Genomic DNA, 115343 nt, shown 5'->3' on the forward strand with positions numbered 1-115343 from the left:
CGCCGCCCGGCGTTGCGCAGCCCGGGGCTGGCCGGATGGCGGGCGTATCCGCTGCGGATCGACGCCGAACTGCGCGGCGGCGTGGTCCGCCTGGGGCTGGGCGTGGAGTTGTTGTATTCCTCGACCTGTCCATGCTCGGCGGCGCTGGCGCGGCAACTGCTCAGCGAGGCCTTCGTGCAGCAGCACGCGGACCAGGTCTCGGTCCCGCGCGAGGCGGTCGCGGACTGGCTGCTCCAGCACGGCAGTCACGCCACCCCGCATAGCCAGCGCAGCGTGGCCTCGGTCCGGGTCGGCGTGTCGGCGCGCGCGGTGCGCTTCGACGCGGAGGGCGTGATCGCGCTGGCCGAGCAGGCCCTGGCCACGCCGGTGCAGGCGGCGGTGCGGCGTGCCGACGAACAGGCGTTCGCGCGCCGCAATGGCGAGAACCTGATGTACGTGGAGGACGCCGCGCGGCGCCTGCAACAGGCGCTGGGCGCGCGCTACGCCGACGTACAGGTGCAGGTACGGCATCTGGAGAGCCTGCATGCGCACGATGCGGTGGCAGAGACCGCGTCGGCGCCGGTGGCCGTCGCCGCCGGGGAGGCTGGCGACTGACGCCGCGCGGGCCAGGCGACGACCCACCCGGCCGGTGCGCTGACCTGCGTCGACCGGTCGCGTCGCGCGCCGGTCGCATCATTCCGCTGGCCGATGCCCGAATCGGCCCGTTCGCGGGCGACTCGGCGCTTGCGCCCCCCCGGTGAGGCGCGCAGACCCCTACCCCGGAACGCAAAAAACCCCGCCAAGGCGGGGTTTTTGCTGTGTCGCGCTGCAGGCGAGGCGAGGATGGCGCTCCCTAGGGGACTCGAACCCCTGTTTTAGCCTTGAGAGGGCCACGTCCTAACCACTAGACGAAGGGAGCGTTGGTCGCGTCGATTGCAGCGCGCTAGTATATGGGTCTCGCCGCCCTTCGGCAATCCCGCAACCCGATACGGAAGCGCCATCATCAATCCGCCAGTTCCATCGCCATTCACCCTGCGCGCGATCCCGCGCGATCAGCACCCCATCTCGCGCAAGGACATCAGCCCCAACGCCCTGCGCGTGCTGTACCGGCTGCGCGAGGCCGGCTTCGGCGCGTACCTGGTCGGCGGCGCGGTCCGCGACCTGCTGGTCCAGGTGCAGCCCAAGGATTTCGACGTCGCCACCGACGCCACCCCCGAGCAGGTCAAGCAGTTGTTCCGCAACTGCCGCCTGATCGGCCGCCGCTTCCGCCTGGCGCACGTGGTCTACGGTCGCGAGATCATCGAGGTCGCCACCTTCCGCGCCAACGTCGACGACGGCAGCGGCGACCGCGAGGTGGACAACGGCCGCCTGGTCCGCGACAACGTCTACGGCAGCATCGAGGACGATGCGGTCCGCCGCGACTTCACCTGCAACGCCCTGTACTACGCGATCGAGGACTTCTCGGTGCGCGACTACACCGGCGGCTTCGAGGACGTGCAGGCACGGCTGATGAAGCTGATCGGCGACCCCGAGCAGCGCTACCGCGAGGATCCGGTGCGCATGCTGCGCGCGGTGCGCCTGGCGGCCAAGCTCGGCTTCGAGATCGAGGCCGGCACCGCCGAGCCGATCCCGCGCCTGGCCGGGTTGCTGGCCGAGGCCGCGCCGGCGCGGCTGTTCGAGGAAGTGCTCAAGCTGTTCCTGTCCGGCCATGGTGTGGCCAGCTTCGAGGGGCTGGAGCGGCACGGCCTGCTCGCCGCGCTGTTCCCGGAAAGCGCGGCGGCGCTGCGCTCCAATCGCAGCGGCGCGCTGCGGCGGATGCTCATCGAGGGCCTGCGCAACACCGATGCCCGTGTCGCCAACGACGAGCCGGTGTCGCCGGCGTTCCTGTTCGCCCTGTTGCTGTGGCCGGCCTACTGCCGCGCGCTGATGACCCTGCAGAAGCAGGGCATGCAGATGGAGGAGGCGCAACGCCGCGCCGCCGACCGGGTGACCCTGCACCAGTTGAGCACCGTGGCGCTGCCGCGGCGCTTCTCGCTGCCGATGCAGGAGATCTGGCTGCTGCAGTCGCGCTTCACCTCGCGCCAGCGCAAGCGGGTGATGCGCACGCTGTCGCATCCGCGCTTCCGCGCCGCGTTCGATTTCCTGATCGTGCGCCAGTCGGCCTCGGACGAGCATGCGGCCGACATCGCCTACTGGCGCGAACTGCAGCAGCAGCCCGGCTACGCGCCGCCACCGCGCGGGTTCGATCCGGAGGTGGACTACGCCGGCGACGAGCTGGCGTTCGCGCCGCCGGCCGACAGCGAAGAGACCCCCAAGCGCCGCCGGCGCCGGCGCCGCCGCCCGGACGCCACCGCGCCCGTCGAGTGAGTGCCGTGGTGGCGACGCCGGTCCAGGCCTGCATCGGCCTGGGCGGCAACCTTGGCGATGCCGCGGCGACCCTGCGCACGGCCCTGGCCGCGCTCGACACCCTGCCGCAGACCCGCCTGCTGCGCGCCTCGCAGCTGTACCGCAGCCCGGCCTGGGGCCGCGAGGACCAGCCGGACTTCGTCAATGCCGCGGCGCTGGTGACCACCACGCTGCCGGCGCCGGCGCTGCTGCAGGCGCTGCTGGACCTGGAACACCGCCACGGCCGCCAGCGCCAGCCCGGCGAGCGCTGGGGGCCGCGCACCCTGGATCTGGACCTGTTGCTGTACGCCGAGGCGGTGATCGATCTGCCCGGGCTGCAGGTGCCGCATCCGTTCCTGCACCAGCGTGCGTTCGTGCTGCTGCCGCTGGCCGAGATCGCCGCGGACGCGGTCATTCCGGGGCATGGAACGGTGCGTGACGTACGCGACCGCATCGAAACCGGCGGGATCGCGCCAATCGGTAGATAATGCTCGGCTCATTACCGCAGCACATGAGCTTATGAGCAGTCACGCCGACAGCAAGCCCTGGACCGTTCCCGCCCTGGCCGAGGCCAAGCGCCGCCAGCAGAAGCTGGTGATGCTGACCGCCTACGACGCCGGCTTCGCGCGGACCTTCGACGCCAACGGCGTGGACCTGATCCTGATCGGCGATTCGCTGGGCATGGTGGTGCAGGGCCACGATTCGACCCTGCCGGTGACCGTGGACGACATCGCCTACCACACCGCCGCGGTGGCGCGGGTGCTGCAGCGCGCGCTGCTGGTGGCCGACCTGCCGTTCCAGTCCGATGCCACCCCCGAGCGCGCGCTGGACGCGTCGACCCGGCTGCTGCAGGCCGGTGCGGAGATGGTCAAGCTGGAGGGCGCCGGGCACAAGCTGGAGGTGATCCGCTTCCTCAGCGAACGCGACATCCCGGTGTGCTCGCACCTGGGCCTGACCCCGCAGTCGGTGCTGACCTTCGGCGGCTACAAGATCCAGGGCCGCGAAGAGGCCGCCGCGGCCAGGCTGCTCGCCGACGCCAAGGCGGTCACCGCGGCCGGCGCCGCGCTGCTGGTGCTGGAGTGCGTGCCGTCGCCGCTGGCCGCGCGGATCACCGCCGAGATCGACATCCCCACCATCGGCATCGGTGCCGGCCCCGGTTGCGACGGCCAGGTGCTGGTGATGCACGACTTCCTCGGCCTGGACAGCGGCCATCGCCGCCCGCGCTTCGTCAAGGATTTCCTGGCCGAAGGCGGCTCCATCGCCGGCGCCGCTCGCGCCTACGCCGACGCGGTGCGCGCCGGCACCTTCCCCGACGCCGAACACGCCTACGCCAAATGATCGAGACCATCACCGACCTGGCGCGACTGCGCGCCACCGTCTCCGGCTGGAAGCGGCAGGGCCTGCGCGTGGCCTTCGTGCCGACCATGGGCAACCTGCATGCCGGACATTTCTCGCTGGTGATGCTGGCGCGGCAGTACGCCGACCGCGTGGTCTCCAGCGTGTTCGTCAATCCGACCCAGTTCGGCCCGAACGAGGATTTCACCCGCTACCCGCGCACCCCGGAAGCCGACACCAGCGGCCTGGAAGGCGCCGGCTGCGACGTGCTGTGGCTGCCGACGGTGGAAAGCATGTATCCGCTGGGCGTGGAACTGGCGCTGCGCATGCACACCCCGGGCGTCAGCGAGGTGCTGGAAGGCGCCTGCCGGCCGGGCCATTTCGACGGCGTGTGCACCGTGGTCGCGCGCCTGTTCAACCAGGTGCAGCCGGACCTGGCCGCGTTCGGCAAAAAGGACTACCAGCAGCTGGCGGTGATCCGGCAGATGGTGGCCGACCTGGCGTTCCCGATCGAGATCCTGGGCGGCGGCATCGTGCGCGAGGCCGACGGCCTGGCGATGAGTTCGCGCAACCAGTACCTGTCGGCGGAGGAGCGGCCGCGTGCCGCGCACATCCATCGCACCCTGCTGGCGATGCGCGAGGCGCACCTGGCCGGGCGCCCGCGTGCGCAGGTGGAGGCGGCGGCGACCGCGCAGTTGCAGGACGCCGGCTTCGAGGTCGACTACAGCGTGCTGCGCACGCCCGACCTGAGCGAGCCGCAGGACGGCAACGGCCCGCGCGTGGCACTGATCGCCGCGCGCCTGGGCCGCACCCGGCTGATCGACAACCTGGAATTCTGAGCGCGGCAGGCCCCAGGGCAGTTGCCGTGTAGGAGCGGCTTCAGCCGCGACGGGCTTCCGCGGCAAGGCTGTCGCGGCTGAAGCCGCTCCTACGACGGACCGTGGCGCGCGTGGCACCGCTACCTCACGGCCCGGCTGCTAAACTGCGCGTCTTTCCTGACCGCAGTCCCGTGCCATGCAACTGAGCCTGTTGAAGACCAAGATCCACCGCGCCACCGTCACCCATTCCGAGCTGAACTACGAAGGCTCGATCGCCATCGACGGGCTGCTGCTGGACGCGACCGGCATCCGCGAGTTCGAGCAGGTGCACATCTGGGACGTCACCAACGGTGCGCGTTTCAGCACCTACGCGATCCGCGCCGACGAAGGCAGCGGCATCATCTCGCTCAACGGCGGCGCCGCGCGCCACGTGCAGGTCGGCGACCTGATCATCATCGCCGCCTTCGCCGGCATGAGCGAGGAGGAGGCCGCGCGCTTCCAGCCGACCCTGGTCTACGTGGACGGCAACAACAAGATCACCCACACCAACCACAGCATCCCAAAGCAGGCCGCATGACACAGTCCACCGGTTTCGACGCACTGCATTCCCACGCCCAGCGCTTGCGCGGGGCGCGCCTTCCCGACCTGCTGGCGGCCGAACCCGGCCGTGCCGAGACGTTGGCGCTGCAGGTCGGACCGCTGTACTTCAATTTCGCCCGGCAGAAGTACGACCGCGCCGCGCTCGACGCGCTGCTCGCGCTGGCCGCCGAACACGACCTGGCCGGCGCCTTCCAGCGTCTGTTCCGCGGCGAGACGGTCAACGTCACCGAAGGCCGCGCCGCATTGCACACCGCGCTGCGCGGCGACCTCACCGGCGCGCCGGTGGCCAGCCAGGCCCACGCCAGCGCGCGCGAGGTGCAGCAGCGCATGCGCGCGCTGATCGACGCACTGGCCCAGACCGAGGTCACCGACATCGTCAGCGTCGGCATTGGCGGCTCCGATCTGGGCCCGCGCCTGGTCGCCGATGCACTACGTCCGGTCACCGGCGCGCGCTTCCGCGTGCACTTCGTCTCCAACGTGGACGGCGCGGCGATGCAGCGCACCCTGGCCACGCTGGACCCGGCGCGCACCGCCGGCGTGCTGATCTCCAAGACCTTCGGCACCCAGGAAACCCTGCTCAACGGCCAGATCCTGCGCGACTGGCTGGGCGGCAGCGAGCGCCTGTACGCGGTCAGCGCCAATCCCGAACGCGCCGCCAAGGCCTTCGACATCGCCGCCGGCCGCGTGCTGCCGATGTGGGACTGGGTCGGTGGCCGCTATTCGCTGTGGTCGGCGGTGGGCTTCCCGATCGCGCTGGCGATCGGCGCCGACGCCTTCGAGCAATTGCTGGATGGCGCCGCGCAGTTCGACGACCACGCCCTGAACGCGCCGCTGGAACGCAACGTGGCCGTGCTGCACGGCCTGACCACGCTGTGGAACCGCAACCTGCTCGGCTACGCGACGCAGGCGGTGATGACCTACGACCAGCGCCTGGCGCTGCTGCCTGCCTACCTGCAGCAGTTGGTGATGGAAAGCCTGGGCAAGCGCGTGCGGCTGGACGGCAGCCCGGTCGAGGCCGATACCGTGCCGGTGTGGTGGGGCGGCGCCGGCACCGACGTGCAGCACAGCTTCTTCCAGGCGCTGCACCAGGGCACCAGCATCGTGCCGGCCGACTTCATCGGCTGCATCCGCAACGACGACCCGTACACGGTCAACCACCAGGCGCTGCTGGCCAACCTGCTGGCGCAGACCGAGGCGCTGGCGAACGGGCAGGGCAGCGACGACCCGGCCCGCGACTACCCGGGCGGCCGCCCGAGCACGCTGATCCTGCTCGACGCGCTGACCCCGCAGGCGCTGGGCGCGCTGATCGCGATGTACGAGCACAGCGTGTACGTGCAGTCGGTGGTCTGGGGCATCAACGCCTTCGACCAGTTCGGCGTCGAATTGGGCAAGCAACTGGCCAGCCAGTTGCTGCCGGCGCTGCAGGGCCAGTCCACCGAGGTCGCCGATCCGGTGACGCGCGCGGTGCTGGCGCGGTTGCAGGGCTGAATCACATGGCGCACGGCGATCCTTTCGCTGTGCTCCACGCTAGCGCGCGAGAACGCGCATGCCGTGAGTCCCGCGGGTTGCGCGTGACGTCGAGGTAGTTCCTCACGCGAGCGGTGGTCGCTGGTCTCGTGTCGCGATCGCGTGAGGGCCGTGAAGGGCGTCTGAACACGGTGCAGACGGGTTTCTTACGTCATCGCGCGTTAAGATCCGTGAACGCTTACATTCAGCTCGGGAAGACATGCAGAACGACACAGCGCAAGACGCCGAGCCGACCATCAAGCTCAGCACGCTGGCGTTTCCCGTGGTCGGCATCGGCGCCTCCGCAGGCGGTCTGGCCGCGGTGTCGACGCTGCTGTCGAACATGCCTGCCGACAACGGCATGGCGTTCGTCATCATCCTGCACCTGTCGCCCAAGCACGAGAGCAGCGCCGATCAACTGCTGCAGCGCTGCACGCGTATGCCAGTGGTCAAGGTGACCACGGCACAGAAGATCCAGCCCAACCACGTCTACGTCATCTCGCCGTCGCTCGATTTGCTGATGAACGACGGCAGCCTGACCGTGCAACAGGCCACGCGGCCGCGTGGGCGGCATACCGTGATCGATACCTTCTTTCGTACGTTGGCGCTCGCGCATCGGGATCGCGCGATCGGCATCGTGCTGTCGGGCACGGGAGGCGATGGCTCGCTGGGCGTGGCCGCACTGAAGGAGAACGGCGGGGTGACCCTGGCGCAGTCTCCGGATGACGCCGAATACGATGCGATGCCGCGCAATGCGATCGCCAGCGGCTTCGTGGACTTCGTGCTGCCTGCGGTGGAGATGCCGCAGACCCTGTTGCAGCTGTGGCACAACGCGCGGCAGATCGTGCTGCCGGCGGATGGCGAGATCGATGAGCCGATGATCTCCAAGAAGGTCCAGGCCAGCCGCAGCGACGAGGCCACGTTGCGCGAGATCCTGAACATTCTCGCCTCCCGCACCGGGCACGATTTCCACCATTACAAGCGCGCCACCGTGCTGCGTCGCATCGAGCGGCGGCTGCAGGTGAACATGCTCAAGGATATCGCCAGCTATCGCGACTTCCTGGCCGAGAACGAGGCGGAAACCGCGGCGCTGCTCAGCGACATGCTGATCAGCGTGACCAGCTTCTTCCGCGACCGCGAGGCATTCGAGGCGCTGGAGCGCGACATCCTGCCCGAGCTGATGGAGCGCGGGCAGGAGAACGGCGGCGTACGGGTGTGGACGCCCGGTTGCGCGACCGGCGAGGAATCCTATTCCATCGCCATGCTGCTGTGCGACGAGGGCGCACGCATGGAACCGGCGCTGCAGGTACAGGTGTTCGCCACCGACATCGACGAGCGCGCGCTGACCCGCGCGCGCGCCGGGCTGTATCCGGATTCGGTCGTGGCCGACCTCGCGCCCACCCGGCTGCGCGAGTATTTCACCAAGGAGCAGCACCAGTACCGGGTGAAAAAGCACGTGCGCGACAAGGTGCTGTTCGCTGCGCACAACGTGCTGCGCGATCCGCCGTTCTCGCGCGTGGACCTGATCGTGTGCCGAAACCTGCTGATCTATCTGGACCGCGACATCCAGATGCGGCTGTTGCAGATGTTCCATTTCGCGCTCAATCCGCGCGGCTATCTGTTCCTGGGCAGTTCCGAGTCGGCCGACGCGGCGTCGGGGCTGTTCGAGCCGGTGGACAAGAAGAACCGGATCTTCCGTGCGCGCACCCAGTCGCGCGGCGTGCACACGCCCAGCCTGCCGCTGCGCGCGGGGCCGCGGCAGGGACCGTTGCCGGCCTCCGACACGCGGACGCGCGGCTTCTCCTTCGCCGAGATCCATCAGCGCGTGCTGGAGCACTACGCGCCGCCGAGCGTGATCGTCGACCACGACTACACCATCGTGCACATGTCCAGCGAGGTCGGCCGCTTCATGAAGTTCGCCGGCGGCGAGCCCAGCTACAACCTGCTGGCGGTGATCGACCCGGCACTGCGCCTGGAACTGCGCAGCGCGCTGTTCCAGGCCGTGCACAGCAAGCGCAGCGTCGAGGCGCGGCAGGTGCGGCTGGAACGCAACGGCGTGCAGAGCTACCTGAACATGGTGGTTCGGCCGTTCCGCGACCCGGATGCGGACGCCAACTTCATGTTGGTGTTCTTCGACGAGGTCGACGACACCCTGAGCCCGAAGCAGGCCGACGTCGCAAGTCCGCCGGCCAAGGACGCGGTGGTGCTGCGCCTGGAGGAGGAACTGCAACTGACGCGCGATCGCTTGCAGACCACCATCGAGCAGTCGGAAACCTCGACCGAGGAACTGAAGGCGTCGAACGAAGAACTGCAGGCGATCAACGAGGAACTGCGCTCGGCCACCGAGGAACTGGAGACCAGCAAGGAAGAACTGCAGTCGCTCAACGAGGAATTGACCACGGTCAATTACGAGCTGAAGACCAAGGTCGACGAATCGGCGGAGATCAACGACGACCTGCGCAATTTCATCGCCTCCACCGAGATCGCGACGGTGTTCGTCGACGCGGAGTTGCGGATCAAGCGCTACACGCCGCACGCCGAGGCGATCTTCAGCATCATTCCCGCCGACATCGGCCGGCGCCTGCTGGACATCACCCATCGCCTGGACTATCCGCAATTGGCGGCGGATGTGCGCGGCGCGTTCACCTCGCTGCAGATGCACGAACGCGAAGTCCATGCCACCGATGGGCGCACCTACATCGCCCGGGTGCTGCCATATCGGACGCAGGAAAACCGGATCGATGGCGCGGTCCTGACCTTCATCGACCTGACCCGGCTGCGCCGTGCCGAACAGTTGGCGCGCGCCTCCGGCGTGTCGGCAGGCGAGCCGGCCCTGGTCACGTTGGACGCGGACGGCCTGGTGCGGCGCTGGAGCGCGGGTGCGACCCGGCTGCTTGGATACGCGGCCGGCGATGTCTTGGGCACGCCGTTTTCGCTGTTGTATGCGACCAGTCAGCCGGCTACCGCAATGCCGCTCATCGATACCGTAGAGCCGGCGACCGAACGACGTACCCTGCTGCACCGAGATGGACAGGAAGGGGAGTTCGTCGAAACCAGTATCCGGCTCGATACGACGGTACTCAAGCTGCTGTGGCCTACGCATGTGGAACGGGCGTCCACCGCAATGGCCGGCCGGTTGGCGACCAATGCCGAAGATGTGGCCGTCGCCGATCAGGAGTTGAAAGGCGATTTCCTGGCGGTCATGTCGCACGAACTGCGGCATCCGTTGAACCTGATCAGCGTGAATGTCGAGCTGCTGTCGCGCACGCCCGAGGTGCGCGCGTCGCGCAAGGGCAGCGGTATCGTCGATGTGGTCAAACGTGCCATCAAGGGACAGGCCAAGATCATCGACGACCTGCTCGACCTGTCGCGCATCCGTACCGGCAAGTTGCACCTGAATATCGTCGATCTGCCCTTGCTGGACCTGGCCCGCAACCTCGTGGATGTGGCCGCGGCCGACGTGTCGGCCTCCGAGCTGGACGTCAGCCTAGTGTGCGAGGACGAAGGCCCGGTGGTGCGCGGCGACCCACAGCGCGTCGAGCAGATCGTCTGGAACCTGCTGTCCAACGCGATCAAGTTCACGCCTCCCGGCGGGCGCGTGCGGGTGCACGTGTCCAGCTTCGGCGGTTACGCCCGGCTGTCGGTGGAAGACAGCGGGCACGGCATCAGTGCGGATTTTCTGCCGCGCGTCTTCGATATGTTCGGCCAGGCGGCGGCACGCGCGGCCAGCAAGCAGACCGGGCTGGGCATCGGCCTGGCGCTGGTGCGGCAATTGGTGGACCAGCATGGAGGACGCGTCGAGGCCTTGTCGCCCGGCGTCGGCAAGGGCAGTACCTTCGTGGTGTGGCTGCCGTTGGCGAAACCGAACGCGGTGCGGGCGTCGGAGGAGATCGGCGTCGACATCGCCCCTTGCGCCGGTCTGCGCGTGCTGGTGGTGGACGACAGCCGCGACACCGCCGAGTCCTTGGCCACCTTGCTGGAACTGGAAGGCGCCGAAGTGGGCGTGGCGACGTCCGGTGCGGCGGCGCTGGAGCTCGCGGCGGCAAACCACTTCGACATCGTGCTCTCGGACATCGGCATGCCCGACATGAATGGATTGGCCCTGATCGCCCGGCTGCGACGGTTACCGGCTTACGCGGAGGTGCCGGCGCTGGCCCTGTCCGGCTTCGGTGCACAGGCCGATGTCGCGCGGGCGCTGGCGGCGGGATTCAGCGCACACATCAACAAGCCTGTGGTGGTGGACGATCTGCTGATGGAGATCCGGCGGCTCACCGGACAGCGGCGACGCAGCCGCGGGTAGCCGCCGTACGGCACGGGCGCCCTGGGTGTGGCGGATGCAGGAGTGCCGGCGCGGTGGCACGTGCCGGTGTGAGGTGGTTCAGCGGGGCAGGGGCGGAGCGAGGACGAGGGACGACGATGAACGAGCAACAGTTGATGCACGACATCCGCAACCAGATCAATTCCATCTGCATGGCCGGACGCCTGGCCAAGCGCGCGGCGGAGCTGGGGCAGGAGGCGCTGATGCGCGATTGTCTGGAGAAGATCGACGTGGCCTGCGAGAAGTGCGTGCAATTGCTGGTCCCGCCGCCAGCGCGCCGCGAGTGACCGCGCCGGCGATCCACCACCCGCCGCCGCACCGCCGAGCGGCGGCGATGGCGCAGATGTGTGCGTCGCATTTGCGCAGTTTGCGGTCATCCGTTTGCTGTGTTGCAGCAATTGCGTGGTGCGCGACGCGCTGGCGTGGGGGCGCCCGAAGGAGCGACAGCGCGGTGTCGAAGGCGTTGCAGGTATTCCCTGCCTATAGCGCAATCCGATAAGCCCCTGCATTCATGGCATACGCCAACGGTCGGTTGACAGCGTTTGTCGGTTGCGAAAGCGTAGGCGCGCTTGCAGACACGGCGCGGCCATTGCGTGCCGCGCCACTGCACTCATCGGCCCTGGAGAGGATCTCGTGGAAACGCAACCCAACCGTCCGTCTGCGGTCCGTCAGCCTCTGATCCTGACCGCCATCGTCGGCTTCGCACTGCTGGCTGCCGTCGGCGCCGGCCAGTCGGCGCCACAGGCGGCGGTCCCCGCGCCGCCGCCGATCCATCCGGACCGGTGGCCGTCGCCGGCCTGGCCGCTGCAGGAGGATCCGGCGCTGGAGGCGCGCATCACCACGCTGATGGCGCAGATGTCGGTGGAGCAGAAGGTCGGGCAGACCGTGCAGGGCGACATCGGCAGCATGACCCCGGACGACGTGCGCCGCTATCACATTGGCTCGGTGCTGGCCGGCGGCAATTCCGATCCCGGCGGCAAGTACGACGCCAGCCCGGCGCAGTGGCTGGCGCTGGCCGATGCCTACTACGCGGCGTCGATGCAGAAAGACGGTGCCGGCCCGGCGATTCCGATCATCTTCGGCATCGATGCGGTGCACGGGCAGAGCAACATCGTCGGTGCCACACTGTTCCCGCACAACATCGGCCTGGGCGCCACCCGCGACCCGGCGCTGATGCGCAAGATCGGCGAGATTACCGCCGCCGAAACGCGCACCACCGGCATGGAGTGGACCTTCGCCCCGACCGTGGCGGTGCCGCAGGACGACCGCTGGGGCCGTACCTACGAGGGCTATTCCGAGTCGCCCGAGGTGGTGGCGAGCTATGCCGGCCAGATGGTCGAGGGCCTGCAGGGCGTGCCCGGTACGCCCGGTTTCCTGGATGGCTCGCATGTGATTTCCTCGGTCAAGCACTTCCTCGGCGATGGCGGTACCACCGACGGCAAGGACCAAGGCGATACCCGGATCAGCGAGCAGCAGCTGCGCGACATCCACGGCGCCGGCTACCCGCCGGCGATCGCCGCCGGCGCGCAAACGGTGATGGCCTCGTTCAACAGCGTCAACGGGGTCAAGATGCACGGCAACACGGTCATGCTGACCGACGTGCTGAAGGGGCAGATGCATTTCGGCGGCTTCGTGGTCGGCGACTGGAATGGCCACGCCCAGGTCCCCGGCTGCCGCAAGGACGACTGCCCGGCCGCGTTCAACGCCGGCGTGGACATGCTGATGGCCCCGGACAGTTGGAAGGGCGTCTACGAGAACGCGCTGAAGGCAGTGAAGTCGGGCGAGATCCCGATGGCGCGGCTGGACGATGCGGTCCGGCGCATCCTGCGGGTGAAGCTGCGCTTGGGCCTGTTCGAGGCCGGCAAGCCGTCGCAGCGCCCGCTCGGCGGGAAGTTCGAACTGCTCGGCGCCCCCGAGCACCGCGCGGTGGCGCGGCAGGCGGTGCGCGAATCGCTGGTGCTGCTGAAGAACCAGCAGCAATTGTTGCCGCTGAAGCCGCAGCTCAAGCTGCTGGTGGCCGGCGACGGCGCCAACGACATGGGCAAGCAGGCCGGCGGCTGGACCCTGAACTGGCAGGGCACCGGCACCAAGCGCGCCGATTACCCCAACGGCACCACCCTCTGGGAGGGCCTGCAGCAGCAGGTCAGCGCCGCCGGCGGCAGCGCTGAGCTGGCGGTGGACGGCAAGTTCACCACCAAGCCCGACGTGGCGGTGGTGGTGTTCGGCGAACATCCCTATGCCGAGTTCCAGGGCGACATCGCCACGCTGCTGTACAAGCCCGGCGACGACAGCGACCTGGAACTGATCAAGTCGCTCAAGGCGCAAGGCATCCCGGTGGTGGCGGTGTTCCTGAGCGGGCGGCCGCTGTGGGTGAACCGCGAGATCAATGCCGCCGACGCCTTCGTCGCGGCCTGGTTGCCGGGCTCGGAAGGCGCCGGCATCGCCGACGTGCTGCTGCGCAAGCCCGACGGCAGCGTGCAGTACGATTTCCACGGCAAGCTGAGCTTCTCCTGGCCGCGCACCGCGGTGCAGTTCGCCAACAACGTCGGGCAGAAGAACTACAACCCGCAGTTCGCCTTCGGCTACGGCCTCACCTACGAAGACAAGGGCGATCTGAGTCGCCTGTCCGAGGTGTCGGGCGTGTCCGGCGCGCAGGCGGTGGGCGGGGTGTACCTGGACCGCGGCAAGCCGGCGGCGGGCATCAACCTGATCCTGTTCGGCGCCACCCAGGCCAACCTGCCGGCGACAACCTTTCCGGCCGCGCTGGCCGACGGCTCGCTGAAGGTCACCGCGATCGACCACAAGGCGCAGGAGGATGCGCGTCGCTTCGTCTGGTCCGGCAGCGGCAAGTCGGGGCTGGCGCTGGTGTTGCCCAAGCCGCTGGACGTCTCGCGCGAGAGCAATGGCGACGTGCAATTGATCCTGACTCTGAAAGTGGACGCGGCCCCGGGCGCCGCCACGCGCATCGGCGTGGCCTGCGGCCACGACTGCGGTGCGCGCCTGGACCTGGGCAAGGCGCTGGCCGCGCTGCCCAAGGGCGAGTGGCGCACCCTCGGCGTGCCGCTGAAGTGCTTCGCGGTGGCCGGCGCCGACGTGACCCGGCTTGAGCGCCTGCCGGTGATCGAGAGCGACGGCGCGCTGGACCTGGCGCTGTCGCGGATCGCGCTGGGCAGCAGCAACGACGCGCAGAGCGTGGTCGGCTGCCCGCTGCATTGAGCGGTGGCAAACGTTTTTCTTGAACGAGCGGCGCCGCCCACGCGGGCGGCGTCATGGACAACGGTGCGACAGGGCTACGGCCCGTAGGAGAAGGCAGTGGGGTTGGCGACGTTGGATGTGGCGATTGTGGTGGTCTACCTGGCGGGCATTTTCCTGCTCGCGCAATGGGTGTCGCGGGAGAAGGCCGGGCACAGCAAGAGCGCCGAGGACTACTTCCTGGCCAGCAAGACCCTGCCGTGGTGGGCGATCGGCGCCTCGCTGATCGCGGCGAACATCTCCGCCGAACAGATCATCGGCATGGCCGGCTCCGGCTACGCGATCGGCCTGGCGATCGCCTCCTACGAATGGATGGCGGCGCTGACGTTGCTGATCGTCGGCAAGTTCTTCCTGCCGATCTTCCTGCGCAACGGCATCTACACCATGCCGCAGTTCCTGGAGCAGCGCTACGGCAAGTGGATCCGCACGCTGATGGCGGTGTTCTGGCTGCTGCTGTACGTGTTCGTCAACCTGACCTCGATCCTGTGGCTGGGCTCGATCGCGGTGAGCCAGGTCACCGGCATGGACCAGACCCTGGCGCTGGCGCTGATCGGCGTGTTCGCGCTGGTCTACCAGCTCTACGGCGGGCTGAAGGCGGTGGCGTTGACCGACATCGTGCAGGTCACCTTGCTGGTGCTGGGCGGCCTGCTGGTCGCCGGCCTGACCCTGTCGCGGATCGGCGACGGCGCCGGCGTGCTCGCCGGCTTCCGCCATCTGTGGAACGCGCACCCCGAGCACTTCCACATGATCCTGTCCAAGGACAACCCGTTCTACAAGGATCTGCCGGGCCTGAGCGTGCTGATCGGCGGCCTGTGGGTGATGAACATCAGCTACTGGGGCTTCAACCAGTACATCATCCAGCGCGCGCTGGCGGCCAAGAACATCGGCGAGGCGCAGAAGGGCATGGTGTTCGCCGCGTTCCTGAAGCTGTTGATGCCGGTGGTGGTGGTGGTGCCGGGCATCGCCGCGGTGGTGCTGGCGCCGGACCTGGCCAAGCCCGACCAGGCCTATCCGACCATGATGCAGCTGCTGCCCAGCGGCATCCTCGGCCTGGTGTTCGCCGCCCTGGTGGCGGCGATCGTGGCCTCGCTGGCGTCCAAGATCAATTCGGTGGCGACCATCTTCACGCTGGACTTCTACGCCAAGTTCCGCCCGCAGGCCGACCAGCCGCAGCTGGTGCGGGTCGGCCGCGTGGCCGCGGTGGCCTCGGTGCTGATCGGCATCCTCACCGCGCGGCCGCTGTTGGGCAATTTCGACCAGGGCTTCCAGTTCATCCAGGAATTCACCGGCTTCTTCACCCCGGGCGTGGTGGTGATCTTCATGCTCGGCCTGTTCTGGAAGCGCGCCAACGAAGCCGGCGCGCTGACCGCGGCGATCGGCTCGGTGCTGCTGTCGTTCGCGCTGAAGAAGCTGTGGCCGGAACTGCCGTTCATGGACCGCATCGGCCTGGTGTTCGTGCTGTCGCTGGCGGCGGCGGTGCTGGTGTCGCTGCTGACCCCGCAGGCGCCGGCGCGCGACCTGATCCGCACCGACGACGTGCGCTACGGCACCACGCTGGGCTTCAAGCTCGGCGCGGCCGCGGTGATCGCGATCCTGGTGGCGCTGTACGCGGTGTTCTGGTGAGCCGCGGCTGGGCCGTGGCGCGGCACGCTCAGGCGTCGCCGCCCTGCCACGGCTCGGCCAGCCAGGCGTCGAGCGCGTCGGCCGGCATCGGCCGCGCGATCCAGTAGCCCTGGCCTTCGTCGCAGCCCCAGTCGCGCAGCATCGCGTACACGGTCTCGCTCTCGATGCCCTCGGCCACCACCTGCTGGCCGAAATCGTGGCCGAGATGGATCATCGACGGCACCAGCATGCCGTCGCTGCGGCTGCCGGGCAGGGCGCGGATGAACGACTGGTCGATCTTCAGCGCGCTGGCCGGGATGCTCTTCAGATAGCCGAGGTTGCTGTAGCCGGTACCGAAGTCGTCGATGGCGATCTTCACCCCGAGCGCGCTGATCTGCTGCAGCTGTTCGGCCACCCGCTGCGGATCGCGGATCATCGCGCTCTCGGTGAATTCGATCTCCAGCGCGCCGGGCGCCAGCGCATGCTGCTGCAGCAGCGCCTGCAGCCGGGCGATGAAGTCGGCCTGTTCCAGATCCACCGCCGACACGTTCAGCGCTACGCTGAAGGTATAGCCGCGCTGTTGCCACAGCGCCGCCTGGGCGATGCCGGCGCGCAGCACCCAGGCGGTGATCCGGCTCATCAGCGCGGTCTTTTCCGCCAAGGGGATGAAGTCGTTCGGCGCCACCGTGCCCAGCAACGGATGCTGCCAGCGCAGCAGCGCTTCCACGCCCACGCATTCGCCGCTGCGCAGGCTCACCCGCGGCTGGTAATGCAGGCTCAGCTGGTTCCGTGCCTCCAGCGCCTCCGGCAAGGCGGCGAGGATCCGGAAGGCATTGCGCTGGTTGGCGTCGTGGTTGCGCTCGTACAGGCTCCAGCGCTGCCCGCGCTGGCGCGCCATGTCCACCGCGGTGGTCAGCGAGCGCACCGTATGGTTGGCGCTCAGCGCCCCGTCCAGGCGCACCGCGCCCAGCGAGGGACTGGCCGCGTGCGGAATGCCCTGGTGGTCGATCGCCGTGGCGAAGGCGCTGCAGACGTGCTCGCACCAGTCCTCCAGATGCGCCGTGTCGCTGCCTTCCATGATGAACACGAAGGTGGTGGTGTCGATGCGGTACAGCGGCAGGCTGCCCAGCGCCTTGCGCAGGCGATCGCGCGTGGCAAGCAGGTAGCCCTCGGCATACTCCCAGCCCAGCGCCTTGACCATGTCGCGGAAATAGTCGATGCCGCACACGTCGATCGCCACCGCGGTGTCGTGCTGATCCGCGCTCTGCAGCGACAGCCACATGGTCAGGTCGTCGTTGAAGCGGCTGCGGTTGGGCAGGCCGGTCAGCGCATCGACGAAGCCGCTGTTGCGCAGCGTGTCGATGCGCACCATCAACAGGTCGCGCAGGTCCTGCAGGGTGCGGCGCGCGACCTCGTCGAACTCGTGGCGCGGCTCGGTATCGATCACGCACAGCGTGCCGAGGCTGGCGCCGTCGGCCATCAGCAGCGGGGCTCCGGCATAGAAGCGGATGAACGGCGGGCCGGTGACCAGCGGATTGTCGCGGAAGCGCGGATCCTGGCGCGCGTCGGCCACCACCATCAGTTCCGGGCTGTGGATCGCATGTGCGCAGAACGCCTGGCTGCGCGGCGTCTGCGCAACCTCCAGGCCGACCCGGGACTTGAACCACTGGCGCTGTTCGTCGATCAGCGAGACCAGCGCGATCGGCACCCGCAGGTAGCGGGACGCCAGCTGCGTGACCAGGTCGAACACCTGGTCGGCGGGCGTGTCCAGCAGGCACAGCTGGCGCAGGGCGCTGAGCCGTTGCGGCTCGTCCAGCAAGGCGGGTGGTGGAGATTTCAACATGCCGGGTTAGCGGCCCGGCGCCAGGGGACTTGAGCGCCAGACCCAGGCGCGGTTCACGCCGCCGCCGCGCAGCTCAGCGTGGCGGATCGCGCTGCGGGCTGGGCCGCTTGGCCAGCTTGCGCTGCAACGAACGGCGGTGCATGCCGAGCAGGCGCGCGGCCGCGGAGACGTTGCCGCCGGTCTCGTGCATGGCCTGCTGGATGTGCTCCCACTGCAGGCGGCTGAGCGGGGTCATCGCGTCCGGCACGTCGCTGCCGTCCTCGTCCTCCTCTTCCTCGGCCTCCAGGCCGATCGCGCGCAGGATCATCGGTACGGTGGCCGGCTTGGGCAGGTAGTCGTCGGCGCCGAGCTTGATCGCCTCCACCGCGGTGGCGATGCTGGCGTAGCCGGTGACCAGCAGGATGCGCATGTCGGCGCGGATCGCGCGCAGCGGCTGGATCAGTGCCAGGCCGGATTCGTCGCCGAGCTTGAGGTCGATCAGCGCGTAGTCCGGTGGTGCCTCGGCGGCCAGCGCCAGCGCGGCGGCGGCGCTGTCGGCGGTGCGCGTCTCCAGGCCGCGGCGGGCGAGGGTGCGCTGCAGGGTGCGCAGGTACAGCGGATCGTCGTCGACCAGCAGGCCCAGCGGGGTATCGGTGTTCATGCGGAGGTCTCCAGGGCGAGCAGCGGCAGGCGGAAGCCGACCCGGGCGCCATGGTCCGGCGCCGGCTCGGTCCACAGCTCGCCGCCCAGGCGTTCGATGGTCGCATGCGACAGCGCCAGGCCCACGCCCATGCTTTCGGGCTTGCCGCTGCGGAACAGGGTGGCCGGCAGGCCGACCTGGTTGGCGTCGAAGCCGCCGCCGTAATCGCGGACCTCGCCGACCAGTTCGCTGCCGGTGACGCGCACGCTCAGGTCCACCTGCGGATGGCCCGCGCGTTCGCCGGCGTCGGCGGCGTTGTTCAGCAGCACCTGCAGCAGATGGCCGATGGCGCTTTCCATGCGCAGCTGCAGCGGCGCGTCGTCGTTGCGGCGCAGGCGCACGGTGGGCCGCACCAACTGCCATTGGTGCAGCACCTGCGCCAGCGACACGGTCTGCCCGCCGGCGCGCTGCGCCGGGGCGGCCAGCGCCAGTACCCGTTCGCGGCACTGCACCAGGAGTTCGCGCAGGGTGTCCAGGTCCTCGCGCAGTTCCGGCTGGGTGCTCTGTTCGGCGATGTCGTCGGTGAGCAGGGTCATCGTCGCCAGCGGCGTGTTCAGTTCGTGGGCCACCGAGGCGGCATGGGTGGCCAGGGCGACGATGCCCTCGTTGCGGGTGAAGCGCTCGCGCAGCAACGCCAGCTCGCGCTCGCGTTCGCGCATGGCCATCGCCAGGCGGGTGGAGAACACCAACACCACCACGGTGGACAGCAGGAAGTTGGCGGCCATGCCCCAGCGCTGCAGGTCCAGCGCCTGGTAGGGGCCGTGCGGCAGCGGCAGGCCGAACAGCGCGCTGACCGCATAGCCGGCCACGCAGGCCAGCGCCACCGCCAGCGCCCAGCGCAGCGGCAGGGCCAGCACCGCCAGCGCGATCAGCACCAGGAACAGCGAGCCGAAGGCGTTGCCGATGCCGCCGCTCCAGCCGACCATCCAGGTCAGCACCGTCACGTCGACCAGGATGTGGCCGAAGGCGGTGGCCGGCGCGGCCGAGTCGGCATGGCGCAGGCGCAGCTGCGCGTACAGGTTGAACAGCGCCAGCACCGCCACGCCGGCCCATAGCGGCGCCTGCGGCAGCGGCAACTGCAGCGGCCAGGTCGCCACCAGGATCGTCGCGGCCTGGCCGGCGGTGGCCAGCCAGCGCAGGCTGCACAGGGTGCGCAGGAAGGAGGCGTCGGTGGAATCCATGCTGCGCATCGTATGCGCTGGGCCGGGGGCCTGCCTGCGACAAACCGTCGCAGCGGTGCCGCCTCGCTGAATCGCCGGTGCCGGTGCATGCGGCAGGACGCGCCGCGCAGGCTAAAATGGGCAAATGTACGACGCCGTCAGCCGCCCCACGCCTCCCGCCGACGCCGCGCCCTGGGCGCGCCGTCTCACCCAGCCGGTCCGCATCGGCGGCGTCACCATGGGCGGCGGCAAGCCGGTGGTGGTGCAGTCGATGACCAACACCGACACCGCCGACGTCGCCTCCTCGGTCAAGCAGGTGGCCGAACTGTGGCGCGCAGGCTCGGAACTGGTGCGCCTGACCGTCAACAATCCCGAGTCGGCGGCGGCGATCCCGCGCATCGTCGACAAGCTGCGGATGATGGGCATCGAGGTGCCGCTGATCGGCGACTTCCACTACAACGGCCATCATCTGCTGGCCGCCGAGCCGGCCTGTGCCGAGGCGCTGGCCAAGTACCGGATCAATCCCGGCAACGTCGGCTTCGGCAAGAAGAAGGACACCCAGTTCGCGCAGCTGATCGAGTTCGCGCTGAAGTACGACAAGCCGGTGCGCATCGGCGCCAACTGGGGTTCGCTGGACCAGGCGCTGGCCGCGCAACTGATGGACGAGAACTCGCGGCGCGAGGTGCCGTGGGATGCCGGCCGGGTGTTGCGCGAAGCGCTGATCCGTTCGGCGCTGGACTCGGCCGAGCGTGCGGTGGAACTGGGCCTGGGCCGCGACCGCATCGTGCTCAGTTGCAAGGTCAGCGGCGTGCAGGAGCTGATCGCGGTATACCGCGACCTGGCGCAGCGCTCGGACTTCGCCCTGCACCTGGGCCTGACCGAGGCCGGCATCGGCAGCAAGGGCATCGTCGCCTCCAGCGCGGCACTGGCCGTACTGCTGCAAGAGGGCATCGGCGACACCATCCGCATCTCGCTGACCCCCGAGCCGGGGCAGTCGCGCACGCAGGAGGTGATCGTCGCCCAGGAACTGCTGCAGACCACCGGCCAGCGCGCCTTCACCCCCCTGGTCACCGCCTGCCCGGGCTGCGGCCGCACTACCTCCGAGTTCTTCCAGGAGCTGGCGAAGGTGGTGCAGAACCACGTCCGCGCCAAGATGCCGGAGTGGAAGGTGACCCATCCCGGCGCCGAGAGCATGACCCTGGCGGTGATGGGTTGCGTGGTCAACGGGCCGGGCGAGTCGCGCCACGCCAACATCGGCATCTCGCTGCCGGGCACCGGCGAGGCGCCGGCCGCGCCGGTGTTCATCGACGGCGAGAAGAAGGTGACCCTGCGCGGCGAGAACATCGCCCACGAGTTCGTCGCACTGATCGACGACTACGTCGAACGTACCTATGTCCGCCGCACCGGGTGAGTCCGCCGCCGAGGCGGCCGGCCTGCGCCGCTGGCTGCGGCTGAACGCGTGGCGCGTGGTGCTGCTGTTCGCCGGGGTGTTGCTGCCGCTGGGCGTGTTCGTGATGCTGGCCGAGGACGTGCACGCACTCGAAGACCTGTATTTCGACGAGCCGCTGCTGTGGAGCATGCGTGGGCTGACCAGCCCCGGCTGGGACCGCTTCTTCACCGTGGTCACCGAGGCCGGCTACCAGTACGGGGTGATTCCGCTGGACACGCTGATCGTGCTGGTGCTGCTGGGCCTGCGTCGTTGGCGCGAGGCGCTGTTCGCCGCACTGTCCTTCATCGGCTCGGCGCTGCTGAACATGGGTGCCAAGCAGTTCTTCCAGCGCGACCGGCCCAGTCTGTGGGAGTCGATCGCGCCCGAGCACCACACCTTCAGTTTTCCCAGCGGCCACGCGATGGGCTCGATGACCCTGGCGGCGGTGCTGATCGCGCTGAGCTGGCGCACCCGCTGGCGCTGGCCGGTGCTGTGGTTGGCCGGCAGCTTCACCCTACTGGTCGGCGTGTCGCGGGTGTACCTGGGGGTGCATTACCCCTCCGACATCCTCGGCGGCTGGAGCGCGGCGCTGGTGTGGGTGGTGGGGCTGTACCTGCTGCTGTTCCGCGGCGAGCGCCGGCCGCGCTGGCGGGGGCGGCGCGCACTGGCCGCCACCGACGCGCGCTGACGCCAACGCGGGGGCGTCGCCGCGCGTTACCAGCTCGAACTCGCGCCGCCGCCGCCGGAGCTGCCGCCGCCGGAGGACGAGTCGCTGCTGGAGGACGAAGAGGAGGAGGACGAGGACGAGGACGATCCTGCGGACTCGGCTGCGGCGCGTTCCTTGGCGGCCTGGGCGGCGTGGTAGCTGGCGGTGTAGGCGAACACCCCGGGGGCGGTCTCGGCGATATGGCCCTTGCGGATCAGCGCATTGCGCTTTCGCGCCTGCGCCTGCATGAAGCGGCTGTAGCGCTGCGGCGAGCGGTAGCGCTGCGCGGCGATGGCCAGGGTCAGCACCAGGACCAGCAGTTCCAGCGCCAGGAAGATCACCGTCATCGTCATCGACCTGGCCGACAGCAGTATCACGAAGATGCCGGGGTTGGCGCTCAGGAACAGGCGGATGAACCACGCCCAGAAGCCGCCACGTGCGCTGTTCTGGACCAGTTCCTCGGGCTTGGCCGACAGGCGCGGGTGCCGCCGCAGCAGGCGCCTGCGCAGATAGCCGGTCCAGGCCTGGCGCAGCGGCAGCAGCAGCCACACCAGCACCAGCAGGCCGGCCCAGGCGATGGCGCCGCGCCGCCAGTGCATGCCGTCGTCGGCCGGTTGCGCCAGTTCGGCGATGGCGTCGGGATCCTGTGCAGCGGCGCGGCTCATGAAGTCGAATGCCGCCACGATGGCGTCGGCGGTGTCGCCCTGGCGCAGGCGCGGGGCCAGGTAGTCGTCCAGCGCGTGGCGGGCGACCACGTCGGGCAACACGCCTTCCAGGCCGTAGCCGACTTCGAAGCGCGAACGCCGGTCCTGCATCGCCAGCACCAGCAGCAGGCCGTTGTCGCTGCCCTGCCGGCCGAGCCGCCAGGTGCGGAAAGCGCGCTCGGCCAGGCGTTCGATCGGTTCGTCCTGCAGCGAAGGCACGAGGTAGACCGCGCCCCAGATGTGCTGGCGTTCGCGCAGGCGCTGCAGCGCCGCGTTGATCCGCTGGGTGTCGTCCGCGCTGAGCGTGCCGGCGGGATCGACCACGTTGGGCGTGTAGGGCGGAATGGCGACGGCGCCGATGCCGCGTACCGGCCACAGCAGCAGGGCCAGGACCAGCAGGGCGCCGAGCCGAACCGGCGTTCGCACGCGCGAGGCGCCGGCCTGGCGGCGGCAGGTGATGGCCGCGGATCGCTGGGCGTTCCTGTGCATCGCTAGGCCAGGCTATACAAGGCAGCGGCGCGCGCATGCAGCGCGGTCGTGTCGAACAGCGGCACCGCCGCGTCGGCCGGGCCGACCAGCAATCCGATCTCGGTGCAGCCCAGGATCACCGCCTCCGCGCCCTGCGCCTGCAGCCCGGCGATCACTTCGCGGTAGCGCAGCCGCGACGGCGCCTGCACCAGGCCCTGGCACAGCTCTTCGTAGATGATGCGGTGGACGTCCTCGCGTGTCGGCGCATCCGGGATCAGCACGTCGAAGCCGCGCCGTTGCAGCCGTTCGCGGTAGAACGCTTGTTCCATGGTGAAGCGCGTGCCGAGCAGGCCGACGCGGACGATGCCGGCGGCCTGCAGCGCATCGGCGGTGGCATCGGCGATGTGCAGCAGCGGCAACGGGACCGCGGCGGCGATCGCGTCGGCGACGCAGTGCATGGTGTTGGTGCACAACACCAGGAAATCGGCACCGCCGGCCTGCAATGCGCGCGCCGAGGCCGCCAATACGGCGCCGGCCGCATCCCAGTCGCCGGTGCGCTGATAGTGCGCAATCTCGTGGAAGTCCACGCTGTGCAGCAGAAGCTTGGCCGAATGCAGTCCGCCCAGTCGTGCGCGCACCGTCTCGTTGATGTGCCGGTAGTAGGGCAGGGTGGATTCCCAGCTCATGCCGCCGATCATGCCGATGGTCTTCATCCTGCGCCGCGTGCCGTGGTTGCGTGTGCGCGAGGATGGTAGCGGCATCGGCCACGCGCAGCGACCGCGCGTTGCGCCTGCGCCGGCGATGGTCGGCAAGCCATGGCGTGTCGCGGCATCGTGCGCGGCACTCAGGCGTCCAGCGTTGGTGGCGTGCCGGCACCGGCGCGCGCCGCACGCCGCGCCAGCACCGCCTCGCGGTGGGCGATGTAGGCGTTGGCGCCGAGGATCACCAGCGCGCCCAGCACGGTGCCGCCATCCGGGGTTTCGTCGAACAGCCACCAGCCGAACAGCGCCACCAGCGGCAGCTGGGTGAAGCTGATCGGGGTCAGCGCGGAGACCTCGCCGAGGCGCAGCGCATGCGTCCACAGCAACTGGCCGAGGGTGCCGAACAGGCCGGTGGCCAGCAGCCACAGCCAGTCGATGCCGTGCGGCCAGCGCCACACGAACAACGCCGGCAGCAGCGACATCGGCACCCAGAATGCGTAGGTGTAGAACACCACCGTGTTGGCGGCGTCCACCCGTGCCAGTTGCTTGATCTGGATCGCGACCAGCGCGCTCATCACCGCCGCCAGCACCGCCACCAACGTTCCGGGGCTGAACGCGGCGGCGCCGGGGCGCACGATCAGCAGCACCCCGGCGAAGCCGCACAGCACCGCCAGCCAGCGCCGTAGGCGCACCGTCTCGCCCAGCCACAGCGCAGCGGCCAGGGTCGCGAACAGCGGGGTGGAGTAGGACAGGGCGATCGCCTGCGACAGCGGCAGGTGGCCGATCGCCCAGAACCCGGCCAGCATCGACACCAGGCCGATCGCGGTGCGCAGCAGGTAGCGCGGCAGTTGCGCGGTGCGCGGCCACGGCCGGCCCGGACGCAGCAGCATCGGCAGCAGGAACAGCAGGCCGAACAGGTTGCGGAAGAACGCGATCTGCAGGGTGGACAGGTGTGCCGACGCCAGCCGGATCGCCACCACCATCAGCCCGAAGGCCATCGTACTCGCCAGCATCAGCAGCGCCGCGCGCAGCGACGTGGGCGCGGCTACCACTGCGCGCCGACGATGCGCGGCTCCGGCTCCAGGATCACGCCGAAGCGCTCGCCCACCGAGGCGGTGATGCGTCGCGCCAGGTCCAGCAGCTCGGCACCGCTGGCCTGGCCGTGGTTGACCAGCACCAGCGCATGCGCGGCGGACACGCCGGCGTCGCCGTCGCGGTAGCCCTTCCAGCCGCAGGCCTCGATCAGCCACGCCGCCGACAGCTTGCGCTGGCTGTCGTCGTCGCCGGGATACACCGGCAACGCCGGATGTTCGTGCTGCAGCGCCAGCGCCTGTTCCAGCGGCAGCAGCGGATTCTTGAAGAAGCTGCCGGCGTTGCCGAGCACGTCCGGGTCGGGCAGCTTGCGTCGGCGGATGTTGATCACCGCTTGGGCCACGTCGGGCGCGCCGGGCGTGGCGATGCCCATGGCCTGCAGTTCCTCGCCGATGCCGGCGTAGTCCAGGCGCAGCGCGTGCAGCCGCGGCAGGTTGAACTCCACCGCGGCGATCAGGTAACGGTCGGGCTGGCGCTTGAACAGGCTGTCGCGGTAGCCGAACTCGCAGGCGGCCGCGTCCAGCCGCACGAAGCGCGCGTCGGCGCGGTCGTAGGCCTCGACCACGTGCACGAACTCGCCCATCTGCGCGCCGTAGGCGCCGATGTTCTGGATCGGCGCGGCGCCGACCGTGCCCGGGATCAGCGCCAGGTTCTCCAGGCCGGACAGGCCCTGCGCCAGCGACCACATCACCAGGTCGTGCCAGCCCACGCCGGCGCCGGCGCGGACGATGGCGTAGTCGGCGCGGTGCTCCAGGGTGTCGATGCTGCGGTTGGCGAAGCACAGCACCACGCCGGGCGCATCGCCGGCGAACAGCAGGTTGCTGCCGCTGCCCAGCGGCAGCAGCGCGGCGCCGGCCAGCTCCGGCGCCAGCAGCGCCTCGGGCAGCGCCTCGGGCGCGAAGATCTGCAGCAGCCACGGCGCCTGCGCGGCGACGTGGAAGGTGTTGAGCGCCTGCAGCGGCGCCTGCGCAGTGAGCGACCAGGCCGTGGTGCTCATGAAACGACCACGTCCCCGCGGCTGGGCGCTTCGCGGCGCCGGCGCATCGCCTCGACGCACTCGCCGATCAGCTCCGGCCCGCGGAACACCAGCCCGCTGTAGCACTGCACCAGCGCCGCGCCGGCGGCCATCTTTGCCACCGCGTCGGCGCCGGAGAGGATGCCGCCGACGCCGATCAGCGGGATGCTCTCGGGCAGGCGCGCGCGCAGGCGGCGCAGCACCAGGGTGGACTGGCCCAGCAGCGGCGCGCCGGACAGGCCGCCGCTCTCGGCGCCCAGCGGCTCGTGCTCCAGGCCGGGGCGGGCGACGGTGGTGTTGGTGGCGATCACCCCGTCCACCTGCAGGTCCGACAGCACCCGCGCCGCCGCGTCGATGTCGCTGTCGCTCAGGTCCGGCGCCACCTTGACCAGCATCGGCACGCGCTTGCCGTGGCGCGCGGCCAGCGCTTCCTGCGCCTCGCGCAGGCGCGCGATCAGCTGCCGCAGCGCCTGCTCCTCCTGCAGCTCGCGCAGGCCGGCGGTGTTGGGCGAGGAGATGTTGACCACGACGTAGTCGGCCAGCGCGTAGACCTTTTCCAGGCAGTGCAGGTAGTCGGACGCGGCGTCCTCGTTCGGGGTGTCCTTGTTCTTGCCGATGTTGATGCCGAGCAGGCCGCGCCGGCGCCGCGCGCGCTCGACGTTGCGCACCAGCGCATCCACGCCCAGGTTGTTGAAGCCCATGCGGTTGATGACCGCCTGCTGCCGCGGCAGCCGGAACATGCGCGGCTGCGGATTGCCGGCCTGCGCGCGCGGGGTGACGGTGCCGATCTCGACGAAGCCGAAGCCCAGCGCCAGCAGCGCATCGATGTGCTCGCCGTTCTTGTCCAGGCCCGCGGCCAGGCCGACCGGGTTGGGGAAGTCCAGGCCGAAGGCGCGCGTGGGCATCGGCGCGATCGTGCGCGCCAGCAGTGGATTGGTGCCGGTGCGGTAGGCCAGCTCGATGGCGCGCAGGCCCAGGGCGTGCGCGCGCTCGGCGTCGAAGGCGAACAGGAACGGTCGGGCGAGGGAATACATGGCGTGGCTCAGTTCAGCGTCCCGGCGAAGGCGCGGGTGCGGTAATGGAACGCGACGACACCATCGCGCTGGTGCCGGTCGAACAGCACACGCAACGCTTCCAGCATCGGCGCGTGGCGCGGGTGGCCGGGCAGCGGCGCGTAGGAGGACGACAGCAGGCGTCCGCGCAGCGCCTCGAAGTCCATGCGCTGTTCGTTGGGGAACTGCGCGGTGCCGCGCAGGCCGGCGCCGAACCAGCGCTGCATGGTGGCATCGTCGTGGTAACGCTCGGCCACCGCGCTGTAGTCGGTGCCGTACTCCAGCAGCAACTGCTCGTAGCCTTCCAGGAACGGTGTGGCGTCGAGCAGGCGCGAGTTCCAGTACACCAGCGCAAGACCGCCGGGACGCAGCACCCGTGCCCATTCGCGGCGCACCGCCTCCAGGTCGAACCAGTGGAACGCCTGCGCGGCGCTGATCACATCGACGCTGGCGTCGGCCAGGGTGGTGGCCTCGGCGCTGCCGTCGATGGCGCGGAAGCCCGGCAGGTCCTGCAGCAGCGCCACCGCGGCCTCGCGCATCGCTGCGTTCGGCTCCACCGCCAGGGTCGGGTGCCCGGCCTGCAGGAACAGGCGCGTGGAGATGCCGGTGCCGGCGCCGATGTCGGCGACCAGCGCGTCGCGCGCCACGCCCAGCTCGCCGTGCACCCAGTCCAGCAGCGCCGGCGGATAGCTGGGGCGGTAGCGCACGTAATCGGCGACGCGGTCGCTGAAGCGCTCGCGCGGCGCGGCGGCGTCCCGGCTCACGACTGCGTGCTGGCGAACCAGGCCAGCCCGCCGAAGAACACCACGAAGGCCAGCACCGCCAGGACCGCCAGCACCACCGCAGTCCAGCCCAGGATCAGCCCGCCCACCGCCAGGCCATCGCCCTGGAAGCGCTGTGGCTGGCGACGGATCTCGGCCCGGGCCAGGTGCCCGGTGATGATCGCGCCGAGGCTGCCCAGCACCGGCATCAGGGTCCAGCCGAGAATGCCGGCGACCAGGCTGACCACCGCCAGGGAATTGGTTTCGCGCACCTGACTCATCGCTGTCGCTCCTTGCAAAAGGAAAGGGGGCGGCGGCCGCAGGGTGCGGCCGCCGCACTCACCGCGTCACAGATCGAACTTGATGCCCTGCGCCAGCGGCAGCGAGTCGGAGTAGTTGATCGTGTTGGTCTGCCGGCGCATGTACACCTTCCACGCGTCCGAGCCGGACTCGCGGCCGCCGCCGGTGTCCTTCTCGCCGCCGAAGGCGCCGCCGATCTCGGCGCCGGAGGTGCCGATGTTGACGTTGGCGATGCCGCAGTCGCTGCCGGCCGCGGACAGGAACTTCTCCGCCGCCTTCAGGTTCTGGGTGAAGATCGACGAGGACAGACCCTGCGGCACGCCGTTCTGCATGTCGATGGCCTCGTCCAGGGTGCTGTACTTCATCACGTACAGGATCGGCGCGAAGGTCTCGTGCTGGACGACCTCATCGCTGTTCTTCAGCCCGGTGACGATGGCTGGCAGCACGAAGTTGCCCGGACGGTCCAACGCGGTGCCGCCGGTCTCGACGGTGCCGCCGGCGGCCTTGGCCTTGGCGATCGAGTCCAGGAACTGCTCGACCGCGCCGCGGCTGTTCAGCGGGCCCATCAGGTTGGCCGGGTCGGTCGGGTCGCCGATCTTGCCTTCGACCTGCTTGTAGGCCTTGACCAGCGTGGCCAGCACGGTGTCGTAGATCGATTCGTGCACGATCAGCCGGCGCGTGGTGGTGCAGCGCTGGCCGGCGGTGCCGACCGCGCCGAACACGATGCCGGGCACCGCCAGTTTCAGGTCGGCGCTCTCGTCGAGGATGATGGCGTTGTTGCCGCCCAGTTCCAGCAGGCAGCGGCCCAGGCGGCGCGCGCACTTCTCGGCGACGTTGCGGCCGACCTGGGTGGAGCCGGTGAAGCTGATCAGCGGGATGCGGGTGTCCTCGACCAGGCGCTCGGACAGGGCCACGCCGGCGTCGTTGATCAGGAAGAAGATGTCCGGGAAGCCGGCGTCGCGCAGCGCGTCATTGCAGATCTTCATCGACGCGATCGCGGTCAGGGGGGTCTTGTTGGACGGCTTCCAGATGCAGATGTCGCCACAGATCGCCGCCAGGAACGCGTTCCAGCTCCACACCGCGACCGGGAAGTTGAACGCGCTGATGATGCCGACCAGGCCCAGCGGCTGGTACTGCTCGTACATGCGGTGGCCGGGGCGTTCCGAATGCAGGGTGTAGCCGTACAGCATGCGGCTCTGGCCGACCGCGAAATCGGCGATGTCGATCATCTCCTGCACTTCGCCGTCGCCTTCCGGCTTGCTCTTGCCCATTTCCAGCGCGACCAGCGAGCCCAGCGCGTCCTTGTGCTTGCGCAGCGCTTCGCCGCACAGCCGCACCGCTTCGCCGCGGCGCGGCGCCGGGGTGGTGCGCCAGACCTTGAACGCGGCCTGGGCGCGGGCGATCACCGTCTCGTAGTCCTGCTCGGTGGTGGCCTGCACCTCGGCGATGACGGCGTTGCTGGACGGGTTCAGCGGCTGCAGCACGCCGGCACCGGTGGCGCTGGACCACTCGCCATTGCCGAGATAGGTGCCAGAGTTGGTGGCGGCAAGGCCGAGCGCCTTGAGCAGGTCAGCGGACATGGAATCTCCTGGGTTCGTTGCGACAGGGAAGGCGACCGCAGGCGGGGGACGCGGGGCGCGCAGCCGACAATTTTAGCAGACCGGATGCAGCCGGCCGCCGTCGCCGGGCGGCGGCGGCCGGCCAGCGCAAAAAACGCGTGGGATGTCGTCTTGCGGCGGCTGTCCGGCCTGCATCGGCGAGCGAGAAGAAGGCCGCGGGCCGCATGACGGCCGCGGCCGCCGGCATGAACGAAATGGTGACCCCGGCGCGATTCGAACGCACGACCTGTCCCTTAGGAGGGGACCGCTCTATCCAGCTGAGCTACGGGGCCATTGGCTTGCCGGGGGATTCTACGACGCTGAATCGCGCGTTGTCGCCCTGGCTTGCAATAACGTCCTCTACACCTTGTGCCGACGCGGCCTGAGCATCGCCCTGCGTAGGCTGCGGACGTCGGCCACTGCGCTTGGCGGCGATCGCGCTGCGATCCGCGTCGTTGCAGAGACGACACATGACGAGACGCAGACGCATCCGCCTCGTCCGCTAAAAGCGTCCCGACCGCAGTTCCTACGGCGGGACGATCGCCGCCGCGCATCGGCGGTCCTGGTCGCCTCGGGCTGACGTGACCGCCGGCTTGCCGGCATGCCCGCAGCGATTCCCACCCCAATGCGAAGCAGGAGTCACAGATGAAAACAGCGATGAAGATGGTCCTAGTCGGTTCGATGCTGGCTGCCTTGGCCGCGTGCAAGCGCGATGGCGACCAACCGGCCACCGATCCGAATGCGGCCAACCCGCCGGCAGCGGCCGACGGTAGCCCCGCGGGCGGCAGCACCGCCCCTGCCGGTAGCACGGCCCCGGCGGGCAGCACCAGCGGCGACGCCAGCGGCACGGCGACCGGTACCACCGGGACCGATGCCGGCCAGGGCACCATGCAGGGACAGGACGGTACGTCGCCGACCACGCCGCAGGACCCGGCCAACCCGGATCCGCAGCAGCCGCCGCAGACGCCGCCGGCGGATCAGAAACAGCAGTAAGGCGTGCGCAAGCGCGCGGCGCCACGGGCGTCGCGCGCTTGGTCGCTGCGGTGCGTTCGGTCCGGGTCCTAGCAGCTTTTCCGCGCGCGTGCCTGCTGCGCAACCAGCACGAGGTCGGGTTTTCCGATTTTTCGCGATAGTCACTTTTGTAACCTTCTAGTGCGACCAGCGGGTCGATGCTGCGCTTGCACACGCGGCGCTTGACAGCGCCCCGGCGCATGATGTCCTCTTGCGTCCATGCCTCTGGTCCACGCCCTCATCGCCACCTCGCTTCCGCGTTCGCTTCGACGCGCGGCCACGGTCGCTGCGGGCATTACCACCGGTATTACCACCCTCACCATTCGCCCGGTGCGGCCCGTCGTCTTCGCCTGATTGTCGAACACCACGGCCCCGCACCCGGATCAGGATGCGGGGGACTCCCTCGGCCTGATGCGAGCGGGGCCTCCACTCCGAGGTCTCCCATGTCGCCCCCCGCTGTCGCCGCTTCGCTTGAATCCGCTGTAGATCCCGCGCTCGCCGCTGCCACTGTCGTGCACAAGTTCGGCGGCACCTCGGTGGCCGATGCCGAACGCTATCGCCATGTGGCGCAACTGCTGCTGGCGCGCCCGGAACATCTTCAGGTCACCGTCGTCTCGGCGATGAAGGGCGTCACCGATGCCTTGATCGGCCTGGCCGAGCTGGCCGCGCGCGGCCACGGCGACTGGCGCGAGCGCTGGCACGAGACCCGCGCCCGCCATCGCGCCGCGGCGGTGGCCTTGCTCGGCGAACACGCCGGCGCCACCGTGGAATGGCTGGACGCGCGCTTCGAACACCTGGCCGAGATCCTCGCCGCACTCGCGGTGATCGGCGAGTTGCCGCGCGAAGTGCTGGACCGCGTACAGGGGCTGGGCGAGGTGTATTCGGCGCAACTGCTCGGCGACCACCTGCGTGCGCTGGGCGAGGAGTGCGCGGTGCTGGACGCGCGCGAGGTGCTGGTGGTCGATCGCGGCGAACTGGGCGTGGACGTGGATTGGGAGGCCAGCGCGCAGCGCTTGGCGCAATGGCGCGCGGAGCACCCGCAGCAGCGCATCGTGGTCACCGGCTTCGTCGCCCGCGACCGCGCCGGCCGCATCACCACGCTCGGCCGCAACGGCAGCGACTACTCCGGCGCGATTTTCGCCGCGCTGTTCGACGCCGCCGAACTGCACATCTGGACCGACGTCGACGGCGTGCTCTCGGCCGACCCGCGGGTGGTGCCCGAGGCGGTGCAACTGGAGACGCTCAGCTACGACGAAGCCTGCGAACTGGCGTACTTCGGCGCCAAGGTGGTGCACCCGCAGACCATGTCGCCGGCGATCGAGCGCGGCCTGCCGATCATCATCCGCAACACCTTCCAGCCCGAGCATCCGGGCACCCGCATCACCGCCAGCAGCGCCACCAGCGGGCCGATCAAGGGGTTGACCCTGAGCCCGGACCTGGCCGTGCTCAACCTCGAAGGCACCGGCCTGATCGGCGTGCCCGGCACCGCCGAGCGCGTGTTCGCCGCGCTGCGCAATGCGCGGGTGTCGGTGGTGATGATCTCGCAGGGTTCGTCCGAACATTCCATCTGCTGCGTGGTGCGGCAGAACGAGGCCGAGCGCGCCCGCGACGCGGTGCTCTCGGCCTTCGCCCACGAACTGGTAGTGGGCCAGGTGCAGCGCGTGCAGCTGACCACCGGCATCAGCGTGCTGGCCGCGGTCGGCGACGGCATGGCCGGGCAGCCCGGCGTGGCCGCGCGCCTGTTCGAGTCGCTGGGCCGCGCGCAGGTCAACATCCTGGCGATCGCGCAGGGCTCGTCCGAGCGCAATATCTCGGTGGCCATCGACAGCGCGCATGCGACCAAGGCGCTGCGCGCCGCACATGCCGGCTTCTGGCTGTCGCCGCAGACCTTCTCGGTCGGCGTGATCGGGCCGGGCAACGTCGGTGCGGCGCTGCTGGACCAGTTGCGCGCGGCGCAGCCGCAGCTGCTGGCCAAGGCCAACCTCGACCTGCGCCTGCGCGCGGTCGCCTCGCGCAGCACGATGCGGCTGGAGCCGCGCGCCTTCGCCGGCGACTGGCGGCAGGCGTTGGCCGCTGGTCAGCAGCCGACCGACCTGGACGCGTTCACCGCCCACCTGCTGTCGGCGCATCTGCCGCATGCGGTGATCATCGACTGCAGCGGCAGTGCCGACGTCGCCGACCGCTACGCCGGCTGGCTGGCAGCCGGCATCCACGTGGTGACCCCGAACAAGCAGGCCGGCGCCGGGCCGCTGCCGCGTTTCCACGCCATCCGCGCCGCGGCCGCCGCCAGCGGCGCGCGCTTCCGCTACGAAGCCACGGTCGGCGCCGGCCTGCCAGTGATCACCACCTTGCGCGACTTGGTCGATACCGGCGACGCCGTCACCGCGATCGAAGGCATCTTCTCCGGCACCCTGGCCTGGCTGTTCAACAAGTACGACGGCAGCGTGCCGTTCGCGCAGTTGGTGGCCGAGGCGCGCGGCATGGGCTACACCGAACCGGACCCGCGCGACGACCTGTCCGGCACCGACGTGGCGCGCAAGCTGGTGATCCTGGCGCGCGAGGCCGGGCACGAACTGAGCCTGGAGGACGTGGCGGTGGAAAGCCTGGTGCCGGAAGCGCTGCGCCAGGCCAGCGTGGACGATTTCATGGCGCGTCTGCACGAAGTCGATGCCGCCTTCGCGCAACGCCTGCAGGCGGCCAAGGCGCGCGGCTGCGTGCTGCGCTACGTGGCGCGGCTGGCGCCGGGGCATGCGCCCAGCGTCGGCCTGGTGGAGCTGCCGGCCGACCATGCCTTCGCCAACCTGCGCCTCACCGACAACGTGGTGCAGTTCACCACCCGCCGCTACTGCGCCAATCCGCTGGTGGTGCAGGGCCCGGGTGCTGGCCCGGAAGTGACCGCCGCCGGCGTGTTCGCCGACCTGCTGCGGGTGGCGGCGGGCGAGGGCGCGCGCCTGTGAGCCGGATGCAGACGCTGCCGACAAGCGCCATGGGTACGGCCGCGCTGCCGGCGCAGGCGCGCGCGTTCGCGCCGGCCTCGGTGGCCAACGTGGCGGTGGGTTTTGATTTGCTCGGCTACGCGGTGGAAGGCGTCGGCGATACGGTGACGGTGCGCCGCATCGACGCGCCCGAGGTGCGTATCGCTGCGATCCGCGGCACCACCGTGGCCTTGCCGCTGGAGGCCGCACGCAACACCGCCGGCGCCGCCCTGATGTCGCTGCGCGAGGCCTTGGCGCTGCCGTTCGGCTTCGAACTGGAGATCGACAAGGGCATTCCGCTCAGCTCTGGCATGGGCGGCTCGGCCGCGTCGTGCGTGGCCGCGCTGGTCGCGGCCAACGCCTTGCTCGAGGCGCCGCTGTCGCGCGACGCACTGTATCGCTACGCGCTGGACGGCGAGGCGGTGGCCAGCGGCAGCCGCCACGGCGACAACCTCGGGCCGATGCTGCTGGGCGGGCTGGTGCTGTCGACCCTGGAGCGGATGGTGCCTGTACCGGTGCCGAGCGGCTGGCACAGTCTGCTGGTGCATCCGGACGCGACGTTGGAGACGCGCCGCGCACGCGCGGCGCTGGCCGGCGAGTATCGGCTTGGCGAGTTCGTGGCGCAGAGCACGAACCTGGCGTTGGTGCTGGCGGGTTGTCATACCGGCGATGAGGCGCTGGTACGCGCCGGCTTGCGCGACGTGCTGATCGAGCCACGGCGCGCGCCGCTGATCGTGGGTTTCGACGCGGCCAAGGCGGCGGCGCTGGCCGCGGGGGCGATGGGCGCGGGCATTTCCGGCGCCGGCCCGAGCGTATTCGCCTGGTTCGCCAGCCGCGCCGAGGCCGAGGCCGCGGCCCCGGCGGTCCAGGCGGCCTTCGCCGCCGCCGGCTTCGGCAGCCAGCACTGGGTGTCGCCGCTGCAGTGTCCGGGCGCGACGTTGCTGTAGTGGAGTGTTGGCGCGGCGCGTCGACGCCTTTGTTGCTGCCTTTACTGCCACTGCCACTGCCGCTGCCGCTGCCGCTGTTGTTGCTGTTGCTGTTGCTGATTTCGAATTTGCTTTTGCTTTTGCTTTTGCTGTCGCAGTAGCTGTTGTCGTTGCTGTTGCTCTGGTTGTTGCTCTTGCTCTTGCTCTTGTTGTTGCTGTTGCCGTACCGGGTTCCCTTCCGAAGCGGCGGCCATCGCGGGGAAACACCCGAAGGGCGGCGTACATGGATGTACGCCGTTCGCGGCAGGGGCAGGATGCCCCTTCCGCGGATCCCCGTGATGGACGCGGACCCGGAGCGCGCAGCGCGGAGGGCGCGAGGCAGGGCGCGCTTTCTTTTGGTTACCTTTTCTTTGCGCCAGCAAAGAAAAGTAACTCGCCCGTAAGGGCGAAAGCCGTTGCTGTTGTTGTTGCTTAAGACCATGTAGGAGCGGCTTCAGCCGCGACAGGTGCTCGCCCATCGGCTAGGTCGCGGCTGAAGCCGCTCCTACAAGTTCCGCTCGTCCGATAGGGAAAAGCAATCAGCAGCAACAGCTTTCGCCTGGCGGCGAGTCACTTTTCTTTGCTTGTGCAAAGAAAAGTAACCAAAAGAAAGCACACCCCGCAGCGCGCCCTCCGCGCTACGCGCTCCGGGTCCGCAGCCACGACGGGCATTTTTCGACGGCACATCCATGTGCCGGCGAAAAACGACGCGCATCCTGCGCGTCGCCCTTCGGGTATTCGCCCGCCGCGGCTGCCGCGCCGAGGGGACCCCGGGTAAAGCAAAAGAGCAAGAGCCAAGGCCAACAGCAACAGCAACAGCAACAGCATGCAGTGCGATCGAATTCCCCACGTTGATGGAACCACCATGAACTTCATCTCCACCCGTAACGCCGCACCCCCCGTCTCGCTCAGCCAAGCCATCGCCGCCGGCCTCGCCCCCGATGGTGGCCTGTACGTGCCCGAACGCCTGCCCGCCGCCCGCGACCTGCGTGCCGGCGCCAGCCTCGCCGAGACCGCCGCGGAGCTGCTGGCGCCGTTCTTCGCCGGCGATGCCCTGGCCGCAGAATTGCCCGCGATCTGCGCCGAAGCCTTCGACTTCGCCGCACCGCTGCAGCCGCTGGCCACGCCCGGCGACCATGCGCTGGAGCTGTTCCACGGCCCGACCGCGGCGTTCAAGGACTTCGGCGCGCGCTTCCTGGCCGCCTGCCTGGCGCGGCTGCGGCGCGATGCGGCGACCCCGCTGACCATCCTGGTCGCCACCTCCGGCGATACCGGCGCCGCGGTCGCGGCGGCGTTCCATCGCCAGCCCGGATTGCGCGTGGTGGTGCTGTATCCGGACGGGCGCGTGTCGCCGCGCCAGGCGCATCAGCTGGGCTGCTTCGGCGACAACATCCATGCGCTGCGCGTGGCTGGCTCCTTCGACGACTGCCAGGCGCTGGTCAAGCAGGCGCTGAACGACGCCGACCTGCAGGCGCAGGCACCGTTGAGTTCGGCCAACAGCATCAGCCTGGGGCGCCTGCTGCCGCAGATGAGCTACTACGCGCACGCAGCGCTGCAGCACCATGCCGCGCATGCGCAGCCGCTGAACCTGGTGGTGCCCACCGGCAACCTGGGCAATGCGCTGGCCGCGATCCTGGCGCGTGCGCTGGGCGTGCCGCTGGGCCGGATCGTGCTGGCGACCAATGCCAACCGCGTGCTGCCGGACTTCTTCGCCGGCGCGGACTACGCGCCGCAGCCCAGCGTGGCGACCCTGGCCAATGCGATGGACGTCGGCGCGCCGAGCAACGTCGAGCGCCTGCGCTGGCTGTACCAGGGCGACGACGCCACCTTGCGCACCCAGTTCCAGGCGTACTCGGTGGACGATGCGCAGATCCGCCAGACCATCGGCGAGCGTTTCCGCCGCTACGGCGAGGTGCATTGCCCGCATACCGCCACCGCGCTGCACGTGCTGCAGCAACTGCGCGCCGAGGGCGCCGAGGCCGATGCCGGCGACTGGGCGGTGGCGGCGACCGCGCATCCGGCCAAGTTCGAAGGGGTGGTGGAGCCGCTGATCGGGCAGCCGGTGCCGGTGCCGCCGGCCCTGGCGGCGCTGCTGCAGCGGCCGGCGCAGGCCGAGCCGATCGCGCCGCACTACGCGGCCCTGCGCGCGCGCCTGCTCGCTGGTTGAGTGGGGCGCGGGCGGCGGCTGCGCACCTGCCGGCTCAATCGGTGGGCTGCAGCCGCTGCCAGGCGGCCAGGACGATGCCGCGCACCTGCAGCCAGTCCAGGCGCGAGCGCGGATGGTCGCGCAGGAACACGTCGCGCAGTTGCGCGACCACGTCCTCCACGCGCTGGCCGTGGTACTTGAGGTAGGCGTCGTAGGCCAGCTTGAGCGCCGGCTCGTAGTCGTGGAACGTGTAACCGGGCTGATGGAAGGGGCTGTGTGCGAAATGCGCCTTCCAGAACTCCAGTTCGCGCTCGCGGTCCAGCATCACGCAGGCGCGCGAGGCGTGTTGCATCTCGATGGCGACGGCCATAGTGGCCCTCCGAGTGGTCCCCCCACCGGCACCGCGGCGGCGCCGCAGGTGTTTTGCGCACGCAGTCTATGCCGCTCGGGCGCCGCCGCCGCGAAGGCCGGCTGAAGCGTTCAGAGGTGGCGCGGCAGCAGTGCTGCACGTGGCAGCAGACAGGCGATCGGTTGGTCGCCAGCGGGCACTGCACGGTTGTCCACACGCGATGTGGAGCGTTGCTCTGGAATCCTGTGGATAAGTGGCCGTGCGCCGCGTGGCGTCAGTGCCTGGGGTGGCGTGGCGAAAAAATCGCCACGTCGGCCCGCTCAGTCTTCGTCCGACGCCAGCCGATGCAGCGCGGCGAAGTCGCGGATCTCCACCACATGCAGTTGCGGCAGGGCGATCAGGCCCTGCTGGCGCAGCTTGGTGAAGGTGCGGCTGACCGTTTCCATGGTCAGGCCGAGATGGTCGGCGATGTCGCCGCGGCCCATCGGCAACACCACCTTGTTGCCGGCGTCGCCCTGGCGCGCGGCGCGGGCCGCCAGCTTGAGCAGGAAGTCGGCCAGTTTCTCGGCCGGCTGCAGCCGCGCCAGCGACAGCGCTGCGTCCTGTGCCGCGTCCAGTTCCAGGCAGGCGCGCTGCAGCAGCTTGCGCTCCAGGTGTGGGAACTGGGTGCGCAACTGTTGCATCTGCGCCACCGACACCCGGCACACCCGGCTGTCGGCGATGGCTTCGATGTCGTGGCGGTGCCTGGCCGATTCGCTCAGGCCGACGTAGTCGCCGGGCAGCACGAAGCCGGCCACCTGGCGACGGCCGTCGGCGAGGGTGCGGACCAGGCGCAGCGCGCCGGCGGTGACGGTATAGACCGCCTGCCGCGCCTCGCCGGTACGCGCCAGGGTAGCGCCGGCGGAGTAGGTCAGCGAAGTGGTGACCCGCTCCAGCGCCTGCACCTCGTCGCAGGCCAGCGCCGAGCAGATCGCCAAGTGACGGACCGCGCAATGCAGGCATTCGTTGCCGTGCGGCGCGCGCGGGGCGGCCGGTTCGGCGTAGGGCAGGGCGAATCCGGAAGGAGGCCTGTTCATGGGCGTGGCAGCGGCTTCGGCACCGGCGAATGATACGCCGATGCGGCCGGGCGTGGCCGGTGCGGCTAGAATTGGCGTCCCGCTCGCCCCCGAATCGCAGGAGTTCCGCACGTGATCAAGCCCCGTACGCCGCCCGGCATCATGGAATTGCTGCCGCGCGAGCAGATCGCGTTCCAGCGCATGCTGGACGTCATCCGCCGCAACTACGAGCGGTTCGGGTTCCTGCCGGTGGAAACGCCGGTGTTCGAGTTGTCCGACGTGCTGCTGACCAAGTCCGGCGGCGAGACCGAGCGCCAGGTGTACTTCGTGCAATCCACCGGCGCGCTGGCCAATGCCGCCGCCGAGGGCGGCGAGGGCGGGCTGCCGGAGCTGGCGTTGCGCTTCGACCTGACCGTGCCGCTGGCCCGCTACGTGGCCGAGCACGAGCACGAGCTGAGCTTCCCGTTCCGGCGCTACCAGATGCAGCGCGTGTACCGCGGCGAGCGCGCCCAGCGCGGCCGCTTCCGCGAGTTCTACCAGTGCGACATCGACGTGATCGGCAAGGATGCGCTGAGCATCCGCTACGACGCCGAGGTGCTGGCGGTGATCCACGCGGTGTTCGCCGAACTGGGCATCGGCGATTTCGCCGTGCAGTTGAACAACCGCAAGCTGATGCGCGGCTTCTTCGAGAGCCTGGGCGTGGCCGAGGGCGAGCGCCAGCTCGCGGTGCTGCGCGAGGTCGACAAGCTGGACAAGCGCGGCGCCGACTACGTGCGCGAGACGCTGGCCGGCGAAGGCTTCGGCATCCCGGCCGAGCAGGTGCAGCGCATCCTCGACTTCGTCGCGGTGCGCTCCAGCGGCCACGACGATGCGCTGGCACGGCTGCAGGCGCTGGAAGCCGATGCGGCAGCCAGTGCGATCCTGCGCGAGGGCGTGGCCGAGCTGCGCGAGGTGCTGGCCCTGGTCAAGGCGCTGGGCGTGCCGGAGACCGCGTACTGCCTCAACTTCTCCATCGCCCGCGGCCTGGACTACTACACCGGCACCGTCTACGAGACCCTGCTGACCGACTACCCGCAGATCGGCTCGATCTGCTCGGGTGGCCGCTACGAAGACCTGGCCAGCCACTACAGCAAGTCCAAGCTGCCCGGCGTGGGCATCTCCATCGGCCTGACCCGGCTGTTCTGGCAGTTGCGCGAGGCCGGGCTGATCGACGGCATCGCCTCCAGCAGCGTGCAGGCGATGGTGGCGCTGATGGACGAGGCCAAGCTGGACGACGCGCTGGACATCGCGCGGCGCCTGCGTGCCGGCGGCATCAACACCGAAGTGCAGATGGAGCCGAAGAAGATCGGCAAGCAGTTCCAGTACGCGGCCCGCGCCGGCATCCGCTTCGTGGTGCTGGCCGGCGACGACGAGCTGGCGCGCGGCGTGGTCGCGGTCAAGGACCTGCTGCGCGAACAGCAGTTCGAGGTTGCCCGCGACGAACTGGCCAGCACCCTGCAGGTGGAATTGGAGCAGGCCAAGGTGATGGCCTGAGCCGGTCGCGGCGGCCGGCGTGCAGGTGATGTCGTAGGAGCGGCTTCAGCCGCGACGCATCACCGGGAACGCCTGCCGCGGCTGACGCCGCTGCTACAGCAGGCCCGCATCTTGCAGCATCGCCTTCAGTGCCCTGCGCTGCGCACCAGCGTCCGCCGGCCAGCCCTGCAATTGCGCGACGACCTTGCCGTCGCGCACCACGAAGAACGTCGGCATGCGCCATTCGCGCGGCAGCAGCGGCCATTCATTCACGTCGTAGAGCAGGTGCAACGGCGTTTCCGGCTGCGCGCGGTTCCAGGCGCGCAGCGCGTCCATGTCCTCGTTGCCGGGCGGCAGCGCCAGCCACAGCGCATGGCGGAGGAATACCGGCCCCAGCTCGGGATCTGTAGCGATCGCGCGTGCGGCGTCGGCCGCGAAATGGCAGCCGGCGGTGACCAGGAGTCGGGTCGGCTGCAGATCGATCCGCTGCCGGCGCAGGGTGTGGCCATCGGCGTCCAGCGACCACAGTGTCGGCCCCTGCGCCGCCGCGCCCAGGCGGTCGTCGAAGCGCAGCCACTGCGGCCAGTCGGCGCTGCCGCCATCGGCCAGCACACGTCGCGCGTCCTCCGCGCGATGCGCCAGCAGCAGCGCGTTGCCGGCGGCATCCAACTGCTCGGCACTGGCCTGGCCGCGGCTGCGCAACTGCGCCAGTACCTGCAGTTGCGCGTCCAGTCCCGCCGAGGTGGGGCGCAGCGCATAGGTGGCGACCACCGCCCGATACAGCAACTCCAGTGCGTCGTCGTCCAACTGCGCGGCGGCATCGCGTTCGAAAGTCTCCGGCAGCGCGCTGCGCAACGCAGGCCACGGATCGCGCCCGCTACGGCCCAGGCCGTCCAGATTCTGGTTGTAGCGGTTGTAGCGACGCTCCAGCTCGCCGATCGGAGCGGCGGGATCGTGGGCGCGCGGCTGCGTCGCCCAGTGCGGCAAGCTCTCGGCGTAGCGCTCCATCCCGAACAGGGCCAGCAGTGCGCGGCCCTGTGTGCGGGTCAGTTGCGGCAGGTCCTGCGTATCGAATCCGCCCAGGCCGTTGCGGCCGAACACCAGGCCGTCGAGAAAGCGCTCGCGGGCGCCGGGCGTGAGGGCGTCCAGCGGCGTGGGCTGGCCGGCGCGGGCGCGCAGGTAGGTCGCGAGCTGGGCCCTGGAGCGGATCGGTAGTTGTTCCGCGGCGACCGCGGTGCCGCCGCTTGTCGCCATCTCGGCCGGGGGTGTCGGAGGCGGCGGTTGCGCCAGTGCGTGCGTCGCCAGGCACAGGGCGAGGCTGGCAAAACATGCATGGCGCATGTGGCGTTCCAGGGGCGGCGGTTGCGCCGATGCTAGCGGTCGCCGGGCTGTCCTTCCACAGCCGCCATCTTCCGCAATGCGCGTGGGAATGATCGCACCTGCTGGGGGCGCCCAGGCATCCGGCAGCAATGCCGAACGGCTGAACGGCAGGGTGGTGCGACCCACTGGTCCTTGACCTTGTAATAGTGTGCTATTACATTAACGCAATGAAACAACGTCCTGCCCCTGCAGAAGACCGTGCCAGCGATGCCTCGTTCAAGGCGTTGGCGCGCACCCTGGCCCAGCTCGGCAAGCCGCAGGACGTGGCGGCGTTCCTGCAGGACCTGTGCACGCCGGCCGAGCTGGAGGCGATGGCCGACCGCTGGCGGGTGGTGCCGCTGCTGCTCAAGGGTGTGCCGTATCGCGAGATCCACGACCTGACCCAGGTCAGCGTCACCACCATCGGCCGTGTCGCACGGACCCTGGAATACGGCGCCGGCGGCTATGCCGCGGCGCTGCGCCGGCAGACGGCGCGCCCCTCCGATTCCCACTGAGATGTCCTGATGAGTGCTTCCCTGGCAGCACCGGCCCGCGACCGGCTGCGTATCGCGATCCAGAAGAGTGGCCGCCTGGCCGAGCCGGCCCGTGCGGTGCTGGCCGCCTGCGGGCTGAGCTGGCGCGAGAGCCGCGACAAGCTGTTCTGCTATGGCGAATCGTTGCCGGTGGACCTGTTGCTGGTCCGCGACGACGACATTCCCGGCCTGATCGCCGATGGCGTGTGCGACTTCGGCATCGTCGGCCGCAACGAACTCGAAGAGCAGGCCGGCGAGCGCCGTCGCAATGGCCTGCCCGAGGCCTATCGCGCCCTGCGCGGGCTGAACTTCGGGCAGTGCCGGCTGATGCTGGCGGTACCCGAGAACTGGGAATGGAGTGGGCCGCAGCAACTGCAGGGATTGCGCATCGCCACCAGCTATCCCGCGGTGCTGGCCGACTGGCTGGACGCGCGTGGCATCGCCGCGCAGGTGGTGGAACTGTCCGGTTCGGTGGAGATCGCGCCGCGCCTGGGTACCGCCGACCTGATCTGCGATCTGGTCTCCAGCGGCGCCACCCTGGCCGCCAACCAGCTCAAGCCGGTGGAGACGCTGCTGGAGAGCGAGGCGGTGCTGGCCGGGCCGGTGCGCGAACCGGCCGACGCCCGCGCCGGCCTGGCGGCGATGCTGCTGCGTCGGCTCGACGGCGTGCTCAAGCTGCGCGACAGCAAGCTGTTGATGTTCCGCGCCGCGCGCGAGCGCGTCGCCGACCTGGCGCGGCTGCTGCCCGATGCCGAACCCCTGGTGCAACTGCCCGGCGACGCCGATGGCCCTCTGCAGTTGCAGACCATGTGCCATGGCGCGATCACCTGGCAGCGCATGGAGGAACTGGAGCGCGCGGGCGCGCAGGGATTGATGGTGTTGACGGTGGAGCGGTCGCTGGCATGAATCGATTGGAGTGGAGCGCGCTCGACGCGCAGGAGCGGACCCAGGCGCTGACCCGGCCGGTGCAGCGCGTCGCCGAGCAGACCCGCAACGCGGTGGCGCAGGTGCTGGACGCAGTGCGTAGCCGCGGCGACGTCGCCCTGCGCGAACTCACCGCACGCTTCGACGGCGTGGTCCTGGACACTTTCGAAGTGAGCGCCGCCGAGTTCACCGCCGCCGAGGCGGCGGTGCCGGCGCCGTTGCGCGCGGCGATGGCCGAGGCGGCGGCGCGGATCGATACCTTCCACCGCGCCGGCATGGCGCAGCCGTACGCGGTCGAGACCGCGCCGGGCGTGGTCTGCGAGCGCGTGGTGCGGCCGATCGGCCGGGTCGGCCTGTACGTGCCGGCCGGCAGCGCACCGCTGCCGTCGACCGCATTGATGCTGTGCGTGCCGGCGGCGCTGGCCGGTTGCCGCGAAGTGGTGCTGTGCACGCCGCCGCGCGCCGACGGCTCGGCCGATCCGGCGGTGCTGGTCGCGGCGACCCTATGTGGCGTCGACCGGGTATTCAAGCTCGGCGGCGCCCAGGCGATCGCGGCGATGGGCTTCGGCACCGAGACTGTGCCGTCCTGCGACAAGCTGTTCGGCCCCGGCAACAGCTATGTCACCGAGGCCAAGCAGCAGGTCGCGCAGGCCGGCGCGGCGGCGATCGACATGCCGGCCGGTCCGTCCGAGGTGCTGGTGATCGCCGACGCCGGCGCCAACGCGGCCTTCGTTGCCGCCGACCTGTTGTCGCAGGCCGAGCATGGCCCGGATTCGCAGGTGCTGCTGCTGTCCGACAGCGCCGCGCTGATCGAGGCGGTGGAGAGCGAACTGGAGCGGCAGCTGGCGACGCTGCCGCGCGCGGCGATCGCCCGGCAGGCGCTGGCCGCGTCGCGGCTGATCCGCGTGGACTCGCTGGAAGACGCGTTCGTCATCAGCAACCGCTATGCGCCGGAACACTTGATCCTGGCGCTGCGCGCGCCGCGCGATTGGCTGGACCGGGTCGAGGCCGCCGGCTCGGTGTTCCTCGGCGACTACACCCCCGAGGCGTTGGGCGACTACTGCAGCGGCACCAACCACGTGCTGCCGACCAGCGGCGCCGCGCGTGCCTACAGCGGCGTGAGCGTGGCCAGCTTCCAGAATTTCGTCAGCGTGCAGAGCGCCAGCGCCGACGGCATCGCCACGATCGGCGGTTGCGCAGTGCTGATGGCACGTGCCGAGGGTCTGGACGCGCACGCCAATGCGGTGGCGCTACGCATGGAGAAGGCGGCATGAGCGCGACCGCCGACGTGCGCGCCGTGTTGGCGCTGGTCCGCCCGGACCTGCGCGACTTCGCCGGCTACTCGTCCGCGCGCAGCAGCGCGCTGCAGGGCGAGGTCTGGCTCAACGCCAACGAATCGGCCTGGGCCAATGTCGCCGATGGCGACGCCGGCAATCGCCGCTATCCCGATCCGCAGCCGCCGGCGCTGCGCGCCGCACTGGCGCAGCTGTACGCCTGCACTCCGGAACAGCTGCTGCTCGGCCGCGGCAGCGACGAGGCGATCGACCTGTTGCTGCGCGCCCTGTGCGAGCCGGGCCGCGACGCCATCGTCATCACCCCGCCGGTGTTCGGCATGTACGCGGTCTGCGCGCGGCTGCAGAACGCACGCGTGGTCGAGGTGCCATTGCGCGATACGGCCGAGGGCCTGCTCACCGACGTGGACGCGGTGGTGGAGGCTGCGCTGAGCCAGATGGCCAAGCTGGTGTTCCTGTGTTCGCCGGGCAATCCCGGCGGCGCGGCGATCGCGCTGGCCGACATCGATCGCGCCGCCGAGCGCCTGCAGGGCCGTGCGGTGCTGGTGGTGGACGAAGCCTATGGCGAGTTCTCCGACGATGCATCGGCCACGACCTTGCTGGCGCGCCACGCCAACCTGGCGGTGCTGCGCACCCTGTCCAAGGCACACGCGCTGGCGGCGGCGCGGATCGGCTGCGTGATCGCCGATCCGGCGCTGATCGCGGTGCTGCGGCGCTGCCAGGCGCCGTATCCGATTCCGGCGCCGTGCACACTGCTGGCGCTGGCCGCGCTGCAGCCCGAGCCGCTGCGGCAGACCGCGGCGCGGGTGCAGGAGGTGCGGGAAGAGCGTACGCGCATGCAGGCGGCGCTGGCGGCAATGCCGGGTGTGCGCCAGGTGTATCCGTCGCAGGGCAATTTCCTGCTGCTGCGCTTCGACGACGCCGAGGGCGCGTTCCAGGCGCTGCTGGCGGCCGGAGTGGTGGTACGCGATCAGCGCGCCGCGCCGGGCCTGGGCGACGCGCTGCGCATCACCCTGGGCACGCCGGCGCAGAACCAGCGCGTGCTCGGTGCGCTGCAGGCGTGGAGGGCGGCGGCATGACCCCGATCCTGTTCGTGGACCGCGACGGCACCCTGATCGAGGAGCCGGCCGACTTCCAGATCGACGCCTACGAGAAGCTGCGCCTCGTGCAGGGCGTGATCCCGGCGATGCTCAAGCTGCGCGATGCCGGCTACCAGTTCGTCATCGTCACCAACCAGGACGGCCTGGGCAGCGAGGCCTACCCGCAGGCCGCCTTCGACGGCCCCAATGACCTGATGCTGCAGATCTTCGCCAGCCAGGGCATCGTGTTCCGCGAGGTGCTGGTCGACCGCAGCTGGCCGGCCGACAATGCGCCCACGCGCAAGCCCGGCATCGGCCTGATGCTGCCCTATCTGCAGGACCGCAGCATCGACTGGGCGCGCTCGGCCATGGTCGGCGACCGCATTACCGACATCCAGTTCGCCGAGAACCTGCGCATCCGCGGTTTCCAGTTGCGCACTGAGCAGTTCGGCGGCGAGTGGGACTGGGCCGGCATCGCCCACGAACTGGCCGATGCGCCGCGGCGCGCGCGGGTGCAGCGCGATACCAAGGAAACCCGCATCGCGGTGGAACTCGACCTGGACCTGGCGCGCGACCCGCACTGCGCCACCGGCCTGCCGTTCTTCGACCACATGCTCGAACAGATCGGCAAGCACGGCGGTTTCGCCCTGGACGTGCGCGCCGAGGGCGACCTGCACATCGACGAACACCACACCATCGAGGACACCGGCCTGGCCCTGGGCCAGGCGCTGCGCCAGGCGCTGGGCGACAAGCGCGGCATCGGCCGCTACGGCTTCACCCTGCCGATGGACGAGACCCTGGCCAGCGCCGCGCTGGATTTCAGCGGGCGTCCGTATTTCGTGTTCGAAGGCGAGTTCAAGCGCGAGCGGGTCGGCGACATGCCCACCGAACTGGTGCCGCACTTCTTCCGCTCGCTGTGCGACGCGGCCGGGTTGAACCTGCACCTGAGCGTGCGCGGCGACAACGACCACCACAAGGTCGAGGCCTGCTTCAAGGCGCTGGCGCGTGCCCTGCGCCAGGCGTTGCGCCGCGAGGGCGCGGCGTTGCCGTCGACCAAGGGCGTGCTGTGATGCGCGCGGCTGCTGCAAGGAGCCTGCGATGACCGATGTCGCGCTGATCGATGCCGGCGGCGCCAACTTGGGCTCGGTGCGCTACGCGCTCGAACGTCTCGGCGTGGAAGCCCGCCTGGTACGCGACGCGGCGGACCTGCAGGGTGCGGACCGGGTGATCCTGCCCGGCGTCGGCGCCGCGCCGCATGCGATGGCACGGCTGCGCGAGCAAGGCCTGATCGAGCCACTACGTGCGTTGCAAGTGCCGCTGATCGGCATCTGCCTGGGCATGCAATTGCTGTTCGAACGCTCGGAGGAGGGCGATGTCGACTGCCTGGGCCTGTTGACCGGCGTGGTCCGGCGGATGCCGCCGGCGCTGGGCATCCGCGTGCCGCACATGGGCTGGAACCGACTGCTGCCGCTGCAGCCCTCGCCGCTGCTGGCGGGCGTGCCGGACGGCGCAAGCGCCTATTTCGTGCACGGCTATGCTGCGCCGGTCACTGCCGACACCGTCGCCGCCTGCGACCATGGCGGCCTGTTCACCGCGGTGGTGCAGCATGGCCGCCGCTGCGGCGCGCAATTCCATCCCGAGCGCTCGGCCGACACCGGCGCGCGCATCCTGCGCAACTTTCTCGAGACCGATTTCCCATGAGCTTCGTCGTCTATCCCGCGCTGGACATCCGCGACGGCCGCGTGGTGCGGCTGGCGCAGGGCGACTACGCCCGCGAGACCCACTACGGCGACGATCCGCTGCGCCGTGCGCAGGCCTTCGCCGAGGCCGGCGCGCAGTGGATGCACCTGGTCGACCTGGACGCGGCCCGTGCCGGCGGCTACACCCTGGCGCCGCTGCTGCAGCGGATCCGCAGCGAGACCGGGCTGCAGGTGCAGACCGGTGGTGGCGTGCGCTCGCGCGCCGACGTGCAGCACCTGCTGGATGCCGGCGCCAGCCGCGTGGTGATCGGCTCGCTGGCGGTACGCGACCGCGACTCGGTGCTGGAATGGCTGGGCGAGTTCGGGCCCGACCGCATCACCGTCGCGCTGGACAGCCGCCAGGACGCGCACGGCGTGTGGCGCTTGCCGGTGCACGGCTGGACCGAGACTTCGTCGCTGAGCCTGGATGCGCTGGCCGGCGAGTACGCCGCGGCCGGGCTGATCCATCTGCTATGCACCGACATCGCCCGCGACGGCATGCTGTCCGGGCCGAACTTGGCGCTGTACGCACACCTGCGGCAGCTGGCGCCGACGCTGGCGGTGCAGGCCTCCGGCGGCATCCGCGACGCCGCCGACGTGCGCGGCGCGCGCGAGGCCGGCTGCGCCGGCGCGGTCCTCGGCAAGGCGCTGCTGGAAGGGCGGCTGCGCCTGGACGAGGCGCTGGCATGCTGAGCCGGCGCATCATCCCGTGCCTGGACGTGCGCGAGGGGCGCGTGGTCAAGGGCGTCAAGTTCCGCGACCACGTGGACATGGGCGACATCGCCGAGCTGGCGCTGCGCTACCGCGACCAGGGCGCCGACGAACTGGTGTTCTACGACATCGGCGCCAGCCCGGAAGGGCGCTCGGTGGACTACGCCTGGGTCGAGAAGGTGGCGCGGCTGCTGGACATCCCGTTCTGCGTGGCCGGCGGCATCCGCGACGTTGCCACGGCGCGCGCGGTGCTGCACGCCGGCGCCGACAAGATCTCGATCAATTCGCCGGCGCTGGAGCGGCCGGCGCTGATCGCCGAGCTGGCCGAGGCCTTCGGCGTGCAGTGCGTGGTGGTCGGCATCGATTCGATCCGCGAGGACGACGGCCAGTGGCGCGTGCGCCGCTTCACCGGCGACCCCGGCAAGACCCAGGCGCTGCGCGTGCGCACCCTGGACTGGGTGGTGGAGGCGCAGCGCCTGGGCGCCGGCGAGATCGTGCTCAACTGCATGGACAGCGACGGCGTGCGCCGCGGCTACGACATCGCCCAACTGCATCAGGTACGCGCCCTGTGCAAGGTGCCGCTGGTGGCCTCCGGCGGCGCCGGCGAAATGCAGCACTTCGCCGACGTGTTCGAGCGCGCCGACGTCGACGGCGCACTGGCCGCCAGCGTGTTCCACAGCGGCGCGATCGCCATTCCCGAACTCAAGCGCTTCCTGCGCCAACAACAGATCGAGGTGCGCGATGGCGCATGAACACTCCGACGACGCAAACGTCGCCGACGCGGCGCTGGATTGGGGCAAGGGCGACGGCCTGCTGCCGGTGGTGGTGCAGGACGCCTCGACCCTGCGCGTGTTGATGCTGGGCTACATGAACCAGGAGGCGCTGGCGGCCACGCGCCGCAGCGGCCAGGTCACCTTTTACAGCCGCAGCAAGCAGCGGCTGTGGACCAAGGGCGAAAGCTCCGGCCATGTCCTGGACGTGGTGGCGATCGACACCGATTGCGATCGCGATACCTTACTGGTGCTGGCGCATCCGCGCGGGCCGACCTGCCACCTCGGCCGCGACAGCTGTTTCCCGCAGGCGCCGGGCCAGTTCCTGGGCACGCTCGACCGCCTGGTCGCGCAGCGCGAACGCGAGCGGCCGGCCGGCAGCTACACCACGCAGCTGTTCGAAAAAGGCACGCGGCGCATCGCGCAGAAGGTGGGCGAGGAGGGCGTGGAGACCGCGCTGGCCGGCGTCGCCCAGGACGACGACGAACTGCTGGGCGAGTCCGCCGATCTGCTCTACCACCTGACCGTGCTGCTGCGCGCGCGCGGCCTGGGCCTGGCCGACGCGGTGGCGGTGCTGGAAACGCGGCACCGCTGAGCTTGTCTGGCGCGGTCATCGCCGCGTCCGCATAGCTGGCTACAATCGAGGACCCTCGGCTTCTCCGGATGTTCCGCATGTTGCGCACCGTCGTCCTCGCCTGCCTGTTGGCTGCCGCCGCTCCTGCCGTGGCGCAGACCGCGACGATCAGCGGCAGCGTCTACCAGGAACGCGACAACGCCCCGGGCCGCGGCCCGGGCGATGCCGGCATCGCCGGCGTGCAGGTCTCCGATGGCGTGCACATCGTCCGCACCGATGCGCAGGGTCGCTACCACCTGCAGGTGGAACCCGGACGCACGGTGTTCGTGATCAAGCCCGACGGCTACAGCTTCGCCAGCGCCGGCAACGGCCTGCCGGACTACTGGCGGCACTACGCACCGGCCGGCTCGCCCAAGCTCAAGTATCCGGGCATCGCGCCCACCAGCGGCGCCACCGACCACTGGGATTTCGCGCTGCGCGCGCAGCCCAAGGCCGACAGCACCGAGGTGCTGGTGTTCGCCGATACCCAGACCGCATCGATGACCGACGTCGGCTACTACGCCCGCGACATCGTCGGGCCGCTGCGCGGCAAGACCCATGCGCGCATCGGCACCACCCTGGGCGACGTGGTCAGCGACGACCTGTCGCTGTATCCGGCGCTGAATGCGGAAACCGCCAAGCTCGGCGTGCCGTGGTTCCACGTGCCCGGCAACCACGACCTCAATTTCGATGCGACCGACGACGTCGATTCGCTGTCGAGCTGGCGCGCGGTCTACGGCCCCGACACCTATGCGGTGGAAGAGGGCGGGGCCAGCTTCGTGTTCCTGGACGACGTGGTCTACCAGCCGACGCAGCAGCCCAAGTACATCGGCGGCCTGCGCGCGGACCAGTTCGCGTTCCTGCAGGCCTACCTGGCCGGCGTGCCCAAGGATCGCCTGGTGGTGCTGGGCCTGCACATCCCGCTGTTCGACGCGGCGCCAGGCAAGGAGACCTTCCGGCATGCCGACCGGGCGCGGCTGTTCGCGCTGCTGCAAGCCTTCCCGCACGTGCTGGTGCTCAGCGGCCACAGCCACACCCAGCGTCACTACTACCACGGCGCCGACGAGGGTTGGCACGGCGCGCAGCCGCTGCACGAATACAACGTCGGCGCGGCCTGCGGCGCGTTCTGGTCCGGGGTCAAGGATGCACAGGGCATTCCCGCCGCGACCATGGCCGACGGCACCCCGAACGGCTATGCGTTGCTGACCGTGCGCCGCGACGGCGGCTACGCGCTGGCCTACCACGCCGCGCGAGCCGCCGACGACACGCAGATCGGCCTGCATGCGCCGAAGGTGTTGCGCCGTGGCGCCTATCCGGCCTGGGGCGTGTACGCGAACGTGTACATGGGCGAGGACGACAGTCGCGTCGAGTACCGCGTGGACGACGGCGCCTGGAAGCCGATGCAGCGGGTCGAACAGCCCGACCCGGCGCTGCTCGCCGAGAACGCGCGCGACGATGCCGCCGACGCGCTGCGCGGCTACGACCGCTCGCCGGAAGCGTCTCCCTCGCAGCACCTGTGGCGTGGTGCCTTGCCGACCGACCTGAACGTGGGCGCGCACCGCATCGAGGTCCGCGCGTTCGACCGCTGGCGTGGCGAGCAGCGCGCCAGCGGCAGCTACCGCTTGCAGGACGCCTCTCCCTGATCGCGGCACTGGCGTCGCGTCCTGGCGACACCAGCCCGATCGCGATCCAGGTTCTTTCGACCGCTATCTGTGCGGTGCCCGGCATCCGCGTGCGCTGGGCACCGCGCACTGCGCGCAGAAGTCGAAGTAGAACCGGTCGTGTCGTCGGCGATGAAGCCGGTGAGCCGATAGGCGATGGCATTGGCGAACGCCAGTCCGGCGCACCGTGCCAAGAGCCGTGCCGACTCTCATTTGCACGTTACGCGAAGGACGTTTTTTGTATTGATCGAGTAGCTGCACTGCTCCACACGTTTCGTCAGCGTTACATCATGCGTTTGTTTGTCCGCGTACTTGCAGCGTAGGGTGACGAACCGGCCCTCATCGTAGATGTGGCCGAGAACCCAGTGGCCGTATCGTTCCTTTGCCACGTCAGGTTCGAGCGTTGCGAGGTCCTGTGGTTCTCCATCGAATGCATCGATGTAGCGAAGTGGCTGATTCTGTCGCATGGGGCAGACTGAAGGCGCGGCGCGCACACTGCTGCAGCCCAATAGGCAAAGGAGAAGCGCGGCAATTTGCTTGCTCAATGACATAGAAGTCGTTTCCATTGTTTGAGTTGCCATGGGCGCCCCATCGCAGAATGCTTCGGCCGACAGCGTTGGAGCGTGTTATGAACTCGGGAGTAGAGAAGCAGCGTGGGCGTTCGTCGTCACGGGCCAGGCGCCGGAACCGATCGATCCAACCGAAACTGCGCTCCAAGACCCGGCGACGCGACAGCAGCGCAACGCCCTTCTTGGCCTCCGCCAGCTTTAGCACATGCAGTTCGCTGCCTTCCTCCTGCGCCGCTTCGGCCGGGCTTTCGCCCGTGTAGTCTTGATCGACCAAAGCCGGTTTCATCGTCTCGCCCACGACATGTTGAACGTCCTGCGTCAGCGATCGCACCTGCGCGCGCTCCTGCTGCCAACAAGTGGCCACCGCCATAGCGACCTTGCAGCTTTTCTTGCAGTTGCACACATCGTAGCCGGCGCTGATCCGCTTTCGCAGGTGGACTGCAGCGTTCGGCCATCCAGGATCACGGCGCAGGGCTGTCCTTGCTTGCCTTGCGCCACCCGCAGGATCGAACGCAAGTCGCTGACCATGGCCTCAAAAGCGGTCAGCCTGCAACCGCCGCTGGGTTTGCTCGTAGACCATCTCCCACGGCGGAAACTCATCGGCATCAAGCGCCAGGGCGCTCCAGCGCGTGCCCTCCAGTGGAATGCGTTGAACCTCAAGCGCACGCTGCCGTGCCTGCGGATGCGTCATTACCAGGTAGGGCGCGGCGAAAGCCCATTCTTCGTCGGAGACGTCGGTTGCGGAGGCGTGTGGCGGCTTCATCCGCCTACGATAGCCGCGTGAACTCCAAGTTCTTGACACGCTCCAGGCCCGGCGATTGCCCCGAACACCCACCTCAATCGACCTGCTGAGACGGCTGTGAACCATCGCTGCGGCACGTCCGGCGGCTGCCGGTCCGGAGTCAGCATGAAATAAAAAAACCTCCATGAAGGAGGCCGACGAAACGAGAGGATCCTGGCTGGCGAGCGAAGGCTGGCGGGCGGATCGGTGCGCAGCTGGCTGGCGAAAGGCTGGCGGGCTTGCTGCGGGCGCAGTGTAGCGGCCGTATGCGATCGACGATCGAACGCGAATCACTCTCATCTATCGGTTCGCTACGGACGCCTGCTCTAGGCCTCTGTCAGGCACACCGATCGTCGGGGCCGCCGCGGATGGGGCCGCAAGGGCGCTGCTCGACCGAACAGGGTGGCTCACTGCGTGGGAGCGGCGGTCGGTGGCGCTAGCGCCTGTCTTGCGGGCGTCTGGGGAGCAGTGGCTTGCGTGGCCCCGGGCGCAAGGTCCGGTTCGTCATCGGTCGCAGTCGCTGCGTCGTCCGCCTCGGGCTCCGGATACGGATAGGGCGGTGCGGCGGCGTTCGGCAACTGCGCGCGCCAGCGCTGCAGCCACTGCCCGATGCGCGCACCCACGTAGAGCTGCGGATACGATGGCGCCTCGCCTTCGGCCTGCTCGCGTGCGCTGATCTCGGCACTGGCCATGCGATAGCTGTCGACCAGATCGGTGGTGTGCGCCAGCGCATCGATCAGCCAGGCGCGGCCGAAATAGGTGGCGCTGGCGGTGTTGCCGCAGCCGAACGAGGGCCGGTCGCGGCGCGCGGCGGCGATGACCAGGGTGTCGGCGGTCTTCAGCGCCGGCACGAAGCCCCCGGAGTAGCAGGCCGAGATCACGATGATGCGGTTGCGGATGCCGGCGTCGTCGAGCAGGCGGCGCAGTTCCTGCGGGGTGATGGTGTCGTACTCGGCATCCTCGCCGGGACCGAACTGCAGATACAGCTCGTGTTGGTCGGTGCCGTGGCTGGTCAGGAACAGCAGCAACGCGTCCTCGCGCTTGTCCATCAGCTTGCCGACGCGGTCCAGCGTATCGGCCAGGTTGTCGTAGGAGGCCTGCGGTGCGTAGGCATGTGCGCCGAGATTGTCGCCGTGATTGATCAAGGTGGCGATGCGGCCTGCGGCGCCGAAGCGCTGCGTGAACATCTGCCGCAGGTACAGCACTTCGTTGCGGAACACGTCCTCGCTGGCGTCGCCGGCGAAGCCGACCACGTACAGGTCGGGGATGCCGGGGCGCTGTGGCTGCAGCGACCCCAGCGCCTGGCGCAGTTGCGCCTGGTCGACCGGATCCTGCGCCGCCTCGTCCTGCGCGGTGTCGGCCGTGCCGGCCGGCATGGCGCCGGCATCGGGATGGCAGGCGGGCAGCGCCAGCGCCAGCAGGGCGGCCAGCAGCAGCCGGCCGCGCACCACGGCGAGCGGGCGCTGCAATGCCGCCAAAGCGGCCATCAAGACAGCGACAGGCCTGCGCATGCGCGGGCTCAGAAGCCCAGGTCGGCGAAGCTCTCCGCGCGGCGGTGGCCGTTGCAGGCCTCGCCCTGGCGCGGTTGCGGGTAATCGTCGCGGCGATCGATCAGCACCGTGTCCAGCCCGGCGGCGCGGGCCGCATCCAGTTCGGCGACCACGTCGGACAGGAACACGATCTGCGCCGGCGCCACGCCGATCGCCTCGGCGATGCGCGCATAGCTGGGCTGCTCGCGCTTGCCGCCGATCTCGGTATCGAACCAGCCGGAGAACAGCTCGCGCAGGTCGCCGGCATCGCTGTGGCCGAAGAACAGCTTCTGCGCGGGCACCGAGCCGGACGAGTACACGTACAGCGCGCGGCCGTCGGCATGCCAGCGGCGCAAGGCCGGCGCGGCATCGGGATAGATGTGCGCGGTGAAGTCGGCATCGCGGTAGCCGGCGTCCCAGATCATGCCCTGCAGCGCCTTCAGCGCGGTGTGCTTGCGGTCCTGGTCGATCCAGCCCTGCAGGGTCTCCACGATCACCGCATCGGTGCAGATGCCGCCGCATTCGGTGGCGACCGCGTCCAGCCACTGCCGCACCTGCGGTTGCTGGCCATGCTCGCGCACGAAGCCGGGCAAGGCGCGGCGCGCGTAGGGAAACAGCACGTCCTTGACGAAGGAGATGCTGCTGGTGGTGCCTTCGATGTCGGTGAGAACGACGCGTGGATCGGTCATCGCTCAGTGCGCCTCGCCGCGCAGCTTCGCCTCGTAGCGCGGGAAGCGCTGGGCGATGTCGGTGCCGGTGAAGTGGCCGACCCAGCCATCCGGCTCGGTGAAGAAGCGGATCGCGACGAAGCGCGGCTCCGGCCCCATGTCGAACCAGTGGTGGGTGCCGTCCGGCACCGCGATCAGATCGTTCTGCACGCACTCGATCTCGTAGACCTTACCATCCACGTGCAGGGTGAACAGGCCGGAGCCGGCGACGAAGAAGCGCACCTCGTCTTCCTTGTGGAAGTGCTCGTCGAGGAACTTCTTGCGCATCTCCTCGCGCTGCGGGTTGTCCGGGGTGATGCTGACCACGTCCACGGTCTTGAAGCCGTTGGCGGCCACCAGGCGGTCGATGTCGGCCTTGTAGGCAGCCATCACCGCCTCTGGCGTGGCGCCGGCCTCGATCGGCTGGTTGGCCTGCCAGCGCTCGAAGGTGACGCCGATCTTGCGCAATTCGGCGGCGATCGCGTCGCCCTCGCGGCTGTCGAACAGCGGCGTGTCGGGAGTGGTGTCGGCGAAGATGCGGAGTCGGCTCATGGCGGCGGGCGAAAGCGGCAGTGGGGACGAAAAGGGTAGCAGGTGCGCGGCCGGCGGCCGTTGCGGCGCTGGAACGCTGTCGCGCCGCGGCGGATCAGCCGGCGGCGCGCAGTTTGCGCAGCTCCAGCTCGCAGTGCAGCAGGAATTCGAAGGCTTCGAGGTGGCGGCGCGCCTCGGCCATGTCACGGCCCCAGGCGTACAGGCCGTGGCCGTCGATCAGGTAGCCCCACAGCGGCGTGCGGTCGAGCAGGGCGTCGACCTGCGCCGCCAGCACGGTCATGTCCTGGGTGTTGGCGAACACCGGCAGGTCCACCGCGGTCTCGTGGGTCTGGTTGCCGTGCAGCGCCTTCAGCAGTTCGTAGCCTTCCAGGCGGATGTGGCCCTGCGGCGCATACAGCCGCGAGGCAATGGTCTGCACCGGCGAATGCGTGTGCAGAATGCAGCCGACCTCCGGGAAGCGCCGGTACAGCTGGGTGTGCAGCAGGGTCTCGGCGGACGGGCGCAGCGGCCGGCCGACGGCCTGGCCGTCGAAGTCCACCACCATGATGTCGTCCTCCACCAGCCGGCCCTTGTCGCGGCCGGAGACGGTGATCGCGGCATGGCGATCGTCCAGCCGGTGCGAGAAGTTGCTGCTGGTGGCAGGCGTCCAGCCGGCCTGCGAGAGCTCGCGGATGTTGTCGATCAGCAGGTGCGCCAGCGTGCGCAGGCGCTCGGAATCGTAGGGCAGTGCGTTCATGCGCGTAGTGTAGGGCTTGAGCGCTGGATTGGGATGACAGGCGATGGTGCACCCAGTAGCACCTGCTCGCGCCGTACCCTCATCCCAACCCCTCTCCCGGAGGGAGAGGGGCTCTATGGCTCAGCCTTGGCCGGTGCGGCGCAGGCGGCTGTGGCGGTAGCCGTAGCCGAAGTAGATCGCCAGGCCGATCACCGTCCAGCCGGCCATCAGCATCCAGTTGTGCGCGGTCATCGCCGACAGCAGCGCCAGGCAGCTGAGCACGCCGGCGATGCAGATCGGCCAGGCGAACGGGATGCGGAACGGGCGCGGCAGGTCCGGCTGGGTACGGCGCAGGATCAGCACGCCGGCGCAGACCGCGGCGAAGGCGATCAGCGTGCCCATCGAGGTCAGTTCGCCCAGCACGTCCAGCGGGAACAGCGCCGCCAGCAGCGCGATGCCGATGCCGGTGATCACGGTGTTGACGTGCGGGGTGCGGTAGGTCGGGTGGATCTTGGTGAACACCGGCGGCAGCAGGCCGTCGCGGGCGATGATCATGAAGATGCGCGGCTGGCCGATGATCATCACCAGCACCACCGAGGACAGGCCGATCAGCGCGCCGATCTCCACCACCACGCGCAGCCAGGCCAGCTGCGGATGCGCCGCCACCGCGGTCACCACCGGCTCGTCGGTGCCCAGCTGCGTATATGGCAGCAGCCCGGTCATCACCGCTGCCATGGCGATGTACAGCACCGTGCAGATCACCAGCGACAGGATCATGCCGATCGGCAGGTCGCGCTGCGGCCGATGCGATTCCTGCGCCGCCACCGACACCGCCTCGAAGCCGATGTAGGCGAAGAACACCATCGCCGCACCGCGCAGCACGCCGTCCAGGCCGTACTTGCCCGGGCCTTCATTGGCGGGGATGAACGGGTGCCAGTTGGCCGGGTCCACGTATTTCCAGCCGGCGGCGATGACCAGCACGATCAGGCCGCTCTTCAGCACCACCATCGCCATGTTCATCGCCGAGGACTTGCGGATGCCGACGTAGCACAGCCAGGTCAGCAGCAGCACGATGCCGGCGGCGGGCAGGTTGGCGATCGCGCCGGTCGGCTGCAGCTTGCCGTCCAACGGCGCGTTGACCAGGGCCGCGGGCAGATGGATGTCGAAGTGGTCGAGCAGGCTGAGGAAATAGCCGGTCCAGCTGACCGCCACCGCCGAGGCCGACACCCCGTACTCCAGCACCAGCATCCAGCCGATGAACCAGGCCGCCAGCTCGCCGAAGGTGGCGTAGGTGTAGGTGTAGGCGCTGCCGGAGACCGGCACCATCGCCGCGAACTCGGCGTAGGCCAGCGCGCAGAACGCACAGCACACCGCGGCCAGCACGAACGAGAGCATGATCGCCGGTCCGGCGTGGTTGGCCGCGGCCTGCCCGGTGATGACGAAGATGCCGCCGCCGATCACCGCGCCGATGCCCAGCGCGGTCAGGCCCCAGGGGCCGAGCGCGCGTTGCAGGCCCAGCCCGCCGGCGTCCTCGTGGCTGGCATGGGGGTGTTTGGTGGCCAAGAGTTGTTTGAGCATGGAGCGGTTCCAGCCGGACGCGGCGTGCGAGGAAGAGGGGACGAACGCGAAGACCGGCGCGGACGCCGGTCTTCGGGGGAGCGGATCAGGCCTTGGCGGCCAGGCGGCTGTTGCGGATGCCGTAGAAGAAGTAGATGCACAGGCCGATCAGGGTCCAGCCGACGAACACCTTCCAGTGCTCCTGGAATGCCTGGAAGAACAGGCCGACGCAGAACAGCGCGCCCAGCGGGCACACCGCCCAGAACAGCGGCACCCGGAACGGACGCGGCAGATCGGGACGGGTGAAGCGCAGCACCATCACGCCGACGCAGACCGTGGCGAAGGCCAGCAGGGTGCCCATCGAGACCAGTTCGCCGAGCACGTCCAGCGGGATCAGCCCGGCCAGCAGCGCGGCCAGCACGCCGACCACCACGGTGCCGACGTACGGGGTGTGGAAGCGGCGATGGACCTTGCCGAACAGCTTCGGCAGCAGGCCATCGCGCGCCATCGTGTAGAAGATGCGCGGCTGCGCCATCAGCATCACCAGCACCACCGAGGACAGGCCGGCGATGGCGCCGATCTCGACGAAGGTCTTCAGCCAGGCCAGCTGCGGATAATGCTCCAGCGCGGTGGCCACCGGCTTGGCGGTACCCAGTTGGGTGTAGGGCAGCAGGCCGGTCAGCACCGCGCAGACGATGATGTAGATGACGGTGCAGATGGCCAGCGACACCAGGATGCCGATCGGCATGTTCTTCTGTGGGTCCTTGGTCTCGCCGGCGGAAGTGGAGACCGCATCGAAGCCGATGTAGGAGAAGAACACGATGGAGGCCGCACGGAAGATGCCGCTCCAGCCGAACTCACCCGGGCCGGTGTTTTCCGGGATGAACGGATGCCAGTTGTCCGGGTTGATGTAGAAGACGCCGACGCCGACGAACAGGCAGATCACCAGCACCTTGATCGCCACCACGATGGCGTTGACGAAGGCCGACTGGGTGACGCCGACGTAGCACAGCGTGCTGACCGCGGCCACGATCAGCACCGCCGGCAGGTTGACGATGTTGCCCGAGGCCACGAACGCGTGGCCGGTCCAGGTCAGCGGTGCGCTGGCCAGTTCCGCGGGGAAGGGCAGGCCGAGGGTGCCGGTGACGAAGCTGATCAGGTAGGCCGACCAGCCGACCGCGACGCTGGAGCCGGCGAACAAGTATTCCAGCACCAGGCACCAGCCGATGAACCAGGCCACGCCTTCGCCGAGCGTGGCATAGGAATACGAGTAGGCGCTGCCGGAGACCGGCAGCATCGCCGCGAACTCGGCGTAGCACAGGCCGGCGAAGGCGCAGGCCAGGCCGGCGAACACGAACGACAGCATCACCGCCGGGCCGGCGTGATTGGCCGCGGCCTGGCCGGTGAGCACGAAGATGCCGGCGCCGATCACCGCGCCGATGCCGAGCAGGATCAGGTGCCGGGCGGTGAGGGTGCGTTTGAGGGTGGCTTCGCCCTCCAGACTGCCTTCGAACGGTTCGCCGGCATCGACGTGACCGGCGGGTTCGATCGGCTTGACCCTCAACAGAGACTTGAGCATTCGGTGCATCCCCAGGTGGCGGTACGGGGCAAGCGGCCCCGGCAATGGCGAAGCGCCGGGCCCGCAGCGGGCGACGCAAGCGTCGTACCATGCCAAAGCCGGCCGGCCGCCACAAGCCGCGCTGCACCGTGGACGGCGATAATGGCCGCCCCCGAACGCGAGAACGCCGATGCCGGAGCCGTCCCTACGCCAGCAGTTGCAGGCCCACGCCCGGCAGTGCCCGGACCAGGCCGAGGTCGCCGCGCAGTTCCTGGCCTTGCTCGACGACACCGCCGATCCGTTCGTGCGCGACCGCCTGGATGGCCATTTCACCGGCTCGGCCTGGCTGGTCAGCGCCGACGGCACGCGCACCCTGCTGACCCACCACCGCAAGCTGCAGCGCTGGCTGCAACTGGGCGGGCACGCCGATGGCGACCGCGATCTGGCGCGGGTGGCGCTGAAGGAAGCGGAGGAGGAGTCGGGACTGCCTGGCCTGGCGCTGGAGGATGGCGCGATCTTCGACCTGGATCGCCACTGGATTCCCGCCCGCGGCGAGGTGCCGGGGCACTGGCACTACGACGCGCGCTACGTGGTCCGCGCCGGCGCCGACGAGGCTTTCGCGGTCAGCGAAGAATCGCTGGCCCTGGCCTGGCGCCCAATCACCGAACTGCTGGACGAAGAGGACCTGGATCCGTCGCTGCGGCGCATGGCGCGCAAGTGGCTGCAACGCAGTGCATCAGCCCCTCTCCCCTTGGGAGAGGGGTTGGGGTGAGCGTCGGGGCGCGCAGCGCATGCGGTGTTTTTGCTGCACGAGGCTGCGCCCGGACCCTCATCCGCCCCTTCGGGGCCCCTTCTCCCGACGGGAAAAGGGGGACGCCAAAGCCCCTCTCCCCTCGGGAGAGGGGTTGGGGTGAGGGTACGGGCGCGCAGCGCACCCGCGAATCCCCAATCCCAAATCCCCATTCCCCGCTAGTAAAGAATGCGCGTCCGCAACGTCCCCGCCACCTGCGCCAGTTCGTCCTTCAGCACCGCGGCCAGCTCCTCGCTGGCGGCGACGTCGATCACCACGTAGCCGACCTTGGGGTCGGTGCGCAGGAACTGACCGTCGATGTTGACGTTGTGGCGCGAGAACAGCTCGTTGATCTGCGACAGCACGCCCGGCACGTTGCGATGGATGTGCAGCAGGCGCAGGCTCTCGGCGTGCTCGGGCAGGGTGACCTCGGGGAAGTTCACCGCCGACAGGGTGCTGCCGTTGTCGCTGTAGCGCACCAGCTTGGCCGCCACTTCCACACCGATGTTGTCCTGCGCCTCCAGCGTGCTGCCGCCGACGTGCGGGGTCAGGATCACGTTGTCGTGCGCGGCCAGCGGCGATTCGAACAGGTCGCCGTTGCCCTTGGGTTCGATCGGGAACACGTCCACCGCGGCGCCGCCGATGTGGCCGCTGCGCAGCGCCGCGTCCAGCGCATCAATGTCGATCACGGTGCCGCGCGAGGCGTTGATCAGATGCGCACCCGGCTTCATCTGCGCCAGTTGCGCCGCCCCGATCATGTTGCGGGTGGCCGCGGTTTCCGGCACGTGCAGGGTGACCACGTCGGCGCGCGCCAGCAGGTCGTCCAGGTCGGTGGCGGTGCGCGCGTTGCCCAGCGACAGCTTGGTCTCGATGTCGTGGAAGATCACCTGCATGCCCAGCGACTCGGCCAGCACGCCGACCTGGGTGCCGATGTGGCCGTAGCCGACGATGCCCAGCACCTTGCCACGGGTCTCGTGGCTGCCGGTGGCCGACTTCGACCAGCCGCCGCGGTGGCATTCGGCATTCTTCTGCGGAATGCCGCGCAACAGCAGGATGGCCTCGGCGATCACCAGTTCGGCGACGCTGCGGGTGTTGGAGTAGGGCGCATTGAACACGGGGATGCCGGCCAGTTCGGCGGCGTCCAGGTCGACCTGGTTGGTGCCGATGCAGAAGCAGCCGACTGCGATCAGGCGCTTGGCCTGGGCCAGCACCTCGGCGCTGAGCTGGGTGCGCGAGCGGATGCCGACGATGTGCGCCTCGGCGATGCGCTGCTTGAGTTCGTCTTCCGGCAGCGACTTGGCGTGCAGCTCGATCTGCGAGTAACCGGCCGCGCGGAACACGTCGACGGCGGTCTGGCTGATGCCTTCAAGCAGCAGCACGCGGATATCCTGCTTCGGAAACGAGGTCTTCTTGGGCGACATTGCAGTGAGGGAGCGATGGCCAACGGGCCGGTCACTATGCCAGATGGCTGGGTGCTTTGGTGCGCCGCAATAGGATGTCGGCGGTACCGCGACTACATTGCGGATATATGGTTTCGGATGCATCGAATGTATCGGGACCCGGGACCCGGGACCCGGAAAATCAAAAGCGTTCTAAGGTGCTGTCAAAGAACAGTTCAGGCTTACGCTTTTCCCGGGTCCCGGGTCCCGGGTCCCGGGGTTCACCAACTGGACGCCATCGCACAACGCTGGCACGCTTGAACGCTTATCTACGCTCCGACCTCTCCGCCCATGACCGATCCGCGCCTGGATGCCCTGGCCCTTGCCGTTCCCGGCCTGCGCCTGAAGACCGATCCCGCCGACCTGGAGCACTACGGTCGCGACTGGACCCGGCGTTGGACCCCGGCGCCGCTGGCCATCGCGTTGCCGGCGACGGTGGAAGAGGTGCAGGCGGTGCTGCGCTGGGCCAATGACCACGCGGTGGCGGTGGTGCCCTCCGGCGGCCGCACCGGCCTGTCCGGCGGCGCGGTGGCTGCACACGGCGAGCTGGTGCTGAGCCTGGAGCGGATGAACAAGGCGCTGGCCTTCGACCCGGTCGACCGCACTCTGACCGTGCAGGCCGGCATGCCGCTGGAAGCGGTGCACAACGCCGCGCGCGAGTATGGCCTGCTGTACCCGGTGGACTTCGCCGCGCGCGGGTCGTGCTCGATCGGCGGCAACATCGCCACCAATGCCGGCGGCATCCGCGTGATCCGCTACGGCAACACCCGCGAGTGGATCGCCGGGTTGAAGGTGGTCACCGGCAGCGGCGAACTGCTCGAGCTCAACCGCGGGTTGATCAAGAATTCCAGCGGCTACGATTTCCGCCAGTTGCTGATCGGTTCCGAAGGCACGCTGGGCATCGTGGTCGAGGCCACCCTGCGGCTCACCGACCCGCCGCCGCCGAGCAATGTGATGCTGCTGGCGCTGCCCTCGTTCGAGGTGCTGATGCAGGTGTTCGCGGCGTTCCGCAGCCGGCTGCAACTGGAGGCGTTCGAGTTCTTCACCGACCGCGCACTGCAGCACGTGCTGGCGCATGGCGCGCAGGCGCCGTTCGACACGGTGTATCCGTATTACGTGGTCACCGAATACGCCAGCGGCAACGAGGCGCAGGAGGCCGCGGCGCTGGCGGCGTTCGAGGCGTGCATGGAGCAGGGCTGGGTATTGGACGGGGTGATCAGCCAGAGCGAGGCGCAGGCCGCGCAACTGTGGCGCCTGCGCGAAGGCATCACCGAGGCGGTGGCGCGCTACACCCCGTACAAGAATGACGTGTCGGTGCGGATCTCGGCGATGCCGGCGTTCCTGGCGCGCACCCAGGCGCTGCTCGGCGAGGCCTACCCGCAGTTCGAGGTGGTGTGGTTCGGCCACATCGGCGACGGCAACCTGCACATCAACGTGCTCAAGCCCGACGCCACTGCGCCGGCCGACTTCATCGCCGCCTGCGAGCAGGTCACCAAGCTGCTGGCGCAGGTGCTGGCCGAGCACGGCGGCAGCATCTCCGCCGAGCACGGCATCGGCCTGGTCAAGAAGCCGTACCTGGAGAGCACGCGCAGCGCCGAGGAGATCGCGCTGATGCGCGCGGTCAAGCGCGTATTCGATCCGTCCGGTCTGCTCAATCCGGGCAAGCTGTTCGATCCCTGAGCATGACCGCACGACTGCCGTGCGTGCCGTTCAGGCGCTGCGCGCGGCGGACCGCTAGGCTATGCCGCGCGGCGCTGGCCGTCCCTTTTTCACGATCCCGTTTGGAACGATTGCAATGACCCGAGTGACCGCGCGCTGCGCTCTGCTGTTCGCCCTGACCCTGCCTGCGTTCGCGCAGGCGTCCAGCTTCGCTGGCAGCTCCGCCGGCTCGGCCTCGGCCGGCTCGGCCGGCAGCTCGGCGTCCTCGGACAGCAGTTCCAACAACGACAAGGTGGTGCTGCAGGCGCGCGACGACGCGGCCGGTTTCGTCGCCAGCGCCGGCCGCATCCGCGGCGTGCAACTGGAGGCGGCGCTGCGCGTGTTGCGCGAGCGCAATCCGCAGGCGCAGCAGGCCAGCGACCTGGAACTGGCGCAGGCGATCCTGGCGCTGTGACCGCGCGCCGGCCGCGGCGCCTGGGCGCGCGGTGGCTAACGTTCTTGGCGCTGGCCGCTGCGATGCACGCAGCGGCCGCGCCACTCTCTGTCGATGACACCGGTCTGACCCCGGGCGAGCGCACGGCCAGCCAGGCCGTGCTGGCCGCGGCGCAGGCGCGGCTGCCGCCGGCCTGGACCGCGGCACTGCCCGCAGGGCTGCCGCTGCAATGGCGCGACGATTTGCCGGCACAGGTGCACGGGCGCGCGCAGGCCAAGCGCCTGCTGTTGAACAAGCGCCTGCTGCGCGACTGGATGGCGACGACAGCGGTCGATACCGACCCGGTCGCCGACCCGGCGCGGCGGCCGGCACTGGCCGCCTTGCTGCACGAACTGGCGCATTTCTACGACCGCTCCGCGGCCGGGCATCTGTCGTCCGATCCGCGGCTGCTGGATCTTGCCGGCTGGCAGGTGAGCCCGATGCGCCTGGGCCTGCGCCGCGGCGAGAACCGGTTCACCGAGCGCAGCCCGGATCGCTACGAACTGCAGTCGCCTGCCGAGTTCGTGGCGGTGAATCTCGAGCACCTCCTGCTCGATCCGGACTACGCCTGCCGCCGTCCGGCGCTGGCCCGCTACTTCGCCGCGCGCCTGGCATGGACGCCGCCAGCGAGCGCATGTGCGCCTGGCCAGGTGTTCGTGCAGGACCCGCTGGCCGATGCGGACGCATTGCTGCAGATTGATCCGGCACGGGTCTACGCGGTGGATTACCTGCTGGCCGAGGGCAATGCGCAGCCGATGAGCCACTGGGGCCACAGCATGTTGCGCCTGGTGATTTGCGCGCCGGGACGGCCGCTGGGGCCGGCATGCCGGCTGGACCTCGCCGAGCACCGGGTGCTGTCGTTCCGCGCCTTCGTCGACGACGTGCAGATCTCCAACCTGCGCGGACTCACCGGCTCCTACCCGTCGCGGCTATTCGTGCTGCCGCTGCGCCAGGTGGTGGACGACTACACCCAGGTGCAACTGCGCGGCCTGCAGTCGCTGCCGCTGCGGCTGTCGCGCGAGGAGATCGCCGCGCTGCTGGAGCGCGCCGCGCAACTGCACTGGAGCTACGACGGCCGCTACTACTTTCTCAGCAACAACTGCGCGGTGGAGACCTACGCCTTGCTGCATGACGGCGTGCCGCGGCTGGCGGCCGCGCACCTGTCCGGGATCAGCCCGACCGGCCTGCGCCGGCGCCTGGTCCGCGCCGGCATCGCCGATGCGTCGGTGTTCGACGCCGCCGACACGGCGGTGCGCGATGGCTATTACTTCCCGGCGGCGAGCGCGCACTTCGCGGAGATGTTCGCGGTGGCGCGGCGTTCGTTGGCGCTGCCGGCGCGCGCTGCCGACACGTGGCTGGACCTGCCGGCGGCGCAGCGCGCGCCGTGGCTGCAGCGCGGTGATCTGCGCGCCAGTGCTGCCTTGCTGGTGCTGGAGAACGCCGCCCGGCGCCGCGCCGAACAGCGCGGCCGCGATGCGTTGAAGCGGCGCTATCTGGGCAAGCCGTTGCCGTCCGCCGGCGCCGGCGCCGGTGCAGGCGAGGGCGATGCGCGCGACGACACCCGTGACGCCGCCAGCGCGGTGCGTGCCGTCTTGGCCGAGCAAGGCCTGCTCAGTCAGCCGGCGAGCCTGCTGCAGGGGCAGCCGGGCTATGGCCTGCCGCAGACGCAGGAACGCGCCTGGCTGCAGGTGCAGGGACAGGCACGGATCGCGGCGCTGCACGACGACGGCGCCGCGCTGCAGACGCGCCTGCGCGGGTTGCTGCCGGCGCCGCTGCAGGCGGAACTGGCGCAGATCGATGCCAACCTGGCGACGCTGGGCGCACGCCTGCGCACGCTCAATCGCGAAGACGGTGGGCTGCAGTTGCGCTCGCCTTCGGTGTTGCAGGAGGGGAGTGGGAAGCCGTAGTGCGGCCTGCCGGGCTGGTAAGCGAGGCGGGCGAAGTGAGGAATTGCGCGCGTGGTTGACGATGCTGCGGTCGCGGCTGAAGCCGCTCCTACGACAGCCGCTCCTACGACGCGGCCTGCGTCGATTTTGCCGCATCGGCTGGTTGCAGGCATGGCCTTGTCGCAATGAAAGGGGACCGATAGGTCCAGTCGTCGGGACTGAAGTCCCTCCCACAAAAAAGCGGTGTCTCTTCAGCGCCTGGTAGGAGCGGCTTCAGCCGCGACGAGCGAAGCGGGGAAACTGACCGATGTCGATGGCCGTCAGGGCTGAGGTCCTACCGCGAGGGCATGACCTCGCCGACCCGCGAGCCGCCATCACGGCGCTTCGAGATCGACATCCTTGCCGTAACGGCGCAGCCAGGCGTCGCGTGGCGGGTCCTGGCGGTACTGCGCGCGCAGCTTCGCCCAGGTCTGCTCGTTGCCGTCGCAGTACCTGGCCATCGCCTTTTCCAGTTCGCGCCCCCGCGCCGCGTCGTAGGCGTCTTCGCCGGCGAAGTGATTGCAGGTGTCCTGGCGTGCGACGAAGGCGCGGATCGGCTCGGGCATCGAGCAGAAGCCGTCATGGTGCTCGGGATCGACCGCGTCCGGAATCGTGCACACGGGCTTGGCCGCGGCCGCCGCGGCCGGCGTCACCGGCGCCGCGAGCGCCAGCGCCGGCAGGGCCAGCAACAGGCCGAGGCACGCGCGCCGTGGCGCGTACGCGGCGCGGGAGGCGTGGTTGGCACGGCGCCCGCGCATGGGGTCAGTCGGCGCGGCCGGCGAATTCGCCGGTGGTGGTGTTGACCAGCACGCGCTCGCCGTTGCCGATGTACTCCGGCACCATGATCTCGATCCCGGTGTTGAGCTTGGCCGGCTTGGGGCGCTTGGTGGCGGTGCCGCCCTTGAGCTCCGGCGGGGTCTCGATCACTTCCAGGGTCACGCTCTGCGGCAACTGGATCGCCACCGGCTGGTCGTCGATGACCTGCACGTAGATGCCGCTGAGGCCGTCGGTGATGTAGCCGGCAGCGTCGCCGATCACGTCAGCATCGAGGGTGTAAGGGGTGTAGTCCTCGTCGTCGAGGAACACGAAGGCCTCGCCGTCCTTGTACGAGAAGGAGGACTGGCGGCGCATCAGCTCGACCTCGCGCAGGTCGTCGTCGCCGTCGAAGCTGGCATCGAGCTTGTTGCCGCCCGGCACGCTGTACATCACGAAGCGGAAGCGCACGTTGCCGCCACGGCCCTGCGGCGAGCTGCGCTCGATGTCGCGGATCTGGTACACGCCGTTGTTGTACTCGACGACGTTGCCTTTCTTGATTTCGTTGGCTTTCATGGATGTGGGGCCGGGATTGGGGATTGGAGATTAGGGATTGGAAAGCGCCGGGCAGGGACGCGGGATGGGGAGCGTTTGCGAATCCCCAATGCCGAATCCCCAATCCCGGCTACTTCGGCGCCAACCGCACCGCGCCGTCCAGGCGGATGGTTTCGCCGTTGAGGTAGCGGTTGCGCAACAGGAACATCACCGTGTCGGCGAATTCGTCCGGGCGGCCGAGACGCGAAGGATACGGGATCGAGGCGGCCAGCGACTGCTGCACGGCCTCGGGCATGCCGTCGACCATCGGGGTCCAGAAGATGCCCGGAGCGATGGTGTTGACGCGGATGCCGAAGCGCGCCAGTTCGCGCGCCATCGGCAGGGTCATCGCCACCACGCCGCCCTTGGACGCGGCATAGGCGGCCTGGCCGATCTGGCCTTCGTAGGCGGCGACGCTGGCGGTGTTGACGATGGCGCCGCGCTCGCCGTCCTCGCCCGGGGCGTTGTGCTGCATCAGGTCGGCGGCGGCCTTGGCGACGTTGAAGCTGCCGACCAGGTTGACCATCACCGTGCCCTGGAAGGTGGCCAGCGGCATCGGCGCCTCCTTGCCGAGCACGCGGCCGGCGCCGAGGATGCCGGCGCAGTTGATCGCCGCATTGAGGCCGCCGAGGAAGCCTTGCGCTGCGCCGAGCTGCGCAGCCACCTGGGCCTCGTCGCTGACGTCGGTGCGCAGGTAGCAGGCACGGTCCGCGCCCAGCGCGGCGACCGCGGCCGCGCCCTTGTCGTCGTTCAGATCGAACAGCGCGACCTTGCCGCCTTCGGCGACGATGCGTTGCGCCACCGCCAGGCCGAGGCCGGACACGCCGCCGGTGACCACCGCTTTGAGATCGGCAAGCTGCATGGATGTTCCCTCCCAGGAAAACGTCCAGTTTAGAGGGTGTCGCCCCGTCACGGCGAGATCGGCGACGGGCCGCGGCCCGCAGGTCCGCCGCCGGGTAAGGAGCTGCTGCGGCTCAGGCCTCGGCAGCCAGCGCCTGGCCGACCTTGCTGCCGGTGGGTCGGCCGAGTTTCTGTGCCAGCCAGCGGCCGGTCGCGGCCAGCGCCGGCAGGTCGATGCCGGTGTCCACGCCATTGCCGTGCAGCAGATAGACCACGTCCTCGCTGGCCACGTTGCCGCTGGCGCCCTTGGCGTAGGGGCAGCCACCGGCGCCGGACACCGCGGCATCGACCACGCGCACGCCTTCTTCCAGGCAGGCGGCGATATTGGCCAGGGCCTGGCCGTAGGTGTCGTGGAAATGCACCGCCAGCGCCGCCATCGGCACCGCGGCAGCGACCGCGCGCAGCATCGCCCGCGCCTTGCCCGGCGTGCCCACGCCGATGGTGTCGCCCAGCGAGATCTCGTAGCAACCCATCGCGTGCAGACGCTGCGCCACCCGTACCACGTCGGCCAGTGGGACGTCGCCCTGGTAGGGGCAGCCGAGCACGGTGGAGACGTAGCCGCGCACCTTGACCCCGTCCGCCGCCGCGCGCTCCAGCACCGGCGCGAAGCGCGCCAGCGATTCGTCGATGCCGGCATTGGTATTGGTGCGGTTGAAGGCCTCCGAGGCGGCGGTGAACACCGCCACCTCGCGCACGCCGACCGCGGCCGCGCGTTCGTAGCCCTGCAGGTTCGGCACCAGTACCGGATAGTCCACGCCCGGCACCTGTGCGATGCCGGCGTAGACCTCGGCCGCGTCGGCCAGCTGCGGGACCCATTTCGGGCTGACGAAGCTGGTCGCCTCGATGCTGCGCAGGCCGGTGCGCCCGAGCCGCGCGATCAGCTCGATCTTGTCTTCCGTGGCGACCCACGCCTTCTCGTTCTGCAGGCCGTCGCGCGGGCCGACTTCGACGATGCGCACGCTGTCGCTCATCGCGAGCGCTCCTGCAGCGGCAGGGGATGCGCGCAGCGCGGTGTCGACCGTGCACTGAACACGAGGCGGGAAGCAACGATGGTCATGGGATTCCTGATGAGCAGAGGCGGTGAAGCAGCGGTAGGCACGGTCGGCGCCATGTGCGCCGGCGCAACGTGGCAGCGCGGGATCAGGCCGACGCCGGGCGGTGGCAGACCGCTTCGATGTTGTGGCCGTCCGGATCCAGCAGGAACGCGCCGTAGTAGTCGGGGTGGTAGTGCGGCCGCAGGCCCGGCGTGCCGTGGTCGCGGCCGCCGGCGGCCAGGCCGGCGCGATGGAACGCGTCCACTTGTTCGCGGCTGGAAGCGACGAAGGCCACGTGCACGCCGTTGTCGCCGGCGTCGCGGCCGCCGTCGGCGATCCAGAAGCTCGGCTTGCCGTCGCAGCCGAAACCGACGTGGCGCTGGCCGCCGCTTTCCTCGGCGCTCACCTGCATCACCACGTCCAGGTCCAGCGCGGCCAGGGCGGCACGGTAGAAGGCCAGGCTGCGGTCGAGGTCGCTGCAGCGCAGGCCGAGATGGTCGATCGGGTTCATGGGCTGGCCCTCCAGGCCGGTTCGCGTTTCTCCAGGAACGCATTCAGTCCTTCCTGGCCTTCGGCCGAGACCCGCAACTGCGCGATCAGGGCGGCGTTGGCCTGGTCCAGCGCATCACGCTCGCCACCGGCGGCGGCCCGCCGCACCAGGGCCTTGGCGCCCGCGGCGGCCAGCGGCCCGGCCTGGCCGAGCAGGGCGACCTGGCGTTGCACCGCCGCGTCCAGCGCCTCCGGCGCCACCGCCTGGTGGACCAGACCGATCTGCGCCGCGGTGGCGGCATCGAAGGTTTCCGCGCTGGCGAACCAGCGCCGCGCCTGGCGCGCGCCGATCGCCGCGATGACGTAAGGCGAAATCACTGCCGGCAGCAGGCCCAGCCGGCTTTCGCTGAGCGCAAAGCGCGCATCGGTGGCGGCCACGGCGATGTCGCAGCAGGCGACCAGGCCCACCGCGCCGCCGAACGCGGCACCCTGCACCCGTGCCACCGTGGGCTTGGGCAACTCGTCGAGCAGGCGCATCAGCCGCGCCAGGGCCAGCGCGTCGTCCAGGTTCTCCTGTTCGCCGGCGCCGGCCATCGAGCGCATCCACTGCAGGTCGGCGCCGGCCGAGAACGCCGCGCCGGCGCCGGTCAGGACCAGCACCTGCACTTGTCGGTCGGCGCCGATCTGCAGCAGGGCGTCGCTGAGCTGGGCGATCAGCGTGGCGTCGAAGGCGTTGCGGACCTCGGGCCGGTTCAACTGCAGGGTCAGGACCTTGCCGGATCGTTGCAACAACAGGGCATCGCTCATCGAACACGCTCGTACAAAGGGAAAACGGCAGCCATACGGCGATCATAGCCGGCCGTGCCGGCGCCGCCATGACGCGCCGCGGCGATGCTACAATTGATAACCATTCTTATCGACGGAACGTGCTGTGACGTTGTCCGACATGCCGTTGCGCAGCAGCGCCCTCGTGGAATCCGTGCACGACCGCCAGCCCAACGACGCCATCGCCCGGCGTCTGCGCGAGCTGGGCTTCGTCGCCGGCGAACAGGTGCAGGTGCTGGCCAGCGGGCCGATCGGCGGCGAGCCGCTGCTGGTGCAGGTGGGCTATACCCGATTCGCGCTAAGGCGCAGCGAGGCGGCGCGGGTGCAGGTGGGCGCGCTGGACGAGGTGCGCTCGTGAGCGCGGTGGCCGCGCCGCTGCGCCTGGCCCTGGTCGGCAATCCGAACTGCGGCAAGACCGCGCTGTTCAACCAGTTGACCGGCAGCAAGCAGAAGGTCGCCAACTACGCCGGCGTCACCGTCGAGCGCAAGGAGGGCCGCTTCCGCGCGCCGTCCGGGCGCGAGTTCGCGGTGCTGGATCTGCCCGGGGCCTACAGCCTGCAGCCGGCCAGCCTGGACGAGGCGATCACGCGCGACCTGTGCCGCGGCTTCTACCCGGGCGAGCCGGCACCGGACGTGCTGGTCTGCGTGGTCGACGCCACCAACCTGCGTCTGCACCTGCGCTTCGCGCTGGAACTGCGCGAGCTGGGCAAGCCGATGCTGGTGGCCTTGAACATGGTCGACGCGGCGCAGCGCCGTGGCATCCAGATCGACCGCCAGGCGCTGGAGCAGGCGCTGGGCGTGCCGGTGATCGAGACCGTGGCGGTGCGCCGCAACGGGGCGCGCGCCCTGGTCGAGCGGCTGGACACGCTGGCGCCGGCACTGCCGCCGGCGGTGGCGCCGAGCGAGGGGCAGGGCGACTACCACCAGCAGGTGCGCGCGATCCTGGCCGCGGCGGTGTCGATGCCGACCCGCACCTCGCGGATCGACGACGCGCTGGACCGCTGGCTGCTGCACCCGGTCGCCGGGCTGCTGACCCTGGCCGTGGTGATGTTCCTGATCTTCCAGGCGGTCTACGCCTGGGCCGCGCCGTTGATGGACCTGATCGAAGGCGGCACCAAGGCGCTGGGTGCCTGGATCGGCGGAACCCTGCCGGAGGGGCCGCTGAACAGCCTGCTGGTGGATGGCATCATCGCCGGCCTCGGCGGGGTGGTGGTGTTCCTGCCGCAGATCCTGATCCTGTTCGCCTTCATCCTGGCGCTGGAGGAATCCGGCTATCTGCCGCGCGCGGCGTTCCTGCTCGACCGCATGATGGCCGCGGCCGGCCTGTCCGGGCGGTCGTTCATCCCGCTGCTGTCCAGCTTCGCCTGCGCCGTGCCCGGGATCATGTCCACCCGCAGCATCCAGGACCCGCGCGACCGCCTGGCCACCATCCTGGTGGCGCCGCTGATGACCTGTTCGGCGCGCCTGCCGGTGTACGCGCTGCTGATCGGCGCGTTCATTCCGCAGCGGCAGGTGTGGGGCGTGTTCAACCAGCAGGGGCTGGTGCTGTTCGGCCTGTACTTCGCCGCCATCGCCAGTGCGCTGGCGGTGTCGTGGACGATGAAGAAGTGGCGCCGCGACAAGGGCGAGCATCCGCTGTTGCTGGAGCTGCCGTCCTACCGCGTGCCGCACCTGCGCGATCTGGCGCTGGGCCTGTGGGAGCGTGCGGCGATCTTCCTCAAGCGCGTCGGCGGCATCATCCTGGCGCTGACCATCCTGCTGTGGTTCCTGCTGTCGTTCCCGGCGCCGCCGGCCGACGCCACCTTGCCGGCGATCGACTACAGCTTCGCCGGCCGCATCGGCCACGCCATGACCACGGTGTTTTCGCCGCTGGGCTTCAACTGGCAGATCTGCATCGCGCTGATTCCCGGCCTGGCCGCGCGCGAGGTGGCGGTGTCGTCGCTGGCGACGGTCTACGCGCTGTCGGCGGCCGACGACGATGCCGCCGCGCAGGCGCTGTCGCCGCTGATCCACGACGGCTGGTCGCTGGCCACCGCGCTGTCGTTGCTGGTCTGGTACATCTACGCGCCGATGTGCATTTCCACCCTGGCCACGATCAAGCGCGAGACCAATTCCTGGAAGCAGATGAGCTTCGCCGCGTTCTACCTGTTCGCGCTGGCGTATCTGGCCTCGCTGGTCACCTACCAGGTCGCGGTGGCGCTGGGAGCCGGCTGAGATGAGCACCTCGCTGCTGCTGCAGTACCTGGTGATTGCGCTGGCGGTGCTGGTCAGCGCCTGGGTGGTGCTGAAGAAGCAGTTCCCCGGCACCGCGCGCAAGCTGCGCGGCGCCATCGCCGTGCGCCTGCTCAAACCAAACCGTGCGGCGTGGCTGCAGGCCCTCGGTCGCAGCATCGCGCCAGCGCCCATCGCGGGCGCTGGCGCTTGCGGCGGTTGCGACAGCTGTGGCCCGACGCCGCCGCGGCGGCACTGAGTCGCCTTACCCGTTGCCGGCCGGCGCATCGCTTGTGCGCCGCACATGCGCGCCGCGATGGCGGCGACTATCCTATGTCGATGACCAGCCCATTCCAGTTCTCCCGCCGTGCGCAGGCGCTGACCAGTTCGGCGATCCGCGAAATCCTCAAGGTCACCGAACGTCCGGAAGTGATCTCCTTCGCCGGTGGCCTGCCGTCGCCGGATACCTTCCCGGTCGAGCGTATGCGCGAGGCTTGCGCCAAGGTGCTGCGCGATGCGCCGCAGGCGGCGCTGCAGTACGGCCCGACCGAAGGCTATCTGCTGCTGCGCGAATGGGTGGCGGCGCGGCTGAGCCGCGACGGCGCCCACATCCGGCCAAGCCAGGTGCTGATCACCACCGGGTCGCAGCAGGGCCTGGACCTGCTCGGCAAGGTGTTCATCGACGAAGGCAGCAAGGTGCTGGTGGAAACGCCCAGCTACCTCGGCGCGCTGCAGGCGTTCTCGCTGTTCCAGCCGGCATTCGCGGCGATGCAGTCGGACGACGATGGCGTGGTGGTGGACGCGCTGGACGATGCGCAGCTGTCCGGCGCACGTTTCATGTACGTGCTGCCGAACTTCCAGAATCCGACCGGGCGGCGCCTGCCGCTGCATCGGCGCCAGGCGCTGGTGGCGCGTGCGGCCGAGGCCGGGGTGCCGATCGTCGAGGACGATCCCTACGGCGAGCTGTGCTACAGCGGCGACACGCTGCCGAGCCTGCTGTCGATGAATCCGGACGGCGCCATCTACATGGGCTCGTTCTCCAAGGTGTTCGCCCCGGGCCTGCGCCTGGGCTACCTGGTGGCGCCGGAAGCGGTGCACGCCAAGCTGGTGCAGGCCAAGCAGGCGGCGGACCTGCACACGCCATCGTTCAGCCAGCGCATCGTGTACGAGGCGGTGCAGGACGGCTTCCTGGATGCGCACATCCCCGGCATCCGCGCGCTGTACGCCAGCCGCTGCGAGCAGATGCTCGCGGCCCTGGCCAAGTACTTCCCCGCGCAGGTGCGCTGGAACCGCCCGGCCGGCGGCATGTTCATCTGGGTCGAACTGCCGGAGGGCATGGACGGTAGCGCGCTGCTGAGCAAGGCGATCGAGCGCAACGTCGCCTTCGTGCCGGGCGCGCCGTTCTTCGCGGTCGCACCGCAGCGCAATACCCTGCGGCTGTCGTTCGTGACCGTGCCGGCCGAGCGCATCGAGACCGGCGTGCGCATCCTCGGCGCGTTGTTGCAGGACGAGGTCGCCGCGCACCGGCGCGCGACGGCCTGAGTCCGGCGTCGCCTCCGTCGATGACGTCGTCCGATTCCACCGTTGCGGCGTGGACCATCGATGCGGTCCTGGTCGGCCGCGCGCAGGCGTTCACCCGCCCAGGCAGCCTTAGCGCGATCGACAAGCGGCCGCAGGCCGGGCACTTGCGCATCGGCCTGGAGGGGCTGGAGCTGGACGAGCAGGGCGACCGCCGCGTGCATGGCGGGCCCGACAAGGCCCTGCACCACTACCCGCGCGACCATTACCCGGCCTGGCGCGAGGAACTGGGCGCGCATGCCTTGCTGGACGCGCCGGGCGCGTTCGGCGAGAACCTCAGCAGTTGCGGCGTGACCGAAGCCGACCTGTGCCTGGGTGATCGTCTGCGCCTGGGCACGGCCGTGGTCGAGGTGTCGCAGTCGCGGCAGCCGTGCTGGAAGCTGTCCGACCGGTTCGGCGTGGCCGCGTTGGCGCGGCGCGTGCAGGACAGCGGCCGCACCGGCTGGTACTACCGCGTGCTGCAACCCGGCGAGGTCGCCGCTGGCGACCGTCTGACCCTGCTGGAGCGCCCGCATCCGCAGTGGTCGTTGGCACGTCTGATCGACCTGCTTTACCGGCGCGAGATCGACACGGCGCAACTGCAGGACGTACTGGCGCTGCCGCTGGTACCGAACTGGCGCATCTTGTTCGAGCGGCGTCTGGCGCAGCGCGCGGTGGAGGATTGGGACAAGCGCCTGTTGGGGCAGGCGGCGGCCGAGTAGGGCAGTTATCGATTCGGCGAGCGTGCTTCCCTCTTTGCGGGAGCGGTGGCGTCGACAGGTGCATGCCCGATTGGGTGGGGGCAACGCGTCGGGGCTGAAGCCCCTCCCACAATGCCTGGCCAGCAATGTCGCTGATCGTCTGTAGGAGCGGCTTCAGCCGCGACGAACGAGGCCGCGTTGCATCCGAAGCAGGGCACCGTCCGCACCGAGCATGCTGCGTGCAAGAGCATGCAGGTGCATCGTCGCGCAACGGCGGCAGGGCGCCGCGCGAGATCGGGCGATACGGCGTCGGGGCTGAAGCCCCTCCCACAGGGGTGCCCGATCGGCTGCAATGTCTCCTGGCGCCAAGTGCCAAGTGCTAGGTTCCAGGTGCTGAGCGCCTCGCCCGCCATCTTTTCGGTCACTTCCAGGGTCGCCACGCCCTTGTGGGAGCGGCTTCAGCCGCGACGAGTGAAGCATCGCCACGTCCGAGGCTGAGCGCTGGCTGCCCTTCGGGCGCACGCGCCCTCTGTCGCACCCGCACGCAAACCGCTAGCCTTGTGCCGATGACGACTTCTCCGCTGCGTGTGTTGATCCATGGTGCGTCGGGCCGGATGGGCCAGGCGTTGTTGCGGCTGGCCGCGCAGGACCCGGCGCTGCAGGTGGTGGCCGCGGTGGTGCGGCGCGCGCCGGCACAGCGGGTGATCGACGGGGTGCCGTACTTCGCCGCGGCCGAACTTGGCGGGGTGCCGGCCTTCGACGTGGCGATCGATTTCAGCCTGCCGCAGGGCTTCGACCCGGTGCTGGCCCTGTGCACCGCGCGCGGTGCGGCGCTGGTGTCGGGCACCACCGGGCTGGAGGAGGCGCAACGGCAGGCGCTGACTGCGGCCGCCGAGCGCATCCCCTTCATCTGGGCATCGAACTTCAGCCTGGGCGTGGCGGTGCTGCACGATCTGGTCGAGCGCGCCGCCGCGGCGCTGCCGGGCTGGGATTGCGACATCGTCGAATCCCACCATGTGCACAAGCAGGACGCACCCTCCGGCACCGCGCTGACCCTCGGCGACGCGGCAGTGCAGGGTGGCGCCACCCCGCGCTACGCCAGCCTGCGCGCCGGCGACATCGTCGGCGAACATCTGGTGCAGTTCGCCGGACTGGGCGAGCGGGTCGAACTGGTGCACCGCGCCAGCAACCGCGACATCTTCGCCCGCGGCGCGCTGCATGCCGCCACGCGCCTGCCGGGACGTGCGCCCGGGGCCTACCGGCTGCGCGACCTGCTCGGCTGAACATGGTTTTCACATAAACGGCTGGCGCGGACCGCCCCGCGCCGGTACAATTCTCGCTCGCCTGTTACCCATCGCCACGGACCCGGAGAAGCGCCGAGTTCGCGGTTTCTTGCAGCCTGCAAGTTGGTGGGGCAGGGTTCCTCTCTCCCCAAGGCGAACCCCGTGACTCAACCCGCAATCCTTGTCCTTGAAGACGGCACCGTGTTCGAGGGCGAATCCGTAGGCGCTGCCGGCCTGTCCGTCGGCGAAGTGGTGTTCAACACCGCCATGACCGGCTACCAGGAGATCCTCACTGATCCCTCCTACGCGCGCCAACTGGTCACGCTGACGTATCCGCATATCGGCAACACCGGCTGCACCGACCAGGACGACGAGGCCGCCCAGGTCTGGTCGGCCGGACTGATCGTGCGCGACGTGCCGCGCCGCCCCAGCAACTGGCGCAACCAAGTGGCGCTGCCGGACTGGCTGCTCCAGCGCGGCGTGGTCGCCATCGCCGGCATCGACACCCGCAAGCTGACCCGCATCCTGCGCGAGAAGGGCTCGCAGAACGGCGCGCTGATGGCCGGCGAGGTCGACGTGGACACCGCACTGGAAGCAGCGCGCAAGTTTCCGGGACTGAAGGGCATGGACCTGGCCAAGGTGGTCTCCACCGACACCGCCTATCCCTGGCGCGACGGCCAGCTCGACCTGGACAGCAACGCGTTCGTGACGGCCGAGCCCAGGTTCAAGGTCGTCGCCTATGACTACGGGGTCAAGCACAACATCCTGCGCATGCTCGCCGAGCGCGGCTGCGAGGTGACCGTGGTGCCAGCGCAGACGCCGGTCGCCGAGGTGTTGGCGATGAACCCGCATGGCGTGTTCCTGTCCAACGGCCCTGGCGACCCGGCGCCGTGCGACTACGCGATCGCTGCGATCAAGGAACTGCTGGCGCGCAAGATCCCGACCTTCGGCATCTGCCTGGGCCACCAGCTGCTGGCGCTGGCCGCCGGCGCGCAGACCCTGAAAATGGGCCATGGCCACCACGGCGCCAACCATCCGGTGCAGGACCTGGACAGCGGCCGGGTGATGATCACTTCGCAGAACCACGGCTTCGCGGTGGACGAGGCGACCTTGCCGGCCAACGTGCGCGTCACCCATCGCTCGCTGTTCGACGGCAGCAACCAGGGCATTGCCCTCACCGACGCGCCGGCCTTCAGCTTCCAGGGCCATCCGGAAGCCTCGCCGGGCCCGCGCGACGTGGCGCCGCTGTTCGATCGCTTCACCGCGCTGATGGCGGCCGCCGCCTGATGGCCGCAGCGCCGGCCATGCCGTCGCCGACCCGCCGCTGGCGGTGGCCGGCCACGGCGTTGCTGGTGCTGGCCGCGTATCCGGCCTTCGTGCTGGGCGCGGTGTATCCGCAGTGGCTCAGCGCCGGCTTGCCGGGCGGACGCGACGGCCCGGCCGATGCGTACCGCCACAGCCTGGCCAGCGCCGTGGTCGCCTACACCCTGTCGCCGCGCTGCGTGGACTGGGTCACGGCGGTCATGGAGCGCGATGGCCGCGGCACCGCGAGCCGGGCGATGGACGCCCACAACAACCGGATCGGCGCGCGCATCGGCGCCACCGCCAGCAGTTGGGCCGCGATGCAGCGCGAGGTTCGCGCCGCGGTCGACCATGGCGCGATCGATGCGCGTTCGTCCGATCAGATCACCTGGCGCGCCCCCGCGGCGTGGCAGGACCGCCTCTACTGAGAATCCCCCCATGCCCAAGCGCACCGACCTCCACACCATCCTCATCATCGGCGCCGGCCCGATCGTCATCGGCCAGGCCTGCGAGTTCGACTACTCCGGCGCGCAGGCGTGCAAGGCGCTGCGCGACGAGGGCTACCGCGTGGTGCTGGTCAACAGCAACCCGGCCACGATCATGACCGACCCGAACATGGCCGACGCCGTGTACATCGAGCCGATCAACTGGCAGACGGTCGAGAAGATCATCGCCAAGGAAAAGCCCGATGCACTGCTGCCGACGATGGGCGGGCAGACCGCGCTGAACTGCGCGCTGGACCTGGCCGACCACGGCGTGCTCGAGAAGTACGGCGTCGAGCTGATCGGCGCCAAGCGCGAGGCCATCCGCATGGCCGAGGACCGCGAGCTGTTCCGCGTGGCGATGGGCGAGATCGGCCTGGAGTGCCCGAAGGCGGCAGTGGCGCACACCCTGGAAGAGGCGCTGGAGATCCAGGCCACTGTCGGCTACCCGACCATCATCCGCCCCAGCTTCACCCTCGGCGGCAGCGGTGGCGGCATCGCCTACAACCGCGAGGAACTGATCGAGATCGTCGGCCGCGGCCTGGAGCTGTCGCCGACCAGCGAAGTGCTGGTCGAGGAGTCGGTGCTGGGCTGGAAGGAGTTCGAGATGGAAGTGGTCCGCGATACCGCGGACAACTGCATCATCGTCTGCTCGATCGAGAACCTGGACCCGATGGGCGTGCACACCGGCGACTCGATCACCGTGGCGCCGGCGCAGACCCTGACCGACAAGGAATACCAGCGCCTGCGCGATGCGTCGATCGCGGTGCTGCGCAAGATCGGCGTGGACACCGGCGGCTCCAACGTGCAGTTCGGCATCAACGCGCAGACCGGGCGCGTGGTGGTGATCGAGATGAACCCGCGCGTGTCGCGCTCCTCGGCGCTGGCCTCCAAGGCCACCGGCTTCCCGATCGCCAAGGTCGCGGCCAAGCTCGCGGTGGGCTACACCCTGGACGAACTGAAGAACGAGATCACCGGCGGGCTGACCCCGGCCTCGTTCGAGCCGTCGATCGACTACGTGGTCACCAAGATTCCGCGCTTCGCCTTCGAGAAGTTCCCGCAGGCCGACGCGCGCCTGACCACGCAGATGAAGTCGGTGGGCGAGGTGATGGCGATGGGTCGCACCTTCTCCGAATCGCTGCAGAAGGCGCTGCGTGGCCTGGAGACCGGCAAGATCGGGCTGGATCCGACCGGCCTGGACCTGAGCAGCGAAGACGACCTGGCCACGCTGAAGCGTGAGTTGAAGGCGCCCGGTCCGGAGCGCTTGTTCTACGTCGCCGACGCCTTCCGCGCCGGCATGAGCGTGGAGCAGGTACATGGGCTGTCGTTCATCGATCCCTGGTTCCTCGACCAGATGGAGGATTTGATCGCGCAGGAAGCGCAGCTGGCCGCCGACGGCCTCGGCGCGCTGGACGCCAAGCGCCTGCGCACGCTCAAGCGCGCCGGTTTCTCCGATGCGCGCCTGGCCGAGCTGTGCGGCACCAACGAGGCCGCGGTGCGCGCGTTGCGCCGCGCGCACAAGGTGCGCCCGGTGTACAAGCGGGTGGACTCGTGCGCGGCGGAGTTCGCCACCAGCACCGCCTACCTGTACTCGACCTACGAGGACGAGTGCGAGGCCGCGCCGAGCGACCGCGACAAGATCATGATCCTCGGCGGCGGTCCCAACCGCATCGGCCAGGGCATCGAGTTCGACTACTGCTGCGTGCACGCGGCGCTGGCGCTGCGCGAGGACGGCTACGAGACCATCATGGTCAACTGCAATCCGGAGACCGTGTCCACCGACTACGACACCTCCGATCGCCTCTACTTCGAACCGCTCACCTTGGAAGACGTGCTGGAGATCGTCGAGCTGGAGCAGCCCAAGGGCGTGATCGTGCAGTACGGCGGGCAGACCCCGCTGAAGCTGGCGCGCGCGCTGGAAGCCAACGGCGTGCCGGTGATCGGCACCTCGCCGGACTCGATCGACCTGGCCGAAGACCGCGAGCGCTTCCAGCAGTTGGTCGACAAGCTCGGCCTGAAGCAGCCGCCGAACCGCATCGCCCGCAACGCCGAGGAAGCGTTGGTGCTGGCGCGCGAGATTGGCTACCCGCTGGTGGTTCGCCCGAGCTACGTGCTCGGCGGCCGCGCCATGGAAATCGTCTACGGCGAATCCGACCTGGCGCGCTACGTGCGCGACGCGGTCAAGGTCTCCAACGATTCGCCGGTGCTGCTGGACCGCTTCCTCGACAACGCGGTGGAAGTGGACGTGGACATCATCGCCGACCAGGATGGCCAGGTGCTGATCGGCGGCGTCATGGAGCACATCGAGGAAGCCGGCGTGCATTCGGGCGATTCGTCCTGCTCGCTGCCGCCGTACTCGCTGTCGCCGGCCACCCAGACCGAGCTGCGCCGCCAGGTGGTCGAACTGGCCAAGGCGCTGAACGTGGTCGGGCTGATGAACACCCAGTTCGCGGTGCAGGTCAACGATGCCGGCGACGACATCGTCTACCTGCTGGAAGTGAACCCGCGTGCCTCGCGCACCGTGCCGTTCGTGTCCAAGGCGATCGGCGTGCCGCTGGCCAAGATCGCCGCGCGCTGCATGGCCGGCAAGACCCTGGCCGAGCAGGGCGCGCTGAAGGAGATCGTGCCCGACTACTACTCGGTGAAGGAGGCGATCTTCCCGTTCGCCAAGTTCCAGGGCGTCGATCCGATCCTCGGCCCGGAGATGCGTTCCACCGGTGAAGTGATGGGCGTGGGCCGCAGCTTCGGCGCGGCGTTCGCGCGCGCGCAGGAAGCAGGCGGCATCAAGGCGCCGCCGCTGGGCAAGGCCTTCGTGTCGGTGCGCGATCCGGACAAGCAGCGCGTGCTGCCGGTGGCGCAGGCGCTGGTCGAGCGCGGCTACACCCTGGTCGCCACCCGCGGCACCTGCGCGTGGCTGCAGCAGCACGGTCTGCAGTGCGAGCAGGTGAACAAGGTCGCCGAGGGCCGTCCGCACATCGTCGATCTGATCAAGAACGGCGAAATCGTGTATATCGTCAACACCACCGAGGGCCGGGCGGCGATCTCCGACTCGTTCTCGATCCGTCGCGAAGCCCTGCAGCATCGCGTCACCTATTCGACCACGGTCGCCGGCGCGCGTGCGCTGGTGCATTCACTGGAATTCCGCGGCACCGGTCCGGTCTGGGCGCTGCAGGAACTGCACAAGGAGCTGGAAGCGTGAGAGCCCCGATCACCATGCAAGGCGCGCAGCGGTTGCGCGAGGAACTGGATCACCTGAAGTCGGTCAAGCGTCCCGAGGTCATTACCGCGATCGCCGAGGCGCGCGCGCACGGCGACCTCAAGGAAAACGCCGAGTACCACGCCGCGCGCGAGCAGCAGGGTTTCATCGAAGGCCGCATCAAGCAGTTGGAGAGCGAGCTGTCGCACGCCGAGGTCATCGACGTCAGCAAGCTGGCGGTCGGCAGCAAGGTAGTGTTCGGCGCCACCGTGACCCTGGCCGACGTCGAGACCGACGAAGAGAAGCGCTACCAGTTGGTCGGCGACCTGGAAGCGGACATCAAGCTGGGCCTGATCGCGATCTCCTCGCCGCTGGCGCGTGCGCTGATCGGCAAGATGGAAGGCGACAGCGTCAGCATCGATGCCCCGGCCGGACGCCGCGAGTACGAGATCGTCAGCGTCGCCTACGTCGGCTGATCCGATGGCGGTCGCCACCTTGCTGCTGCCGGAGCGGGTGCGCCTGGCTGGCGCCGTGCTGGCCGGTGAGGTGGCGCGTGCGTTCGGCCGCGCCGACCGCACGCAGGCCACGCCGGGCGGCGAGGCACAGTTGCGCCGCCATTTCGTGCTGACGGAACCATCGCTGCCGGCTGCGGCACTGACCCGCCAGCTTGACGCCGGCGATGCCGGCGACGGCCTGTGGCTGCGCGCCGATCCCGCCTATGTGGTGCCGGACATGCAGGGCGCGCGGCTGATGGCGCATGGCGACATGCTGCCGCTCGACGCGGTGGACCTGGACGCGCTGTTGCCGGCGGTGCAGGGCGTGTTCGCCGAGAGCGGGCTGATCCTGGACGCGCCCGATCCCACCCGCTGGTATCTGCGCCTGCCGGCCGACAGCGTGCTGCCGGTATTCGCGGCGCCGGCGCAGGTGCTCGGGGCGGACCTGTTCGATCATCTGCCGCAGGGCGAGGACGCGCGCCGCTGGCGTGCGCTGCTGACCGAGGCGCAGATCGTGCTGCATCAGCATCCGTGGAACCGCGAGCGCGTCGCCCGCGGCCAGCCGGCGATCAATTCGCTGTGGTTCTGGGGTGGCGGCCGCCTGCCGGCCACGGTCGGCACCGCGCATGCGCAGGTGCGCAGCCGCGATCCGCTGTTGCGCGCGCTGGCGCAGGCCGCCGGCGTCGCCGATGCGCAGGCGCCGCGGGTCGATGCGCTGGTCGACCTGCGTCAGCTGCGCGCGCCCGAACAGTTCGTCGGCGAGGTGGTGCAGCCGCTGCTGCAGGCGCTGCGCGATGGCGAGTTGCAGCAACTGCAGCTGGATTTCGAGGACGGTACCTGTTTCCGCATCGCCCCCGCGCAACGCTGGCGCCTGTGGCGGCGGCCGCTGTCGCGCCTGGACGCATGAGTTCGCTCGCGCGCATCGTGCGGCGGCCCGCGACGGCCGCGGCAGGCCCGTGGCACGAGGCCACGTTGCCGCTGCTGCGACGCATCTACGCCGCGCGTGGCGCGCACGACAGTGGCCTGGCGCAGCCCAAGCTGGCGCAACTGCTGCCGCCGGACGCGCTGAGCGGCATCGACGCGGCGGTGGCCTTGCTCGCCGAGGCTATCGCCGCGGGCAAGCGCATCCTGGTGGTCGGCGATTTCGATTGCGACGGCGCCACCGCCTGCGCGGTGGCAGTGCGCGGGCTGCGCCTGCTCGGCGCCGCGCAGGTGCTGCACGCGGTGCCCAACCGCATGGTCCACGGCTACGGGCTGTCGCCGGCGCTGGTGGCGGAACTGGCGCCGTTGCAGCCGGATTTGTTGGTCACGGTGGATCACGGCATCGCCTGCCACGCCGGTGTCGCCGCGGCCAAGGCGTTGGGCTGGCAGGTGCTGGTCACCGACCATCACCTGCCGGGGCCGGCCTTGCCGCCGGCCGATGCCATCGTCGATCCGAATCTCGCCGGCGACGCGTTCCCGAGCAAGATGCTGGCCGGCGTCGGGGTGATCTTCTACGTGCTGCTGGCACTGCGCCGGCACCTGCGCGTGTGCGGTGCGTTCGCGGCGGCGCCGCCGGACCTCGGCGTGCTGCTGGACCTGGTCGCGGTCGGCACCGTCGCCGACCTGGTGCCGCTGGACCCGAACAACCGTGCGCTGGTTTCGGCCGGTTTGCGCCGGTTGCAGCGTGGCGAGGGCTGTCTCGGCCTGCGCGCCTTGATCGAAGCCAGCGGCCGCGACCCGGCGCGGCTCAGCGCCAGCGACATCGGTTTCGCCCTGGCCCCTCGGCTGAACGCCGCTGGCCGGCTCGAGGACATGGCCCTGGGTATCGAACTGCTGTTGTGCGAGGACCCGCAGCAGGCGCGTGCGATCGCCGCGACGCTGGAGGAGATCAACGCCGAACGCCGCGCCGTGCAGCAGCAGATGACCGACGAGGCCGAGGCGGTGGTGGCGCAGGCGTTGCTGGCCGCGCCCGAGCAGCCGCCGGTGGCGGTGTGCCTGTTCGATGCGCAGTGGCACCCCGGCGTGATCGGCCTGGTCGCCTCGAAGATGAAGGACCGCCTGCACCGACCGGTGATCGCCTTCGCCCCGGCCGAGCCGGGCAGCACGCAGCTGCGCGGCTCGGCGCGTTCGATTCCAGGTTTCCACATCCGCGACGCGATGGCGGCGGTGGAGGCGCAGCGGCCGGGCCTGATGGAGAAGTTCGGCGGCCACGCCATGGCCGCGGGCCTGAGTCTGCCCCAGGACGCGCTGGCCGAGTTCGAGCAGGTATTCCGCGCACATGCACTGGCCAGCCTGGATGCGGAACTGCTGCAGGCCGAACTGCTCAGCGACGGCGCACTGGATCCGCATGAACTCGACCATCGCCACGCCGAGGCGTTGCGACAGGGCGGGCCGTGGGGGCAGGGTTTTCCCGAACCGCTGTTCGACGGCGAATTCGAGGTGTTGCAGTGGCGCGTGCTGAAGGAACGCCATCTCAAGCTGAGCCTGCGCTGCCCCGGCCGCGCGGAGCCCTTGAACGCGATCCACTTCAATGGCTGGCACGGCCGCGAACCTGGCCGCCGCGTGCACATCGCCTATCGGCTGGTCGCCGACGACTACCGCGGCGGCGAGGCGGTGCAACTGGTGGTGGAGCACTGCTTGCCGTTGGATGGCTGAGCAGTTGGCAGTCTGACGCTGCGCGTGGTGCCGCACCCTCACCCCAACCCCTCTCCCGGTGGGAGAGGGGCTTTGCTTTTCCCTTCTCCCCTCGGGAGAAGGTGGCCCGAAGGGCCGGATGAGGGGCGGGCGTAGCCTCATGTCGTCCATTACACCGCGCCTCGCGCGCACCCTCACCCCAACCCCTCTCCCGGTGGGAGAGGGCTTTGCTTTCCCTTTTCCCCTCGGGAGAAGGTGGCCCGCAGGGCCGGATGAGGGTACGGGCGAAGCCGCGCACAGCCAAAGCACCACGCTGTGCGCCGCACCCTCACCCCAACCACGCTCCTGATGGGAGAGGGGCTACGCGTCGCTAGAGGTCTTGACGCACACAAGCAACCCCATCGCACCACGGCGGACGTTCAAGCCATACCGTCCCATCGAGGAATGATCCATGCCGTCCATCGTGCGCAAAGGCGTGTGCGTGTTGTTGCTTTCGTGGTCGGTGCTCGCTGCGGTCCCGGCCGGAGCGCAGTCCGTGCCGCAGCGGCAATTGGTAGCGCCGCTGCTACACACCGACGCCGGTGAACGTCCGGTCGAACTGCGCGCGGTGTCGGTGCGTGCGCAGGCCGCCGCCGGCCTGGCCGAGACCACGGTGGAGTTGGAATTCTTCAATCCCAATACCAGGGTGCTGGAAGGGCAACTGACGTTCCCGCTACGCGAGGGCCAGCAACTCAGCGGGTTCGCCCTGGACATCGACGGGCAGATGCGCGAGGCCGTGCCGGTGCCCAAGGCGCGCGGGCGTCAGGTGTTCGAGGCGGTCGAGCGGCGCGGCGTGGATCCTGGTCTCCTGGAGCAGACCGCCGGCAACCAGTTCCGGCTGCGCGTCTACCCGCTGCCGGCGCGTGGCAGCCGCCATGTGCGCCTGGTCTATCGCGAATCGCTCCCGCGCACCGCCGCCGGCTGGCAATGGCGGTTGCCGCTGGCGTATGCGTCCAGCGCGCGCTCGCTGCAGGTGCAACTGAGCACGCAGGCCGCGCCCGCCGAGCCTGCGATGGCCGCGCCCGGCCTGCGTCTGCTGCCGACGGCGGACGGCGGCTATGCCGCGACCTGGTCCGGCACCCCGGCGCAGTTGCCGCAGGAGCTGGCGCTATCGTTGCGCGCGAGTGCGACGCCGCGCGTGGCGACTGGCATCCACGACGGCCAGCGCTACTTCCAGGCGCTGGTGCCGGTCGCCGACGTGCATGCCCCGCGCCCGCTGCCGCAGCGCGTCGGCCTGCTCTGGGATGCGTCCGGATCTGCGCGGCAGCGCGATATCCCGGCCGAACTGGCCTTGCTGCAGCGCTACTTCGCCGCGGTCGGCACGGCCCAGGTGGATCTGATCGTGCTGCGCGACCGCGCCGCGGCACCGCGCAGGTTCCAGGTGCGCAACGGCGACTGGAGCGCCTTGAAGGCGGCGCTGCAGGCCGAGCAGCCCGACGGCGCCAGCGCGCTGGGCGCCTGGCAACCGGCGGCGCAGGTGCAGGAGTACCTGCTGTTCAGCGATGGCCTGGGCAACTACGGCACGCAGACCCTGCCGATGCTGGCGCCGGGACAACGTCTGTATGCGATCGACTCGGCCGGCGTGCACGCCGATGCCGCACGCCTGGCGGCGATCGCGGAAGCACGCGGCGGACGCGCAATCGCGCTGGAGGGGATGCAGGGAGTCAAGCTCGCCAGCGACCGCCTGTTGCAGCGTGGCGGCGAACTGGTCGCGATGGACGGCAGCCAGGTCGCCGATCTGGTCGCCGATTCGCGCTACGCCGACGATGGCTATCTGCGCATCGCCGGGCGCCTGCTCGGGACCGATGCGGCGCTGCACCTGGAGATCGCCACGGCCGCCAGCAGCCGGCACGTGCGGCTATCGTTGCGCCAGGTCGATGAAGCGCCTGGAGACCTGGTGCCGGGCGCCTGGGCGCGGGCCATGCTGCGCAGTCTGTCCGCCGATCCGCTGGGTTCGGCGGCGCGTCGCCAGGCGTTGGCCACGCGCTTCGGCCTGGTCAGCGCCGACACCTCGCTGCTGGTGCTGGAGAACGTCGACGACTACATCCGCTACGACATCCCGGCGCCACCCGCGCTGCGCGCGGCGGTGGCGCGTGCGCAGGCGCAACAGCAGCGGATACACGTCGAAACGCGCAAGCAACGCATCGACCGGGTCGCCGAGGCGTTCGCGCAGCGCATCGCCTGGTGGCAGCGCCAGTTTCCCAAGGGCGCGCCGCCGCAGCTGGTCGCGCAGGAGCAGCGAGGCCGCGCGGAGGGGAACGGGCGGAACCTTGCGCGCATGGCGTCGGCGTCCGAATCGCTGGCGCTTCCGATGGCACCGCCGCCGGCTCCTGCTGCGATGCCGGCGCCGGCTCGGACGCTGGCTGCACCGGCGGGCCTGGACGCGATGGCCGTTGCTGCCGACGCGGTCGCTTCAGCTCCCGCGACCGACGCAAGCGGGGAACCCGCGATCGCCCTGGCACTGCAGCCCTGGCAGCCGGATGCGCCGTATGCGCGGCGCCTGCGTGCGGCCGCCGCTGACGCGGTGTATCCGTTGTACCTGAGCGAACGCGCCGCGCACGTCGACAGCGTGGCGTTCTACCTGGACGTGGCCGACGTACTGTTCGAGCATGGCGAGCGCGACCTGGCGCTGCGGGTACTGTCCAACCTGGCCGAACTGCAGCTGGAGAATCGCCACGTGTTGCGCGTGCTCGGCTACCGGCTGCTGCAGGCCGGCCGTGCCGATCTGGCGGTGCCGGTGTTCGAGCAGGTGCTGCGGCTGGGCGAGGACGAGCCGCAGAGCTTCCGCGACCTGGGCCTGGCCTATGCCGCGCGCGGCGACGCGCAGGCGGCGATCGCGCAGCTGTACCAGGTGGTGGTGCGCGACTGGGACCCGCGCTTCGACGGGGTGAGCATGATCGCGCTCAACGAACTGAACGCGATCGTGGCGCGGGCACCACGACGGCTGGACACCGGCTTCGTCGATCCGCGGCTACTGCGCAACCTGCCGCTGGACCTGCGCGTGGTGCTGAACTGGGACAGCGACGACAGTGACATGGACCTGTGGGTGACCGACCCCAATGGCGAGCGCTGCTACTACGGCAATCGTGCGACCTACCAGGGTGGCCAGCTGTCGCCGGATTTCACCGGCGGCTACGGGCCGGAGGAGTTCTCGCTACGCAAGGCCAGGCCCGGCAAGTACAAGGTGGAAGCGAACTTCTTCGGCGAGCGCCAGCCGCTGGTCACCGGCGCCACCACCTTGCACCTGCAACTGAGCACGGGCTGGGGCACGGCCGCGCAACGCGACCAGCAGGTGACGCTGCGCCTGACCGAGCGCAAGGAGACAGTGCTGGTCGGCGAGTTCGAGGTGCGCTGATCCGCCCGTGGTGCGCCGGCGTGGCAATGCCGGCGCGCTACACTGGCGCGATGTCCGATCCGTCCGCCGGCGCCAGCGCCTATTCCCGTTTCCAGCCCTGGCGCCGCAGCTTCGAGATCGGCTTCTGGGTCGCGCTCACCCTGATCAACGCCACCGCCAACAGCGTCACGGTGCTGATCGACATCCGCAAGACCGGGCTGCACTTCGCCGCGTGGGAGCCGGTGGTCTGGGAGTGGTCCAGCAACCTGATGTTCCTGCTGATCGTGCCGCTGGTGGTGCTGCTGACCCGACGCTATCCGCTGCACTGGGACACCTGGCGACGCCGGTTGCCCGGTTATCTGCTGGGCAGCGTGGCGCTGTCGGTGCTGCACGTGGTGGGGATGGTCGCCCTGCGCAGCCTGGTCTACCGCCTGCAGGGCCAGCACTACGACTTCGGCTCGTGGCCGCAGGGCCTGGCCTACGAGTATCTCAAGGACGTGCGCAGCCTGGCCTCGATCGCGCTGTGCGTGGAGATGTACCGGTTCCTGCTGCGGCGCTGGCAGGGCGAGGCGGCGCTGCTCGGCGCGCCCGACGCCGGCCCGCCGGTGGGCTCGCTGGAACGCCCGGAGCGCTTCCTGGTGCGCAAGCTCGGCCGTGATTTCCTGGTCGCCGCGGCCGACATCGAATGGCTGCAGGCCTCAGGCAACTACGTCAACCTGCGCGTGCGCGGCCACGACTACCCGCTGCGCAGCACCATGGCCGCGATCGAGGCGCGGCTGGACCCGGCGCGGTTCGTGCGCATCCACCGCAGCTACATCGTCAACCTGGCCAGCGTGGTCTCGATCGAGCCGCTGGAGGCGGGCGAGGCGCGGGTGCATCTGCGCGATGGCAGCCAGGTGCCGTGCAGCCGCCGCTACCGCGCCGCGCTGCGCGTGGCGGCCGGGGAGGGCGAGGCCGCGACCGTCGACTAGGCGGGCGGCGCTGTGGCGCGGCGGCCGGAATTGCTAGAATCGCGCTCTTGTCTGCCGGAAAAAGCCGCAATGATCGAACTCAATCCGATTCGCCACCGCATCGCCGATCTGTCCGATCGGGTGCTGTCGCTACGGGGGTTTCTTTGACTACGACGCCAAGAAGGAGCGTCTAGAGGAAGTCACCCGGGAGCTGGAAAGCCCCGACGTCTGGAACGACCCCGAGCGCGCCCAGGGCCTGGGCCGCGAACGCGCCAGCCTGGAGAAGACCGTCGGCGGCATCGCCAGTGTGCTCGATGGCCTGAACGAATCCCTGGAATTCCTGGAACTGGCCGAGAGCGAGAACGACGAGGCCACCGCGCAGGCGGTGCTGGCCGACGTCGACCGCTTCCAGGCGCAGGTGGAGAAGCTGGAATTCCAGCGCATGTTCTCCGGGCAGATGGACGCCAGCAACGCCTTCGTCGACATCCAGGCCGGCGCCGGCGGCACCGAGGCCCAGGACTGGGCCGAGATCCTGCTGCGCATGTACCTGCGCTGGTGCGAGTCGCGCGGCTGGAAGACCGAACTGATGGAAGTCTCCGGCGGCGAAGTGGCCGGGATCAAGTCGGCCACGCTGCGCGTGGAAGGCGACTTCGCCTACGGCTGGCTGAAGACCGAGACCGGCGTGCACCGGCTGGTGCGCAAGTCGCCGTTCGACTCGGACAACCGCCGCCATACCAGCTTCACCTCGGTGTTCGTGTCGCCGGAAGTGGACGACAACATCGACATCGACATCAATCCGGCCGATCTGAAGACCGACGTGTACCGGTCCTCCGGCGCCGGCGGCCAGCACGTCAACAAGACCGAATCGGCGGTGCGTATCACCCACGTCCCCACCGGCATCGTGGTGGCCTGCCAGACCGGGCGCAGCCAGCACCAGAACCGCGACAACGCGATGAAGATGCTGGCCGCCAAGCTGTACGAGCTGGAGATCCAGAAGCGCAACGCCGAGCGCGATGCGGTGGAGGCGACCAAGTCCGACATCGGCTGGGGCAGCCAGATCCGCAACTACGTGCTCGACCAGAGCCGGATCAAGGACCTGCGCACCGGCGTGGAACGCTCGGACACGCAGAAGGTGCTCGACGGCGACCTCGACGAGTTCGTCGAGGCCAGCCTCAAGTCCGGCCTGGAAGCCGGCTCCAAACGCAGCGACGCCTGAACCGGCGGCCTCCGTCCTGGCGACGGAGGCCGTGCGGCGGCACACGGCCCGCCGGCTGGTGCATTCTTTCCCTTCCTCACGCATCCCCCTACCCATGACCGAGCAGACCCCCGCGCCGTCCCTTCCCGTCGACGAGAACAGCCTCATCGCCGAACGGCGCGCCAAACTCGCCGCGCTGCGCGCGCAGGGCGTGGCCTATCCGAACGACTTCCGCCGCAGCGACTTCGCCGGCGATCTGCAGGCCGAGTTCGCCGACACCGAGCGCTGGACCGCCGAGGCGCTGGAGGCCCAGGGCCGCAGCCTGCGCCTGGCCGGGCGCCTGCTGGCCAAGCGGGTGATGGGCAAGGCCAGCTTCGTGCAGCTGCAGGACGAGTCCGGGCGCATCCAACTGTTCCTGCAGGCCAACGCTCTGGGCGAGGCCTACGACGCCTTCAAGGGCTGGGACATCGGCGACATCATCGGCGTGGAGGGCGGACTGACCCGCACCAAGACCGGCGAACTGTCGATCAAGGCCACCGCGCTGCGGCTGCTGACCAAGGCGCTGCGGCCGCTGCCGGACAAGTGGCACGGCCTGTCGGACGTGGAGCAGCGCTACCGCCAGCGCTACGTGGACCTGATCGTGTCGCCGGAAGCGCGCGAGGTGTTCGTCAAGCGCTCCAAGATCATCCGCGCCATGCGCGCCTGGCTGGACGCGCGCCGCTTCCTGGAAGTGGAGACGCCGATGATGCACTACATCCCCGGCGGCGCCACGGCCAAGCCGTTCACCACCCACCACAACGCGTTGGACCTGGACCTGTATCTGCGCGTGGCCCCGGAGCTGTACCTGAAGCGCCTGGTGGTCGGCGGCCTGGAACGGGTCTACGAAATCAACCGCAATTTCCGCAACGAAGGCGTCAGCACCCGGCACAATCCGGAATTCACCATGATGGAGCTGTACGAGGCCTACGCCACGTACCACGAGGTGATGGACCTGACCGAGAACGTCATTCGCGATGTCGCCGGCGAGGTGCTGGGCACCACCCAGGTGCACTGGGACGGCGCCGACATCGACCTGGCGCCGGCGTTCCGCCGCTGGCGCATGGACGAGGCGGTGCGCCACCACAATCCGGAGATCAGCGCCGCCGACTGCACCGACCGCGAGGCCCTGCTGCGCCATTGCGAGCGGTTGAAGATCCGCACCAAGCCGTCCTACGGCTGGGGCAAGCTGCTGCTGGAGATCTTCGAGGCCACGGTCGAGCACACCCTGATCCAGCCCACCTTCATCACCGACCACCCGGTCGAGGTGTCGCCGCTGGCGCGCTCCAGCGACACCGAGCCGGGCTATACCGACCGCTTCGAGCTGTTCATCAACGGCAAGGAAATCGCCAACGGCTTCTCCGAGCTCAACGACCCGGAAGACCAGGCGGCGCGGTTCCAGGCCCAGGTGGCGGCCAAAGACGGCGGGGACGACGAGGCCATGCACTTCGACGCCGACTACATCCGGGCGCTGGAAGTCGGGCTGCCGCCGACCGGCGGCCTGGGCATCGGCATCGACCGACTGGTAATGTTGCTCACCGGCAGCAGCTCGATCCGTGACGTGCTGCTGTTTCCGTACATGCGTCCGGAGGCTTAACCTAGCCCCGGACGAGGTGGCGCGGTTCTTGCACCAGGCGTTGCACGCAAAAGGAAGTGAGGTGGACGGGCCGGGGTGAGTCAGCGCCGGCGCGTTCCCGTTGTCGTCTCAGCAGCCCGCGCAGATGCGACGGGCGGAGGATTGCAGATGCATGATGCCAGCATGAGCCTCTCCGGCGCGTCCTCGAACGGGGACCGTCTCCACTGGGCGGACGGAAGCGACAATCGTTTGAACATCGTCATCGTCGACGATCAGACCTCCGCGCGGACGATGCTGCGGCATGTCATCGAGGACATCGCCCCGGAACTGACCGTGCGCGATTTCGGCGACTCGCAGGCCGCGCTGGCCTGGTGCGAGGCCGGCAAGGTCGATCTGCTGTTGCTCGACTACCGCATGCCGGGCATGGACGGGCTGGAGTTCGCGCGGCGCCTGCGCCGGCTGCCCAAGCACCGCGACATCCCGATCATCCTGATCACCGTAGTTGGCGACGAACCGATCCGCCAGGCCGCCCTGGAAGCGGGGGTGATCGACTTCCTGGTCAAGCCGATCCGCCCGCGCGAATTGCGTGCGCGCTGCCACAACCTGCTGCAGCTGCGGTTGCAGAGCGAGAACATCAAGCAGCGTGCCATGTCGCTGGAGCAGCGCCTGCTGGCCAGCATGCGCGAGGTCGAGGAACGCGAGCGCGAGACCCTGTCGCGGTTGGCGCGGGCCATCGAGTACCGCGACGTCGGCACCAGTGCCTACCTGGAACGCATGGCCCACGTGGCCGGGCTGATCGCCGAGCAACTGGGTCTGTCCGAGGACGAGGTGCGGGTCATCGAGATGGCGGCGAGCCTGCACGACATGGGCAAGATCGCCATTCCCGATGCGGTGCTGCTCAAGCCGGGCAAGCTCAACGAGGACGAGATGGCGGTGATGCGCATGCATCCGCGCATCGGCTACGAACTGCTCAGCGGCAGCCAGAACCGCTTCATCCAGGTCGGCGCGCTGATCGCCCTGCGCCATCATGAGCGCTACGACGGCAGCGGCTACCCGGACGGCCTGGTCGGCGAGGCGATTCCGCTGGAAGCGCGGATCGTGGCGGTCGCCGACGTATTCGACGCGCTGATCTCGCCGCGCCCCTACAAGGAAGCCTGGACCATGGATGCGACGCTGGCCTACCTCTACGCCCAGCGCGGCCGCCTGTTCGACCCGCGTTGCGTGGACGCGCTGTTCCGTGGACGCGAGCAGCTGCAGGTGATCTGCGAGAAATTCTCCACCGCCTCGGCGCGACCAGGAGTCTGACATGATCGCGGCGATCACGTGGGTGCGGCAGCGGTTCGCGGAGCGCAAGGACACCGAGCATGCGCAGGCACTGGTGCGGATCGCCCTGATCTCCATCATCCTGAGCTACGTGCTGCTGCCGGGTCCGCGCGCGACATTGCCGATGCGCGAGTACCTGAACGTGGTCGCCGTGGTGTCGTCCGGTCTGGTGCTGTCGCTCGGTGTGCTGGCCTGGCTGCTGTGGCGGCCGGAGCGTTGCGACACGCGACGGATCATCGGCATGATCGCCGACTACGGCCTGATCGCCGCGGCAATGATCGGCATGGGCGAGCCGCTGGCGTGGATGTACGTCGTGGTGTTGTGGGTGACAGTCGGCAACGGTTTGCGCTACGGCAACCGGTATCTGTACCTGGCGGTGGCCATGGGGGTGGCCAGCTTCGGCACCACGGTGCTGGTGACGCCGTACTGGCGCACCAACCTTGGACTCGGCATCGGTCTGGTCATCGGCCTGCTGGCGGTGCCGCTCTATCTGTCCGGGCTGTTGCGGCAGTTGACCCAGGCAACCAAGGAGGCGCAGCGCGCCAACGAGGCGAAGAGCCGCTTTCTGGCCAACATGAGCCACGAGTTCCGCACGCCGCTCAACGGCCTCTCGGGCATGACCGAGGTGTTGTCGACGACCAAGCTGGATGCCGAGCAGCGCGAGTGCGTCAGCACCATCCAGGCATCTGCCAAGAGCCTGCTCTCGCTGGTCGAAGAGGTGCTGGACATCTCCGCGATCGAGGCCGGAAAGATCCGCATCGACAACAGCGCCTTCTCGCTGCGCGAGACCGTGGAGCAGATCGGGCTGATCCTGCAGCCGCAGGCGCGGGTCAAGGCGATCGGCTACTTCGTCGACATCGCTGCCGAAGTGCCGAACCATCTCCTCGGCGACGCGGGTCACCTGCGCCAGGTGCTGCTGAATCTGGCCGGGAACGCGATCAAGTTCACCGATTCCGGTCGCGTCGACGTGCGGGTGAAGCTGCTGCGCAGCGACGCGGATCGGACGTGGCTGAGTTTCGATATCGTCGACACCGGGATCGGCGTGCCGGAGTCGATGCGATCGCGGCTGTTCGACGCGTTCGAACAGGCGGATGTGGGACTGGCCCGGCGCTACGAGGGGACAGGGCTGGGCACCACGATCGCCAAGGGCCTGGTGGAGTCGATGGGCGGCAGTATCGGCTATCAGGAGAACCTGCCGCGCGGAAGCCGGTTCTGGTTCGACCTGCCTTTCGAGATCGCGGCGAGCACGGTCGAGGAAGCGCCGGAGATGGAGGCGGCGGCCGCCGAACACCCCGAGGACAGCGGCCAGCCGGGGAACGTCATCGCCTTTTCCGATCCCTTCCTGCGCCACCGCGCGCGCATCCGCAGCATGCGCATTCTGGTGGCCGACGACCATGCCGCCAATCGCATGGTGCTACAGCGCCTGCTGCAGAAGGCGGGGCATCGTCCGATCTGCGTCGAAGGGGCCGAATCGGTACTGGACGCATTGGCGGAGAGCGAGTTCGACGGTGTCATCGTCGATCTGCACATGCCGGGCATGAGCGGATTGGACATGCTGAAGCAGCTGCGGATCATGCAGGCTGGCGGTCCGCGCACGCCCGTGGTGGTGCTCAGCGCGGACGTCACGCCGGATTCGATCCAGCGATGCGAGCAGGCCGGTGCGCATACGTTCCTGGCCAAGCCGGTCGTCGCAAGCCGTCTGCTGGATACGCTGGCCGACATCGCCGCGGAAGGGCGCCTGCGTGGCTCGGGCGAGGCTCAGGTCAGGCAACTGATCGCCACGTCCGAAGGTGTGCTGGATTCCTCCGTGCTCGATGAACTGGCCGGGCTGGGCATGGGCGACGGATTCGAACGCGAGTTCATTTCGCAGTGCCTCAACGATGCCGAAGGCTGCCTGGGCGGCATGCAGATCGCAGGCGACGCGGAGCATTGGGAACGCCTGCGCGAACATGCTCACGCGATCAAGGGCGTGGCAAGCAACCTGGGCCTGATCCGGTTGGCCAGCCTCGGTGGCGAACTGATGCAGATGGCGGAATGGCAGATGCGCAGCGAATGGCGCTCCCGGTTGATGGCACTCAATGCCAGTCTGACCGAGGGCAGGGAGGTGCTCGAGGCACGCGCACGCCGCAGCGCAAGTTCCGAAGAAAACGAGCTGCGCTGACGCCCGCAGTAGGGCCCGGCATGGCACCGGGCCGACCACTGATCGCCGACCGCTGACGTTTGCCTAGGCTGCGACGTCTCGCGCACGGCGGGTCTGCGCGCGTACCAGCCGATCCATCGTGCGCAGCGATTTCTCGTCCAGTGCCAACGCGCAGTCGACCCAGATGTCGGTGATCGCCTGCAGTTCCTGCAGCGTCACGGGTTGCGCCAGATTGCGCACGGCGTTCATCGCCAGGTACGACTGCGGGCTGCGGCGCTGATCGTGGATAAGCTGCTTGACGCGCTCGACGCCCTGGTTCCGCGGGACCAGGACATCGACGATGCCCATCGCGTGCATCTGCTCGCTGCTGTAGAGGTCGGCGCCGAGGATGATCTGTTCGGCGACATGCGGCGCGACGCGCTTGCACAGGAAGGAGTAAGCGCCCATGCCGGGAATCAGTCCGAAGATCGCCTCCGGCAACCCCATGGTGACGCCTTCCTCTGCGACGATGGTGTGGCAGGCCAATGCCATCTCAAGCCCGCCACCGAGGGTATCGCCTTGCAGCAGGGCGATGGTGCGCACGTCGCCCGCCAGGCCGCGCTGCAATTGATGCACGCCGCTCACACAGCGATAGGCGTAGTCGAGCAGTAGCGCGCGGTCCTTGCGGCGGATGAGATCGGAAAAAAGCGCAAGATCGCCACCGAGATTGAAGACATTGGCATCGGAGGCGATGACCAGATGCTTCAGGGCACCCATCTTGGGTGTATGCGCGCGCGTTGTCATCGCCTCCAGCGCCGCCAGTACGTCATCCAGCATCTGGCTATGGAAGCAGGGGCGCATCCCGAGTTGCGGATTCGCATGCATGTACAACCAATGGCTATCGTCGTCGCCGTCCGCATCGATACGGATGCTGGAATAGGCGCGGGTACGGGGCAGCGGGTCGATCGTGCTCATGGCGGGCTCTCGGAAAGACGCCCGCGGAGATGGCGTGGCGCAGCGGGCGAGTGCGTTTCCACCCGGCGGATGCTACACCCGGGTGCCGCGGCCGGAACTCGCCCCGCCAGCGCCTTCAGGGGCGCCACGTGGGCGCCCGTCGGACCTGCTTATTGCGGCGGCGGCGCGTCGCGCAGCTCACGCCGCAGGATCTTGCCGACGTTGGTCTTGGGCAGTTCCTTGCGGAACTCGACGATGCGCGGGTGCTTGTAGCCGGTGAGGTTGGCGCGGGCATGCGCCTTCACCTCCTCGGCGGTCAGGTTGGGGTCCTTCTTCACGATGACCACCTTGACCGCCTCGCCGGATTTTTCGTCCGGCACGCCGACCGCGGCCACTTCCAGCACCCCCGGCATCATCGCGATGACGTCCTCGACCTCGTTGGGATACACGTTGAAGCCGGACACCAGGATCATGTCCTTCTTGCGGTCGACGATATAGAAGAAGCCCTGCGGATCCATCCGCGCCATGTCGCCAGTGTGCAGCCAGCCGTCGGCATCGATGGCGCTGGCGGTTTCCTCCGGCCGGCGCCAGTAGCCCTTCATCACCTGCGGCCCGCGGATGCACAGCTCGCCGACTTCGCCATGGGCCAGGATCTGGCCCTGGTCGTCCTTGACGCAGGCGTCGGTGGAGGGGATCGGCAGGCCGATCGCGCCGTTGTATTCGGTCAGGGTCAGCGGATTGATGCAGGCCGCCGGCGAGGTCTCCGTGAGGCCGTAGGCTTCCACCAGGGTCACGCCGGTAACCTGCTTCCAGCGTTCGGCCACTGCACGTTGCACCGCCATGCCGCCGCCGAGGGTGAACTTCAGCGAGGAGAAATCCACCTTGTCGAAGCCGGGCGTGTTGAGCAGGCCGTTGAACAGGGTGTTGACGCCGGTGAAGGCGGTGAAGCGGGTCTTCTGCAGTTCCTTGACGAAGCCCGGCATGTCGCGCGGATTGCTGATCAGGTGGTTGAGCCCGCCGAGCTTCATGAAGACCAGCCCGTTCGCGGTCAGTGCGAAGATGTGGTACAGCGGCAGTGCGGTGATGATGACTTCCTTGCCTTCCTCCAGCTTGCCGGTCGCCGAGATCCAGGCGCCGGCCTGCAGCATGTTGGCGACCAGGTTGCGGTGGGTCAGCATGGCGCCCTTGGCCACACCGGTGGTGCCGCCGGTGTACTGCAGGAAGGCGATGTCGTCCGGCTCGATATCGATCGACGGCAGCGTGTGCAGGCGACCGAGGGTCAGCGCGTCGCGGAAGCGGATCGCGTTGGGGATGTCGTAGTCCGGCACCAGCTTCTTGACGTACTTCAGGACGAAGTTGACCAAAGCGCCCTTGGGAAAGCCGAGCATGTCGCCCAGGCCGGTGGTGATCACTTGCTTGACCGGGGTGTCGGCGAGCACTTCCTGCACGGTGGTGCCGAAGTTGTCGATCACTACCAGGGCGCTGGCACCGGAGTCGATCAGTTGGTGGCGCAGTTCGCGCGGGGTGTACAGCGGATTGACGTTGACCACGGTCATGCCGGCCAGCAGCACGCCGAAGGTGGCAATGGGGTATTGCAGGCAGTTGGGCATCATCAGGGCGACGCGGTCGCCCTTCTTGAGCTGCAGTTCGCCCAGCAGGTAGCCGGCGAATTGCCTGGCCAGTTCGCCGGCCTCGCGGTAGGTCAGGGTCTTGCCGAAGTTGCAGTAGGCGGGGCGGTCTCCGAACTTGGCCACGGAGCTTTCGAACACCGCGGCGACGGAGCGGTACTCGTCGACGTTGATCTCGGCGCCAACGCCGGCCGGATAACTCTGCAACCACGGACGATCCAGACTCATATTCCCCCTCCAGGAAACGTATTGATGGCTCTGTACGGACAGTATCCGCTAGAACCGGCAACGGCAGCATACCGTTCCGTAGGGAAAAGGCGAACAGGGACCCCGGGTGGAGGCCCCATGCGAGATGGTGCGAGAGGTAGGGAGAGCAAAGCTTTCGCCTTGCGGCGAGTTACTTTTCTTTGCTTGTGCAAAGAAAAGTAACCAAAAGAAAGCACACCCTGCCTGCGCGCCCTCCGCCCTCCGCCCTCCGCGCTCCGGGTCCGCGTCCATCCCGGGGATCCGCGGAAGGGGCTTGTCTGCTTCGCAGCCAAGTCCGGGGCAGTCGCCTCACGGCGCCCGCCCGCCCGCCGGGGCGAAGCAGTGCTTCGCCTTTTTCCGGCGAGCCCTGCCCCTGCCGCGGACGGCGCACATCCCTGTGCGCCGCCCTTCGGGTGTTTCCCCGCGATGGCCGCCGCTTCGGAAGGGAACCCGGCAGAGCAAGAGCAAATGCAACAGCAACAGCAACAGCAGGAGTCTTTGCTCCTGTTGTCGATGATGGCTTTGCCGAAACATCTTTGTTTTGTTGCGTTGCCGCACCAGGCGGCCTCGCCGCACAGGATCGGACTTCCGCTATTGGAGGCCGCAAGGTCGGTCAGAGTGCGGCCAGATGATGCAACAACTACTGCAGCAGGCCGCCGTGATGGGCGAGCCGGCACGCTTGCGAACCATTGGTTCGCGCGCCGGCGCAGCGCCCCCGCGCTGGCGCGGGGGCCGGGTTTCCGCTGTCGGAAAGCGCAGGGTCGCTCAGCGTGCAGCCAACTGCCGCAGCACGTACTGCAGCAGGCCGCCATGGCGGAAATACTCCACTTCCTTCGGGGTCAGCAGCATCACCGCCACCTCGAAGGACTGCGCACTGCCGTCTGTCTTGGTCGCGACGACCTTGGCGCGCTTGCTGGCGCCGTCCTGCAGGCCGGTGATCTCGAACACTTCCGAGCCGTCCAGGCCCAGGCTCTGCGCGTTCTGGCCGTCGAGGAACTGCAGCGGCAGCACACCCATGCCCACCAGGTTGGAGCGGTGGATGCGTTCGAAGCTCTCGGCGATCACCGCCTTGACCCCGAGCAGGTTGGTGCCCTTGGCCGCCCAGTCGCGCGAGGAGCCGGTGCCGTACTCCTTGCCGCCGATGACCACCAGCGGCACGCCGTCGGCCTTGTACTTCATCGCCGCGTCGTAGATCGCCAGCTTTTCCGGCTGGCCGCCGCCGGGCGGGTGATACAGGGTGTTGCCGCCTTCCTCGCCGCCGAACATCAGGTTCTTGATGCGGATGTTGGCGAAGGTGCCGCGGACCATCACGTCGTCGTTGCCGCGGCGGCTGCCGTAGCTGTTGAAGTCGGCCGGTTGCACGCCGCGTTCCTGCAGGAAGCGGCCTGCCGGCGAGTCCTTCTTGATGTTGCCGGCCGGGGAAATGTGGTCGGTGGTGATCGAGTCGCCGAACAGGCCCAGCACGCGCGCACCGTGCACGTCGTCGATGCGGCCGACCTGCATGGTCATGCCGTCGAAGTAGGGCGGGTTCTTGATGTAGGTGGAGGCGCCGTCCCAGGCGTACAGCTCGCCATCGGGCGAGGCGATGGTGTTCCAGCGGCTGTCGCCCTTGAACACGTCGGCGTAGTTCTGCTTGAACATCTCCGGGCCGACGGTGGCGGCGATGGTGTCGCCGATCTCCTTGTTGCTCGGCCAGATGTCGCGCAGGTACACGGGTTGGCCGTCGCTGCCGGTGCCCAGCGGGTCGCGGGTCAGGTCGATGTCGGTGGTTCCGGCAATGGCGTAGGCGACTACCAGCGGCGGGGAGGCCAGGTAGTTCATCTTCACTTCCGGATGCACGCGGCCTTCGAAGTTGCGGTTGCCCGACAGTACCGAGGCCACCACCAGGTCGTCCTGGGCGATGGCCGCCGACACGTCCTCCGGCAGCGGGCCGGAATTGCCGATGCAGGTGGTGCAGCCGTAGCCGACTACGTAGAAGCCGAGCTGTTCCAGGTCGTCCATGACCCCGGCCTTCTTCAGATAGTCGGTGACCACCAGCGAGCCCGGCCCAAGCGAGGTCTTGACCCACGGCTGCGCCTTCAGGCCCTTGGCCACGGCGTTGCGCGCGAGCAGGCCGGCGCCGAGCATCACTGCCGGGTTGGAGGTGTTGGTGCAGGAGGTGATGGCGGCGATCACCACCGCGCCGTCGCGCAGGCGCCAGCCGGCGCCGCTGTCCTCGGTGCTCTGCGCCTGCGCCGCCTGGGCGCCGACCGCGGTGCCGCCGCCGCCTTCGTTCTTGAGCCGGTCTTCCTGTTTCGCGTCGCTGTGGCGCTTGCTGCGCGCATCGGCGAACGGCACCAGGCTGTCGCGGAAGTTGCGCTGCATGTCTTCCAGCAGCACGCGGTCCTGCGGCCGCTTGGGGCCGGCCAGCGAGGGCTTGACCTGGCCCATGTCCAGTTCCAGGACAGCGCTGTATTCGGCATGCGCGCTGTCGGCGTCGTGCCACAGGCCCTGCGCCTTGGCATAGGCCTCGACCAGTGCGATCTGCTCCTCGCTGCGCCCGGACAGGCGCAGGTAGGTCAGCGATTCGGCGTCGATCGGGAAGATGCCGCAGGTGGCACCGTACTCGGGTGCCATGTTGCCGATGGTGGCGCGGTCGGCCAGCGGCAGGTGTTGCAGGCCGTCGCCGAAGAACTCGACGAACTTGCCGACCACGCCGTGCTTGCGCAGCATCTGCGTCACCGTCAGCACCAAGTCGGTGGCGGTGGCGCCCTCGGGCAGCTTGCCGGTGAGCTTGAAGCCCACCACGTGGGGGATCAGCATCGACGAGGGCTGGCCGAGCATCGCCGCTTCCGCTTCGATGCCGCCCACGCCCCAGCCGAGGACGCCGATGCCGTTGATCATGGTGGTGTGGCTGTCGGTGCCGAATACGGTGTCCGGGTAGGCGATCGCCTCGCCGTCGCGCTCGCCGGTCATCACCACCCGCGCCAGGTGTTCCAGGTTGACCTGGTGCACGATGCCGGTGTTTGGCGGCACCACCTTGAAGTTGTCGAAGGCCTTCTGGCCCCAGCGCAGGAAGCCGTAGCGCTCCTTGTTGCGCTGGAATTCGATCTTGCCGTTGAGGTCCAGCGCGTCGGGCTTGCCGAACACGTCCACCTGCACCGAATGGTCGATCACCAGTTCCGAGGGAATCAACGGGTTGATCTGCTCCGGGCGTCCGCCGAGCTTGACCACCGCATCGCGCATCGCTGCCAGGTCGACCACGCAGGGCACGCCGGTGAAGTCCTGCAGCACCACGCGCGCCGGCATGAAGGCGATCTCGGTGTCCGGTTCGGCCTTCGGATCCCACTTGGCCACCGCCTCGATGTGGTCCTTGCCCACGGTCACGCCGCCGTCTTCGTGGCGCAACAGGTTTTCCAGCAGGATTTTCAGCGAGTAGGGCAGGCGGGCGATGTCGAAGCGCTCGGCGAGCCTGGGCAGGCTGTAGTAGGCGTAGCGTTGGCCGTTGACCTCGAGCGAGGCGCGGGTGGAAAAGGAATCGCTCATCACGGAACTCCTATGGCGTCGCGGCTGTAGGGACTGCGGTCATTCTGACCGATTCAGTGTGTATGGCAGGTGTGACCGGCGCTGTATGCGGGCTTGAGTATGACGCTTCAAGTATGTAAAATTCGTGCATACCTTGTGGAGCCCGTCCCATGGAAGCCACTGTCGCCGAGCGCGGTCAGATCACCTTGCCCAAGGCCGTGCGCGATGCATTGGGCCTGAGCAAGGGCACCATCCTGAAGGTGGAACTGGACGGCGGCCGGATCATCCTGCGCAAGAGCGTGGACGATGCCATCTCGCGCGCCCGCGGCCGCTTCAAGCTCGATGGCTTCGCCAGCACCGACGAGGCGATGCGCGCGATCCGCGGCCGTGCCCCGGGCGATCCGTTCGAACCCGAACCCGAACCCGACGCCGGCGCATGATCGCCATCGACTCGTCCGTGCTGGTGGACCTGCTGGCCGACGGCCCGCAGGCCGACGCCACCGAAGCCTGCCTGCGCCAGTGCCTGAGCACCGGCCCGGTGGTGGTCTGCGACATCGTCCTGGCCGAAGTCTGCAGCGCGCTGCGCGACGGCGCCGAGGCCTTGTCGGTGCTGGAGGACATGAGCATCCGCTTCAGCGCGCTGGAGGCCAAGTCGGCCTTGCGCGCCGGCGAGATGCAGCGCCGCTTCCGCGCCCGTGGCGGCAAGCGCGAGCGGGTGGTGGCCGATTTCCTGATCGGTGCGCATGCGCTGCTGCAATGCGATGGCCTGATCACCCACGACGACCGTTTTTTCCGCGATTACTTCAAGGGCCTGAAGATCATCGTCCCCAAGCCTGCCGGCTGACGCCGCGCCGCCGCTACCGCACATCCCCACCGTATTTTTCCGGAGAACCCGCATGTTGGAAGCCTATCGCCACCACGTTGCAGAGCGCGCCGCGCTCGGAATCCCGCCGCTGCCGCTGAGCGCGCAGCAGACCGCGCAGGTCATCGAACTGCTGAAGAACCCGCCGGCCGGCGAGGAGCAGTTCCTGGTCGAACTGCTGAGCCACCGGGTGCCCGCCGGCGTCGACGACGCCGCCAAGGTCAAGGCCTCGTACCTGGCCGCGGTCGCCTTCGGCAGCGAGACCACCCCGCTGATCTCGCCCACCCGCGCCACCGAACTGCTGGGCACCATGCTCGGCGGCTACAACATCCATCCGCTGATCGAGCTGCTGGACAACGCCGAGCTGGGCGCGGTCGCCGCCGAAGGCCTCAAGCACACGCTGCTGATCTTCGACGCCTTCCACGACGTGCAGGAAAAGGCCGAGGCCGGCAACGCGCACGCCAAGGCCGTGCTGCAGAGCTGGGCCGAGGCCGAGTGGTTTACCAGCAAGCCGGAAGTGCCGCAGAGCCTGACCATCACCGTGTTCAAGGTGCCGGGCGAGACCAACACCGACGACCTGTCGCCGGCGCCGGACGCCACCACCCGCCCGGACATCCCGCTGCACGCGTTGGCGATGCTCAAGAACAAGCGCGACGGCGCGCCGTTCGAGCCGGAAGAGGACGGCAAGCGCGGTCCGATCCAGGCCATCGCCGACCTCAAGGCCAAGGGCCACCTGGTCGCCTACGTCGGCGACGTGGTCGGCACCGGTTCCTCGCGCAAGTCGGCGACCAACTCGGTGCTGTGGTGGACCGGCGAGGACATCCCGTACATCCCCAACAAGCGCTTCGGCGGCGTGTGCCTGGGCTCGAAGATCGCGCCGATCTTCTACAACACCATGGAAGACGCCGGCGCGCTGCCGATCGAGCTGGACGTGTCGCAGATGGAGCACGGCGACGTGGTCGAGCTGCGCCCGTACGAGGGCAAGGCGCTGAAGAACGGGCAGGTGATCGCCGAGTTCGCGATGAAGTCGGACGTGCTGTTCGACGAAGTGCGCGCCGGCGGCCGCATCCCGCTGATCGTCGGCCGCGGCCTCACCGCCAAGGCGCGCGAATTCCTGGGCCTGCCGGCCTCGACCCTGTTCCGCCTGCCGATGGACCCGCCGGACACCGGCAAGGGCTTCTCGCTGGCGCAGAAGATGGTCGGCCGCGCCTGTGGCTTGCCGGAAGGCCAGGGCATGCGCCCGGGCACTTACTGCGAACCGAAGATGACCTCGGTGGGCTCGCAGGACACCACCGGCCCGATGACCCGCGACGAGTTGAAGGACCTGGCCTGCCTCGGCTTCTCCGCCGACCTGGTGATGCAGTCGTTCTGCCACACCGCGGCGTACCCGAAGCCGGTGGACGTCAAGACCCACCACACCCTGCCGGAGTTCATCTCCACCCGCGGCGGCGTGTCGCTGCGTCCGGGCGACGGCGTGATCCACAGCTGGCTCAACCGCATGCTGCTGCCCGACACCGTCGGCACCGGCGGCGACTCGCACACCCGCTTCCCGATCGGCATCTCGTTCCCGGCCGGCTCCGGCCTGGTCGCCTTCGCCGCCGCCACCGGCGTCATGCCGCTGGACATGCCCGAGAGCGTGCTGGTGCGCTTCAAGGGGCAGATGCAGCCGGGCGTGACCCTGCGCGATCTGGTCAATGCGATCCCGCTGTACGCGATCAAGCAGGGCCTGCTGACCGTGGCCAAGCAGGGCAAGAAGAACATCTTCTCCGGCCGCATCCTGGAGATCGAAGGCCTGCCGGAGCTGAAGGTGGAGCAGGCGTTCGAGCTGTCCGACGCCTCTGCCGAGCGGTCGGCCGCCGGTTGCACGGTGCGCCTGAACAAGGAGCCGATCGTCGAGTACCTGACCAGCAACATCACCCTGCTGAAGTGGATGATCGCCGAAGGCTATGCCGACGCGCGTTCGCTGGCGCGGCGGATCAAGAAGATGGAGGAGTGGCTGGCCGATCCGCAGCTGCTCGAGCCCGATGCCGACGCCGAGTACGCCGCGGTGATCGAGATCGACCTGGCCGACATCCACGAGCCGATCGTGGCCTGCCCGAACGACCCGGACGACGTGAAGACCCTGTCCGACGTGGCCGGCGCGGCGATCGACGAAGTGTTCATCGGCTCGTGCATGACCAACATCGGCCACTTCCGTGCCGCGGCCAAGCTGCTGGAAGGCAAGCGCGACATCCCGACCCGCCTGTGGGTCGCGCCGCCGACCAAGATGGACGCCTCGGAGCTGACCAAGGAAGGCCACTACGGCACCTTCGGCGCCGCCGGTGCGCGCATGGAAATGCCGGGCTGCTCGCTGTGCATGGGCAACCAGGCGCAGGCGCGCGAGGGCGCCACGGTGTTCTCGACCTCCACCCGCAACTTCCCCAACCGCCTGGGCCGCAACACCAATGTGTACCTGGGCTCGGCGGAGCTGGCGGCGATCTGCTCGCGTCTGGGCCGGATCCCGACCAAGGACGAGTACATGGCCGACGTCGGCGTGATCAAGACCAGTGGCGAGCAGATCTACCGCTACATGAACTTCGATCAGATCCAGGACTACCAGGACGTGGCCGCCACGGTCGCCGCCTGATCGCCCCGGCGATGCGCTGATGCGACGTGCCGCCCATGCGGCATGTCGCAACGAAAAAAGCCCGGCACTGCCGGGCTTTTTTCATGGTGGCTGCCGGTACTTCACGGCACAGTGGGTTGCCTCTGCTCGCGCTCACGCCGGTGGCGCGGGCGCGCGCCCCTGCAGCCAGTGCTCCAGCGCCGCCGGCGTGAGCGCCGGTGCGAACAGGAAGCCCTGCAGCACGCGGCAGCCCAGCCGCGCCAGGAACGCGCGTTGCGCCTCGGTCTCCACGCCTTCGGCGACGGTATGCAGGCCCAGGGTCTCGCCGATGCGCAGCACCGAGGTGGTCAGGGCGCGCGAGGTCTGGCAGTGCTCCAGGTCGCTGACGAAGCTCATGTCCAGCTTGAGCTCGTTGACTGGCAACTGGTGCAGGTGGCTGAGGCTGGAATAGCCGGTACCGAAGTCGTCCAGCGACAGCAGGACGCCGCCGGCCTGCAACTGGCGCAGGTTGGCCAGCACAGCGTTGGTGTTGGAGAGCATGACGCTCTCGGTCATCTCCAGGGCCAGGTCGGCCGGTTGCAGGCCGGCGGCGGCGAGCAGGTCTTCCACCCGCGCCGGCAACTGCGGGTCGGCGAAGTTGTTGGCCGACAGGTTCACCGCCACGCGCGGCACCGGGATGCCGCGCAGGCGCCAGTCGGCCATCTGCCGGCAGGCTTCGCGCAAGACCCACTGCCCGAGCTCGTCGATCAGGCCGCATTCCTCGGCCATCGGCACGAACCGCGCTGGCGAGATCGCGCCGAGGTTGGGATGCTCCCAGCGCAACAGGGCTTCCACGCCGTACAACGCATGTGGCGCCTGGCTGTACAGTTGCGGCTGGTAGTGCAGTTGCAGCTTGTTGCGATGCAGGGCGTCGCGCAGCGCGGTCTCCATCGCCACGCGTTCCTGCGCCATCCGGTTCATGTCGGAACTGAAGTAGCACACGCTGTCGCCGCCCTCGCGCTTGGCCCGGAACATGGCCAGGTCGGCATGGCGCAGCAAGGTCTCGATGTCGCTGCCATCCACGGGGAACATCGCCACGCCGATGCTGGCGCTGGGGTGCAGGGTCACCTGGCCCACCACCAGCGGCTCGGCCAGCGCCAGCAACAGGCGCTCGGCGACGCCGGCGGCCTGCGCGACGCTGCAGTTCGGCAGCATCAGCACGAACTCGTCGCCCGCCTGGCGGCCGACCAGGTCGGTCACGCCCAGCGTGTCGCCGATGCGATGGGCGATGTCGCGCAACAGGCCGTCGCCGGCGGCATGGCCCTGGGTCTCGTTGACGCGCTTGAAGCGGTCGATGTCCACGAACAGGATCGCCACCGGCGCGCCCTGATGCTCGGCGGCGGCGAGCGCCTGCTCGGCGCGGGCGCTGAACATCACCCGGTTGGGCAGGCCGGTGAGCGAGTCGTAGAAGGCCAGTTGGTGCACGCGTGCCCTGGTCTGCTCGCGTTCCAGCGCCAATGCGCACAGATGCACGCAGAGCTCGATCAGTCGCATGTGCCAGGCCAACGGCTCGCGCACCTGCCGGTAGCACAGCGCGAAGCTGCCGAGAACGCGGCCGCTGCTGGACTTGATCGGGGTGGCCACGCAGGTGCCCAACTGCACCTGCTGCACCAGCCCCATGTAGTCGGTGAACAGTGGGTCGGTGCGCGGGTCGAGCACCAGCACCTGCTTGCTGCGCCAGATCGAGGTGGCGAGGGCGCCGGCACGTGGTCCAGCGCGCATGTTGCTCATCGTCTCGCCGAACCGCGCCGGCATGCTCGGCGCCGCTAGCGGCTGCAGGCAGCCGCTGCCGTCGACGCTGACGATCGCAGCCATCAGTTCCGGCGCGATGCGCTCGACTTCCTTGCAGATCAGCGTGGCGACCTCGACCAGCGGCTGTTCGCGGACCAGCGCATCCAGCACGTTCTTGTGCAGCACCTCGTGCATCTTGCTCTGGGTGATGTCGGTGAACGAGAGGATGTAGTGCTGTTGGCTGCCGTCCTCGCCGGCAATGGGGGTGGCCACCAGGGTGGCCCACAGCGGGGTGCCGTCCTTGCGGTAGGCCAGGATGTCGGTCTGGTGGCCGAAGCCGGCGCGCACGCGTTCGCGGGTCTGCTGCACCGTCTGCAGGTCCGTGCCGGGGCCGGTCAGCACGTTGCTGGGCAGGTGTCCCAGCACGTCGCTCTCGGTGTAGCCGAACGCCTGGCTGAAGCCGGCGTTGACGTAGAGGATGTTCAATTCCGGATCGCAGACGACGATCGCGTTGTCGCTGGAGTCCAGCGCCAGCGACAGCAGCCGCATCCTGGCATCGCGGGCGCGCTCGGCGCTGACGTCGCGGACGAACAGTACCTGCAGCTGACTGGTGTTCTCCGGCACGCGTGCCGCGCTCACCGTCAGCCAGCGCGCCGTCCCGTCGGGATCGCGCAACGTCAGTTCGTAGCTGCCGCTGCCGTCGTGGTGCAGGCAACTGGCGAGGAAGTCCGCGCGGACCTCGGCGTCGACCAGCTCGCCGAGCGGATGGCCCAGCACCTGGGCGCGCGGACGGTTCCACAGTGCTTCGGCGGTGTGATTGAAGGCGACCACGCGCGCCTTCGCATCGATCACCAGCACCCCTTGCGGGGCATAGTGCAGGCAGTGCAGCAGATCGAGTTCGGAACAGGCCGCGGCCGCACGCGCCGTTTCCACACTGGGGTCGCTGGGGACGCTCGAGGTGGTGGCGCGGCGACCCGGCATGGTCTCAGCGGGCCTGCACGGACAGTGCGATCAGGCGCTCGGCGATCTTGTCCAGCGGCAACACTTCCTGCGCCGCGCCCAGACGGAAGGCGGTGCCGGGCATGCCCCAGACCACGCTGGTGGCCTCGTCCTGGACCAGGGTGCTGGCGCCGGCCTGCAGCATTTCCAGCAGGCCGCGCGCGCCGTCGTCGCCCATGCCGGTGAGGATCGCGCCGATGGCGTTGGCGCCGGCGTTGCGCGCCACCGACTGGAACAGCACGTCCACCGCCGGCTTGTGCCGGTTGACCGGCGGGCCGTCGTCGATCTTGCAACGCCAGCGCGCGCCGTCGCGGATCACCTGCAGGTGCTTGCCGCCCGGCGGCAGGTAGGCGTGGCCGGGCAGGATCGCTTCGCCTTCGGTGGCCTCGCGCACGGCCATCGCCGAGTGCCGGTTGAGGCGGTCGGCGAAGGCGGTGCTGAAGCCGGCCGGCAGATGCTGGGTCATCACCACGGCCGGTGCGTCGGCCGGCATGCCTTCCAGCACCACGCGCAGTGCCTCGGTGCCGCCGGCGGATGCGCCGATCGCGATCAGCCGGTCGGTGGTGCGGAACTTCAGCGAGGACGCCGCGGCGGGCGTGGCGGTGGCGCCGACCGGCTTCGGCACCGCCGGTCGATCCAGCGCACGGACCTTGGCCTTGGCCGCGTTCTTGACCTTGGTGATGATCTCTTCGGCGTATCCCTCCAACCCGCGGGCCACGTCGAGCTTGGGCTTGGAGACGAAGTCGACCGCGCCCAGCGACAGCGCCTGCAGCGTGGTGTCTGCGCCGCGCTCGGTGAGCGAGGAAATCATCACCACCGGCGTGGGCCGCAGCCGCATCAGGTTTTCCAGGAACGCCAGGCCGTCCATGCGCGGCATTTCCACGTCCAGGGTGATCACGTCCGGGTTCAGGCGCTTGATCTTCTCGCGCGCCAGCAGCGGGTCGGCGGCCGAGCCGACCACCTCCACACCGGGCGCGCCCGACAGGATCTCGGTAAGGATCTGCCGCACGACTGCGGAGTCGTCGACGATCAGGACACGGCAAGGGGCTTCCAGGCTCATTCGAACAACTCCACGGCACCGGTGACAGGGGCTTTGGCCAGACGGGCGCGCACCGCCGACTCGGCCGCGGCGATCTCCGCTTCCTCGTGCGCGTGCGGCAGGCGCTGCACGACCACGCGGCCGGTGCCGGGGAAGAACCAGATCTTGCGCGGATGGATGCCGCGCAGATCCTCGGCCACCACCGGGATCTGCTCGGCCTTGAGGTAGTTCAGCACGAAGTCGGCGTTGCGCGTGCCGACCGGGTTGTTGGTGAAGCCCTTGAGCACGTTGCCGCCGCCGAACACCTTGGCTTCCAGGCGGTTGCGGGCGGCGCCGCGCTTGAGCAGGTCGTTGATCAGCACTTCCATCGCGTAGCTGCCGTAGCGCGCCGGCGCGCCGTCGCCGCTCTGGCCGTCGGGCAGCATGAAGTGGTTCATGCCGCCGATCTTCAGCAGCGGATCGCGGATGCAGGCAGCCACGCACGAGCCCAGGATGGTGGTCAGCGCGGTGTCGTCGTCCACCACCAGGTACTGGGTCGGCAGCAGCTTGGCCGCGATCGTCTGGAAGCGCGTGTCGTGATAGCGCATCACCTGGTCCAGGGCCATGGCGGCGGGGCTCATGCGCGGTCCTTTTGCGCCCGACGGTACAGCGTGCGGCCGCAGGGCTGGATCAGGTCGGCCGCATGCAGATAGTTCTCCGAATGGCCGGTATAGAGCATGCCATCGTCGTCCAGGTGCGGGATCAGCCGCGACAGGATGCCGCGCTGGGTGGGCTTGTCGAAATAGATCATCACGTTGCGGCAGAACAGCGCCAGGTACGGCCCGGCGACGTCGTAGCGCGGTTCCAGCAGGTTGAGCTGGCGGAACTCGAGCAGGTCGCGCAGGGCGGGCAGCACCCGGCACTGGCCTTCGTTGGCGCCGCTGCCGCGCTGGAAGTACTTGCGCTTGAGGGCGGGATCCAGGCTGGCCACGCGCTCCAGCGCGTACACGCCGCGCGAGGCGGTGGCCAGCACCTGGGTGTCGACGTCGGTGGCCAGGATCCGCACCGGCGGGGTCAGCGTGCCGAACGCCTCGCAGGCGGTGATCGCCAGCGAGTAGGGCTCCTCGCCGGTGGACGAGGCGCAGGACCAGATCTTCAGCGGCGCCGCGCCGGAATGCTTCTGCAACTCCTCGCGCAGCCGCTCGAAATGGTGCGGCTCGCGGAAGAACGAGGTCAGGTTGGTGGTCAGCGCATTGGTGAACGCCTCCCATTCGTCGCCGCCGTCGCGCTCCAGCCAGTCCAGGTAGTCACGGAACGAGCGCAGGCCCAGCACACGCAGGCGCCGCGACAGCCGGCCGTAGACCATGTCGCGCTTGGCCGGGGCCAGCGCGATGCCGGCCTTTTGATAGATGAGGTCGCAGACCCGCTTGAAATCGCGGTCGCTGAAGTCGAAGTCGCGATTGTCGGAACCGGAGGAGGGCGAAGCGGGAGTCTGGATGGCCATGGTGTGCAGCGATGGTCGGTCAATCGGGTTATCGGCCGGGACCGGCCGAAATTGACAGCCGGCGTTCAGTGACGGCCGCCGGCGAGGGTGTGCCTGTTCAGAACTCCTGCCACTGGGCTTCGCTGGCGCTGGAAACCGCTGCAGCGACCGCGGCAACCGGGCGCGGCCGTGCCGCAGGTCGGGCGCCGCTGCGAGCCGGGGCGGGAGCGGCCTGCGCGGTCGGCGCGTTGGCGGCCACGCCGCGGTAGGTGTCCAGCTTGAACGCGGCGATGGCCGCGCCGAGCTGTCCGGCCTGATCTTCCATCGAGCGCGCCGCGGCGGTGGCTTCCTCGACCAGCGCGGCGTTCTGCTGGGTGCTCTCGTCCATCTGCACCACGGTCCGGTTGACCTGTTCGATACCGGCGGACTGCTCCTGCGAGGCGGCGGCGATCTCGCCCATGATGTCGGTGACGCGCCGCACCGAGGTCACGATCTCGCTCATGGTGCGGCCGGCCTGGTCGACCAGCGCCGAGCCTTCGGCGACACGGCCGACCGACTCGTCGATCAGTTCCTTGATCTCCTTGGCGGCACCGGCCGAGCGCTGGGCGAGGGTACGCACCTCGCTGGCGACCACCGCGAAGCCGCGACCTTGCTCGCCGGCCCGGGCGGCTTCCACTGCGGCGTTGAGCGCCAGGATGTTGGTCTGGAAGGCGATGCCATCGATCACGCCGATGATGTCGGCGATCTTCTTCGAAGAGGCCTCGATGCCGTTCATGGTGGTGACCACCTGGCCGACCACCTCGCCGCCCTGCGAGGCGACCGCGGCGGCGCCGGCGGCGAGCTGGTTGGCCTGGCGCGCATGCTCGGCGTTCTGCTTCACCGTGGAGGTCAGCTCCTCCATCGAGGCGGCAGTGCGCTCCAGGCTGGCGGCCTGCTGTTCGGTGCGGCGCGACAGGTCGTCGTTGCCGGCGGCGATCTCGGTCGAGGCCACATTGATGTTGGCGGCGGCCGCCTGGATGCGGCCGACGATGGCCGCCAGTTGCGCGGCGGTGGCGTTGGCATCGTCGCGCAGCGTGGCGAACACGCCGTGGTACTCGCCATGCAGGCGCGCGGTGAGGTCGCCGGCGGCGATGGCCTGCAGCAGCGTCGACAGTTCGCCCAGATTGCGGTCGCTGACGCCCATCATCGCGTTGAGGTCCTGCACCATGGCACGGAAGCCATACTGGAAGCGGTCGGCGTCGCCGCGGGTGCCGAACACGCCGGCCGCGGCCGCCTCCGCCAGTTGCTTGATCTGCTCGCTCATCGCGGTCAGGTTCTGCTTGGCCATGTCCATGGTCTCGGTGAGCACGGCCTTTTCGCCGGGCAGGCGGTCCATGTCCTCGGACAGGTCGCCGATCGCGTAGCGCTGGATGATTTGCAGCAGCCGCATCTTCACCGCGATGTGCGAGGCGACCAGCTCGTTGGTGCCCTTGACCATGCGCCCGTACTCGCCGGGGAAGGCGTTCTCGTCGATGCGGTAGCTGATGGTGCCGCGTGCGTGCTGCTGCGCCATCTCGTCCTGCGCGCGGATCACCGCGTGGATGCGCGAGCGCATGACCAGCATGTCGTCCATCAGTTCGCCGATCTCGTCCTTGCCGTGCGGGTAGGTGGCGCCGTCCAGTTCGCCGCGCGCCACCGCCTGCGACAGGCGCTTGGCCGCGTGCAGCTGGCGGGCCATGCCGCGCGCGATCGACCAGGCGGTGACGCCGGCGAACAACACGGCCAGCCCGAGCAGCGCCAGGATCAGGGTCTTGGTATTGGCCAGCTGGCTGTCGGCGAGATCCATCTCCCGGTTCAGTTCGGCGACGTTGTACTGGGTCAGTGCGACGATGCGCTCGAACAGGGTCCGTCGCAGCGCCCGCGACCGGGTATCGGAGATCGTCTGCGCCGCCGCCACGTCGCCGGCACGCAAGGCGGCGCCCATGTCGGTGTTGGCCTGCAGATAGGCCTTCAGCGTTTCCTGGACGCCGGCGTACATCTGCACCTGCTTGGGATCGCGCATCATCGCCGCGATGACCTGCTGGTTCTTCGCCACCTCGCTGCGCACCTTCTGCATGCGCGTGAAGTAGTCGGCCTGGGCCTTGGGATCGTCGGCGCGTGCCAGTTGCGCCAGTTCGTAGGTACGGAATTCGCCCAATTGCGCACGCACCTCGGACAGCGCCTGGGTCGCCGGCACCCAGTCGCGCTCGATGTGCTGGAGTTCGGCGATCGACAGGTTGGTGCGGGAATAGGTGAACGCGCCCAGCACCAGCGTCAGCAGGGTGGTCACGACGAAGGCGCAGATCAGCTTGTCGCGGATTTTCAGATGCGAGAGCACGTTCATGGGCGTTCCATGTGCGGTAGCAAGGTGGAAGAGCGGGACGAGGGCGGCCGCGGCGTCAGCCGGCGGAGGCGTAGCGAGGCGAAGGTGGGGCGCAGGCGCGCTGCCGGTCGAGGCCACCACGCGCGATGCCCGCGCGAACGCGCCGCCGCCGGGATGGCAGGTGGCGCGCGCCGGCGACGCCAACGAGCGGGCGCGGGATAGCGCGCTGGACCTGCGCACACGCGGCGGCTCGGTGCGGCGGCACGCCGCTGGACGAGGGTGGATGTGGACAGCAAGGCATCACGTGCTCCCAGAACGGTCGCGGTCGGGACCCGGCGGTGTCATCCGCGGGTCACGGGGCGTGATCCTGATATCGACTTGCGCAGCGATTGCTTGAACCGTGACGGGGCGCAAGTCGCCGTGCGATGCCTGATTGTTTCTATCGCACTGGTATGGCCGCTCAATCGGCCCCGATGGTCGGGGCCGTGCGGACCAGCCGCAGCGGGGCCGGTTGCGCCGCGCTCCGAGGCCGCGCGGCAGGCGCGTGCGCCGCCGCGCCGTTCGCCCCGGTCGACACCGGATCCAGCCGGAACACCGCTGCCGCCTCGCCGAGCCGGCGACCTTGCTCTTCCAGCGCACGCGCCGAGGCGCTGGCTTCCTCGACCACCGCGACGTTCTGCTGGATCGCCTGGTCCATCTGCGCCACGGTGGTGCTGACCTGCTCGATGCCCATCGACTGCTCCCGCGATGCCGCGGCGATCTCGCCGATGATGTCGGTCACGCGCTGCACCGAGCTCACGATCTCGCTCATGGTCCGGCCGGCCTGGTCGACCAGCGCCGAGCCTTCGCTCACGCGGCCGACCGAGTCGTCGATCAGCGTCTTGATCTCCTTGGCGGCGTTGGCCGAGCGCTGCGCCAGGGTGCGCACTTCGGTGGCGACCACGGCGAAGCCGCGGCCCTGTTCGCCGGCGCGGGCGGCTTCCACCGCCGCATTCAAGGCCAGGATGTTGGTCTGGAAGGCGATGCCATCGATGACGCTGATGATGTCGGCGATCTTCTTCGACGAGGCCTCGATGCCGCTCATGGTCTCGACCACCCTGCCGACCACATCGCCGCCCTGCGAGGCCACCGAGGCCGCGCCGACCGCCAGTTGATTGGCCTGGCGCGCGTGCTCGGCGTTCTGCTTGACCGTGGAGGTCAGCTCCTCCATCGAGGCGGCGGTTTCTTCCAGGTTGGCCGCCTGCTGCTCGGTGCGGCGCGACAGGTCCTCGTTGCCGCTGGCCAGTTCGGTGGTGGCGCCGTGGATGCTGCGCGCCGCGGCCTGGATGCGGCCGACGATGTCGGCGAGCTGGTCGGCGGTGGTGTTGGCATCGGCGCGCATCCGCGCGAACACGCCGTGGAAGTCGCCTTCCATGCGCGCGCTCAGGTCGCCGGCGGCGATGGCCTGCAGCAGCGTCGACAGCTTGCCCAGGTTGCGGTCGCTGACCTCCATCATCGCGTTGAGGTCCTGCACCATCAGCCGGAAGTCGTGCTGGAAGCGCTCGGCATCGCCACGCGCGCTGAAATCACCGGCTGCCGCCGCCGCGGCCAGGCGCTTGATCTCGGTATTGATCGCCAGCAGGCTGGCCTTGGCTGCATCCATCGATTCATGCAATACCGCGCGACTGCCGGGCAGACGCCGCGCATCGCGGCGCAGGTCGCCGTTGGCGTACTCGTTGAGCACGGCGATGGCGTCGACGATGGCATCGAGGTGTTCGAACATCATGCGGTTGATGCTGGCCGCCAGGTCGCCGTAGACGCCGGGGAAATCCTCTGGCATGCGGTGGGACATGTCCTTGTCGGCGTGCAGCACGGCCATCCGTGCGGTCTCGCTGGAGAAGCGTTCCAGCATCCGGATCATCTCGCCGGTGGCGCGCAGCATCTCGCCGGTCTCGTCGCGGCCGGGGTTGTCGATGCGCACGCTGAGATCGCCACGCGACACCGCGCGGATCGCCTCCAGGCTGCGCGACACCGGGCGCAGCACCGAGCTGCCGATCAACCAGTTGATACCGAAGGTGAGCAGTACCAGGACGCCGCCGGCCAGCGCCATCACCCCGGTGAAGATCAGCGCCTGCGCCTGCACGTCGTCCATGTAGACGCCGGTGCCGATCACCCAATGCCAGGGCGCGAACGCGGCATTGTAGGAGACCTTCTCCACCGGCTTCTCGGTGCCGGGCTTGGGCCACAGGTAGTCGACATAGCCCCCGCCGGCCTCGGCCACCTTCACGAACTCGCGGAAGATCGGCTTGCCGTCGGCGCTGAGCACCTGGCCGATGTCCTTGCCGATCAGGTCGTGGCGGGTGGGGTGCATCAGCATGGTCGGATGCAGGTCGTGCACGTAGAAGTAGTCCACGCCGTCGCGGGCGCGCATCGACTCTAGGGTGCGCAGGGCGGTGCGCTGCGCCTCGGCCAGCGGCATGCTGCCCTTGTCCACCTCGGCCGCATAGGCGCGCACCACGCCCAGCGCCAGCTCGATCTGGCTCTTCAGCGCCTGCTCGCGCGTATTGCGGATATCCAGGTACTGCATCCGCGCGGCGATCACCGCCAGCAGGACGATACCGGCGCCGAGCAAGACGGTCTGCCACAGGAACTTGCGGCGTAGCGGCAGATCCGAGAGGCGGGTGAGCAACGAGCGAGACGACATCGACCAGTTCCTTGGAAGGTTCCCAGGGGTTTAACGGCCCCGGCAACGATGAAATTGAGCGCGCGACGCGACCGATTCGTAGACAATCCGCGCGCCGACGTGGCCATCAAAAAAATCCCCGGCGCGAAGGCCGGGGATGGGGGGTACAGCGACAGCTCCGGCCGGTCTCAGAATTCCTGCCAGTCCGAATCGGCCAGCGCCGGCTCGACCTTGCGGGCGCGTACCGCCGCCGGCTTGGCGGAGGCGACGGCCGCAGGCTTCTTCGCCACCGGTGCCGACTTCGGCGCGGCCACGACATGCGGTGCATGCACGACCGGGGCCTGGACCGACTGCTCGACACGGAAGATCGACACCGACTCGATCAGCTGGCCGGCCTGCTCTTCCATCGAGCGCGCCGCCGCGGTGGCTTCTTCCACCAGCGCTGCGTTCTGCTGGGTGGTCTCGTCCATCTGGGTGACGGTCTGGTTGACCTGCTCGATGCCGGCGGACTGCTCCTGCGAGGCGGCGGCGATCTCGCCCATGATGTCGGTGACGCGCTGCACCGAGGCGACGATCTCGGTCATGGTCTGGCCGGCCTGGCGGACCAGGGTCGAGCCGTTGGCCACCTGGCCCACCGAGGCATCGATCAGGCCCTTGATCTCCTTGGCGGCGTTGGCCGAGCGCTGGGCGAGGGTGCGTACTTCGCTGGCGACCACGGCGAAGCCACGGCCCTGTTCGCCGGCACGCGCCGCTTCCACCGCGGCGTTGAGCGCCAGGATGTTGGTCTGGAAGGCGATGCCGTCGATGACGCTGATGATGTCGCCGATCTTCTTGGAGGACGCCTCGATGCCGCTCATGGTCTCGACCACCTTGCCGACCACGTCGCCGCCCTGCGAGGCGACCGTCGCCGCGCCGGCGGCCAGCTGGTTGGCCTGGCGTGCATGTTCGGCGTTCTGGCGCACGGTGGAGGTCAGTTCCTCCATCGAGGCGGCGGTCTCTTCCAGGTTGGCGGCCTGCTGCTCGGTGCGGCGCGACAGGTCGTCGTTGCCGGCGGCGATCTCGCCGGCGGCGGCATTGATCGCGTTCGCCGCTTGCTGGATGCGGCCGACGATGGCCGCCAGCTGTTCGGCGGTGGCGTTGGCGTCGTCGCGCATGGTCGCGAACACACCCTGGAAATCGCCGTGCATGCGCGCGGTCAGGTCGCCCTGCGACAGCGCGGTCAGCAGCTTGGACACTTCGCCGATGCTGTCGCCGTTGGCCTGTAGCAGGCCGTTGAGCTGCTGCGCCAGCTGCAGGAAGAAGCCGTGCTTGCCGTCCAGGCCGACGCGCCCGCTGAGGTCGCCGGCGGCGGCTTCGCGCACGATCTTGGCCACTTCCTGCTCGACCTGCGCTTCCAGGGTGCGGTCGCGCGATTCGCAGACGAAGCCGATATGGGTGCCGTGCTGGTCGCGGATGGCGGTGATGGTCTGGGCGATGCGCGCGTCGGCGTAGACCATCTCGCGTCCCATCACGCCCTTCTTCTCCAGCTCCGAGAGGGTCTTGGGATCGTGCTGGTTGCCGTACTCCAGCACCGTCACCGGGGAGCCGACCAGCGGCAGGCTCGAATCGAAGGCCGGCGCGACCGAATGGATCTGCTCGGCGTACTTGTCGGTGAGGCCCTGCATCGACGGGTTGGCGTAGACGATGTTGTAGTCCAGGTCGACGATGAACATGCCGATCGAGGAATTGTCCAGCGCGGTGCGGATGCGCAGGTTCTCGGAGGCGACCGCAGCGTCGCGCTCGATGCGCCCGCGCAGGTCCTGCTGCATGCGCTTGAGCGCCTGCATCAGTTCGCCGATCTCGTCCTTGCCGTTGGCATCGATATGCCCGTCGAGCTTGCCGCCGGCGACGTCGCTGGCGACCTTGACCGCATCGCGCACACTGTTGGCCAGCATCCGCCCGAACAGGAAGGCCATGCCGATCGCCGCGCCGAAGCCGATCAGCAGGCAGACCAGCAGGGTCGCGGACGCCTT

At 69.3% G+C, this 115343-nt stretch carries 94 protein-coding genes and 2 tRNA genes (2 of these 96 cut by a window edge); 53 read left to right on the top strand and 43 right to left on the bottom strand.

The features are described 5' to 3' along the window. Window positions 1-594 carry the 3' portion of a GTP cyclohydrolase FolE2 gene (folE2, locus tag GGR71_RS11000; RefSeq protein ID WP_160958499.1) on the top strand. It extends 354 nt beyond the left edge of the window, so 594 of the gene's 948 nt are visible here — the last part of the coding sequence; the start codon falls outside the window, past its left edge; its stop codon occupies window positions 592-594. Window positions 595-823: 229 nt separating this feature from the next. Here the strand turns inward: folE2 and GGR71_RS11005 are convergent. Then, a tRNA-Glu gene (locus tag GGR71_RS11005) sits at window positions 824-898 on the bottom strand. 29 nt (window positions 899-927) lie between these two features. Here GGR71_RS11005 and pcnB point away from each other — a divergent pair. The 10 genes from pcnB to GGR71_RS11055 all read left to right on the top strand — a co-directional run bounded on the left by pcnB (window position 928) and on the right by GGR71_RS11055 (window position 15816). Then, window positions 928-2346, top strand: coding sequence for a polynucleotide adenylyltransferase PcnB (pcnB, locus tag GGR71_RS11010; protein WP_160958765.1), 1419 nt, complete (start codon window positions 928-930; stop codon window positions 2344-2346). Window positions 2347-2354: 8 nt separating this feature from the next. After that, window positions 2355-2852 (top strand): 2-amino-4-hydroxy-6-hydroxymethyldihydropteridine diphosphokinase, encoded by a 498-nt coding sequence (gene folK / locus GGR71_RS11015; protein ID WP_184451942.1) that lies wholly within the window; start codon window positions 2355-2357, stop codon window positions 2850-2852. 31 nt (window positions 2853-2883) lie between these two features. After that, window positions 2884-3702 (top strand): 3-methyl-2-oxobutanoate hydroxymethyltransferase, encoded by an 819-nt coding sequence (gene panB / locus GGR71_RS11020; RefSeq protein WP_160958503.1) that lies wholly within the window; start codon window positions 2884-2886, stop codon window positions 3700-3702. Beyond that, on the top strand, window positions 3699-4538 hold the full coding sequence (gene panC / locus GGR71_RS11025; RefSeq protein WP_160958505.1) for a pantoate--beta-alanine ligase: 840 nt from the start codon (window positions 3699-3701) through the stop codon (window positions 4536-4538). The genes panB and panC overlap by 4 nt, the downstream gene beginning before the upstream one ends. Before the next feature lie 175 nt (window positions 4539-4713). Beyond that, complete coding sequence (gene panD, locus GGR71_RS11030) at window positions 4714-5094, top strand: aspartate 1-decarboxylase (protein WP_019798646.1); 381 nt, start codon at window positions 4714-4716, stop codon at window positions 5092-5094. Next, the gene (gene pgi / locus GGR71_RS11035; protein ID WP_160958507.1) at window positions 5091-6605 is read left to right on the top strand and encodes a glucose-6-phosphate isomerase; all 1515 of its coding nucleotides are present in this window, start codon (window positions 5091-5093) and stop codon (window positions 6603-6605) included. The genes panD and pgi overlap by 4 nt, the downstream gene beginning before the upstream one ends. A 238-nt stretch (window positions 6606-6843) precedes the next feature. Beyond that, a complete protein-coding gene (locus GGR71_RS11040; protein ID WP_160958509.1) occupies window positions 6844-10923 on the top strand; it encodes a CheR family methyltransferase in 4080 nt (1359 codons plus the stop codon). A 116-nt stretch (window positions 10924-11039) separates the two neighbouring features. Further along, window positions 11040-11228: a hypothetical protein gene (locus GGR71_RS11045; RefSeq protein WP_160958512.1), complete on the top strand. Its 189-nt coding sequence runs from the start codon at window positions 11040-11042 to the stop codon at window positions 11226-11228. 346 nt (window positions 11229-11574) lie between these two features. Next, window positions 11575-14157 (top strand): glycoside hydrolase family 3 protein, encoded by a 2583-nt coding sequence (locus GGR71_RS11050; RefSeq protein WP_456362613.1) that lies wholly within the window; start codon window positions 11575-11577, stop codon window positions 14155-14157. Window positions 14158-14253: 96 nt separating this feature from the next. Next, window positions 14254-15816: a sodium:solute symporter family transporter gene (locus GGR71_RS11055; protein ID WP_160958514.1), complete on the top strand. Its 1563-nt coding sequence runs from the start codon at window positions 14254-14256 to the stop codon at window positions 15814-15816. Between the two features lie 28 nt (window positions 15817-15844). Here the strand turns inward: GGR71_RS11055 and GGR71_RS11060 are convergent, their stop codons facing one another. The 3 genes from GGR71_RS11060 to GGR71_RS11070 all read right to left on the bottom strand — a co-directional run bounded on the left by GGR71_RS11060 (window position 15845) and on the right by GGR71_RS11070 (window position 19498). Then, the gene (locus GGR71_RS11060) at window positions 15845-17638 is read right to left on the bottom strand and encodes a putative bifunctional diguanylate cyclase/phosphodiesterase (protein ID WP_184451944.1); all 1794 of its coding nucleotides are present in this window, start codon (window positions 17636-17638) and stop codon (window positions 15845-15847) included. Window positions 17639-17711: 73 nt separating this feature from the next. After that, entirely contained in the window at window positions 17712-18278 is a 567-nt protein-coding gene (locus GGR71_RS11065) for a response regulator transcription factor (protein ID WP_160958516.1), read from the bottom strand. Beyond that, a complete protein-coding gene (locus GGR71_RS11070; protein ID WP_184451946.1) occupies window positions 18275-19498 on the bottom strand; it encodes an ATP-binding protein in 1224 nt (407 codons plus the stop codon). Before GGR71_RS11070 ends, GGR71_RS11065 begins: the two co-directional genes overlap by 4 nt. Before the next feature lie 124 nt (window positions 19499-19622). On the opposite strand from GGR71_RS11070, the gene ispG reads away from it, so the two are divergent. Beyond that, complete coding sequence (gene ispG / locus GGR71_RS11075) at window positions 19623-20888, top strand: flavodoxin-dependent (E)-4-hydroxy-3-methylbut-2-enyl-diphosphate synthase (RefSeq protein ID WP_160958521.1); 1266 nt, start codon at window positions 19623-19625, stop codon at window positions 20886-20888. Beyond that, window positions 20869-21594, top strand: a complete 726-nt coding sequence (locus GGR71_RS11080) for a phosphatase PAP2 family protein (protein WP_160958525.1) — start codon at window positions 20869-20871, stop codon at window positions 21592-21594. Before ispG ends, GGR71_RS11080 begins: the two co-directional genes overlap by 20 nt. A 26-nt stretch (window positions 21595-21620) precedes the next feature. Here the strand turns inward: GGR71_RS11080 and GGR71_RS11085 are convergent, their stop codons facing one another. The 9 genes from GGR71_RS11085 to GGR71_RS11125 all read right to left on the bottom strand — a co-directional run bounded on the left by GGR71_RS11085 (window position 21621) and on the right by GGR71_RS11125 (window position 29596). Continuing rightward, entirely contained in the window at window positions 21621-22742 is a 1122-nt protein-coding gene (locus GGR71_RS11085; protein WP_184452005.1) for a TPM domain-containing protein, read from the bottom strand. Window positions 22743-22807: 65 nt separating this feature from the next. Next, complete coding sequence (locus GGR71_RS11090; RefSeq protein ID WP_456362614.1) at window positions 22808-23545, bottom strand: aspartate/glutamate racemase family protein; 738 nt, start codon at window positions 23543-23545, stop codon at window positions 22808-22810. An 83-nt stretch (window positions 23546-23628) separates the two neighbouring features. After that, a complete protein-coding gene (locus tag GGR71_RS11095) occupies window positions 23629-24537 on the bottom strand; it encodes a DMT family transporter (protein ID WP_343160797.1) in 909 nt (302 codons plus the stop codon). Continuing rightward, window positions 24531-25574 carry a UDP-N-acetylmuramate dehydrogenase gene (gene murB, locus GGR71_RS11100; protein ID WP_160958532.1) on the bottom strand — a complete coding sequence of 348 codons (1044 nt, stop codon included), beginning with the start codon at window positions 25572-25574 and terminating at the stop codon, window positions 24531-24533. The genes GGR71_RS11095 and murB overlap by 7 nt, the downstream gene beginning before the upstream one ends. Further along, window positions 25571-26626, bottom strand: coding sequence for a quinone-dependent dihydroorotate dehydrogenase (locus GGR71_RS11105; RefSeq protein ID WP_048489052.1), 1056 nt, complete (start codon window positions 26624-26626; stop codon window positions 25571-25573). Before GGR71_RS11105 ends, murB begins: the two co-directional genes overlap by 4 nt. 8 nt (window positions 26627-26634) lie before the next feature. Beyond that, complete coding sequence (locus tag GGR71_RS11110) at window positions 26635-27408, bottom strand: methyltransferase domain-containing protein (RefSeq protein WP_160958535.1); 774 nt, start codon at window positions 27406-27408, stop codon at window positions 26635-26637. Beyond that, window positions 27405-27686: a DUF4190 domain-containing protein gene (locus tag GGR71_RS11115; protein WP_160958537.1), complete on the bottom strand. Its 282-nt coding sequence runs from the start codon at window positions 27684-27686 to the stop codon at window positions 27405-27407. The genes GGR71_RS11110 and GGR71_RS11115 overlap by 4 nt, the downstream gene beginning before the upstream one ends. 66 nt (window positions 27687-27752) lie before the next feature. Beyond that, a complete protein-coding gene (gene amaB / locus GGR71_RS11120; RefSeq protein ID WP_160958540.1) occupies window positions 27753-29285 on the bottom strand; it encodes an L-piperidine-6-carboxylate dehydrogenase in 1533 nt (510 codons plus the stop codon). Between the two features lie 234 nt (window positions 29286-29519). Then, window positions 29520-29596, bottom strand: a tRNA-Arg gene (locus GGR71_RS11125). Window positions 29597-29960: 364 nt separating this feature from the next. On the opposite strand from GGR71_RS11125, the gene GGR71_RS11130 reads away from it, so the two are divergent. From GGR71_RS11130 to GGR71_RS11140, 3 genes are all read left to right on the top strand, one after another. After that, window positions 29961-30296: a hypothetical protein gene (locus GGR71_RS11130; RefSeq protein WP_160958542.1), complete on the top strand. Its 336-nt coding sequence runs from the start codon at window positions 29961-29963 to the stop codon at window positions 30294-30296. 461 nt (window positions 30297-30757) lie between these two features. Then, window positions 30758-33271 (top strand): bifunctional aspartate kinase/homoserine dehydrogenase I, encoded by a 2514-nt coding sequence (gene thrA, locus GGR71_RS11135; protein ID WP_202404909.1) that lies wholly within the window; start codon window positions 30758-30760, stop codon window positions 33269-33271. A gap of 29 nt (window positions 33272-33300) precedes the next feature. Beyond that, on the top strand, window positions 33301-34236 hold the full coding sequence (locus GGR71_RS11140) for a homoserine kinase (RefSeq protein ID WP_456362615.1): 936 nt from the start codon (window positions 33301-33303) through the stop codon (window positions 34234-34236). A 41-nt stretch (window positions 34237-34277) separates the two neighbouring features. Here the strand turns inward: GGR71_RS11140 and GGR71_RS11145 are convergent, their stop codons facing one another. Continuing rightward, window positions 34278-34469, bottom strand: coding sequence for a hypothetical protein (locus tag GGR71_RS11145; RefSeq protein WP_160958545.1), 192 nt, complete (start codon window positions 34467-34469; stop codon window positions 34278-34280). A 650-nt stretch (window positions 34470-35119) separates the two neighbouring features. Between GGR71_RS11145 and thrC the strand changes: the two genes are divergently transcribed. Beyond that, window positions 35120-36421, top strand: a complete 1302-nt coding sequence (gene thrC, locus GGR71_RS11150; protein ID WP_160958548.1) for a threonine synthase — start codon at window positions 35120-35122, stop codon at window positions 36419-36421. A gap of 34 nt (window positions 36422-36455) precedes the next feature. Here thrC and GGR71_RS11155 read toward each other — a convergent pair whose 3' ends face one another. Continuing rightward, window positions 36456-36770 carry a hypothetical protein gene (locus tag GGR71_RS11155; RefSeq protein WP_048489059.1) on the bottom strand — a complete coding sequence of 105 codons (315 nt, stop codon included), beginning with the start codon at window positions 36768-36770 and terminating at the stop codon, window positions 36456-36458. Between the two features lie 299 nt (window positions 36771-37069). Then, window positions 37070-37825 carry a Crp/Fnr family transcriptional regulator gene (locus GGR71_RS11160; RefSeq protein ID WP_048489060.1) on the bottom strand — a complete coding sequence of 252 codons (756 nt, stop codon included), beginning with the start codon at window positions 37823-37825 and terminating at the stop codon, window positions 37070-37072. A gap of 111 nt (window positions 37826-37936) precedes the next feature. On the opposite strand from GGR71_RS11160, the gene hisS reads away from it, so the two are divergent. After that, window positions 37937-39337, top strand: a complete 1401-nt coding sequence (gene hisS, locus GGR71_RS11165; RefSeq protein WP_160958551.1) for a histidine--tRNA ligase — start codon at window positions 37937-37939, stop codon at window positions 39335-39337. Between the two features lie 93 nt (window positions 39338-39430). Here hisS and GGR71_RS11170 read toward each other — a convergent pair whose 3' ends face one another. Next, window positions 39431-40657 carry a hypothetical protein gene (locus GGR71_RS11170; protein ID WP_237474287.1) on the bottom strand — a complete coding sequence of 409 codons (1227 nt, stop codon included), beginning with the start codon at window positions 40655-40657 and terminating at the stop codon, window positions 39431-39433. A 206-nt stretch (window positions 40658-40863) separates the two neighbouring features. Here GGR71_RS11170 and GGR71_RS11175 point away from each other — a divergent pair, with 206 nt between their 5' ends. The 10 genes from GGR71_RS11175 to GGR71_RS11220 all read left to right on the top strand — a co-directional run bounded on the left by GGR71_RS11175 (window position 40864) and on the right by GGR71_RS11220 (window position 49979). Continuing rightward, on the top strand, window positions 40864-41190 hold the full coding sequence (locus tag GGR71_RS11175) for a YerC/YecD family TrpR-related protein (RefSeq protein WP_160958554.1): 327 nt from the start codon (window positions 40864-40866) through the stop codon (window positions 41188-41190). A 9-nt stretch (window positions 41191-41199) separates the two neighbouring features. After that, entirely contained in the window at window positions 41200-42114 is a 915-nt protein-coding gene (gene hisG / locus GGR71_RS11180; protein ID WP_160958556.1) for an ATP phosphoribosyltransferase, read from the top strand. Next, window positions 42111-43406, top strand: a complete 1296-nt coding sequence (gene hisD / locus GGR71_RS11185) for a histidinol dehydrogenase (protein ID WP_160958559.1) — start codon at window positions 42111-42113, stop codon at window positions 43404-43406. Before hisG ends, hisD begins: the two co-directional genes overlap by 4 nt. Beyond that, window positions 43403-44503, top strand: coding sequence for a histidinol-phosphate transaminase (gene hisC, locus GGR71_RS11190; RefSeq protein ID WP_160958562.1), 1101 nt, complete (start codon window positions 43403-43405; stop codon window positions 44501-44503). Before hisD ends, hisC begins: the two co-directional genes overlap by 4 nt. Continuing rightward, window positions 44500-45573, top strand: a complete 1074-nt coding sequence (gene hisB / locus GGR71_RS11195; RefSeq protein ID WP_160958564.1) for a bifunctional histidinol-phosphatase/imidazoleglycerol-phosphate dehydratase HisB — start codon at window positions 44500-44502, stop codon at window positions 45571-45573. The genes hisC and hisB overlap by 4 nt, the downstream gene beginning before the upstream one ends. A gap of 28 nt (window positions 45574-45601) precedes the next feature. Further along, window positions 45602-46204, top strand: a complete 603-nt coding sequence (hisH, locus tag GGR71_RS11200; protein WP_160958567.1) for an imidazole glycerol phosphate synthase subunit HisH — start codon at window positions 45602-45604, stop codon at window positions 46202-46204. Beyond that, window positions 46201-46935 carry a 1-(5-phosphoribosyl)-5-[(5-phosphoribosylamino)methylideneamino]imidazole-4-carboxamide isomerase gene (hisA, locus tag GGR71_RS11205; protein WP_160958569.1) on the top strand — a complete coding sequence of 245 codons (735 nt, stop codon included), beginning with the start codon at window positions 46201-46203 and terminating at the stop codon, window positions 46933-46935. The genes hisH and hisA overlap by 4 nt, the downstream gene beginning before the upstream one ends. Beyond that, window positions 46929-47705 (top strand): imidazole glycerol phosphate synthase subunit HisF, encoded by a 777-nt coding sequence (gene hisF, locus GGR71_RS11210; RefSeq protein WP_160958572.1) that lies wholly within the window; start codon window positions 46929-46931, stop codon window positions 47703-47705. The genes hisA and hisF overlap by 7 nt, the downstream gene beginning before the upstream one ends. Beyond that, the gene (gene hisIE / locus GGR71_RS11215) at window positions 47695-48318 is read left to right on the top strand and encodes a bifunctional phosphoribosyl-AMP cyclohydrolase/phosphoribosyl-ATP diphosphatase HisIE (RefSeq protein WP_160958574.1); all 624 of its coding nucleotides are present in this window, start codon (window positions 47695-47697) and stop codon (window positions 48316-48318) included. Before hisF ends, hisIE begins: the two co-directional genes overlap by 11 nt. Before the next feature lie 77 nt (window positions 48319-48395). After that, window positions 48396-49979 carry a calcineurin-like phosphoesterase C-terminal domain-containing protein gene (locus GGR71_RS11220; RefSeq protein ID WP_184451949.1) on the top strand — a complete coding sequence of 528 codons (1584 nt, stop codon included), beginning with the start codon at window positions 48396-48398 and terminating at the stop codon, window positions 49977-49979. Window positions 49980-50206: 227 nt separating this feature from the next. Here the strand turns inward: GGR71_RS11220 and GGR71_RS21060 are convergent, their stop codons facing one another. From GGR71_RS21060 to GGR71_RS11255, 9 genes are all read right to left on the bottom strand, one after another. After that, entirely contained in the window at window positions 50207-50491 is a 285-nt protein-coding gene (locus tag GGR71_RS21060) for an STY0301 family protein (protein ID WP_456362620.1), read from the bottom strand. Further along, window positions 50388-50936, bottom strand: coding sequence for a hypothetical protein (locus tag GGR71_RS21065; RefSeq protein WP_456362621.1), 549 nt, complete (start codon window positions 50934-50936; stop codon window positions 50388-50390). Before GGR71_RS21065 ends, GGR71_RS21060 begins: the two co-directional genes overlap by 104 nt. Before the next feature lie 162 nt (window positions 50937-51098). Continuing rightward, on the bottom strand, window positions 51099-51329 hold the full coding sequence (locus GGR71_RS21070; RefSeq protein WP_456362616.1) for a hypothetical protein: 231 nt from the start codon (window positions 51327-51329) through the stop codon (window positions 51099-51101). Window positions 51330-51754: 425 nt separating this feature from the next. Beyond that, complete coding sequence (locus GGR71_RS11230; protein ID WP_160958578.1) at window positions 51755-52834, bottom strand: C13 family peptidase; 1080 nt, start codon at window positions 52832-52834, stop codon at window positions 51755-51757. 32 nt (window positions 52835-52866) lie between these two features. Beyond that, window positions 52867-53565 (bottom strand): acireductone synthase, encoded by a 699-nt coding sequence (gene mtnC, locus GGR71_RS11235; RefSeq protein ID WP_160958581.1) that lies wholly within the window; start codon window positions 53563-53565, stop codon window positions 52867-52869. 3 nt (window positions 53566-53568) lie between these two features. Then, a complete protein-coding gene (locus tag GGR71_RS11240; RefSeq protein ID WP_160958583.1) occupies window positions 53569-54135 on the bottom strand; it encodes a 1,2-dihydroxy-3-keto-5-methylthiopentene dioxygenase in 567 nt (188 codons plus the stop codon). 94 nt (window positions 54136-54229) lie between these two features. Beyond that, window positions 54230-54871 carry a methylthioribulose 1-phosphate dehydratase gene (locus tag GGR71_RS11245; RefSeq protein ID WP_017912143.1) on the bottom strand — a complete coding sequence of 214 codons (642 nt, stop codon included), beginning with the start codon at window positions 54869-54871 and terminating at the stop codon, window positions 54230-54232. A 120-nt stretch (window positions 54872-54991) separates the two neighbouring features. Further along, a complete protein-coding gene (locus GGR71_RS11250) occupies window positions 54992-56428 on the bottom strand; it encodes an amino acid permease (RefSeq protein WP_048489074.1) in 1437 nt (478 codons plus the stop codon). Between the two features lie 85 nt (window positions 56429-56513). Next, window positions 56514-57986 (bottom strand): amino acid permease, encoded by a 1473-nt coding sequence (locus tag GGR71_RS11255; RefSeq protein WP_160958586.1) that lies wholly within the window; start codon window positions 57984-57986, stop codon window positions 56514-56516. Between the two features lie 169 nt (window positions 57987-58155). Here GGR71_RS11255 and GGR71_RS11260 point away from each other — a divergent pair, with 169 nt between their 5' ends. After that, a complete protein-coding gene (locus tag GGR71_RS11260; RefSeq protein WP_160958588.1) occupies window positions 58156-58737 on the top strand; it encodes an NUDIX hydrolase in 582 nt (193 codons plus the stop codon). Between the two features lie 197 nt (window positions 58738-58934). Here GGR71_RS11260 and serA read toward each other — a convergent pair whose 3' ends face one another. Then, the gene (serA, locus tag GGR71_RS11265; protein WP_160958591.1) at window positions 58935-60176 is read right to left on the bottom strand and encodes a phosphoglycerate dehydrogenase; all 1242 of its coding nucleotides are present in this window, start codon (window positions 60174-60176) and stop codon (window positions 58935-58937) included. A 309-nt stretch (window positions 60177-60485) separates the two neighbouring features. On the opposite strand from serA, the gene GGR71_RS11270 reads away from it, so the two are divergent. From GGR71_RS11270 to GGR71_RS11280, 3 genes are all read left to right on the top strand, one after another. Then, on the top strand, window positions 60486-61874 hold the full coding sequence (locus tag GGR71_RS11270) for an FAD-binding oxidoreductase (protein ID WP_160958593.1): 1389 nt from the start codon (window positions 60486-60488) through the stop codon (window positions 61872-61874). Between the two features lie 115 nt (window positions 61875-61989). After that, window positions 61990-62307 carry a DUF2388 domain-containing protein gene (locus tag GGR71_RS11275; protein WP_160958595.1) on the top strand — a complete coding sequence of 106 codons (318 nt, stop codon included), beginning with the start codon at window positions 61990-61992 and terminating at the stop codon, window positions 62305-62307. A 62-nt stretch (window positions 62308-62369) separates the two neighbouring features. Continuing rightward, a complete protein-coding gene (locus tag GGR71_RS11280; RefSeq protein WP_237474288.1) occupies window positions 62370-64232 on the top strand; it encodes an Lnb N-terminal periplasmic domain-containing protein in 1863 nt (620 codons plus the stop codon). A 353-nt stretch (window positions 64233-64585) separates the two neighbouring features. On the opposite strand, the gene GGR71_RS11285 is transcribed toward GGR71_RS11280, so the two are convergent. From GGR71_RS11285 to GGR71_RS11310, 6 genes are all read right to left on the bottom strand, one after another. Continuing rightward, entirely contained in the window at window positions 64586-65008 is a 423-nt protein-coding gene (locus tag GGR71_RS11285; RefSeq protein WP_160958598.1) for a hypothetical protein, read from the bottom strand. A 4-nt stretch (window positions 65009-65012) separates the two neighbouring features. After that, a complete protein-coding gene (gene yeiP / locus GGR71_RS11290; RefSeq protein WP_160958601.1) occupies window positions 65013-65579 on the bottom strand; it encodes an elongation factor P-like protein YeiP in 567 nt (188 codons plus the stop codon). A gap of 109 nt (window positions 65580-65688) precedes the next feature. Beyond that, window positions 65689-66459 (bottom strand): SDR family oxidoreductase, encoded by a 771-nt coding sequence (locus GGR71_RS11295; RefSeq protein ID WP_160958603.1) that lies wholly within the window; start codon window positions 66457-66459, stop codon window positions 65689-65691. 112 nt (window positions 66460-66571) lie between these two features. Then, window positions 66572-67468, bottom strand: a complete 897-nt coding sequence (locus GGR71_RS11300) for a hydroxymethylglutaryl-CoA lyase (RefSeq protein ID WP_160958606.1) — start codon at window positions 67466-67468, stop codon at window positions 66572-66574. A gap of 169 nt (window positions 67469-67637) precedes the next feature. Continuing rightward, a complete protein-coding gene (locus GGR71_RS11305) occupies window positions 67638-68042 on the bottom strand; it encodes a VOC family protein (RefSeq protein ID WP_160958608.1) in 405 nt (134 codons plus the stop codon). Continuing rightward, on the bottom strand, window positions 68039-68827 hold the full coding sequence (locus GGR71_RS11310; protein ID WP_048489084.1) for an enoyl-CoA hydratase-related protein: 789 nt from the start codon (window positions 68825-68827) through the stop codon (window positions 68039-68041). The genes GGR71_RS11305 and GGR71_RS11310 overlap by 4 nt, the downstream gene beginning before the upstream one ends. Before the next feature lie 124 nt (window positions 68828-68951). Here GGR71_RS11310 and GGR71_RS11315 point away from each other — a divergent pair, with 124 nt between their 5' ends. The 18 genes from GGR71_RS11315 to GGR71_RS11400 all read left to right on the top strand — a co-directional run bounded on the left by GGR71_RS11315 (window position 68952) and on the right by GGR71_RS11400 (window position 93301). Then, window positions 68952-69203, top strand: a complete 252-nt coding sequence (locus GGR71_RS11315; protein ID WP_053069646.1) for a FeoA family protein — start codon at window positions 68952-68954, stop codon at window positions 69201-69203. Continuing rightward, window positions 69200-71059, top strand: coding sequence for a FeoB small GTPase domain-containing protein (feoB, locus tag GGR71_RS11320; protein ID WP_160958610.1), 1860 nt, complete (start codon window positions 69200-69202; stop codon window positions 71057-71059). The genes GGR71_RS11315 and feoB overlap by 4 nt, the downstream gene beginning before the upstream one ends. A 1-nt stretch (window position 71060) precedes the next feature. After that, complete coding sequence (locus GGR71_RS11325) at window positions 71061-71315, top strand: DUF6587 family protein (RefSeq protein WP_160958612.1); 255 nt, start codon at window positions 71061-71063, stop codon at window positions 71313-71315. Between the two features lie 74 nt (window positions 71316-71389). Then, the gene (locus GGR71_RS11330) at window positions 71390-72598 is read left to right on the top strand and encodes an aminotransferase-like domain-containing protein (RefSeq protein ID WP_160958614.1); all 1209 of its coding nucleotides are present in this window, start codon (window positions 71390-71392) and stop codon (window positions 72596-72598) included. Window positions 72599-72618: 20 nt separating this feature from the next. Then, a complete protein-coding gene (locus GGR71_RS11335) occupies window positions 72619-73335 on the top strand; it encodes an MOSC domain-containing protein (RefSeq protein ID WP_160958617.1) in 717 nt (238 codons plus the stop codon). 545 nt (window positions 73336-73880) lie between these two features. Beyond that, on the top strand, window positions 73881-74597 hold the full coding sequence (gene dapB, locus GGR71_RS11340; RefSeq protein WP_160958620.1) for a 4-hydroxy-tetrahydrodipicolinate reductase: 717 nt from the start codon (window positions 73881-73883) through the stop codon (window positions 74595-74597). 162 nt (window positions 74598-74759) lie between these two features. Then, window positions 74760-75884 carry a glutamine-hydrolyzing carbamoyl-phosphate synthase small subunit gene (gene carA, locus GGR71_RS11345; RefSeq protein WP_160958623.1) on the top strand — a complete coding sequence of 375 codons (1125 nt, stop codon included), beginning with the start codon at window positions 74760-74762 and terminating at the stop codon, window positions 75882-75884. Next, a complete protein-coding gene (locus GGR71_RS11350; protein WP_048489091.1) occupies window positions 75884-76327 on the top strand; it encodes a DUF6973 domain-containing protein in 444 nt (147 codons plus the stop codon). The genes carA and GGR71_RS11350 overlap by 1 nt, the downstream gene beginning before the upstream one ends. Window positions 76328-76337: 10 nt before the next feature. Continuing rightward, on the top strand, window positions 76338-79580 hold the full coding sequence (gene carB / locus GGR71_RS11355) for a carbamoyl-phosphate synthase large subunit (protein ID WP_160958629.1): 3243 nt from the start codon (window positions 76338-76340) through the stop codon (window positions 79578-79580). 8 nt (window positions 79581-79588) lie between these two features. Continuing rightward, window positions 79589-80053 carry a transcription elongation factor GreA gene (gene greA, locus GGR71_RS11360; protein ID WP_026143501.1) on the top strand — a complete coding sequence of 155 codons (465 nt, stop codon included), beginning with the start codon at window positions 79589-79591 and terminating at the stop codon, window positions 80051-80053. Window positions 80054-80057: 4 nt separating this feature from the next. Continuing rightward, complete coding sequence (locus GGR71_RS11365; protein ID WP_160958632.1) at window positions 80058-80978, top strand: phosphoglycerate mutase; 921 nt, start codon at window positions 80058-80060, stop codon at window positions 80976-80978. Next, a complete protein-coding gene (gene recJ, locus GGR71_RS11370; RefSeq protein ID WP_160958634.1) occupies window positions 80975-82708 on the top strand; it encodes a single-stranded-DNA-specific exonuclease RecJ in 1734 nt (577 codons plus the stop codon). Before GGR71_RS11365 ends, recJ begins: the two co-directional genes overlap by 4 nt. A gap of 430 nt (window positions 82709-83138) precedes the next feature. After that, window positions 83139-86081, top strand: a complete 2943-nt coding sequence (locus GGR71_RS11375) for a VIT domain-containing protein (RefSeq protein WP_184451951.1) — start codon at window positions 83139-83141, stop codon at window positions 86079-86081. A 50-nt stretch (window positions 86082-86131) separates the two neighbouring features. After that, window positions 86132-87031, top strand: coding sequence for a LytTR family DNA-binding domain-containing protein (locus GGR71_RS11380; protein ID WP_237474289.1), 900 nt, complete (start codon window positions 86132-86134; stop codon window positions 87029-87031). 69 nt (window positions 87032-87100) lie between these two features. After that, window positions 87101-88226 (top strand): peptide chain release factor 2 gene (prfB, locus tag GGR71_RS11385; protein WP_160958641.1). Its coding sequence is split into 2 segments (ribosomal slippage): window positions 87101-87175 and window positions 87177-88226, totalling 1125 coding nucleotides; the frame shifts between segments, so codons are not numbered across the junction. Window positions 88227-88320: 94 nt separating this feature from the next. Continuing rightward, window positions 88321-89838: a lysine--tRNA ligase gene (lysS, locus tag GGR71_RS11390; RefSeq protein ID WP_048489097.1), complete on the top strand. Its 1518-nt coding sequence runs from the start codon at window positions 88321-88323 to the stop codon at window positions 89836-89838. 147 nt (window positions 89839-89985) lie between these two features. After that, the gene (locus GGR71_RS11395) at window positions 89986-91122 is read left to right on the top strand and encodes a response regulator (RefSeq protein ID WP_043086876.1); all 1137 of its coding nucleotides are present in this window, start codon (window positions 89986-89988) and stop codon (window positions 91120-91122) included. A gap of 1 nt (window position 91123) precedes the next feature. After that, a complete protein-coding gene (locus GGR71_RS11400) occupies window positions 91124-93301 on the top strand; it encodes an ATP-binding protein (RefSeq protein ID WP_160958644.1) in 2178 nt (725 codons plus the stop codon). Window positions 93302-93364: 63 nt separating this feature from the next. Here the strand turns inward: GGR71_RS11400 and GGR71_RS11405 are convergent, their stop codons facing one another. The 3 genes from GGR71_RS11405 to acnA all read right to left on the bottom strand — a co-directional run bounded on the left by GGR71_RS11405 (window position 93365) and on the right by acnA (window position 99612). Further along, window positions 93365-94234, bottom strand: a complete 870-nt coding sequence (locus tag GGR71_RS11405; RefSeq protein WP_160958647.1) for a crotonase/enoyl-CoA hydratase family protein — start codon at window positions 94232-94234, stop codon at window positions 93365-93367. 149 nt (window positions 94235-94383) lie between these two features. Beyond that, the gene (locus tag GGR71_RS11410) at window positions 94384-96069 is read right to left on the bottom strand and encodes a long-chain fatty acid--CoA ligase (RefSeq protein ID WP_160958650.1); all 1686 of its coding nucleotides are present in this window, start codon (window positions 96067-96069) and stop codon (window positions 94384-94386) included. Between the two features lie 783 nt (window positions 96070-96852). Then, a complete protein-coding gene (gene acnA / locus GGR71_RS11415; protein ID WP_160958653.1) occupies window positions 96853-99612 on the bottom strand; it encodes an aconitate hydratase AcnA in 2760 nt (919 codons plus the stop codon). Window positions 99613-99761: 149 nt separating this feature from the next. Between acnA and GGR71_RS11420 the strand changes: the two genes are divergently transcribed. From GGR71_RS11420 to acnB, 3 genes are read left to right on the top strand one after another with little or no spacing between them, the layout of a single operon-like run. After that, window positions 99762-100031, top strand: a complete 270-nt coding sequence (locus GGR71_RS11420) for an AbrB/MazE/SpoVT family DNA-binding domain-containing protein (protein ID WP_160958655.1) — start codon at window positions 99762-99764, stop codon at window positions 100029-100031. After that, window positions 100028-100435: a type II toxin-antitoxin system VapC family toxin gene (locus GGR71_RS11425; RefSeq protein ID WP_017908728.1), complete on the top strand. Its 408-nt coding sequence runs from the start codon at window positions 100028-100030 to the stop codon at window positions 100433-100435. The genes GGR71_RS11420 and GGR71_RS11425 overlap by 4 nt, the downstream gene beginning before the upstream one ends. A gap of 52 nt (window positions 100436-100487) precedes the next feature. Next, complete coding sequence (gene acnB, locus GGR71_RS11430; protein ID WP_160958658.1) at window positions 100488-103079, top strand: bifunctional aconitate hydratase 2/2-methylisocitrate dehydratase; 2592 nt, start codon at window positions 100488-100490, stop codon at window positions 103077-103079. A gap of 132 nt (window positions 103080-103211) precedes the next feature. Here the strand turns inward: acnB and GGR71_RS11435 are convergent, their stop codons facing one another. From GGR71_RS11435 to GGR71_RS11465, 7 genes are all read right to left on the bottom strand, one after another. Further along, a complete protein-coding gene (locus tag GGR71_RS11435) occupies window positions 103212-105809 on the bottom strand; it encodes a bifunctional diguanylate cyclase/phosphodiesterase (protein WP_160958660.1) in 2598 nt (865 codons plus the stop codon). A gap of 4 nt (window positions 105810-105813) precedes the next feature. After that, window positions 105814-106887 carry a protein-glutamate methylesterase/protein-glutamine glutaminase gene (locus GGR71_RS11440; protein ID WP_160958663.1) on the bottom strand — a complete coding sequence of 358 codons (1074 nt, stop codon included), beginning with the start codon at window positions 106885-106887 and terminating at the stop codon, window positions 105814-105816. Further along, window positions 106884-107486: a chemoreceptor glutamine deamidase CheD gene (cheD, locus tag GGR71_RS11445; RefSeq protein WP_160958665.1), complete on the bottom strand. Its 603-nt coding sequence runs from the start codon at window positions 107484-107486 to the stop codon at window positions 106884-106886. Before cheD ends, GGR71_RS11440 begins: the two co-directional genes overlap by 4 nt. Further along, window positions 107483-108349: a CheR family methyltransferase gene (locus tag GGR71_RS11450; protein ID WP_017917563.1), complete on the bottom strand. Its 867-nt coding sequence runs from the start codon at window positions 108347-108349 to the stop codon at window positions 107483-107485. The genes cheD and GGR71_RS11450 overlap by 4 nt, the downstream gene beginning before the upstream one ends. 97 nt (window positions 108350-108446) lie before the next feature. Further along, on the bottom strand, window positions 108447-110690 hold the full coding sequence (locus tag GGR71_RS11455; protein ID WP_160958668.1) for a methyl-accepting chemotaxis protein: 2244 nt from the start codon (window positions 110688-110690) through the stop codon (window positions 108447-108449). A gap of 439 nt (window positions 110691-111129) precedes the next feature. Next, a complete protein-coding gene (locus GGR71_RS11460) occupies window positions 111130-113352 on the bottom strand; it encodes a methyl-accepting chemotaxis protein (RefSeq protein WP_160958670.1) in 2223 nt (740 codons plus the stop codon). Between the two features lie 167 nt (window positions 113353-113519). Next, a protein-coding gene (locus GGR71_RS11465) for a methyl-accepting chemotaxis protein (protein WP_160958673.1) crosses the window boundary here: on the bottom strand, window positions 113520-115343 show its 3' portion. 561 nt of this gene lie beyond the right edge of the window; 1824 of the gene's 2385 nt are visible here — the last part of the coding sequence; its start codon lies beyond the right edge, outside the window — the gene reads right to left on this strand; the stop codon is at window positions 113520-113522.

This window comes from Xanthomonas sp. F1 (assembly GCF_014199855.1).

What these genes read in the sequence shown, in the direction of transcription:
- panB (WP_160958503.1), top strand. Translation starts at nt 2,884, where the DNA reads ATGAGCAGTCACGCCGACAGCAAGCCCTGGACCGTTCCCGCCCTGGCC.
- panC (WP_160958505.1), top strand. Translation starts at nt 3,699, where the DNA reads ATGATCGAGACCATCACCGACCTGGCGCGACTGCGCGCCACCGTCTCC.
- panD (WP_019798646.1), top strand. Translation starts at nt 4,714, where the DNA reads ATGCAACTGAGCCTGTTGAAGACCAAGATCCACCGCGCCACCGTCACC.
- pgi (WP_160958507.1), top strand. Translation starts at nt 5,091, where the DNA reads ATGACACAGTCCACCGGTTTCGACGCACTGCATTCCCACGCCCAGCGC.
- GGR71_RS11040 (WP_160958509.1), top strand. Translation starts at nt 6,844, where the DNA reads ATGCAGAACGACACAGCGCAAGACGCCGAGCCGACCATCAAGCTCAGC.
- GGR71_RS11045 (WP_160958512.1), top strand. Translation starts at nt 11,040, where the DNA reads ATGAACGAGCAACAGTTGATGCACGACATCCGCAACCAGATCAATTCC.
- GGR71_RS11060 (WP_184451944.1), bottom strand. Translation starts at nt 17,638, where the DNA reads ATGTTGAAATCTCCACCACCCGCCTTGCTGGACGAGCCGCAACGGCTC.
- GGR71_RS11065 (WP_160958516.1), bottom strand. Translation starts at nt 18,278, where the DNA reads ATGAACACCGATACCCCGCTGGGCCTGCTGGTCGACGACGATCCGCTG.
- GGR71_RS11070 (WP_184451946.1), bottom strand. Translation starts at nt 19,498, where the DNA reads ATGGATTCCACCGACGCCTCCTTCCTGCGCACCCTGTGCAGCCTGCGC.
- ispG (WP_160958521.1), top strand. Translation starts at nt 19,623, where the DNA reads ATGTACGACGCCGTCAGCCGCCCCACGCCTCCCGCCGACGCCGCGCCC.
- GGR71_RS11080 (WP_160958525.1), top strand. Translation starts at nt 20,869, where the DNA reads ATGTCCGCCGCACCGGGTGAGTCCGCCGCCGAGGCGGCCGGCCTGCGC.
- GGR71_RS11090 (WP_456362614.1), bottom strand. Translation starts at nt 23,545, where the DNA reads ATGCCGCTACCATCCTCGCGCACACGCAACCACGGCACGCGGCGCAGG.
- murB (WP_160958532.1), bottom strand. Translation starts at nt 25,574, where the DNA reads ATGAGCACCACGGCCTGGTCGCTCACTGCGCAGGCGCCGCTGCAGGCG.
- GGR71_RS11105 (WP_048489052.1), bottom strand. Translation starts at nt 26,626, where the DNA reads ATGTATTCCCTCGCCCGACCGTTCCTGTTCGCCTTCGACGCCGAGCGC.
- GGR71_RS11115 (WP_160958537.1), bottom strand. Translation starts at nt 27,686, where the DNA reads ATGAGTCAGGTGCGCGAAACCAATTCCCTGGCGGTGGTCAGCCTGGTC.
- amaB (WP_160958540.1), bottom strand. Translation starts at nt 29,285, where the DNA reads ATGTCCGCTGACCTGCTCAAGGCGCTCGGCCTTGCCGCCACCAACTCT.
- GGR71_RS11130 (WP_160958542.1), top strand. Translation starts at nt 29,961, where the DNA reads ATGAAGATGGTCCTAGTCGGTTCGATGCTGGCTGCCTTGGCCGCGTGC.
- thrA (WP_202404909.1), top strand. Translation starts at nt 30,758, where the DNA reads ATGTCGCCCCCCGCTGTCGCCGCTTCGCTTGAATCCGCTGTAGATCCC.
- GGR71_RS11140 (WP_456362615.1), top strand. Translation starts at nt 33,301, where the DNA reads ATGGGTACGGCCGCGCTGCCGGCGCAGGCGCGCGCGTTCGCGCCGGCC.
- GGR71_RS11145 (WP_160958545.1), bottom strand. Translation starts at nt 34,469, where the DNA reads ATGGCCGCCGCTTCGGAAGGGAACCCGGTACGGCAACAGCAACAACAA.
- thrC (WP_160958548.1), top strand. Translation starts at nt 35,120, where the DNA reads ATGAACTTCATCTCCACCCGTAACGCCGCACCCCCCGTCTCGCTCAGC.
- GGR71_RS11155 (WP_048489059.1), bottom strand. Translation starts at nt 36,770, where the DNA reads ATGGCCGTCGCCATCGAGATGCAACACGCCTCGCGCGCCTGCGTGATG.
- GGR71_RS11160 (WP_048489060.1), bottom strand. Translation starts at nt 37,825, where the DNA reads ATGAACAGGCCTCCTTCCGGATTCGCCCTGCCCTACGCCGAACCGGCC.
- GGR71_RS11170 (WP_237474287.1), bottom strand. Translation starts at nt 40,657, where the DNA reads ATGCGCCATGCATGTTTTGCCAGCCTCGCCCTGTGCCTGGCGACGCAC.
- GGR71_RS11175 (WP_160958554.1), top strand. Translation starts at nt 40,864, where the DNA reads ATGAAACAACGTCCTGCCCCTGCAGAAGACCGTGCCAGCGATGCCTCG.
- hisG (WP_160958556.1), top strand. Translation starts at nt 41,200, where the DNA reads ATGAGTGCTTCCCTGGCAGCACCGGCCCGCGACCGGCTGCGTATCGCG.
- hisD (WP_160958559.1), top strand. Translation starts at nt 42,111, where the DNA reads ATGAATCGATTGGAGTGGAGCGCGCTCGACGCGCAGGAGCGGACCCAG.
- hisC (WP_160958562.1), top strand. Translation starts at nt 43,403, where the DNA reads ATGAGCGCGACCGCCGACGTGCGCGCCGTGTTGGCGCTGGTCCGCCCG.
- hisB (WP_160958564.1), top strand. Translation starts at nt 44,500, where the DNA reads ATGACCCCGATCCTGTTCGTGGACCGCGACGGCACCCTGATCGAGGAG.
- hisH (WP_160958567.1), top strand. Translation starts at nt 45,602, where the DNA reads ATGACCGATGTCGCGCTGATCGATGCCGGCGGCGCCAACTTGGGCTCG.
- hisA (WP_160958569.1), top strand. Translation starts at nt 46,201, where the DNA reads ATGAGCTTCGTCGTCTATCCCGCGCTGGACATCCGCGACGGCCGCGTG.
- hisF (WP_160958572.1), top strand. Translation starts at nt 46,929, where the DNA reads ATGCTGAGCCGGCGCATCATCCCGTGCCTGGACGTGCGCGAGGGGCGC.
- hisIE (WP_160958574.1), top strand. Translation starts at nt 47,695, where the DNA reads ATGGCGCATGAACACTCCGACGACGCAAACGTCGCCGACGCGGCGCTG.
- GGR71_RS11220 (WP_184451949.1), top strand. Translation starts at nt 48,396, where the DNA reads ATGTTGCGCACCGTCGTCCTCGCCTGCCTGTTGGCTGCCGCCGCTCCT.
- GGR71_RS21065 (WP_456362621.1), bottom strand. Translation starts at nt 50,936, where the DNA reads ATGGCGGTGGCCACTTGTTGGCAGCAGGAGCGCGCGCAGGTGCGATCG.
- GGR71_RS21070 (WP_456362616.1), bottom strand. Translation starts at nt 51,329, where the DNA reads ATGAAGCCGCCACACGCCTCCGCAACCGACGTCTCCGACGAAGAATGG.
- GGR71_RS11230 (WP_160958578.1), bottom strand. Translation starts at nt 52,834, where the DNA reads ATGGCCGCTTTGGCGGCATTGCAGCGCCCGCTCGCCGTGGTGCGCGGC.
- mtnC (WP_160958581.1), bottom strand. Translation starts at nt 53,565, where the DNA reads ATGACCGATCCACGCGTCGTTCTCACCGACATCGAAGGCACCACCAGC.
- GGR71_RS11240 (WP_160958583.1), bottom strand. Translation starts at nt 54,135, where the DNA reads ATGAGCCGACTCCGCATCTTCGCCGACACCACTCCCGACACGCCGCTG.
- GGR71_RS11245 (WP_017912143.1), bottom strand. Translation starts at nt 54,871, where the DNA reads ATGAACGCACTGCCCTACGATTCCGAGCGCCTGCGCACGCTGGCGCAC.
- GGR71_RS11250 (WP_048489074.1), bottom strand. Translation starts at nt 56,428, where the DNA reads ATGCTCAAACAACTCTTGGCCACCAAACACCCCCATGCCAGCCACGAG.
- GGR71_RS11255 (WP_160958586.1), bottom strand. Translation starts at nt 57,986, where the DNA reads ATGCTCAAGTCTCTGTTGAGGGTCAAGCCGATCGAACCCGCCGGTCAC.
- GGR71_RS11260 (WP_160958588.1), top strand. Translation starts at nt 58,156, where the DNA reads ATGCCGGAGCCGTCCCTACGCCAGCAGTTGCAGGCCCACGCCCGGCAG.
- serA (WP_160958591.1), bottom strand. Translation starts at nt 60,176, where the DNA reads ATGTCGCCCAAGAAGACCTCGTTTCCGAAGCAGGATATCCGCGTGCTG.
- GGR71_RS11270 (WP_160958593.1), top strand. Translation starts at nt 60,486, where the DNA reads ATGACCGATCCGCGCCTGGATGCCCTGGCCCTTGCCGTTCCCGGCCTG.
- GGR71_RS11275 (WP_160958595.1), top strand. Translation starts at nt 61,990, where the DNA reads ATGACCCGAGTGACCGCGCGCTGCGCTCTGCTGTTCGCCCTGACCCTG.
- GGR71_RS11280 (WP_237474288.1), top strand. Translation starts at nt 62,370, where the DNA reads ATGCACGCAGCGGCCGCGCCACTCTCTGTCGATGACACCGGTCTGACC.
- GGR71_RS11285 (WP_160958598.1), bottom strand. Translation starts at nt 65,008, where the DNA reads ATGCGCGGGCGCCGTGCCAACCACGCCTCCCGCGCCGCGTACGCGCCA.
- yeiP (WP_160958601.1), bottom strand. Translation starts at nt 65,579, where the DNA reads ATGAAAGCCAACGAAATCAAGAAAGGCAACGTCGTCGAGTACAACAAC.
- GGR71_RS11295 (WP_160958603.1), bottom strand. Translation starts at nt 66,459, where the DNA reads ATGCAGCTTGCCGATCTCAAAGCGGTGGTCACCGGCGGCGTGTCCGGC.
- GGR71_RS11300 (WP_160958606.1), bottom strand. Translation starts at nt 67,468, where the DNA reads ATGAGCGACAGCGTGCGCATCGTCGAAGTCGGCCCGCGCGACGGCCTG.
- GGR71_RS11305 (WP_160958608.1), bottom strand. Translation starts at nt 68,042, where the DNA reads ATGAACCCGATCGACCATCTCGGCCTGCGCTGCAGCGACCTCGACCGC.
- GGR71_RS11310 (WP_048489084.1), bottom strand. Translation starts at nt 68,827, where the DNA reads ATGAGCGATGCCCTGTTGTTGCAACGATCCGGCAAGGTCCTGACCCTG.
- GGR71_RS11325 (WP_160958612.1), top strand. Translation starts at nt 71,061, where the DNA reads ATGAGCACCTCGCTGCTGCTGCAGTACCTGGTGATTGCGCTGGCGGTG.
- GGR71_RS11330 (WP_160958614.1), top strand. Translation starts at nt 71,390, where the DNA reads ATGTCGATGACCAGCCCATTCCAGTTCTCCCGCCGTGCGCAGGCGCTG.
- GGR71_RS11335 (WP_160958617.1), top strand. Translation starts at nt 72,619, where the DNA reads ATGACGTCGTCCGATTCCACCGTTGCGGCGTGGACCATCGATGCGGTC.
- dapB (WP_160958620.1), top strand. Translation starts at nt 73,881, where the DNA reads ATGACGACTTCTCCGCTGCGTGTGTTGATCCATGGTGCGTCGGGCCGG.
- GGR71_RS11350 (WP_048489091.1), top strand. Translation starts at nt 75,884, where the DNA reads ATGGCCGCAGCGCCGGCCATGCCGTCGCCGACCCGCCGCTGGCGGTGG.
- carB (WP_160958629.1), top strand. Translation starts at nt 76,338, where the DNA reads ATGCCCAAGCGCACCGACCTCCACACCATCCTCATCATCGGCGCCGGC.
- GGR71_RS11365 (WP_160958632.1), top strand. Translation starts at nt 80,058, where the DNA reads ATGGCGGTCGCCACCTTGCTGCTGCCGGAGCGGGTGCGCCTGGCTGGC.
- recJ (WP_160958634.1), top strand. Translation starts at nt 80,975, where the DNA reads ATGAGTTCGCTCGCGCGCATCGTGCGGCGGCCCGCGACGGCCGCGGCA.
- GGR71_RS11375 (WP_184451951.1), top strand. Translation starts at nt 83,139, where the DNA reads ATGCCGTCCATCGTGCGCAAAGGCGTGTGCGTGTTGTTGCTTTCGTGG.
- GGR71_RS11380 (WP_237474289.1), top strand. Translation starts at nt 86,132, where the DNA reads ATGTCCGATCCGTCCGCCGGCGCCAGCGCCTATTCCCGTTTCCAGCCC.
- lysS (WP_048489097.1), top strand. Translation starts at nt 88,321, where the DNA reads ATGACCGAGCAGACCCCCGCGCCGTCCCTTCCCGTCGACGAGAACAGC.
- GGR71_RS11395 (WP_043086876.1), top strand. Translation starts at nt 89,986, where the DNA reads ATGCATGATGCCAGCATGAGCCTCTCCGGCGCGTCCTCGAACGGGGAC.
- GGR71_RS11400 (WP_160958644.1), top strand. Translation starts at nt 91,124, where the DNA reads ATGATCGCGGCGATCACGTGGGTGCGGCAGCGGTTCGCGGAGCGCAAG.
- GGR71_RS11405 (WP_160958647.1), bottom strand. Translation starts at nt 94,234, where the DNA reads ATGAGCACGATCGACCCGCTGCCCCGTACCCGCGCCTATTCCAGCATC.
- GGR71_RS11410 (WP_160958650.1), bottom strand. Translation starts at nt 96,069, where the DNA reads ATGAGTCTGGATCGTCCGTGGTTGCAGAGTTATCCGGCCGGCGTTGGC.
- acnA (WP_160958653.1), bottom strand. Translation starts at nt 99,612, where the DNA reads ATGAGCGATTCCTTTTCCACCCGCGCCTCGCTCGAGGTCAACGGCCAA.
- GGR71_RS11420 (WP_160958655.1), top strand. Translation starts at nt 99,762, where the DNA reads ATGGAAGCCACTGTCGCCGAGCGCGGTCAGATCACCTTGCCCAAGGCC.
- GGR71_RS11425 (WP_017908728.1), top strand. Translation starts at nt 100,028, where the DNA reads ATGATCGCCATCGACTCGTCCGTGCTGGTGGACCTGCTGGCCGACGGC.
- acnB (WP_160958658.1), top strand. Translation starts at nt 100,488, where the DNA reads ATGTTGGAAGCCTATCGCCACCACGTTGCAGAGCGCGCCGCGCTCGGA.
- GGR71_RS11435 (WP_160958660.1), bottom strand. Translation starts at nt 105,809, where the DNA reads ATGCCGGGTCGCCGCGCCACCACCTCGAGCGTCCCCAGCGACCCCAGT.
- GGR71_RS11440 (WP_160958663.1), bottom strand. Translation starts at nt 106,887, where the DNA reads ATGAGCCTGGAAGCCCCTTGCCGTGTCCTGATCGTCGACGACTCCGCA.
- cheD (WP_160958665.1), bottom strand. Translation starts at nt 107,486, where the DNA reads ATGAGCCCCGCCGCCATGGCCCTGGACCAGGTGATGCGCTATCACGAC.
- GGR71_RS11450 (WP_017917563.1), bottom strand. Translation starts at nt 108,349, where the DNA reads ATGGCCATCCAGACTCCCGCTTCGCCCTCCTCCGGTTCCGACAATCGC.
- GGR71_RS11455 (WP_160958668.1), bottom strand. Translation starts at nt 110,690, where the DNA reads ATGAACGTGCTCTCGCATCTGAAAATCCGCGACAAGCTGATCTGCGCC.
- GGR71_RS11460 (WP_160958670.1), bottom strand. Translation starts at nt 113,352, where the DNA reads ATGTCGTCTCGCTCGTTGCTCACCCGCCTCTCGGATCTGCCGCTACGC.